Genomic DNA, 115,343 nt, shown 5'->3' on the forward strand with positions numbered 1-115,343 from the left:
AAAAGTCGGAGATGACCTGTGGCTAGGGGTGAAAGGCCAATCAAATCAGGAAATAGCTGGTTCTCCGCGAAAGCTATTTAGGTAGCGCGTCGGATATCACCTGCGGGGGTAGAGCACTGGATGGGCTAGGGGGGCGCGAGCCTTACCAAACCTAACCAAACTCCGAATACCGCAGAGTGCAGTCCGGCAGACAGACGGTGGGTGCTAAGGTCCATCGTCGAGAGGGAAACAGCCCAGACCGCCAGCTAAGGTCCCCAAATCACGGCTAAGTGGGAAAGGATGTGGGAAGGCCATGACAACCAGGAGGTTGGCTTAGAAGCAGCCATCCTTTAAAGAAAGCGTAATAGCTCACTGGTCTAGTTAAGCCGGCCTGCGCCGAAAATGTATCGGGGCTCAAGCCGTGTACCGAAGCTGCGGATGCGATCTTATGATCGCGTGGTAGCGGAGCGTTCCGTAAGCCTGCGAAGGGTGTCCGTGAGGCCGCCTGGAGGTATCGGAAGTGAGAATGCTGACATGAGTAGCGACAAACAGTGTGAGAAACACTGTCGCCGAAAGTCCAAGGGTTCCTGCGCAAGGTTAATCCACGCAGGGTGAGCCGGCCCCTAAGGCGAGGCCGAAAGGCGTAGTCGATGGGAACCACGTTAATACTCGTGGGCCTGGCGGAGGTGACGGATCGGAAAGCGTGTATGTCCTTATCGGATTGGACATGCTGTGGACCGGTTCCAGGAAACAGCCCCGCCGTATAGACCGTACCCCAAACCGACACAGGTGGACTGGTAGAGTATACCCAGGCGCTTGAGAGAATGGTGTTGAAGGAACTCGGCAAATTGCCCTCGTAACTTCGGAAGAAGAGGGCCCCGTTGTGGCGCAAGCCATGGCGGGGGCACAGACCAGGGGGTAGCGACTGTTTACTAAAAACACAGGGCTCTGCGAAGCCACACAAGGCGACGTATAGGGTCTGACGCCTGCCCGGTGCCGGAAGGTTAAGAGGAGAGGTGCAAGCCTTGAATTGAAGCCCCGGTAAACGGCGGCCGTAACTATAACGGTCCTAAGGTAGCGAAATTCCTTGTCGGGTAAGTTCCGACCTGCACGAATGGCGTAACGACTTCCCCGCTGTCTCCAACACCAACTCAGCGAAATTGAACTCTCCGTGAAGATGCGGAGTTCCCGCGGTCAGACGGAAAGACCCCGTGCACCTTTACTACAGCTTTGCAGTGGTGCTAGGGACTTCATGTGTAGGATAGGTGGGAGGCTTGGAAGCATGGGCGCCAGCTCGTGTGGAGCCATCCTTGAAATACCACCCTTGAAGTCTCTGGCATCTAACCGTGGCCCGTGATCCGGGTCCGGGACCCTGCATGGCGGGTAGTTTGACTGGGGCGGTCGCCTCCCAAAGTGTAACGGAGGCGCGCGATGGTGGGCTCAGAGCGGTCGGAAATCGCTCGTCGAGTGCAATGGCATAAGCCCGCCTGACTGCAAGACTGACAAGTCGAGCAGAGACGAAAGTCGGCCATAGTGATCCGGTGGCTCCACGTGGACGGGCCATCGCTCAACGGATAAAAGGTACGCCGGGGATAACAGGCTGATGACTCCCAAGAGTCCATATCGACGGAGTCGTTTGGCACCTCGATGTCGGCTCATCACATCCTGGGGCTGGAGCAGGTCCCAAGGGTTCGGCTGTTCGCCGATTAAAGTGGTACGTGAGCTGGGTTTAGAACGTCGTGAGACAGTTCGGTCCCTATCTGCCGTGGGTGTCGGAGTTTTGCGAGGATCTGTCCCTAGTACGAGAGGACCGGGATGGACATACCTCTGGTGCACCGGTTGTCACGCCAGTGGCATGGCCGGGTAGCTAAGTATGGACGGGATAACCGCTGAAAGCATCTAAGCGGGAAACCCACCTCTAAACCAGAGCTCCCTTGAGAGCCGTGACAGACCATCACGTCGATAGGAGGCATGTGGACGGGCAGCAATGCTTGAAGCTAAGCCTTACTAATCGCTCGATCGGCTTGATCTCGACCCCACTAACCGCGCCATGCGCAGCAGCAAGCCTGCTCGAAACAGCAGCTTGACAGCACGCACCGCAGTTCGATACATCCTCCCTCACTTGCACTGAACAAGCACATGCTTCGGACAAAGCGTCGGTCTTGAGCCTTGGTGACCTGGTGGTCATGGCGAGGTGTCAAACACCCGATCCCATCCCGAACTCGGCCGTGAAAAGCCTCCGCGCCAATGGTACTGCGTCTTAAGACGTGGGAGAGTAGGTCGCCGCCAGGTCACTCAGGCTCAAGAGACGCTAATCCATAAGCACAAGCTTGCATCGTCACCGTCCGTCACGCCATATCAGGAACATCCGCGGGGTGGAGCAGCCCGGTAGCTCGTCAGGCTCATAACCTGAAGGCCGCAGGTTCAAATCCTGCCCCCGCAACCACCGACAGTTGACAGCCCGCCTCCAACGAGGCGGGCTGTCGGCGTTTCGGGTCCGCCTCTGCGCACGCCTCCATGATCGCCAGCAGGTCGCCATGAAGCTGCGCCTCCAGCCCGGCGCCCGAGGGGCAGGGCGACAGCACGACGCGGTCGACCATCGACCGGATCATCTCCATCGCGGCCATCCCCTCGTCGCCGTCGCCGAGCACGGACTCGAGCTCCGCGATCTTCCGCCGGTACAGCTCCGGCAGGTTGGCCGGCAGCAGCATCTCCGGCGCCTCCGTCCCCAGGGCGTCGATCTCGGCGGCGAGCGTGGCGCGCTCGGCCTCCAGCACGGACAGCCGCTCCTTCAGGGCCGGGCTGTACATCCCGTTCTCCACCGCCTCCAGGATCGACGCGATCTTCCGATCGATGCCCGCGAGGGCGCGCTCCCGGTCGCCGCGCCGGTTCCGGGCCTCGGCCTGATCACGCCGTTGCGCCACGACCATTTCCTCAATAAAGGCGGCGACCACGTCGGCGCCGAGCAGGCGCTCCTTCAGCCCGGCAAGAACACGGCCCTCGATCGCTTGCCGGCTGATGGTGCGGTCGTTCGGGCAGGTGCCGGAATTCCGGTGGCCGGCGCAACCGTAGCGGTCCTTGCCCATGATGGTGTAGCGGCCGCCGCAGACGCCGCACACCAGCACGCCGGACAGAAGGAAGCGCCGCCGATGCACGCGGTTCAGAGCGTTGCCCTGGTCATCCCGACCGATCTCGGTGGCAACCGCCTCCTGTCGCACCTTGACGCGGTTCCATAGAACGTCATCGACGATGCGCAGTTCGGGGACTTCGACAATCTCCCGCTTTTCCTGAGGGTTGATGCGGGCGACGCGCTTGCCGGTGCCCGGATCCTTGACGAACTCGCAACGTCCCCATTCCAGAACGCCGGCATAGTTGGCGTTGTTGAGGATACCGGTCCCGCGGGCGACCTGTCCGCGAATCGTGGTATCGACCCATTTTCTCCTCCTGGGGCCTGGAACGTTCTCATCGTTCAACAGGCGGGCGATGGCGCGGGGGCTCATGCCGTCGGCGTACAGCGTGAAGATGCGGCGGACAACGGCGGCTTCGTCCGCATTGATGCGGCGGTACCCGCCACCTGCCTTGTCGCCGTCGACGACGTCGTATCCATAAGCTTTGCCGCCGGGAATACGTCCCTCCTTGGCGAGGCCGAGATGGCTGCGTCGGGTCTTCTGGCCGATCTCCTTGAGCTGCACCTGTGCCATCATGCCCATGATGGCGACGTGGATCGTGGTGATCTCGCCGACGTGCGGCGTGTACAGCTTCACATTGTAGAAGCTAAGGCGGTCATAAAGATCGGAGGTGTCCGCCAATCGTCGACCCAGACGGTCGACGGCTTCGGACACCACGACATCGAAGCGGCGGCGCCCGGCATCATCCACCAGCTTCAGAAAGCCCGGGCGGTGCCGGGAGGCGCCGCTGATCGCGGCGTCCGTGTAGGTATCGACAACCTCCCAGCCCTGCTGGACGGCGTAACGCCGGCACAGCTCGATCTGGTCGGCGATCGATTCCTGGCGCTGCTTGTCGGTCGAGTAGCGCGCGTAGATGACGGCGCGGAGCCGGGGGTGGTGGAGGACGGTCATCGCAGGGCCTTCAGGGAGAGCGCGATCAGGGCGGCGAGAAGAACAAGGGCGAGGCCGGCAGCGAACGTCATGAAGCCGGCCTGGGACGGCCGTCGGCGCATCTCATGGCGCGCCAGAATGCGCGCCAATCCGAGCAGCTTCTCGAGCGGAACGGTCCCCTGCTCCTGCTGGGGCGGCTGGACAACGGGCACCGTCGTCGCGGCGGTGGAGTCGGTGCTGTGGGTCACAGGTGGAAAGTCCATTGTGGGAGCGGCCATGACGATATGGTCCGATGGCGGCAGGAGCGGAAACACAGGGGCAGATCGGCGTCGCCGACGCCAACCCGGTCATCGGTGCGGTCAGGAATCGGGCGGCGCGGCCATGGCCGGCAGCCCCAACGAGCCCTGCTTGCCGGGCTTCACCATGCCACCGGCTTCACGATGGGCGGATGCCGCGAGCGTCGCCGCCAACGGCTCCAGAACCTCCAGCCGCCCCCGCAGGCGGGCGTTCTCGCGGCGCGCTTCGTCCAGCGCCTGCTCCACCTGATGCTTGGCTGTCAGTTCAGAACGCAGCTGGTCGAGCTGCAGCGAGGAGCGCAGGAGGGCAGCCTTTTCTTCCGACAGAAGGCGGTTCACGGTCTCCACAGCGGCTTGCGCGTCCGCCGCCTGCCGCTGCCAATCCTTGATCTCCGCGGACATCCGGGTCAGCGCCGCGCCCTGCTGGGCGACCGTCACCGCCAGCTGGTTGCGGTCTTCCATGATCCGGTCGTGTTCCTGCGCCAGATCCTCATAGCCCTGCTCCTGTTCAGCGATCTCGGCCGTCAGGGTGTGCAGTTCGCTCCGGCAAGCCGCGCTTTCGCTCTGCAGGGCTGCCAACGCGGTGGTGTGCTGTTCCGCGGCGAGGAGCCTCTCCTCCTGCCGCAGGGCGTCGATCGACGCGATGAAGGCCGTCAAGGTGCCGTCGATGGCACGCCGCATCTGCTCGGCCGCGGCGCAGGACTGGACGTCGACCGGCCCTCCTGCGAACGCATCGCGCGACGCGCTGACCGCGCCCTTCTGAATGACGAAGAGGTGAGGGGCGGTCTTCCTGATGTCATGGATGAAGCGCGATACGTCGCGCAGGGAACCCCCGCCAATTTCGGCGCGGATGCGGCGGTATGACGGATAGGCGTGGTCCTTCGACACGATCTTGCTGACCGCTTCCGAGACGGACTCGTGCGTGATCAGGGGATGGGTGGGCTGGGAGCAGGACATCCAGAACCTCTGCGGGGACTACGGTTTGGGCGGCCGTGCCGTCGGCCGGCTGAGTATCTGGATGAGTTGCGATGCCAGGAAAGGGCTGCGGCGACGGAATCTTGACGGTTCCGGTCCAAGCCGGCCGATTGTGAGGTGATACCGCGGTAGCGCTACCGGGTAGCGACACCTGATACCGGTGTTACCGTCGCCATCCACGTCGATCCCACCCCTCCGCCTGCGGGCCGCTCCGGTCCACCATTTCACCCAAACGGCGCAGAAAATTGGCCGGCGCCCGATGCGGCGGGGCGGATCCCTCCATACGCTTCCTTCCGGACCAGGCTGCCCGGGCGTCGGACCTCCGGCCCTCGCCACGGGCAGCCTTGAGCGAAGAAGTGTGCAGTTAGGCGTTGCGGCGGGCCGCAACGCCTCCGGGGCCGGCCAGGGCCGGTTGCCGGATCGACGACGGCGTGGAGGCGCCGATGCCGTGGCGGACCTGGGATACTTTCGCATCGAACAGGGCATGCTCTCCCGTGGCGCCGGCGCGAAAGCCGGAGCGTCAGCGGCTTATCAGTCCGGTGGCCGGTTCCGCACCGTCATCGCGGCGGCCGCTTACCAGGCTGGGGTCGGTCTGACCATCGGCGCCGACCTGCGGGAGGTGTGGGCGGCGAAGGGGCAGGACCCTGTGTTGGCGGTTGCGGACTTCACGGGCAAGTCGGGCGTTCACCACACCGACATCCGCGTGCCCGCGGGCGCGCCCGCTTGGTGCGCCGACCGGCAGACCTTGTGGACCAGGGTGGAACTGAGCGAACGGCGCCGTGACGCGACGCTGGCGCTGCAATACACGCTGTCGCTCAGCCGGGAGGTGCCCATCGCAACGTCGATCCGGTCGGTGGAGCGCTTCGTTGATGAGCACCTCGTGGCACGCAAGCTGGTTGCCGACATTGCGATCCATCTGTACGGGCGCCCCCTGGACCCCAGGGTGCCGGCCGTCGCCGAGAAGCTGGCGAACACGGTCGATCTCGCGTGGCCGGTGATCCCGGTGGCCCGTGTCCCCAGCACTCCACCAGTGGACGGCCCCCACGCCCTGGCGTTGCCCGATGGGCGCCTCGTCGTCTACCAGCCGCACGCGCACGTCCTGGCGACGACGCGCCCGCTCGTCGACGGCGCCCTCGGCCCGAAGGACCGCGACCTGTCGCGAAAGGCCTTTCTGATCGGAAGCCGAAAGCTGTGGGAGCACCTGTGCAACGAGGCCCTGGCCGAGATCGGGGCTGTCCATCGCGTATCTCAGCGGTCGAAGTGGCATCGCCACCGTCAACAGCAGGACCTCGGCGCCGCCGGGCCGAACCATGAACCGCTTTCCCAGGTGCCGCTCGGTCCGGCCTATCACCCGGTCGTCGAGGGGCGTGCTCTGAATTTTGGAGGAGTGGACGTCATGCCTCATCAATTCAATGCCATCGTGGCGGAGCTCGAAAAGTCCAGACGCGCAGCGCCCGACAAAAAATCGGTGCGTCTGGCTCGTGCCGTTGTCCGGATCGAGGAGCTGGAAGCGCAAGGGGTTCGCTTCAGCCGGGAAACGGGTGGGATGGTGAGGGTCGAAGCTCCTTCCGGTGTTGTCGTTGACTGGCATGACCGCCGCTTGTGGAGCGGGATACATGCGATGGTGCTCGACTACCTGGAGACTCGCGATGCGGAACGGAAAGCGCGCGCGCCCGAACCGGGCGCCGTCGGGACCACCGTTCCTGGGGCAAGTGACAGAATGTCGACGGCGCCGGAACCGATGGTGGAGGCGGCGCGGCTGCGGGAGGAACTGGACGCTGCCACGCGGAGCGTCGCGACCATCGCTGCGGCGACCGGGCAGGCGCAACCGGATGCCGTGGCGTCTCTGGCCGATGGCATCGTCACCGTCGCCCGCGGCGCCATGGCGAACGCATACGAAAGGTCGCGCGGCGCGCTGGTGCGCGAGCAGCAGGCGCGCGTGTCGGCGGAGACGCGCGCTAAGGAACTCACCGTGGACTTGGCGCGTACGAAGGCCGCTCTGGCACTGGAACAGGAGAAGCGGCGGGCAACGGATGCAGATTGTGGTGCCCTGCGCGCGGAAGGGGCTTCACTGCGGCAGCAACTGGACGAGGCGAAGCGCAGCGCCGAGGCGGCGACCGTCACCGGAGCGGCTGCCGCCCAGCGAGCCGACGAGGATCGGCAAGCACGTCACCGTGCCGAACAGGCACTCCGCCTCGTGCGCCAGACGATCGACACCGAGGCTGCCGACGAGCAGCTGGCGTCTGAACTGCGCAAGCGGCTGCAGGCGGCCAGCCGACAGTCCGACGCCGTGGAGGACGGGGTGCGGGCAGCGAGTCTGACGCCGGAACTCCTGCCAAGTGAACCCGGCGCCCGGCTGCGGGCGATTGCGCAGGCGAACCGCGACCGGACACTGGATGAGGTGGCAACCCTGTTGGACGCGCCGGTGCGGGCGCTTGGTGTGCACCTCCGCGGCGACGTTGCTGAGCGGGTTCCGGCGGCTTTGGCGATCCTCATGACGGCGATCGAAGGACGAGACGCGGAGCTTGCGCGGGAGCGCGCCAGCCGCGAGCGGGCGGAACTGGAAGCGCAGGGATGGAAACGCGCCTACGAGGCACTGGTTCGCCACGGCCGGCGATTGGTGATGCTCCTGGCCCGGCAGGCCGGGCTGGTCGAACCGGCGAAGGCGGCGTGGCGTCTGCTGATGGATGCTGTCGGTCATGGCAAGGAACCGGGAGATCTCACCGCTGTGTTCCCCAGCCGGCGTAATGATGCTCCAGCGTGTGGTGAGGCGACGAACCGGGGGCAGCGGCAGGAGGAAAGCCAACGGACTGGCCGCACCGACAAGGTGAAGCCCGACGCGGAAGCGGCGCCCATCATGGGTGGCGTGAAGCCACCCGCGGCAACCCAGGAGTCGCTGGAGGTCATGACCGGCGAGAAGCCGCGGCCGTCGGGCGTGTTGGCGGGCGCCGTCCGGTTGACCAGCGCCGCGACCGAAGCCGTCAGGGCCTTGGAGGCGCGGCTCAAGGTTATGAGCAAGGACGACCTCCTGAAGGCCGCGCAGGCAACGGAACGGGCAGCGCGTGAGGCGGGCGAAGAAAGGCGCCGGAACGAACACCGGCACGCCTACTCGGTCATCGCAAGGGTTGCGCGGCAGCGTGGCGTCGCCCTGCAGCCTCTCCAGCCGTCCAAGCCCCGGATCCGTGACGAGTATGTGAGGTGACAAGCAGTGGTTGGGATGCGTCGGCGTTGCGTCCACCCGGTGTGGCGGCTGCCCTGCGGGCCGCCACACCGAGCGGTCGCAACTCAGGACGACCCGTGATGATGACCACCCCAGTTCGGAGCGGCGCTGCCCTGGCCGCGTGCATCGAAGACGACGCGATCATCCGTGTGCTTCCAGCGGAACAGAGCGCGGCAACCGTGAAGTTCGTAGACTGGCTTCAGGAAATCCTGCAGCGCTGGGCCTGCGGTCAGCGCGGCGCCGCCGACCGTCGGACGCTGGACATGATCGTCCAGGCAGCGGAGGCGATGGACTACCGGATTTCCCTGTCGGTACAGGACATTTTCGATGTTGTGGAGGATCTCGACGCGGCCCTCGATGCCGGCTTGGTTCTCCTCCGCGGTTTCGACCGCCCGGTTATCCGTGTCCATCTCGTGAGCAAAGGCGCTGCGCAGTAGGTGGGGGCGCCGGAGCGTCCTGGTGGGTCCCGCTATAAGAACCCACCGCGTTCCGGCTCCTGATATGGCTTCCCTGCCTCGACCCATGGGGCAATGCGCCTTCTTTTCGGCAGGGCAAGTTGCTGGTCTCGAATGCGGCTGCATACAGCACCGGACGGAAGGGGCCGCCATCCCGGCGGGAACGGAGTATCCAGCCGCGCTGTCCCGCTCCTCCCTTCAACATCTGCCGATCATCAAGTTCGCTAATCCCTTGGCCCGGTTGCTGATTTCCACGACAGCGTTCAGAATTCTGCCGATGTGCCTGCCGATCCATGTTCAATCCGCAAGTCTTTGACTGCGCGAGAAATTTTGAGATCCCAGTCTGCTAACCTTGCCGATCCTCGCCGCGGCGTCGGAGGTGCGCGTTGCGTCCTCCGGGAAAGCTTGTCGCATCAACGATGTGTTGGTTTCGATTCGGGTGGTGGAAAGTCTTCGGTTCCGTCAGTTCAACGGTCGTGAACTGGACCGGACGCATTACGGCTGAAGTGCGCTCTGCCTGACCAGTTCGGCCTTGATCCCGCAGAGACTGGAACCATCAAGCCGCTGATTGGAAAGAATTTGTCCGGCGTTTCAGAACATCCGCCAAATTGCCGGACAAACGCTTGTACATCAAGCGATTAGCTGTGTAATGACGGGTGGAGGGACCGGAGACGGCTTGCCGGTCGGTCCCCCGCGCAGAGCTTGGCCCCGGCTCGTTCACCTTAGATGCGCTGTTCGGCAACGCGCCACGATCGCGCCTGGGAGTCATGGGGGCGGGCGCCTGGTTCGACCGCGCCGAAGCCGAACGTTATTAGGTGCATGAACAGTCCATGCTCGTCGCCGACGGGGAGACCATCAGCCTGCTCGTCTTCCGCGACGGGAGGGTATTCTTCAAGGACGAGCGCGCCCGCGCCGGGGACGGACGCCGGCCGTTCCGCTGACGCGGCGCGGCGTTTCGCCGCTCGCCGCCGCTGGACGGATCGATATGCTTGGCCCCGGCGCCTGCGCCCGAGCGACGACAGAGGATGCCCCCGGCCATGGCCAAACGCGAATCCGGCAACCGGCTCGACCGCGGCGAGATCGCCCTGGTGAAAGCCATGATCGCCGAAGGACGATATAACGACCAGGAGATCCTCGCCCACTTCACGCGGCCGATGCGCACCATCAACCACGCTCGCATCTCGGACATTCGCGAGGGGCGCAAGCACGCGACCGTGGCGGTGGCGTCGCCGGAGGAACTGGCCCAGTTCCTGAGAACCTGGCCACAGATCGATCCGCAGACCGGCCTGCACATCGCCGGCGACGAGCTGGTGATCAAGGCGCGGGAGGCGATGCTGAACGCGGTGCAGAGCTACAACAACCCGCGCGCGTTCTTCAAAGCGGAGGTCTTCATCACCCTGGCGGTGATCGCGTGGACCTACCTCCTGCACCATCATTACCGGCGCAATGGCATCGACCATCGCATCAAGAAGATCGTCGATGGCAACGAGGTGGTCCTGAAGACGCGGCACGGCGCCGACAAGCACTGGACGCTCGAGGACTGCCTAGGGTGCAACCAGTGCCCGCTCGACGCGGCGACGGTCGCCAATCTGCAGTTTCTGATCGGGATCCGCCACGAGATCGAGCATCAGATGACGCGGCGTATCGACGACACCATCGGCGCGAAGCTGCAGGCGTGCTGCCTCAACTTCAACCGCGCTCTGAAGGACCTCGTCGCCGAACGCCACGGTCTCGAAGGCGACCTGTCGTTCGCGCTGCAGTTCGCGACGATCGAGCGCGAGCAGCGCGACCAACTGCTCAAGCAGCCCGACCTGCCGCCCAACATCCAGGCGATGACGCTGGCATTCGAAACCGGGCTGCCGGATGAGGTCGCGGCCGACCTGCGCTACGCCTACCGCGTCTACCTCGTAGAGCGGACGGCGAACTCCAAGGGCAAGGCCGACCAAGTGATCGAGTTCGTGAAGGGCAACTCTGCCGAGGGCCGGGAGGTCCGGCGGATCCTCTTGAAGGAGGCCGAGAAGGCCAAGTACAAGCCCAAACAGATCGTCGACCGGATGAAGGCCGAGGGCTTCCCCCGCTTCCGTGAGCACGAACATACGCAGCTCTGGAAGACGCTCGACGCCAAGCGGCCGGGTACCGGTTTCGGTGTCTACCTGAAGGATGGCGACTGGTGGTGGTACGAAGCTTGGATCGACCGGGTGCGGGCCCATTGCGAGGAGAACCGCGTCAAGTACGCGTGAGTTTGGAGCGGGCGCCCGCGTCTCGTTCCCGGGGCGCTTCCACGTCGGCCTGCGCGCGGCCCCGAGGCAAGCATTAGCAAGCCCGGCCGAGCAGGGGGCAGCCGAGTCCTCTCTTGGGCAGTGACACCAAGCTGATCGGCGAGCACGGCGATGGCCGCAGCGCCAGCATCCCGCAGGTCCAGCAGCCGAGCGATCTAAGGCAGCGGGCGGTCGGGGAGGTCGACCTCCACCGTTTCCAAGGGCCTCCCGCGGCGGCGCCACATGACCGCGCTGGTGGCGCCGGCGCGCAGCCAATGCGCTCCGTCCTCCCGTCGCCTGCATCCTCCCGGTGCATGCCCAGACCGTTGGAGGGTTTGCGGTCACGCTAGAGCAGTTGGTAGCGGCCGACGTCCTCGACAACGGCGGCGCCCTCCTCAACGTAGCCAACGAAGGCGGCCGCGCTACGATGCTTGGCCTGCCGCATGATTGTCCCCGCGGGCGCGCTGTGCGCCGTCGCCTCGGTAGCCAGGCTGCGGCGCGACGAATGGCTGGAGAAGACCGCCGGGTCGAGGCCGACGCGCTCGACGGCGCGTTTCACGATTGACGCTACGACCCTGGGGTGTGCCGGTTTGTCTTCTGCAACAAAAGTGAGGGCGATCATGTTTCTGCTGTTAAATAGACTATCTTAGGTTGCCCAATTGCGGGTTGAACGTCATAGTGGCCTGCTTATCTGAACGGCATAGAGCACGCCTACGGACTCTTAGGAGCATGTCACTTTTGGATGTGCCACGTTTTTCACCATCTGATTGCTCCGGCGTTCATCTCGGGCCTGGACAGCTTCAGATGCTAGATAATGCACTTGTGTCAAGGGAGAGTTCGTATTGCAAAACAACTCAAAGGCGTAATAATTTTATATAATCTGCTGGTTCTGGTCGGATTTGGAAACACATTGGGGAGGGCGCGTAGCATGAGGGATGACAACGCAGACGGTGTTGCCCTGGCTGATGTCGCATTGCTCCCACTCCCCGGTTTTATGACGGTAGACTGGCTCGGCCGTACCTGGAATCTGATGCCACAGGACCGCCGCCGTTTGACGCCTTTGCTGAAGCAGGTATTCGTCGACTGGCCACAGGATCGGCGCCTTGATGCCGCAGGCTTTTTCGATGCCTATCTCCGGAACGTGCGCAGCCGTCGTGAATCAATTGCCATCATTGACCGCACCGTCGCGACGCTGTCGCCGACCAAGGGGCAGCGGAAGATGCTGGTACGGCGCCTGCACGCGATCGCAAACCAGCGCATACAGGAAACCGGTGGTGTGGCGGTGCCCGATGTTTCCGGGCGGAGGCACCGGTTGGCCGAGGCGGGAGAGGACACCCTCCTGGCCGAACTTCTGTGGATTGAGACGGCCTACGGTTGGCGGGTCGAGGATGCCGCTCGACACATTCTTACTCGCCCAGGCGTTCGGCGACACTTGGAACCCTGGCTTTCAGCCGTGGCTCCTGGAGTGCTGCTAGAGGACAGTGTCGCCGACAACGCTGTGGATGCGTTGGCTGCCCTGTTGGTTGGCGATGCCCGGACTGGCAAGGAACCGCCAGACGGTTTCGACGAAATCTCCGATGCTCCGGCACCAGACTGGGAGGATGCCGTCACCGGCCCCGGCGATACCCCGCAGTCACTGCTCACGCAGTGGCATGCGACCGTCGATGCGCTGCTCGATGCAGTTCAAGGACTCGTGCCGGGTGCACCAGAGGGCATCGACGCAATTCGTTGCCTGCTTGAGCGCTTGGCGTCTACTGATGACGACCTACGCCGACTGGCGGAACAGGAGCATTTGTCAGCTGAACGTACCGCCAGGGCTCGCAACGCTGTCACCGGCTTGGTGCCGCAGGCACCGAAGACCCTGACGACCGTCGTTTCCGAGGCGGCTGAGCGATGCGCTCTCGTTCGGGGGCTGCAGGACGAAGAACTGGCTAGAATCCTCGGTACCGTAAACGTCTGTGAGAATGCCTTCAGGCACTATGCGGCGGCTTCGGAGGAGCGGGGGCGTCGGCGCTCCGCGTTGGTGGCCCTGGAGGACGACGCATCTCCCGAGGCCGTTGATGAGCTGACGGTTGCGTTTCAGCAGGCCAACGATGACTTGCGTGCAGCCGAGTCCTCGGCGTGGACCGCGGCCCAAGTGCTGGACGATCTGCTTGTGGCCTTGGTGGAGGCTGCCGACGACGCGCGGGATGCTGGAGAAAGTGATGCGGCTCCGGGGACGGTTGATCTCGCCTCGGACGATGGGAGTCTGGAGGCCGAAGAGGCGGGCGTAGAGGATGCCGCCCCAGGAGAAGTGTATGTGGTCGATGTCCTGCCGGAACCGAATGTCACCACGAGCATCGATGCGCAGGATGGTGCAAGGCTGGAGCAAGAAGGCGACCGGGAGGACGCAGATCGGAGCGAGGAGGCGGCTGGAACCGCCTGTAAGGCACGCACGCTCGACTCGGGCATGCCGGACATGCGGGAAGAAGACCTCTTCATCGATGAGACGGCCGGGTCGCTAGGTCCCCTCGGTGAGGATGAGTGGCAGCCCAGCGCGGAAACTTCGCAAGATGACGAACTCGGAGCGCGGCTGACGGATGCCTTCGTTCGGCTCATTGACCGCGGCGAACTGGGGCTCGCCTATCACTTGGTGCGAGCGGCGGAAGCCGGTGGAGCCTCCTTGGGTGGTGTCCTGCCGAGTGCGTCGGCGACGGCGTTGTGCGTGGTGGGGCGGTCGGTTCGGACGTCCGGCAGCGCGGCATCGTTGTACAGCGCGTCCCTGGTGGAAACCTTGCTCAGCGCATGCGCCCTCCATCAGACCGCTTCCATGGCGTCGCAAGCCACCATCCTCTTGACCTTGGCGGGAGGACTGCGTCCGGCCCTCTTCGCGGCGGACAGCGGGGCGCGGGTGCTGGTCGGCCAGCTCCCCCTGGGCAGCGAGTTGGCGTTTCTGCATGACCTGCGTCAGCCAATCGTCTCCTTGGACGAAAAGGGATACTACGCCAGCCCTGCGGCACTCAGCCGCGGCATCGACCGTGACCGGGCGTTGGCCAACCGGAAGGCGGCTGCCGAGGCGCTGGACTCGTGGCTGACGACGGTACGGAAGGCCAGCATCGTCTACGCTCCTGCAACCCAGGTGTGGCACCATTTCCTGGAGCCGTCGGGCGTGCTCGGCTCTGTTGTCGAACTGGTGATCGCCGGCGAGAAGGCGGCGGCAGATGCCGTCAGGGCCTTCATGACCAACTACAGCAATGACAGTTCGGTAGCCGAGTTGATCAACCGGACGTTCCGGGAACTCAACCCCGGAATAAAGAAGACTATTGAGGCGCGTGCGCTGCAGCGCCTCCTCAGCCACTGGAGGGATGCGCGGGCCAAGCTGGGCGATTGGCTGGATGCCTGGGTGACGCTTTCCGACGTGACCGCGTCGTCGTCGACCCATCAGGACGAGGAGGTCCGTGCCCGCCTCAGCGCCACGATCACCAAGGTGTCGCCGCGCCTGGATGCCCTGGCGACGCACGCCAGCATCCTTGGGGCAAGCGCCCGTGCCCTGCGCACCGTGGTGAATGACATCAGGCGGATGCTGAACGCCGAAGACGATGTCGTCACGCTGACCCTGCCGGAACAGGCCTTGCACGCTGACCTGCTCAAGCTGCCAGGCCTCGACTACGCTGGTGGCTGGGTGCCGGCATCGCTCGATCCGGACCTTCTTCTGGAACCAATCCTCGCCTACGCCGAAGGGGATGGCGTCACGTGGGAACAGGCGTTTCACGACCGCGTGGCCGGACATAACCATTTGGCGACCGAGCATGTGATCCGCGTGTTGTCCCGCCTCGGCGGCGAAGGTGCGGTCCAGACTCTGTGGGATGTCCGCTCGCAGGACATCGACGCTGCGCGGATTACGTTGAAGACCAGACTGGAGGCCGTGCGCCGGCGCATCGACCGGGCACTGCGCCTAGACTCTAGCGGCGATCTTGCGCTTTCCGAATTGCTGGACCGGCTGGAAACCGTCGATCCTGTCGAACTGCCCCGTGACGGCATGGGCGGCTTCGTTGCCGCAGGCGGCGTGGTCGCCGACTTCCCGGCCGCATTCCGCCTGCTCACGACCGCCGAACACACGATGGCGAGCGTCGAGAACGACCTTGTCGATCGATATCGTGCCCGCCTGGACCGTCTGTCCCTGTCCGGCAAGGAGGAGACCGTGCAACGTCTGCGGCGGCTGCTCACACCCGACGGGCTGGTGTCGCTGAGCGACGCTCTCGAATTGCTGGAGGAGGGGCAGGAGCTGCCGCCCGACGACGGCGGGCGCGATGCGTTCGACACCTTCTTTCCCGCTTTCACCGATGCGCTGGAGGCGGGGGCCGTGCGGCTAGTCGACGTCCAACGCGCGGTCAAGCTCGGCAGCGATGTCGGGCCGCTGCCATATTCCACGTTGGTGAGCGAACGCCGTGAGGACGTCCGGCAGCTTCTGGGTGCCTGGGCGAACGTCAAGGCGACGGGCATACGGAACAGTCGCGATATGCCTCAGCATCTTAAACATGTGTTCGAGGGCTTGGGGTTCCTCGCGGTGCGCATCGGTGAGGACTCGGCACGGGCCACGTCGGCGCGCAGCCGGGCCTTTACGTTGACGACCGCTCCCATCGCGGACCAGACGGTCTGCCCAGTACCGGCCTTCGGCTCGAAGGCGGCGGGGTGCTACACCGTCACCCTTCACGACGTGAGCGAGAGTGAACAGGAGATCTTGACGGCGGTGCCGTCGGGAGATGCTTCGGCGCACATCGCGATCTATCTCGGTCGGCTGTCGACGGAGCGGCGGCGCGCGTTCGCTTTGGCCGCGCACGAAGGCCGGCGCAGCGTCCTCCTGATCGAGGAGGGATTGCTGTTCTTCCTCAGCTTGCAGAGTCTCCGGCTTCCCGCCCTCTTCACCTGCGGACTGCCGTTCGGCTGTTGCGATCCGTACAGCCTGATCGCCGGTGACGTGCCGATCGAGATGTTCTATGGCCGGTCACGCGAGATCGAGGAAGTCTGGAGCCCCGACGGCCCCTGCCTGATCTACGGCGGTCGCCAGCTCGGCAAGTCGGCCCTTCTCCAGCACGTGCGCAAGAAGTTCCACGCGCCGGAGCGGGATCACGTCGTGCGCGTCCACGATTTCCGCCAGATCGGGCGCTCGGAACCTATGGAGCAGATCTGGCCGAAACTTGCCGCCGATCTGTCCGAGCAGCGGGTTCTGGAAAAGGGCGACGGCAGCGCGAAGACCGTCATTGTCGGCATCGAGGCGTGGCTTGACTGCGATGCCCGTAGGCGCCTGCTCCTGCTGCTCGACGAAACTGACAAGTTCCTGGTCGGCGATGCCGGGAACGACTTCGTCAATGTCATGCTCTTCAAAGGGTTGATGGAACGTACGCGGCGACGATTCAAGGTGGTGTTCGCGGGTCTGCACGACGTGCAGCGCGTCGCCAGCACGGTGAACAGTCCACTGGCCCACTTCGGTCAGGCGCTCTGCATCGGGCCGCTCTATGGCCGCGATCTCGCCGCTGCCCAGCAACTCGTGACGCGCCCGCTCGCCGCCGTCGGATTCCGCTTCCCCGACGACAGCGGGCTGCCGCATCGGATCCTGTCCGACGTCAACTTCTATCCGTCGCTGGTCCAGGTCGTGGGCAAGCAACTCGTCCGCCAGCTCCAACAAGGCGGATACCGCCGCGCCGATGGCCCGCGCTACGTGGTCACCGCCCGGCAGGTTGAAGAGGCGTTCGAGGGGCGCGAGATGCGCGACTTGTTGGTCGAGCGTTTCCGCATGACCCTTCAGCTCGACAAGCGCTACCGGCTGATTGCCCTGATCCTTACGCTGCAGGCGATGGACGACCGGGGCCGCATCGTCGACGGCTATTCGACGGCGTGGATCCGCGAACAGGCCATGCATTGGTGGGCCAAGGGCCTCAGCGACGCGGGGCTCGAGTTGTTCGACGCCCTGCTGCGCGAGATGGAGGGGCTCGGAGTCCTGCGGCGGGCCAAGAACGGGTGGCGCCTGCGTTCCACTAAGATCGCTGCAATGATGGGGACGCCGGAAACCATCGAGCACGAACTGCTGGCGTTTTCCGACCACGAGGCGGAACTGGAGTATGCGCCCGGTGCCTACCATCGCGCCATCGGCGGAAACCCGCTGCGGCCGTCACCGCTGACGCAGCGCCAGGAGGCCCGGTTGCGCGATCCGGAGCTTCCCGTACAGGTGGTGTTCGGTAGCTCCGCCCAGGGGCTGGACGATGTGCGCGTTGCGCTGGCCGACGCGCACGAGGGCGTACCGCCCAAGTTCGTCGACAAGATCAGGAACGAGCGGGAGTTGGGCACCGTCTGTCGGCGCCATGCGACCAGCGCTGAGCCGGGCCTGTTGGTCATTGCCAGCACCGTGCCCTGGACCTCCGGCTGGGTGAGCGGCGTTGCTCAGCTGATCCACGGTGAACGGCTGAAGGTCCGTATCCTGTTCCTCGGCAACCCCCAGCAGGCGTTCAACTGGATGGTCGCCAACCGGAGACCGGCGGACGAACGTCTGGTGGGCGTGCACGTTCTGGACCTCTGGAGCGACAAGGCCCTGCAGCTCTGGTTGAACGACGCCAGCCTGGATCATCTCGACGTGCCGGAGGAGCGGCTGAACATTCTCCGCGAGACCGGCGGCCTTACCAAAGCTATCGCGGCGTTCGGTGTGGAGGTCCGCGACCTCTCCCCCGGACACGAGGAGCGTCGACGGAACTGGCTTGGCACGGCAAGCGGCCGGTCCGTGGTTTCGGCCCAGTCACTCGGCATTCTCCCAGGAGTCGTGGAGTTCCTGACGGCCCTGTCGTCGGACACCCTCGGATTCTCCCGCGAAGACCTGAGGACGGCACCGGATGTCTATGGGATCACTCCGCCGGGTCCGATCGACTCCGTCATCGCCTGGATGGAAGCCATGGGGCTGCTGCGCCAACAAGGGGCCGACCGTTGGATGGTGAGCGGACCGGCGCGCGCCGCCTTGGCATCCTTGGGGTAAAGCGATGCGGTTCTGGGAGCTGCCGGGGCCCGCCGGCCACGTTAACGCCGCGGTCGACGCCCTGATCTCGGAGGGGTGCGTCCTGATCGAATCTGGCGGCGATCCGAAAGGGTTCGCAACCGTGTTCGCCGCGGCCTACGAGCGGCGGGACATCGGCACTCTCACGATCGTCGACCTTGCCGACGTCCTGGGGCTTCCGCCAGCCGAAGCCCTGATGCGGCGTTTGCTGCCGCGCGAGACGCGAGTCGCGGTGGCCACCGCGCGGACCCTTTGCCAGTCCGTGGAACTGGAAGGTGAGGCGGTGGTCCTCCACGGCGCCGGCGGACACTGGCAGTCCTGGGACATTTTCATGAGGGCGTTCGCACGCGACCGGCTGCGTACCGGCAGCGTGGCGCCTCTGCGCGTTGCCGTGCTCATGGACGAACTCCCGGCCCGGCCCGGCGGGGATTATCCGGTATTGACGGCGGCCCCCCTGCTGGGGCGGATCGACACGGCGCTCTACGTGGCTCAGGCGATGCGTGGCCGCGGCCGGGGGGCGTTCGACCTCGCCCTGATCGAGGCGTTGATCATCGAGCTCACCGGATGGAACCTTCCGCTTGCCGATGCGCTGGTCCGACTGCCCGAGCACACGCTATTCGCCCCCTTCGATTGGCTGCGCGAGCAGCAAGCGGCGGCGGTGCCTATGCGGGAATGGGATGGTGCGCCCTTCCGGTGCAGCGTAGCCGCAGCAACCGCGAACGACCGGCGGACCATTGCCCGGCGGGTGTGGAAGGGGCAGTTGCACACCGTTTTTCCCTGGCTCGAGGAGGTGCGCCTGCAAGTAGTGGATGCCTATGCCAATCCGCTGCTCAGAAATCTTCCCTTGCAGACCCCCTACGGCACGACCATCACCGTGCCAGAGGATCTGGAGTTCGGCGCCATAACCCATCTTCTGCGCAACCAGCTTGACCGCCCGGTCCGCGCGATGCTGGAACGCATGGCCGAGGTCCGCAATTGCCTCGCGCACCGCGAGCCGGTGGATGGCACCAAGCTGAAGGCGGTGCAGTCGGAGTTCGAGACGTGGCGCTCAGGTACGGCGGCTGGGCGGAGCCCCGGCTCTCAGTGGCGCGCGAAAGGCGGGCGCTGACGACCTGACCGGGAAAATCCCGTTACGGCACGTCGCGACCGCACCTCCGTCACTCCGGCATCAGGTCTCTCACCAGCAGCAGGCACGGGTGCTCAGACCGGTTGCGGACCTGCACGTCCATTCTGGTCAGGATCTCGGCCTGCTGCGGAGGGAGGGCGCCGAAATCGAAGCGGGTCTGCCCGCGCGCGGACCAGGATCCGAATCCCTGATCTAGCTGTAGCCGCACGGCGCCCGCCTCCCAGCGCACGATCAGGCTTCGGTCGTGCGCAAGCTCGTGGCGTGGGCGGTATTCGGCGGCGAGCCGCACGTTGAACCCGTGCCCGGCTATGCGCATGACGGCTTCGCGGTGGGCCTGGTGGTCCCAGTCGTGTTCCACCGTACGGCCGCCGCGGCTGTCGTGATCTCCGGTGACCGGCATAGTTCGTAGAACCAGTGGCAGCGGCTCTCGCCGGCCAAGCGCCAGCGGCCGCACCGCTTCGAACAGCAGCCGCGCGGTCAGCGGGCTACGCAGATAACGGTCGGAAACCTCGACGCCGATGACCGGGCATCGGGTGTTGATCAGGTGGTGGATCTCGGGGCGGCTCGCTCCGACCAGGGTCCAGAGGCGGGTGCCAAAGTCCCGCACCGGCCCGTCCAGTTCGTGGTGGATTTCCAGCACGGTGGCGTGCAGGCCTTCAGCGACCAGCAGCCGTTCGTCCGCCACTGCTTCCGCCGTACCCGGCACAGCGGAAGCGCGGGCGAAGACCACCGGCCCGCCGGCGTCGGCGCCCCAATCCTCGTTGCCCTGCCGGATACCGGCTCCCCGGCCGGCCCACAGGGTCGTCTGCTGTCCGTCCTCCACAGCCGCCAAGAGGCAGCCGTCCCCGGCCGTCGGCAACGCGTCGGTCCGGTAGAGAAGTGCGTGCGAGCGGTCCAGTAGGCGCCGCAGCCGGATCTTCTGCCCGAAGGAGAGGGTTGCCAGCGTCTGGCCCTCAGCAACGATGCGTACCGGCCGGTGTTTGGTTCCCCACTTCTCCAACAGCGGCGCTGCCGACCACGCGTCGAAGTCCCAGCTCCGCGCCGGTCCATCGAGCCAGACCCAAAGCGCGGCGCCAGCCCACGCCTGCATGCTGCGGTCGAGCGCGTCCACCAACGTCTCGCTTTCCGCTCTGGATGCTGCGCCGAAGTACCGCAACGCCTCGGGAAGTTCCAGCCTGGGAAGGACCGCCGTACGCAGGAACGCAAGGGCTGCAATCCGGTCGAGGCGGTCGGCGTCATGCTGCGTGTCGCGGCTGAGAAGGCAGGCATGGCAGGCGCCCTGACAGGAGCGGTCGTCGCAACGCAGGATGCGCTCCGCCCCGGCCAGCAGTGTTCCGATCAGCGACGCCGCCGAGCTGGCGAAGCCGGCGCCGCCGGCTGCGTGGTCGTAAAGGAAGATGGAATAGGCCGTAGGGCCGTTCGGTGTGGGTGTCTGGACAGTATGCCAGCCCAGTTCCGCGCTCTCCACGCCCAGCGCCAGCGCCAGGGACTCGCGCAGGGCTACGGCCAGCGACGTGGCTGCGACCGGATCCGTCAGGGCGAAGAACTGCAACTCGAAGACGTCGGTGGTGATGCCGTAGCCGAGCCGGATGAACCGCTTGATGGACATGGAGTTGGCGTTGCCCTCGCAGAGGACGTGGCCCCTCCCGCGTCCACCGTGCAGCGGGGCATGGCCGACCAGTTCCTCCGGAAGCGCAGGGGCGTGGTCGGCCGGCGCGGTCTCCGCCGCGGCCCGACCGCAATGGAGGCACAGCGCGTATCCATGCTGGGCGGCCCCGCCGGTGTGATGGAAGACGTGGCCCTGCCGGGACACCCGCTGGCGGCCGACGCCGGGATCGGCCAGCGCGGTCCAGGTACCGTCCCGTGCGGAGATCCAGGGGCGCGCCGGTGCAAGATAAGTCGGCTGGGTAATGTCGGTGTGCGGCTTCGAACTGAAGTCGGTGGCGAAGCCGGCGGGCTGGAGGAACTCCATGACGCGGATATCCGTCTCCGCGCACACCCGGCACACCGCTGGCCTGGTAGGCGACGTGTCGGTGGCGCCGCAGCGCGGGCAGAACCAGGCATGGCCGATGGCCTGCTCCTCGCGCATGGTGCCGTCCGCGGCCGGACGCCGCCAATTGAGCGTGACGCCGCCGGAGCGGTAGACGAGGCCGTCGACAACCACATCCGCCCCCGGCGCGTAGTCGCGGATGGCGATGTCGAGCTGGCGTGTCGGGAAGCGACGGGTTCCGAAGCGGTTGTTCTGGCGGTCGTTCGTGTCCTCGCCCTCGTCCTCCTTGCGTTGCCGGACCATCATGTCGGATGTCAGCGTGACGAACTCGACGACGGCGGTCGGGAAGCCGTAGCCGGGCAGGAAGCCGCGCGACGCCAGTTCCCCAAGAAGGTAGGTTCCGGCGTAGCGGCGCCGGCGGATCTCGGCGGCGCGGCGGGCTGCAGTTTCGGGAGCCGTCTCTGCGACGCCGCGTTCCAGCGCCTCCCACTCCGCCAGCCACGCCGCGCGCAACGTTTCCATCGCGTCGGCCGTGGCCAACTCCAGCGCCGGGATCCCGTCAAGGGCGGTGCCATAGACCAGCGTCCGCAAGGCTTCTGACACCTCGCCCGGCAGTCCGCCGGGTGCTTCGCACCAGCGGATGAACGCTTCGACTCGGCTCGGAGCGCCATCGGCGCCGGTCGCCGCTTCCCCGGGGGCCAGGAACGACCGGCAGGTCAGGCGGGCCAAGTCGCTGCCGCCGGGATTCTCCTTCAGAAAGGCGCCGAGCAGAAGCGCGTTGACGTGCCGCTGGACGATGACCGGGCTGTTCAACGAGATGCGTGGCGCAGGGATGTCCTTGTCGAAGGCCCAGGTTGGCTGGTGGAACACCATCCAGCCCAGCGGATTGTCCTTGCAGAAGGTGAGGCCAAGGGCCAGCGCTTGGCCGCCACGCCCGGCGCGTCCCATCCGTTGGCGGTAGTTGGCCGGCGCTGGCGGCACATTGGTATTGACGACCGCCGACAGGCTGCCGATGTCGACGCCCATTTCCATGGTGGTGGAACAGCTCAAGACGTTGATCTCGGCGCGGCGGAAGCCCTTCTCGTAGCGCTGCAGGCGCAGGCTCGGCTGCTGTGCCGAATGCTCGGCGGTCCGGATATAGGGCATGCGCAGGGCGACCCGGTCATGCAGGTCGGTCCACACGCCGCTGTCGCGCAGCGACTGGACGAGCGGGTCGCGGCTCAGCCATTCGGTCACGCGTGCCTCAGGGACCTCCTCGCCATTCTGGCGGCGCCAGGGGAAAGGAAGGGCCGGCAGCGCGATGGGCCGGCAGCGGTCGGGCTGCGGCGTGCGGCTGAGCGGCCGATAGGGGGTGATGCCGGCAAACGCGTGGTCGAGCACGCGTTCGGTTACCGGGCACAGCCATCCGTGGTGCAGCGGCGCGATCTCAGCCCGCCGCAGGTCGAGCATGAAGCCAGGCTGGCTTGGATCCGCCAGCCTGCACAGCGTTCGCCAAGCCTGCGCCAGCACCTCGTTCATGCGGTCGCGCTGCTCGGGTGAGTCAGGGTCGAGGCCGAGGCCGAGCGCCAGCAACAGGGCCGCCCGCGGCAGCCGGCCGGCTCCGCTGATGCACGGCCATGCCATTTCCCGCCGTTCGCGCGCCGGATCGCCGTCCGGACTGAGGTAACAGCGCAGCCGTACCTGCAAGCCCATCCAGCGCAGCCGCTCACCGTCGACGGACACCGCCATATTGGCGCGTACGGAGTGGGTGAGCACCGTGTAGAGGAACGCCTTCCAATCCGCGAGGCCGAACCCCCGCTCGACCAGGAGCGTCGGAACCGACCGTTCCTCCAGTCCCTCGATCTCGGGGAAACGCAACGTGACCAGCCCCATGGTTTCGGCACTGTTCTGGAGACGTGGCCGCCGCAGGAACTCTCGGTAGAGCTGGTAGTCCGCGAGTTCATGGGGCGTCATGAAAGTGCGGTCCCGCCAGCCCCACACCTCGCACATCCAACGGCCGAGGTCGTCCTGGCCGGCGAGCCGGCTGACCGCCTCACGCCACGGCACCGCCGCGCCGGCGGCGCTCTGGAGATCCGCCAGCTCCTGCTGCTTCGCCGCGTAGTGGTCGGGGATCTGGTCCTTGACGGGCTCGAGTTGGGCCAGATCTCGCTCGGCCTTGGCGATCGCCGCCAACCTCTGGGGATCGTTCGCCGCGGCGTGCGCCATATGGTAGAGCGCGCTGCGTACAAAGCTGCGCTCTGCATCCTGCTGCAGCTTCGCGGCGAAGCGCGCGGTCCCCTGCCGGCTGTCGGTGAAGGTGATGAGCTGGCGCCCCTCGGCGGGCAGGCTGGCACCACGCGTCGGCGTGAAGTCCAGAATATGCGGGACGGCATTTGCCAGTAGAAAAGGCGCGCCCATCCGGGCCGGACGCAGTTGCCCGCCCACTTCCTCGGGGTGGCCGCCGCAGCTGGGACAGCCGAGGTGGCGATAGGCGCGCACCCGAACAGCCGCCACGTCCGGCGTGTCGAGTTCCCGGTGCGCCGTTCGGTCGATCGCCATGCCGAAGACATGACCGTCGACCGCCAAGCGGCCGACCACCAGCGTCTTGCGCAGGTGCGCCCCGCTGGAAGGAGGGCCGCCGCCGTCCTCGTCCTCCACGGACGGAGGTTCCGCGTCCTGGGAGAACTCGTCCTCGTCACCCTCCTCGATCCAGCGCCGAAGATGCCCATCGTCGTCCAGGCCGCCTAGAAGCGACGGCACCCCGCAGTCCTGGCAGGCGACGATCTCCAGAACCGGCGCTCCACAATGGATGCAGCGGTCAATCTCCTCCACGAAGACCGCGCCGTGAGCCCAATCCGCGCTGTCCAGCGCGGTGCCCTGGCGGCCGGGACATTGCGGGTCGATACAGGCCCAGAAGCCGGGCTGGGCGCGATGGAACAGGTGAAGGCGCAGTGGCAGGAAGCGGTCCTTTCCCTGGTGGGCCCGCGTGGCTTGCTCCAGAAGAGCCACGGCGCGCGTACGCTCGCCGCCACCGCGGGGATCGCCGTCCGGCATCAGGGCTTCGGTGACGGTGGTCAGGGTCATCGTCTGGCCTTGCGCGAAGCGGGTGCGCAGGTCCGCCATGGGGCGGCTGTCGGCGAGACGGGCGTACGCGAGCGGAGGTTCCATGGTGGCCAGCCCGCCGGAATCGGGCAGCGCGTCGGTGGACGGCGCGTCCGACAGGGGAGACACGGCGCGCTCACCGACCACGACATGGACCTGTTCCGGGCTGACGCCGGCCAATCCGGCGAGGAACTCGGCCAGCTGATCTCGGGCTTCCTTCCCCTCACCGATGGTGGCGGACGTGGCGACGAAGCGGACATGGCCGGGCTCGACGGCGAAGGCATGCATCACCCGGCGCAGCAACAGAGCGAGTTCGGCCGCCTGCGAGCCGACGTAACTGTGAGCCTCGTCAAGCACGATCCACCGCAGCTGGCCGCGGGAGCGTGCGATGATCGGCGCGTCCTCGCTGCGGATCAGCATGTATTCCAGCATGGTGATGTTGGTCACCAGGATGGGCGGCGGGTCGGCGCGCAGTTCCTTGCGATCCGGAGTCTGATATGGGCGCTGCGCCCGCTCGGTGTTGCGCGTCTCCTTGGGCGTTTCGCCGTTGTAGAGGCAAAAGCGGATGTCGCCGCCGAACGGCGCCGTCCAGTCGGTCAGACGGTCACGCTGACTGTTGATCAGGGCGTTCAGGGGGTAGAGCATTATGGCCCGCACCCCGGTCAGCCGCCCCGCCGCCCGGCTTTCGCGAGCCAGATCGTCCAGCATGGGCACGAGGAAGCATTCCGTCTTGCCCGAACCGGTTCCGCTGCTGACCAGGACCGAGCGCGGCGGATCCGACAGCAGCGTGCGCCAGGCATCGAACTGGTGGCGGTGCGGACGCCAGTCCCGTGCGAAGCGGTAGCGGTTGCGATCCTCCTCCAGCGGCACGGGCGTGTGTTGGTCCAGAGCGTCGACCAGCCGCGGGTCCAGCAGGGTTCCCGCCAGTTCGGCCATGGTCGCATCGGCCGGCTGCCAGCCGAACGCTGGTTCGAACACCGGGTCGGCGAGGAACGAGCCGGGATGGCCGGGCGGCACTGCCAGAACGCTGCGCAGATACGCGCGCAATGGCTCGGAGCGGAGCCCCGCCCGGCTGATGACCGAAAAGGCCGAACGCTCGGCGAGCGTCTCAAGGAAGCTGGGAAGCGACAGCGGCATGGATCAGACCTCGAACGAGTGCGGCGGCTGGCTGAGCAGGGCAAGGGCGCGGGGATAGGCGGACTCGAACCACGCGGGATCGAAGTCACGGCAGAACTGCAGGGCATGGCGGACGTCGGGCGCAACCGCCACCCCGGTCCAGGCGATGATGGCCGCCGCAAAGGGAGCGTCGAGGAAGGATCGGGGCGCCGGGTGCTCGTCGGCGAACACCGCCGGCAGCGGAACCTTCAGCCGCTCCGCCCTGAAGTCCAGCGCATGGGGCCAGTGCGGCTCGTCGCGATGCGCCTCCAGCAGCAGGCGTCGCGCCTCCACGAGTCCATCCCGCACCGACGCGCGCACGGGCGCGAGGGCATACTGCGCTGCCCCCGGCTCGCCAGGTGCCGACAGCCCCAGCGCGCCGCGGACGAGCGTGCACGTCATCTCCAGTGCCCCGTTGGTGTCGGCGATACGCCGCAACGTGTCCAGGATGCTGCGATCGGCTAGCGGCCGGGCTCCGTCGCCCAGGCCCCGCTCGGCGAAGTCCCGGGCCCGCGCGTCTCGTACGGCGACGAAGGCATCGCAGAGGGTCGCGATGGGAAGCAGCGCCCAGGTGAAGGGCAGCTCCGATTCCATGCGCAGGACCGCATCCACCTCGGCGCCGCCGGACAGCGCCAGCCCCATGGCTAGAGCGGCCGGTTCCCCGGCTATCAGGTCGAACAGGTCCAGAGTACTGAGCGGCAAGTTGTCCTGCAAGGCCCGGCGGATCCCGGCCAGTTCGGGCCAGTCCGGGTCCAGCGGATCGCGTGCCATCGCCTGCAGCCGGCTCCACAGCGCCGCCCGGCGCTCGTGGTGGTCGGCCATGGCGATGCAGGTGCGCAAACGGGAAGCGACTTCCCCTTCACCGTCGTCCGCCGGCCCTGCCACCGTCCGCATGATCGGCCGTACACGGTGGCGCCGTTCAATGCGGCCGTAGATCAGCCAGCATCCAGGAGCGATATCCTCTGCGCGGAAAGCCCAGGAAGGCTGCGCCTCGGCCGAGGGCGCGGGTGGCAGCACCGTCTCCGGCCCAGCCAAGTCCGTCAGCGGCTTGCACACCACCTCCAACCCGTCTACCGGAAGCGGCTGGTTCACCTTCATGCCGAGGACGCGCTCTCCCTCGTTGGCCCCCTCCGCCACCGACAGGGCGACGTCGAAGCGGCGGATGCGCAGGGACCGCTCCGGCCCGCTTCCCGTAACGGTGAGGACGACGCAATCGTCGATGGCACCGTCCGATGCGAGGAGGCGGGCGAAGCCGTCGCGCAGCGTGCTCAGCGGCAGTTCCCGCGTGAACCTACTGTGTAGCTTTGCCTGCCGGAGATCATGGCCCCGCGTCGCGAGATAGCCGAAGAGCTGGCCCTGCCCATGCAGGCTGCCGCTGACCCGCGCACGTACGCCATACAGCATGTCCAGCGCGACCGTCGCGTTGTGCGGCAGCCAATGACCATCCGGTCCGATGAAGCCGCTGCCGCGGGCCGGGAAAGGCAAGGTCATCGGCACGGGACCACCGCCGTATCCCGGCAGCCCATCGCCGTCGATAAGTACATCGAGATCAGCGGGTGGGGCCGTCGGGCAGTCGATGCGCACGCATGCGCCGTCGGCCTCGGCTAAGATGTCGGTCGTGGTGCCCTTGGGCAGGCCCGCCTGGTCAAGGAGGATCCGCGCGCCCTGAAAGCCGCGGAAGGTTAGGGTGCCGGCCGCCGCGGCGGTCCCGGTGATCAGGAGTTCCGCGCCGGCCGGGAGCACGGCCACCCGTGTGTGATCGATGACGCCGCCGTCGCGCACCAGGGCGATCTCGATCAGCCCGCGTGGCCAGCCGGTCGCCGGCAGCTGTGCCCATGCGCTTCCCGGCATGGCCTTGCGCCAGAGCAGTTCGCCGGGGCGGGGGCGTCCGATCCGGCCGTCCGCGGTCATTTCGATGACCGTCCCGTCGCCAAGCACAGCACCGACGCCATCGAGTTGCCAACCCGGCGGCCGGCCCCGCACGAGGATTCGGCTGGCGGCCTCGTCCGCGGCGCCTGTCCTCAGCAGCACTGGCAGCGCCTGGCCGGGCCGGCTGCACCGTACGGCGCCGCTCACCCGGTAGAGCGCCGCTCCGTCGGCAAGTCGCCCAACAGACTCGACTGTCCCGCCGCCGTCGGCCACCGGTGCCCCGGCATCGACCGGGCAGGCCACGTAGAGGCTCGGTCGGCGGGTCCGCACGCTGCCGCAGCCAATGAAGGTAAGACCATCGGGCGTCGTTCCGGCATCGTCCTGGGAGTCGGCCTCGAACACCCAGGGCCCTTGGGCGGCAGCCTCTCCGCCTGGCAGCGCACAACGGCCGACCTCCACGCCATTGACGGTCACAGTCGCCTCGATGGGGTCAGTCAGTGGCAGGGGAACCTCGCCGTCCGCCCCGGACAGAGGCTCGATGGTCCAGAAACGGCCGGCAGCGGAAGGCTGGGGAAGCCGCACGACGGCGAGCGGGGCGGACAGACGCCGCTCCAGCACACCAGCCGGCATCAGCCGCGCTCGCACGGCACCCGTCGCGGCCAAGCGCGCCCGGATCTCTTCCGGAAAGCACTCCGACGCGACATCGCCGGCCACGTCCAGCACGACGGATGGCCACCACGCGTCTCCTCGGAGCCGCAGCAGGCGATGGCAGAGCATGGTCAGCACCCGGGTCCGGTCGCGGGCCATCCGGACGGTTTCCTCGACGAGGCCGGCAAGCAGCCGCTTCGCCGCTTCGTCGTCGACGGTCAGGGGCAGCGAATCGCGCCACCGCGGGCAGTGCCCGTCCAGCCACTCGACGGCATCCTTGGGCGCGACGGAGGCCGGCAGCAGGTCGCGATAGCCGAGGAACCGGCCGAGCATGTCGGCGACCAGCGAGAACAGTTCCTCGTTGCGCAAACTGGCGGGCAGCATGGCGGCATGGCGGGCCGCGATACGCTCCGCGGCCTCGCCGTCGGCGCCAAAGCGCGAGAGGTCGGACAGCACGCGGTTGAGATATGTGGTCAGGTGATTGCCATCCCCCTGCAGAAGGTGCAGCGGAAACCCACCCTCCAGCACAAGGCTCAGCAGGAAAAGCCGTCCGGCGCCGCCGCGGCGCAGCGGGCGTTGCCAAAATTGCAGACCGTCGCCCGCCAGGGCCTGGATGCGCCCGTAGTCGTTGGGCATGCCGATGCGATCGCAGAGGAACTGCCACCGCCAGGGGCCGCCTGCATACTCCCACTTCCACAGTTCGGCGCCAGCCAAGCAGAACAGGGCTGCCACATGCCGTCCATCGGCGCCCGGCCCGACCGCCATGGCCGGCTTCAGCAATGCCAGGAGTTGATCCAGTTCGGCTCGGGTACAACGGTATGCGAATAAAGGTCGCCGGTCCGGTGCTCCCAATTTCCGAGATTGCAGGAAGTTATAAGTGATCCAGCGCATGGCAAGGAAATCATGGGTAGCGACTGAAATGGTCATGCTTTGTCTCGATACCCTTGAGGATCTTGGTCATGCCATGACGGGAGTGATTCTAAATTTGACTTCGTTTTTTTGTGCAGCGTAACACGCGATCGTGAAAACCATTTTGATGTACGGTGCTATAAAGGATTGTCTTATTTTGGCTGATTTTTTTGACATCGTCAACTCCAGGTGGGTTCCTTGTTGTCCGCGCATGCTTTTTCGAGAGCTGCCAGAGATTGGTCTGCCGAGCGGCTCTTGCGGGCATTCAAGGCTTGGTTTCCGGTTCACATACCTTTCGACGCGGGTCCACCGCCGAGCACACTTGGGCTGGTGATACCTGGAGCGTTGCGCTGAAGCAGACCACAGGTGTGTGTCTTCAACGATACCATCCGAGCTGGGATGAAAGTCATTGCGCCTTGCCGGGATCAGATCGCTACGGGCGGTAGCGTCAATTCTCGGTGGTTGCGTGCCCCCGCAACCAATTCAACAAAAGGCCCGCTGAGCTTACGCTCAGCGGGCCTTTTGCTGTTGCGGGATCCTTTCTCCCCCATCGCGGCGTCCGGGCGCAAACGCATTGCATGGTTTCAGATGAAACGATATGGTTGGCCCAACCGATCAATGACGGCTGTGCCACCCGGAGGGTTGGGGGCATCGGCCGCGCCTGTGGAGAAACCGGATGTCCAAGAATTTCGCCTCGCACGCCGACCTGGATGAGAAGACCGTCAGTTTCGACAAGCTGTCGGACAACGCCTATGCCTACACGGCTGAGGGCGATCCCAACACCGGCATCGTCATCGGCGACGATGCGGTGATGGTGATCGACACCCAGGCGACGCCGGTGATGGCGCAGGACGTCATCCGCCGCATCCGCGAGGTCACCGACAAGCCGATCCGCCATGTCGTGCTGTCGCATTACCATGCGGTGCGCGTTCTGGGCGCGTCGGGCTATGCGCCGGAGCAGATCATCGCCAGCGAGGACACCCGCGACCTGATCGTCGAGCGCGGCGAGGCCGACATGGCGAGCGAGATCGGCCGTTTCCCCCGTCTGTTCCGCGCCGTCGAATCGGTGCCCGGCCTCACTTGGCCGACCATCACCTTCAGCGGCAAGATGACGATGTGGCTGGGCTCGCTGGAGGTGCAGTTGCTGCAACTCGGCCGTGGCCACAGCAAGGGCGACACTGTGGTGTGGCTGCCGCAGCAGAAGATCCTGTTCTCCGGCGACCTCGTCGAATATGGCGCCACCCCCTATTGCGGTGACGCCTATTTCACCAACTGGCCGGCGACGCTCGACGCCATCGCCGCGCTGAAGCCGGAGAAGCTGGTGCCCGGCCGCGGCGCCGCCCTGACCACGGCGGAGCAGGTGCAGGAAGGGCTGCGCGGCACCCGCGCCTTCACCAGCGAGCTGTTCGAACTGGTCAAGCAGGGTGTTGCCGAGAGCAAGGACCTGCGGGCCATCTACAAGGACACCTACGCTGCGCTGAAGCCGAAGTTCGGCCATTGGGTGATCTTCGACCACTGCATGCCCTTCAACGTCACCCGCGCCTATGACGAGGCGACCGGCCACACCGATCCCCGCATCTGGACCGCCGAGCGCGACATGGAGATGTGGCGCCAACTGGAGGGCTGACGCCACCGATCCCGGTCAGGAAGCCAAGGGGCAGTCAGCAACGGTCAGGCGGACATGACGCTTGCGGCCGGCCGACAGCACGACCGGTGTGGCGAGCATCGCCGCCTCGTCGGTCACCGGCTGACCGTCCACACGGGCGCCGCCGTCGCGGATCAGGCGGCGCGCCGCGCCCTTGGAGGCCGACAGGCCGGCCGCCACCAGCGCATCGATCAGCGGCACGCCGCCTGTCCCACCCGGCAACGCGACCTCCGGCAGACCGTCGCCGTCGGGGGCGAAGGGGCTACCGGCGGCGGCTGCCGCCCGGTCCGCCTCCACGGCGCCATGGCACAGGCGGGTGGCCTCCGTCGCCAGGATGATCTTCGCCTCGTTGATCTCGGCGCCGTTCAGGCGCTCCAGCCGGGTGATCTCGTCCAGCGGCAGTTCGGTGAACAGACGCAGGAAGCGGCCGACATCGGCATCCTCGGTGTTGCGCCAGAACTGCCAGAAGTCGAAGGGCCTCAGCGCATCGGCGTTCAGCCACACCGCGCCGCCGGCGGTCTTGCCCATCTTGGTGCCCGATGCGGTGGTCAGCAGCGGCGTGGTCAGGCCGAACAGCTCGCGCCGCTCCACCCGGCGGGCCAGCTCGATGCCGTTGACGATGTTGCCCCACTGGTCCGATCCGCCCATCTGCAGCACACAGCCGTGGCGCCGCGACAACTCCAGGAAATCATAGGCCTGGAGGATCATGTAGTTGAATTCCAGGAAGGTCAGCGGCTGTTCGCGCTCCATCCGCTGGCGCACCGACTCGAAGCTCAGCATGCGGTTGATGGTGAAATGGCGGCCGACGTCGCGCAGGAAGGGAACGTAATCCAGCCCGTCCAGCCAGTCGGCGTTGTCCACCATGATGGCGTCGGCCGGACCGTCGCCGAACGTCAAATACTGGCCGAACACGCTGCGCAGCCCGGCGGCATTGGCGGCGATCCGGGCGTCGTCCAGCATCGGGCGCGTGGTGTCGCGGAAGCTGGGATCGCCGATCCGGGTGGTGCCGCCGCCGATCAGCACGATGGGGCGGTTGCCGGTGCGCTGGAGCCAGCGCAGCGCCATGATCGACAGCAGATGTCCGACATGCAGGCTGGCCGCCGTGGCGTCGAAGCCGACATAGGCGGTCAGCACCCCGTCCGGCGCCGCGGCGGCGAGGCCCGACAGGTCGTCGGCCAGATCGCTGCATTGGTGGAGGAAGCCGCGGTCGCGCAGGATGCGCAGGAAGTCTGCTGCGGGTGATTGGGCGGCATTGGAATTGGTCGGCATCGGGACGTCTCTACGGTTGGCCGGGCCATCCGGAGACTGTCTCTGTCGCGTGAGAGAACCATGGCCGCCGGACTTGCGACGGCATGGTTTCGGGTATGACCGATCGACGCCGCGCTATGCGAGCGGCGGATAATACATCGGGGCAGTGAGGGCGATGCGGTCGGTCATGGCGCTGTCCCTACACCCGTATGCCGGAAAGATCCACCCCGAATCCCTCACTTCCGCCCGAGCATCTGGCGGCGGGCCAGCGCGCGGTGCAACTGCATGCGCTGGGATACGCTGCGCAGGCGGGGGCTGCGGGCGCCGGGGGCGAACAGCCCGTCCAGATTCCGGCCGAACATCTCCCAGCTGCGCAGCGGCCCGGTGTCGATGTGCAGGAAATGCGAGCGCGGATACCAGCCGACGCCGCCGCGCTTGAGATCCAGCGCGCTGCGATGCGCGTCGGGCAGGCGTGACGACAGGGTGACGTCCAGGGCGCGGCCGAGCAGATGCTGGCTGTGTTCCGCCACCCCCAGGCTGCGGGCGGCCAGCATGGCGTTGGTTTCCGGCGTGCGGAAGGCCGACAGGATGGTCGCCTTGGACTGGCCCACCGCCTCAAGGATGTCGGCCAGGAAGTCGAGCGTGCCGACGTCGACCGGTCCTTCCTTGTTGGCGTGGTGGTCGCGCAGGAACTTGGCGAGATCGGCCATCGCATCGGGCAGCGGGCCGGAGGCGTCGCGATAGGGGCCGTCGAAGCTTTCGCCGGTGTTCTGGTTCCTCAGGCTGAGACGGCGCGGCGCGGCGGGGGCGGCCAGCGCGCGGTCGGACATCAGAACCAGCGCGCCGCACCCGATCAACAGGCTGCGGCGCTTCAAGGATAAGGGCGAAGAGGACATGCGGTCGGTCGATTCCTTCGGCGGGGCACCGTCAGGTCAACAAAATGGCGACCGATTCGCAAATGCAAAGTGGCGGCGCATGGCGCGGCTGCATGGCAGGCAGGTGAGTCGGGCCATCACAACAGGCGTTGCGCCTTGAAGCTGGTGTGCCGGCCGCCCTTGCCGATCACCAGATGGTCGTGGACGACGAGACCGACGGCGTTGCCTGCGCGAACGATCTCCTTGGTCATCTCGACGTCGGCGCGGCTGGGGGTGGGGTCGCCGGAGGGGTGGTTGTGCACCAGGATCACGGCGGCGGCCGACAACTCCAGCGCCCGCTTCACCACCTCGCGCGGGTAGACGGGGGTGTGGTCGATGGTGCCGCGCTGCTGCACCTCGTCGGCGATCAGCTTGTTCTTGCGGTCGAGGAACAGCAGGCGGAACTGTTCCGTCGGTTCATGCGCCATGGCGGCGGCGCAATAGTCGATCAGCGCCTGCCAGGAGGCGAGCACCGGCCGGTCGATCACCCGCTGCTGCAGCGCGCGCAGGGCCGCCGCCCCGACGATGCGTACGGTGGCGACGGCGTTGTCGGTGCCGAGCGACACGCCCTCCGCCTTCAGGCCGCGCAGCCGTTCGGGCGGGGCATTGACCACCCCCCACAGGTCGCCGAAGGTCCGGATCAGCAGCTTGGCGAGCGGTTTCACGTCGCGCCGCGGGCTGGCGGCGAACAGCACCATCTCCAGCAGCTCGTAATCCTCCAGCGCGTCGGCGCCGCGGTCGAGGAAGCGGCGGCGCAGGCGGTTGCGGTGGTCGAGGTAATGGGGATCGCCTTCCTCCGCCCCGTCCTCCCGTCCGCCGTCCTCCGGCAGGGCGTCGGCGGCGTCGGATGTCGCGTCGGTCGGGGATGACAGCAGGTCTGGGAAGGGCAGGAGGCCGGCGCTCCCGCCGGCGTCGTCCATCTGCGCACCACCGTCCTCGCCCGCGGTTCCGCGGGCCTTCCGGCCGCCCCCACCCGAAGCCTGTCCTGCCGTCCTGCGTCCTGCCATCGGTCATCGCCATGCATCTGTATGGAGACGACTATAGCGTCTGACCGCGCGAGCGCACAGGGGTCGTGCTCGCGCGGGTGGAGAAAGCCTTTGGTCGGCCCCGGCCCCGGCTCAGTCGGCAAGGCCCGGTTGTTCGTTGCCTCGGCCGGGCAGCATGCGGGCCAGGACGCCGTCGCGGCGGACGAAGTGGTGCCACAGTGCCGCCGCCGCATGAACCGCGGCGAGCGCCAGGATCAGGTTGGCGCCAAGCTCGTGGATCTCCTTCACCGAGCGGCCGAGCGTGCGGTCGGTCTCGACCGGGGAGGGGATGGTGAACAGGCCGAAGAAGGACAGCGTGTCGCCGCGCAGCCAGGTCAGCACCACCCCGACCAGCGGGATGCCCAGCATCAGGAGGTAGAGCCCGAGATGGACGGCCTGGGAGGCGCCGCGTTCGACCGGCGTCATCTCCGCCGGCAGGGCGGGCGTGCCGCGGGTGAAGCGCAGCCCGATCCGCGCCAGCACCAGCCCCAGCAGCAGCAGGCCGAAGGAGATGTGCAGCCACCAGATCGTGGCGCGCATCGGATCCCCGCGTTCATAGAAATCCTCGCCGAAGGTCAGCAGATAGACGCCGACGATCAGAAGGGCGATCAGCCAGTGCAGGGTTTTCTGGATTGCGCTGTAGCTGTTGGGCATCGGACGGACTCCGGTGGAAAGGCGGCCGAAGCACGCCTCCGTTCAGGCGGTGATGTTCAGGGTGCGGCCGCGGTTGGGATCGGCCGGCAGGCTGGGGGCGGACCCGCGCGACTCGGCGGCCTTGGCGGCGGCGCTTTCGGTCGTGTCGTTGTCGCGGTCGCCGTCGCTGTCGATCCCGGTGGGAGCCGGCGGGGTTGCCGGGCGGCTCTGCAGCGGCGACGGCATCGACGGCAGGGAGGCGGAGGAGGTGGCGGACAGCATCGGCGGACATCCTGGCAGGAGCGGTTGGGGCCGGGCACCGGTCACGCCGGTGCGGCCCGGGGAGGGACAGTCCCCACCGGTCTATCCTGCCAAGCTTACATGTGGCTTACGGGGCGCCGGAGACAGCCGGGATCGGCCGTCCTGCGTCGGTTCGCCGCTGCATAGGCGGAAAGTGCAGGGTGAAGCTGGCGCCGCCGCCGGGGGTGTCCTCGACCGACACGCCGCCGCCATGCGCCGCCATGGTGCGGGCGACGATGGACAGGCCCAATCCGGCGCCCTTGGCGCCGTCGGCGCGGTCGCGGCCACCCTGCCAGAAGCGTTCGAACACATGGGCGCGCAGGTCCGGCGGAATGCCGGGGCCGCGGTCGATCACCCGCAGCAGCGGCTCTCCCGCTGCCGATACCGCCAGCTCCACGCTGACCGTGCTGCCGGCAGGGGCGTGGCAGACGGCGTTCTCCACCAGATTGCGCAGGGCGCGGAACAGCGGATCATGGGCGCCGCGCACCGGAAGCGGCCGGTCGTCGCCGACCACCTCGATCAGCCGCCCCTGCCCGAGCGCCAGCGGAGCGAGATGGGCCGAGACCTCCACCGCCAGCCGGGCCAGATCGACCGTGTCGTCGGGGGCGATGCGCAGGGCGTCCAGCCGGGCGAGATCGAGCAGCTGGTCGACCAGCCGGGCCATGCCGGCGACATCCTCGCGGATCGGGGCGCCGGGGCTGCCGATCAGCGCCAGATGGGCGTCCAGCACCGCCAGCGGCGTGCGCAGCTCGTGCGCGGCGTCGGCGATGAAGCCGCGCTGGGCCTCGTATCCGGCCTCCAGACGGTCCAGCGCCTGGTTGACCGCGCGGACCAGCGGCAGCACCTCGCGCGGCATGTCCTGTTCCGGCAGCCGTTCCGACACGCTGTCCGGCCCGATCTCGGCGGCGCGGGCCGAGGCGCGGCGCAGGGGGCGCAGCCCGCGATGGATGATGACGAGGTTGACCAGGATCAGCACCAGGGCGAAGGGCAGCCAGATCCAGCCGAAATGCTCGACGAACTCCTCCAGCAGCCATTCGATGTGCAGTTCCTCCTCGCCGGAGGCCACCTGGATCCAATAGGGCCGGCCGCCGACGGTGATGCGGTGGCTGAGCCCGTAGAGCGGCGGTTCGCCACTCTGTGCCGGCACGCGGAAGACGGTGTGCGGCCGATCCGCCGCGCCGGGGTCGAGCGGGCCGTCCACCCCGTCGGAGCCGAGCAGCAGCCGGCCGTCCCCGTCGACCACGGCGAAGGAGGCGGCGTTCACCCGCAGCATCGCCCGCACCGACTCAGGCAGCTCGGTGTTCAACCCGTCGTTTGGCCCGCGAACCGCCTTCTCGATCACGCGGGCGACGCCTGACAGGGTGCGCTGGCGCATGCGGTCGTGGGTGCCCTTGAACTCGACATAGAGCAGCAGCGCGGTGGTCGCGACCGCCAGCAGCGTGACCAGCACCAGCCAGCGCGCGATGGCCGCCAGCAGGGACGGCGGGCGGCCGGCCTTCGCTTCGGCGCTCATTCACCGTTCTCCCCGCCGCCGCTCTCCCCACTCCCGTTTTCCCCGCCGGCCTCCGCCGGGGTTTCGGTCAGGATATAGCCGATGCCGCGCAACGTCTGGACGCCGGCCGTCGCGCCGGCCGCCTGCAGCCGCTTGCGCAGCCGGTGGATCAGCACCTCGACCGCGTTCGACCCGACCTCGTCGCCGAAGCCGTAGAGGCCGTTTTCCAGCGCCGCCTTCGACACCACCCGGCCGGCACGGCGCAGCAGCAGTTCCAGCGCGTCCAGCTCGCGCCGGCTGAGGTCCAGCGGCCGGCCGGCGACGGTCGCCAGCCGGGCAGCCGAATCGAAGGCGACGTTCCCCTGCTGCAGCACCATGCCCAGCGCCGCCCCCGGCCGCCGCAGCAGGGCGCGGATGCGGGCCACCAGCTCCTCCAGCGCGAAGGGCTTCAGCAGATAGTCGTCGGCCCCCAGGTTCAGGCCCCGGACCCGGTCGTCCACCCCGTCGCGGGCGGTCAGGATCAGCACCGGGGTGGTGTCGGCCCGCGCCCGCAGCGCCGACAGCAGCGTCAGCCCGTCGGCATCCGGCAGGCCGAGGTCGAGCAGGACGGCGTCGAACCCGGCGACCGCCAGGGCGGCCGACGCATCCTCCGCGCTATGGACGAGGTCGACGGCGAATCCGGCCTTGCGCAGCCCCTCGGCGGTCAGGGACGCCAGCCGGCGGTTGTCTTCGATCAGCAGCAGCCGCAAGGGAAAGGTCCGGAGCCGTGGGCGGGGTGCGGTGGCCGCGACTCTCCGCCTTTTGTCCGGCGACTGCAAGCAGGGCGGGATGGGGGCGGGGCGGGCTTCACCTCAGCCAGGGCGCGGTGGCCCACAGCCCGCGCAGGGCCTTGGTCGACCGGGCCAGTTCGGCGGCGTACTGGTCGGGAGGCAGCAGGCGGAGAGGCTGATACAGCTCCGTCATCCTGGCCTGGAAAGCCGGATCCCTGGTGGCGCCGGCCAGCGCGTCGATCAGCTTCGCCCGCACGTCGGGCGGCAGGCCCCGCGGGGCGGCGATGCCGCGCAGCGACGACATCAGCGTGGGAAAGCCCTGCTCCGTGAAGGTGGGAATGTCCGGCGCCTGCGGTTGCCGCCGCTCGGTCATCACGCCCAGGATGCGGATGCGGTCCTTCCTCTTGTATTGCATCGCCTCGCCGACATTCACGGCGCTCAGCATGATCTTCTTGTTGGCCAGCGCCGCCTCGTTGGCGGCGGAGCCCTGGAAGGGCACATGGGTGAAGGTCACGCCGGCCTGACGCTGGAACATCAGCATTGCCAGATGGTCGTCGGAGCCGATGCCGGTGGTGCCGACCGTCACGCTGTCGGGGTTGACCCTGGCGAAGGCGGCGACGTCGGCCAGCGAGTGGAACGGGCTGTCCTGATGGACGGCGAAGGCGCCGGGATCGTCCACCAGATTGTAGAGCGGGTCGAGCCGGTCCAGCGAATAGCGGGCCTGACGCTCGATCGGGATGGCGTTGACGTTGGGCGAGTTGATGGCGCCGATGGTGTAGCCGTCGGGGGTCGCGTCGGCGATGGCGGCGAAGCCGATCTCGCCGCCGGCGCCGGGCTTGTTCACCACCTCGATCCGGGCGCCGTTGCCCAGATGCTTTTCCAGGATGGGCGCCAGCGCACGGACCAGCAGGTCGGTGCCGCCGCCCGTGCCGAATGCGACGATCATCGTGACCGGCCTCTCCGGATAGGCCGCCCGGGCATGCGTCGCCGACAGGAACAGGGCGCCGGCCACGGATGCCAGGGTCAGAGCTTTCCAGAACGTCATGGTCCCCCCTTAGACGATGCGCCGCGCTGCGATGCGCCACGCTGGCGGGCCGGAGGCGTCTTGCCGGGCGGCAAGGGGTGCATCCGGGCCGATTCGGCGCAAAACGGCAGCCATTCCGGCGGGTTCGCTGTAATCGCGCATGGCGACGGTCCGGCTGCCGCGGAATATCTGGGATTGTTCCTAAATCAGCAAGAACAATCCTTCAATGCTGAAGCATATGGTTTTGCGACATCGCGTCAATACACCGCAGAAGTTCGGGAATGATTGATGGTTGGGACAAGGTCTTCCAAATATGTACTGCGGATATGCCGGTGAAGTCCGAATATTTTGCTTTCCCGCTACCGGCCGCCCGAAGTCGAGAATCGTCGGCGGACAGTCGTCTTCCGCCACCCGGCCGCCGACGGCCCTTAACGCGGAGTTGCAGCCGTCCGATATGCTTTGACGCCTTGCGGCTGGGGTTTTTCCCTTTATTCGCGAAGGAGATGAAATCTTTATCGGCCCGTGATAGGCGATGCATTCACCGGTACTCGCGGCCGTCGTGCCGGACGGGCCGCGGCCGGCGGAAGGGGGGCCGAACGGGTGGCGGCGAACCGATGGAAAAGGACGGCATTCCGGCCGATTCCCGGGCGTTGACAGTTGGTGGGCACCGCACTATGGTGCGCGCCTTCAATCGAGCCGCCGAGCGTTCAGGAACAGCATCATGAAAATCGTCAACTCCCTGAAGTCGATGAAGACGCGCCATAAGGCCTGCCGCGTGATCCGCCGCAAGGGCCGCGTCTACGTCATCAACAAGCAGAACCCCCGTTTCAAGGCCCGCCAGGGCTGATCGATCCGCAAGGATCGATCGACTGCGAGGCCGGGCATCGCGCCCAGCCTCTCCGTCATCGGGTGTTTACGCAAGAGCCGCGCCTTCGGGTGCGGCTCTTGCGTTTTGGGGCTTCGGCATCGGGACCTCCGGAATCGGGAACTGCATCGGCTTGTCTTGGGATCGCGGCGAATGGTACGTGTGGCGGACGAGTTCGCCGCAACGGGATAAGGACCGCCCGCCATGAAGATGCCGGTGCCGGACAGCGGGATCATCGCCCGCCGCCGGGAGATCGTGGAGGCGCTGCGCGCCATCGTTCCGGGCGAAGGCGTTATCGTCGACGAGAACGAGCTGCGCGCCTATGAATGCGACGGGCTGACCGCCTTCCGCCAACTGCCGATGGTCGCCGTTCTGCCCAGCACGGTGGAGCAGGTGTCGCAGGTCCTGAAGGCCTGCAAGGCGATGGGGGTGAAGGTGGTGCCGCGCGGCGCCGGCACCTCGCTGTCGGGCGGGGCGCTGCCGCTGGCCGACGGCGTGCTGCTGGGGATGGGCAAGTTCAAGCGCATCCTCGACATCGACTATGCGAATCGCTGCGTCACCGTGCAGCCGGGGGTGACCAATCTCGGCATCTCCAACGCGGTCGCGCATGAGGGCTTCTATTACGCCCCCGATCCGTCCAGCCAGATCGCCTGCACCATCGGCGGCAACATCGCCGAGAATTCCGGCGGCGTGCACTGCCTGAAATACGGGCTGACCACCAACAATGTGCTGGGGCTGGAGATGGTGCTGATCGACGGCACGATCATCCGGCTGGGCGGCAAGCACCTGGACGCCGGGGGCTACGACCTGATGGGGATCATCACCGGGTCGGAGGGGCTGCTGGGCGTGGTGACCGAGGTCACGGTGCGCATCCTGAAGAAGCCGGCGACCGCCCGCGCCGTGCTGCTCGGCTTTCCGACCAGCGAACAGGGCGGCGACTGCGTGGCCGCCATTATCGCCGCCGGCATCATCCCCGGCGGCATGGAGATGATGGACCGCCCCGCCATCCACGCGGCGGAGGCCTTCGTCCATGCCGGCTATCCGCTGGACGTCGAGGCGCTGCTGATCGTCGAGCTGGACGGGCCGGCGGCGGAAGTCGACCACCTGATCGACCGGGTGGAGGCCATCGCCCGCGACAAGGGCGCCTGCTACGCCCGCGTGTCAAAGAGCGAGGAGGAGCGGCTGGCCTTCTGGGCCGGGCGCAAGGCCGCCTTCCCGGCGGTGGGGCGGATCAGCCCCGATTACTACTGCATGGACGGCACCATCCCGCGCAAGGCGCTGCCGCTGGTGCTGCAACGGATGCAGGAGATGTCCGACCGCTGCGGCCTGCGCGTCGCCAACGTCTTCCATGCCGGTGACGGCAACCTGCACCCGCTGATCCTCTACGATGCCAACAAGCCGGGCGAGCTGGAGGCGGCGGAGGAGTTCGGCAACGACATCCTGCGCCTGTGCGTCGAGGTCGGCGGCGTGCTGACCGGCGAGCATGGGGTGGGCGTCGAGAAGCGCGACCTGATGACCGACCAGTTCGACGAGGCCGACCTTCAGCAGCAGCAGCGGCTGAAATGCGCCTTCGACCCCGACGGTCTGCTGAACCCCGGCAAGGTCTTTCCCACGCTGCACCGCTGCGCCGAGCTTGGCCGGCTGCACGTCCACCAGGGGGAGCTGCGCTTCCCCGACATTCCGCGCTTCTAAGGGGCAGCCCACCGCCATGACCATCACCACATTGAAGCCGGAAACCGCCGCGCAGGTGACCGACGCGGTGCGCTGGGCGCTGTCGGCCGGCGAACCGCTGGAGATCCTGGGCAGCGGCAGCCGCCGTGGGCTTGGCCGCCCGGTGCAGGCCGGCCACGCGCTCGACCTGTCCGGCCTGTCGGGCGTCATCGCCTATGAACCGGAAGAGCTGGTGCTGACCGCGCTGGCCGGCACGCCGATGGACCTGATCCGCGGCATGCTGGCCGACCGCGGGCAGCATCTGGCCTTCGAGCCGCCGGAGGGCGGGACCCTGGGCGGGCTGGTCGCCAGCGGTCTGGCCGGGCCGCGCCGCATCTCCGCCGGCTCCGTCCGCGACCACACGCTGGGGATCGCCGGGGTCAGCGGCCGGGCCGAAGCCTACAAGGGCGGCGGCAAGGTGGTGAAGAACGTCACCGGCTATGACGTGCCCAAGCTGATGGCGGGCTCCTTCGGCACGCTGACCGCGCTGACCGAGATCACGGTGAAGGTGCTGCCGGCGCCGGAGGACACCGCGACGCTGCTGCTGTTCGGTCTGGACGACGCGGCGGCGGTGGCGATGCTCGACCGCGCGCTGCGCAGCCCCTACGAGGTGTCGGGAGCCGCCCATCTGCCGGCGTCCATCGCGGCGCGGTCGGGCGTGTTCGACGTGGCGGGGGCGGGCGGGGCGGTGACGCTTGTGCGTCTGGAGGGATTCGGCCCATCGGTCGCCGCGCGCGTTACCATGCTGCGCGAGGAATTGCGGGCCGACGCCGTGCTGGGGCGCGACCTGTCGCTGGTGCTTTGGCGCGAGGTGAGGGACGGGGTGGGGTTGGGTGTTGACACGGACCCCCACCCTAACCCTCCCCCGCTGGGCGGGGGAGGGGACTCCGCCGCTTCGATGCCTGACTCCCTCCCCTGCCCAGCGGGGGAGGGTCGGGGTGGGGGCAATCGCAGCGACACTCACCTCTGGAAACTCTCCGTCCCCCCCTCCGCCGGCCCCTCCACGGTGGACACCATCCGCCGCACGCTCGACGTGGAAGCCTTCTACGACTGGGGCGGTGGGCTGGTCTGGCTGGCAGCACCCTCCGACTCGGCTGCAACCATCCGCGGCGCCCTCTCCGCCGGCGGCCATGCCACGCTGGTGCGGGCGCCGGAGGCGGTGCGTGCGGCAAGCGATGTGTTCCAGCCCTTGCCCGAGCCGCTGATGGCGCTCAGCCGCCGGGTCAAGGAGAGCTTCGACCCCAAGGGCATCCTCAACCCCGGCCGCATGTATGCGGGGCTGTAACGGGAAGACCGACCTCGATGCAAACGAACTTCTCGCTGGCCCAACTGGCCGATGCCGCGATCCGCGAATCGGACCAGATCCTGCGCAAATGCGTGCATTGCGGCTTCTGCACCGCAACCTGTCCGACCTACACCATCCTGGGTGACGAACTGGACAGCCCGCGCGGCCGCATCTACCAGATCAAGGACATGCTGGAGAAGGGCGGCCCGCCGCCCGACACGACGGTCAAGCACATCGACCGCTGCCTGTCCTGCCTGTCCTGCATGACGACCTGCCCGTCGGGCGTCCATTACATGCATCTGGTCGATCACGCCCGCGCCCATATCGAGGCGACGCACAGCCGCCCGCCGGCCGACCGGGCGGTGCGCGACCTGCTGGCGCGGGTGCTGCCCAATCCGCGGCTGTTCCGGATGGCCCTGCTCGGCGCCTCGCTCGGCCGGCCGTTCCGCGTCCTGCTGCCCAAGCGCCTGTCCGCCATGCTGGCGCTGACCCCGGCCAGCGTCCCGGCGCCGAGCTACAGCGACCGGCCGGGCGTCCATCCGGCGGAAGGGCCGCGCAGGAAGCGTGTGGCGCTGCTGATCGGCTGCGCCCAGCAGGTGCTGGCGCCGCAGATCAACGAGGCGACCATCCGCCTGCTGACCCGCCACGGCGTCGAGGTGGTGGTGTCGAAGGGCGCCGACTGCTGCGGCGCCTTGACGCACCACATGGGCAAGGAGGACCTCGCCCACGCCGCCGCGAAGAAGACCATCGACGCCTGGACGAAGGAGATCGAGGGCGAGGGGCTCGACGCCATCGTCATCAACGCGTCCGGCTGCGGCACCAGCGTCAAGGACTACGGCCACATGTTCCGCGAGGACTCCGCCTATGCCGCCAAGGCGGCGCGGGTGGCGTCGCTGGCCAGGGATGTCACCGAACTGATGGACGAGATCGGGCTGTCCCGGCCGGTGGTGGAGACGGGGCAGGCCGTCGCCTACCATTCCGCCTGTTCGATGCAGCACGGCCAGCGCATCAAGGAGCCGCCGCGGGCCCTGCTGCGCGCCGCCGGATTCCTGGTGAAGGAAATCCCGGACGCCCATCTCTGCTGCGGGTCGGCCGGCACCTACAACATGCTGCAGCCCGAATTGGCGGGGGAGTTGCGCAACCGCAAGGTCGCCGCCATCGAAAGCACGCAGGCCCAGGCGGTGGCGGCCGGCAACCTCGGCTGCATCACCCAGATCGCATCGGGCACCGGCCTGCCGGTGGTCCATACGGTGGAATTGCTGGACTGGGCGACCGGCGGCCCGATGCCCGACGCGCTGGCCGGCCGCGCCGCCTTCCGGCAGGGCGGGGCGCGGGCGGCCTGAGGGGCGGGGCAAGAGACGAGGCAGGGGAGGCGGTGGCGTAGGCGGTGCCGGGGGGTTCCTTACCCCCACAATTCTGTGTTTATCTGCGTTCATCTGTGTCAGAAAATCCGCCCGCTTCTCCGCCCATCCTCCCAGCCCCGCCCCGCCCCGTTCAGGTCAGCCCCTTGTCCTTGCCACCCACGGAAAACGTCCCGATGAGCGCCGCCTACGGAATCACCCAACGCCTGTCGGCCTGGGGTGTTCACATCTTCACGGCCAGCGGCGCCGTGCTGGGGCTGCTCGGCCTGCTGGCGGCGGCGGCGGGCGACGCCAAGCTGTGCCTGATGTGGCTGGGCATCGCGCTGGTCGTCGACGGCGTCGACGGCACGCTGGCCCGCCGCGTTTCGGTCAAGCAGGTGCTGCCGGGCATCGACGGGTCGGCGCTCGACCTCGTGATCGACTACCTGACCTATGTCGTGGTGCCGGCGGTTTTCATGCACCGCTTCGGCCTGCTGCCAGAGGGGCTGATCAGCATCGCGCTGGCCGCCTGGATCCTGCTGACCGCGCTCTATTGCTTCGCCAATGTCGGGATGAAGAGCGGCGACAATTATTTCGTCGGCTTCCCGGCGATCTGGAACGTGGTGGCGCTCTATTTCTGGCTGCTCGACCTCAGCCCCTGGTTCAACGCGGCGGTGGTGGTGGTTCTGGGGCTGCTGACCTTCACCACGGTCAAGTTCCTGCATCCCTTCCGCGTCAAGGCGTTGATGCCGCTGAACATCGCGGTCACCACGGTCTGGCTGCTCTGCTGCATCGCGCTGGTGGTGATCTGGCCGGCGCGGCCGGGCTGGCTGTTCGGCCTGTGGCTGGCGACCTCGGTCTATTACGCCGCGGTCTGCGCTTGGCGGACCCTGCGCGGTCCCTGATGAAATCTCCCTCTCCCCCCCGGGGAGAGGGTCGGGGTGAGGGGGAACCGCGGCGTGGCTGTATCGGGAATCCGGAGCGCCGGCATTCTGACTGATCCCCGCCATGCATCCCCCTCACCCTAACCCTCTCCCCGGGGGGGAGAGGGGAATCTCAGGGAACCGGGGCGGCCGGCGGACGTTGCACTTGCGCAGTCCGGCATCCGCTCCAGCAAAGGGTTCCCGCTTTGGCCGAAGGCTCCACCAAGGTCGTGCTCGCAGCGCTCGGCGGCAATCTGATGATCGCGCTGACCAAGTTCGTCGCCAGCGCGATGACCGGCAGCGCCGCCATGTTCAGCGAGGCGATCCATTCCGTCGTCGACAGCGGCAACCAGCTGCTGCTGCTCTACGGCATCCGCCGCGCCCGCCGTCCGCCGACGCCGCAGCATCCTTTCGGCCATGGGCGCGAGGTCTATTTCTGGTCCTTCGTGGTCGCCGTGCTGCTGTTCGGCATCGGCGCCGGCCTGTCCGTCTATGACGGCTGGCACGCCCTGTCCAACCCGGAGCCGGTGGACAGCCCCTGGGTGAATTTCGCCGTGCTGGGCTTCGCCGTGCTGTTCGAGGGCTTCTCCTGGTTCGTCGCGCTGCGCGAGTTCCGCCGCACCCAGAACGGCGTCGGCATCCTGTCGGCGCTCCACCGGTCGAAGAACCCGTCGGTCTTCGTCGTGCTGCTGGAGGATACGGCGGCGCTGATCGGCCTGCTGATCGCCGGCATCGGCCTCTATCTCGGCGAGGCGACCGGCAATCCCATTTACGACGCCTATGCCTCCATCGCCATCGGCGTCGTGCTGGCCATCGTCGCGGCCCTTCTGGCCTACGAGTCCAAGGGGCTGCTGATCGGCGAGTCGGCCGACCGCCGCATCGTCGACGGCATCCGCCGCATCGTCGGCGAGGAGGCGCGGGTGAAGCGCCCGCTCGACGTGCTGACCATGCATATGGGCCCCGACGACGTGCTGCTGAACCTGTCGGTGGAGTTCCAGGACAGCCTGAACGCCCGCGAGGTCGAGGACGCCGTCTGCACGCTGGAAAGCCGCATCCGCAGCCAATACCCGGTCGTCCGCCGCATCTTCGTCGAGGCCGAATCGCTGCGCGCCCGCCGCGGCCGGCAAGAGGATGGTAGGCAGGAGGGTGACGGAGCCGCCCCGGTGGTCCAGGGCGGGCAGGGGCTTCCCGCCGAGTGATGACGGCGGCCCACCCGATCCGCATCGGCACTGCCGGCTGGGGCATCCCCAAGCTCTCGGCCCCGGCCTTTCCGGTGGAGGGCACCCATCTGGAACGCACCGCCCGTGTCATGCCGATGACCGAGGTGAACAGCAGCTTCTACCGCCCGCACAAGCCGGAGACCTGGGCGCGCTGGGCGGCCTCCACCCCGCTGGGATTCCGCTTCGCGGTGAAGCTGCCCAAGGCGATCAGCCACGAGGCCCGGCTGGCCGGCAGCGGCGCGGCGCTGGACCGCTTCCTGGCGGAGGCGGGGATGCTGGGCGACCGCTTCGGCCCGCTGCTGGTCCAACTGCCGCCCAGCCTGCGGTTCGACCGTGGGGTGGTGGAGGATTTCTTCGCGCTGCTGCGCGCCCGCTTCGACGGCGACGTGGTGTGCGAGCCGCGCCACGCCTCCTGGTTCACCGACGCCGGCGAGGCGCTGCTGGCCGACCACCGTGTCGCCCGCGTCGCCGCCGATCCCGCCCCGGTGCCGGGGGCCGGCGAGCCGGGCGGCTGGGACGGGCTGCGCTATTGGCGGCTGCACGGGTCGCCGGTGATCTACCGCTCCGCCTACCAGCCGGCGGTGCTGGACGCTCTGGCCGGGAGGTTTTTGGCGGAGGCGGCGCTGCGGCCGGTCTGGTGCGTCTTCGACAACACCGCCGACTTCCACGCGGTGGACGACGCGCTGGCCACGATGGCGCGGCTGGGAATGGAACCGCCCGGCGCCCGGGACTGACCCGCCCTCGATTATCGGCGGACTCTCCATTGGGATGACCCTCCAGCACGACCGAGACAGTGCAATGTTGCAAGGCTATGCTGCGGCAAAACGCCCCCGATAGAGGGGCAACGTCGTGCAGGCGGTGCGGTCATGGAGTTCGTCGTTCTACTGCTGATCTTCGGCTTCATCACCCACCGGCTGGACCGGCGGTTGAAGGCGCAGGAGGCGGAAATCGCCAAACTGCGCGGCCGGCTGGACAAGGCGCTGGCCGGTGCCTTGCCGCTTTCCGCCGCCGAGGCCGCTCCCGCGGAAGAGGCCGTCCCCGAGGTCGAAACGCTTCCCCCGCCGGAGGTCGCCGAACCGGTCTTCGCATCCGAAGCGGAAGAGCCGGCGCCACCACCGCCCGCCGCACCGGCCCCGGCGCGGTCGGGCTGGCGCGAGCTGGAGGAATCGCTGGCCTCGCGCTGGCTGATCTGGCTCGGCGGCGGCACCATGGCGCTGGCGGCGGCCTTCTTCATCAAGCTGTCGGTCGATCACGGCTGGCTTGGGCCGGGCGTGCGTGTCGCGCTGGGCCTGCTCGCCGGCTTCGCGCTGATGGTGGGGGGAGAGTGGCTGCGCCGCCGGCCGATGCAGCGCGCCGTCGCCGCCCTGCAGCCGGATTACGTGCCGCCGGCCCTGACCGCCGCCGGCCTGTTCACCGCCTTCATCAGCGTCTATGGCGGCTTCGCCCTGTTCGGCCTGTTCGCCCCGCTGGTCGCCTTCGCGCTGCTGGCCGCCCTGTCGTTGATCGGCATCGGGCTGTCGCTGCTGCAGGGGCCGCTCATCGCGGCGCTGGGGCTGCTTGCCGGTTATGTCTCTCCCCTTCTGGTGTCGACGGGCGATCCCGACGCCTGGGGCCTGTTCGCCTATCTGCTGGCGCTTAACGGGGCCGGGATGGCGGTGGTGCTGTATCGCGGCTGGCGCTGGCTCGGCTGGGGCGCGCTGACCGGTGCGGCGCTGTGGCCGCTGCTCTGGCTGATCGACCCCTGGCGCAGCGGCGACGCGCTGCCGACCGGCATCTATCTGTTGCTGACCTCCGCCCTGTTCCTGGTGCCGGCGGTGCTGGGCGTGCTGGACCAGACGCCGCCCGAGCCCGCCCCCGCCACCGGCTGGCGCCGGGCATTGCCCGACTGGATCCGGCGCAAGCAGCGGCACCCCGCCGACCGGCTGGCGATGATGGCGATGAGGCTGTTCGGCCTGCTGGTCGCCGCCGTCACCTGGATCGACGACCACGGCTCGGTGTCGCTGATCGCGCTCGGCCTGTTCGCCCTGCTGGCGATGATCGCCGGCCGGCGGACGGAGCGGATCGCCGGCGTCGCCTGGATCGCCGCGCTGACCGTGCTGCTGTCCCTGGCGCCCTGGAGCCTGCCTTATGTCCCCGCCAGCCCGCCGCCGCTGAATGCGGACGGCCAGCCGCTGATCGTCGTCGATCCTGCCGGCTATCCGGCGGCGGTCGCGCATTTCCTGTGGGTGGCAGGTGGCTTCGCCGCGCTGTTCGGTATCGGCGGCTTCATCGCCCTGTGGGACGCGCGGCGGGCCGCCCTGTGGGCGTCGCTGTCGGCGCTGGTGCCGCTGGCCCTGCTGACGCTGGCCTATGCCGTGGTGGCGCCGCCGGAGACCGCAATCGGCTGGCCGGCCGCCGCGCTTGCGCTTGCCGCCCTGCTGGTCGGCGCCACCACGCCGCTGGCCCGCCACCGCCACCGGCCGGGCGCCTCGCTGGGACTGGCCGCCTTCGCCGCCGGGGCCACCGGCGCCATCGCGCTCGGCGCCACCATGGTCCTGCAGGAGGCGTGGCTGACCGTGGCGCTGGCGATGCAGGTGCCGGTGCTGGCATGGCTGGAGCGGCAGCTGAATCTGCGCGAGCTGCGCGGCGTCACTTTGCTGGTCGCGGTCGCGGTGCTGGTGCGGCTGGCGGTCAACCCGTATGTGCTGGATTACGAAGGCTATGGCTGGATCGCCTACGGCTATGGCCTGCCGGCCCTGGGCTTCCTGGCGGCGGCACGCTGGATGCGCTCGGCGCCGGATGCCCGAGGAAAAGATCGGGGTGGCGACGATCTGGTGGTGATGGTGCTGGAGGCCGGCGCCCTGATCTTCACCACCCTGATGCTGTCGCTGGGCATCCACCGCTGGATGTCCGGCAGCCTGGAGGAGGCGCCGTCCACCCTGGCGGAGGTGTCGCTGCACACCCTGTCCTGGCTCGGCCTCGCCCTGCTGCTGGCGGCCGACCGGCGGTGGAGCGCGCGGCCCGTCGCGGTGTGGGGCCGTCGCCTGCTGGTTCTGCTGGCCGCCTTCAACGTCGTCTTCCTGCATCTGACCGCGCTGAACCCGCTGTGGAATTTCGAATGGGTCGGCACCTGGCCGGTGGTCAATCGGCTGCTGCTGGCTTATGGCGCGCCGGCCGTGCTGGGGCTGGTCTATCTGTGGTACGACCCGCCGCCGTCGCGTGCCCTGCGCAGTGCCGCGCCGGTGCTGCCGCTGCTGCTGATCGCCACCAATCTGGCGCTGGAGATCCGCCGCGCCTTCCAGGGGCCGGTCCTTGCCGGCTATGGGGTGTCGGACGCCGAATGGTACAGCTATTCCGCCGGCTTCCTGCTGTTCGCGGTGGCGATGCTGGTGGCGGGCATCCGCTTCGGTTGGGGCTGGATGCGCCATGCCGGGCTTGTCCTGGTGCTGGCGGTGGTCGCCAAGGTGTTCCTCAGCGACATGTCCGACCTGGAGGGGATGTACCGCGTCGCCTCCTTCCTCGGCCTCGGCCTCTGTCTGGTCGGCACCGGCTGGCTCTATCAGCGGCTGCTGCGCCCAACCATCACTCCGGGCGTCCCTCCGGCCGCCACCCCGCCGGCCACGCCGGGCGAATGATCTGTTGGACCAACGGACTCATTGACAGGCCGGGCGCGGGACGCTCCCATACGGGCAAGGATGGGCCGGGGCAAACCCGGCCCGTGCAACCGGAGGAGCAGCGCATATGGCAAGCGACACCCACGGCAACGCCTATCCCATCCTGCCCGACGGCGAGGAGGGCTTCACCGTCGAGGCGGCGCGGATGAAGTTCGGCCCCGGCATGCTGGCCGAGCTGGGCGGCGACGCGCTGTCGCTGGGCATGACGCGGGTGGCGCTGTTCACCGACCCGCGGGTTGCCGCAACCGACCCCTTCGCCATGGCGCTCGACTCGCTGAAACGGGCCGGCGTCGATCCGGTGGTCTATGACCGCTGCCGGGTGGAGCCGACCAGCGCGTCCTTCCTCGACGCCGCCGATTTCGCGCGGGACGGCGGCTTCGACGGCTATGTCTCGATCGGCGGCGGATCGGTGATCGACACCGCCAAGGCGGCGAACCTCTACGCCACCTATCCGGCCGACTTCCTCGCCTACGTCAACAAGCCGCTGGGGGAGGGCATCCCGGTGCCCGGCCCGGTCAAGCCGCACATCGCCTGCCCGACCACCTGCGGCACCGGCAGCGAGACCACCGGGGTCGCCATCTTCGACCATGTGGAAAAGCAGGTGAAGACCGGCATCTCGTCGCGCTATCTGCGGCCGAGCCTTGCCGTCGTCGATCCGCGCACCATCGACAGCCTGCCGCCCGGCGCCATCGCCGCCACCGGCTTCGACGTGCTGACCCACGCCATCGAGAGCCACACCGCGCGCCCCTTCCGCTCCCGCCCGCGCCCTGAGTCGCCGACGGCCCGCCCGCCCTACCAGGGCGCGAACCCGTGGTCGGACATCGGCAGCCTGCAGGCGATCCGGCTGGGCGGGCAATGGCTGGAACGGGCGGTCAACGACCCCGACTGCGCCGAGGCCCGCGACGCCCTGATGTTCGCGGCGACGCTGGCCGGTCTGGCCTTCGGCAATGCCGGCGTCCACATCCCGCACGCCATGTCCTATTCGGTGGCCGGGATGAACCACAGCTTCACCGCGACCGGCTACGAGACGGTGGACCCGATGGTGCCGCACGGCATCTCGGTGGTCCTGAACGCCCCCGCCGCCTTCCGCTTCACCGGCCCGGCCGCCCCCGAGGCCCATCTGCGCGCCGCCGAGGCACTGGGGGCGGATGTGCGCGGCGCCGCGCCGGAGGATGGCGGCGAGTTGCTGGCGACACGGCTGATCTCGATGATGCGGGCGACGGGGTTGCCGAACGGCCTGTCGGCGCTGGGCTATGGCGAGGCCGACATTCCGGGTCTGGTGCGCGGCGCGTCTGCGCAGCAACGCTTGCTGACCATCGCCCCGCGCCCGGTGTCGGAGGACGACCTGCGCGGGCTGTATGCGGACGCGATGCGTTACTGGTGAGCGGGTGGATAAAGCCCTCTCCCGTCCCTCTCCAAGCCGCGAAAGATCCCCTCTCCCCCCCGGGGAGAGGGTTAGGGTGAGGGGGTCGCATGGCGAGGATCCTCGGAATGGCCACGCAATGCATTCCCCTCACCCCAACCCTCTCCCCGGGGGGGAGAGGGGGATAGCGCCTGTTTTCCCGCGCACGATTGCCCCGGACACGGGCCTGATATAGGAATTACAACCTATATCCGCGCGGAGTCCCCATGCCCCCCGTTGCCCGGTTTCCCGCCCCGTTCACTGCTCCCCTCCGCCATCGCGCGGACGACGTGGAACAATTGAACAGGGTCCGGAAAACCGTTTCACGGTGTTTCAAACGTTCCATCCACCCCCGCACAACAGGGGTGCCGACCTCAGAACTGTTCCTCGCTCAGCGCCATCACCGTGTTGCGGGCGCTGGCGATGGTCGGCAGCAGCGCCGGGGCGGTCGCCAGCACCTGCTCGGCGTAGAAGCGCGCGACGATCAGCTTGGTCTCCAGGAAGGAGGCGTTGGCGCCGGGCTGGCGCATGCCCTCCATCGCCTTCATCGCCGAGCGCGCCAGCATCCAGCCGCCGGCCACACTGCCCCACAGCTTCAGATACGCCACCGCACCGGCCGCGGCCCCCTGCAGGTCGCCCTCCGCCTGGGTGGCGACCATCCAGTCGATGGCCTTGTCCAGAGCATCCAGCCCGGACGACAGTTCCGTGCGGATCACCGCGAGGTCGTCGCCGGGAGCGGACCCGAGTTCCGCCACCGTCGCGCGCATGTCGGCGACGAAGGCTCTCGCCGCCGCGCCCTTGTCGCGGCCGGTCTTGCGGAAGGTCAGGTCGTTGCCGTGGATGCCGTTGGTGCCCTCATAGATCGGGGTGATGCGGGCGTCGCGGTAATGCTGGGCGGCGCCGGTCTCCTCGATGAAGCCCATGCCGCCATGGATCTGCACGCCGGTGGACGCCACCTCGCAGCCGATGTCGGTCGACCACGCCTTGACGATGGGGGTCAGCACATCGACCCGCGCGGTCGCGGCGGCGCGGACGCCCGCGTCCTCGTGGTGGCGGGAGATGTCCAACTGCGTGCCGGCATAGAGCGCCAGCGCGCGCGCCGCCTCGGTCTTGGCGCGCATGTCCAGCAGCATGCGGCGCACGTCCGGATGCTTGATGATGGCGACGCCGGAGCCCTTGGGATCGGCCAGATCCTTGCTCTGCACGCGGGTCTTGGCGTAGTCGCGGGCCTGCTGGTAAGCGCGCTCGGCGATCGCGACGCCCTGGATGCCGACGCCGAGCCGGGCGTTGTTCATCATCGTGAACATGTATTCGATGCCGCGGTTCTCCTCGCCGACGAGGTAGCCGATGGCGCCCTCGTCGTCGCCATAGGCCATCACCGCGGTCGGGCTGGCCATGATGCCCAGCTTGTGCTCCAGGCTGGCGCAGCGCAGGTCGTTGCGCTGGCCGGGGGTGCCGTCGGCGTTGGGCAGGAACTTCGGCACGATGAACAGGCTGATTCCCTTGATGCCGGCCGGGGCGTCGGGCAGGCGGGCCAGAACCAGATGGACGATGTTCTCCGTCAGGTCATGCTCGCCGTAGGTGATGAAAATCTTCTGGCCGGTGATGCGATAGCTGCCGTCGCCGGCCCGCACCGCCCTGGTTCGCACCGCGGCAAGGTCGCTGCCCGCCTGCGGTTCGGTCAGGTTCATCGTCCCGGTCCATTCGCCGGAAATCATCTTCGACAGATAGACCGCCTTCTGCTCGGCGCTCGCATGCTCCGTCAGCAGGTCGACAGCGCCCTGGGTCAGCAGCGGGCACAGGCCGAAGGACAGGTTGGCCGCCTGCCACATCTCGTTGACCGCGAAGGCGACCGTCCAGGGCAGGCCCTGCCCGCCATACTCCGGCTCGAAGGGCAGGCTGTTCCAGCCGGCCTCGGTGAACTGGCCATAGGCCTCCTTCCAGCCGGTGGCGGTGCGGACGACGCCGTTCTCCAGCTTCGCCCCCTCCTTATCGCCCACCCGGTTCAGCGGGGCGAGCACGCCGGAGGCGAATTTGCCGGCCTCTTCCAGGATGGCGTCGACCAGATCGGGGGCGGCGCTGTCGCAATGGGGCAGGGCGGCGATGGCGTCGAGGCCGACCACCTCGTTCAGGACGAAGCGCAGATCGTCGACCGGAGCGGTGTAGGTCATGGCGGGGCGAATCTCCCAGGGAAGGATTGTTTGGTTTACCTATACGTTAACATACAGCATCGGATGGCACTTGGCGAGAGGGCGGGATGCCGCGTCAATTATCTCCCTCTCCCCCCGGGGAGAGGGTCGGGGTGAGGGGGATGCAATTCGGGATTTTTGCGAAGGTCCTGCCGCGTTTCCCCCTCACCCTAACCCTCTCCCCGGGGGGGAGAGGGGATCTTGAGGCTAGGCTCCGGAAGCAATCGTATCAACCCTCCACACGATTGGCACGGCGTCTGCATAGGAGTGGCTGCCTCCCATCGGGGCCATCACACGGGGATCGACCCATGACCTACGCATCCGCACTCGGCAACCTCAGCAACGCAGCCACCCAGGCCGCCGGCGCCACCCGCGGCCCGGCCAATGTGGAGGCCGCCGTGCGCAATGCCAGCGCGAAGACGGGGGTCGATTTTTCCTACCTCATGGAAAAAGCTGCCGTGGAGAGCGGGTACCGCACGGACATAAAGTCCTCCTCGTCGTCCGCGACGGGGCTCTACCAGTTCATCGACAGCACCTGGCTGCAGACGATGAAGGAGCATGGCGCCGACCATGGCTATGGCAAATACGCCAACGCTATCCAGACCCGCGGCGACGGCCGGCCCTATGTCGCCGATCCGGCGATGAAGAAGGAGATCCTGGAACTGCGCAAGGACCCGACCGCGTCGGCCCTGATGGCCGCGGAATACACCCGCGACAACAAGGAGTATCTGGAGGAGACGGTGGACGGGAAGATCGGCTCGACCGAGCTGTATCTGGCGCATTTCCTCGGGGCCGGCGGCGCGTCGAAGTTCCTGAACGCGATGCAGGAGAACCCCGGCCGCACCGCCCGCGACGTCTTTCCCGACGCCGCCGCCGCCAACAAGAACGTCTTCTACGACAAGGCCACCGGCAAGGCGAAGTCGCTGAAGGAGATCTATGACCGCTTCTCCGCCAAATTCTCGGAGAACCCGCTGGCCAACTTCGCCCCGGCCCAGGTGGTGAACGACGCGGTGCGCAAGCAGGACATGCCGGACGGCTTCACCACCCAGGTGCCGATGGCGCCGGCCAAGTCGCTGAACGGAACACCGCTGTCGATCTATCAGGTGCTGGCGCTGAACGCGTTGGAAACCCCCGACGAGGTCGACAGCGTCAGCGGCCGTCCGGCCCGGCTGCGCGACAAGGACCACCGCCGCATGCGTGACGAGCCGGTACGCACCGACCAGACGGCCGGCAACGGCGTCGCCATGGGCTTCGGGCTGGGGCTGGGCCGCATCGTCGGGTCCGAATCGGCGACGCCGGTTGCCTCGGCCACCGCGGGCGCCGCCGGGACCGCCGGGGTCGCCAAGGCTGCCTGAGCGCGGCTGCCGGACTGGCGGAGGGTCAAAATGCCCTACGCTGGCGCTTTGACTTGACGGCCGGATGGGTGCAAGGTCGCGCCGTTTTTTGGCGCTCACCCCTCAGGACCGATCATGAGCAACCAGCAGCCCGCCGTCACCTTCGAGGAAATCCGCGCGCTCGTGCGCAACCTGCCCGGCCCCGACCTGGAGGCCGGCACCGCGGCCCTCCAGCGCGAACGGCAGCTGACCAAGCCGGCCGGTTCGCTGGGCCGCCTGGAGGAGATCGCGCAGTGGATGGCGACGTGGCAGGGTCAGCACCCGGCCGAGGTTCGCCGCCCGCGCGTCGCCGTCTTCGCCGGCAACCACGGCGTGGCCGCCCGCGGCGTCTCGGCCTATCCGGCCGAGGTGACGGTGCAGATGGTCGCCAACTTCCAGAATGGCGGCGCCGCGGTCAACCAGCTCTGCGAGGTGGCCGACGCCGACCTCCGCGTCTATGAGCTGGACTTGGAGAACCCGACCGCCGACTTCACCCAGGGCCCGGCCATGGGTGAAGAGGAATGCTGCCGCACCATGGCCTACGGCATGATGGCGGTGGAGATGGGCGTCCAGCTGCTGGCGCTGGGCGAGATGGGCATCGCCAACTCGACCTCGGCGGCCGCGATTTGCCTGGCGCTGTTCGGTGGCGAGGCGGCCGACTGGACCGGCCGTGGCACCGGCATCGACGATGCGGGGCTCGCCCGCAAGATCGCCGCGGTGGAGGCCGGCGTCGCCGCCAACCCGCAGGCGAAGGACGACCCGTTCGAGGCGCTGCGCTGCCTGGGCGGCTACGAGTTCGCCGCCATCGCCGGCGCCATCCTGGCCGCCCGCGTCGCCCGGGTTCCGGTGCTGCTCGACGGCTTCGCCTGCACCGCCGCCGCCGCCGTGCTCTACAAGGCCGACCGCCGCGCGCTCGACCACTGCATGGTCGCCCACCGCTCGGTGGAGCCGGGCCACACCCGGCTGATGCAGGCCATCGGCAAGGAGCCGCTGCTCGATCTCGGCATGCGCCTGGGCGAGGGATCCGGCGCGGCGCTGGCGATCAACATCGTCAAGTCGGCCGTCGCCTGCCATGCCGGCATGGCGACCTTCGCCGATGCGGGCGTCAGCACGCAGGGGTGATGGTGGGTCAATGTGGTGTGAGGGCGGTCCTTGCCCTCACAACATCCCGTCCGCCAGATCACTGATCGCCGCCGACAGGAACAGGTCCAGCATCACCAGCGCGGCGGCGGCCAGACCCGACAGCGACAGGGCGGTGCGCAGCACGAACCACTGGTAGGTCAGCAACGCCATCATCACGCCGAAGACCAGCGCTTCGGACACGCCCGACGGCAGCAGGCCGGTGGCGGACAGCACGATGGTCGGCAGGTAGATCGCCATCTGCACCACCGCCGACCAGTTGTAGGCGGTCAGCGTGCCGGGATAGAGCTGCTCCTTGCCCATCAGCGACGCGATGCGGAAAAGGGCCAGCGGGAAGGCGGTCCAGCTGACGACATAGGCGATGCCCTCCACCGTCACCAGTTGCAGGATCGGCGTACCGTCCAACTGGTCCCACAGCCGGATTGCCAGCAGCAGCGCGTAAGCGGGCAGAACCACCAGCGCCGCATAGAAGGAGTTCAGCGCCCCGTCCGGCGTGCGATCGAAGAACTCCATCCCCGTCCGGTCGAAGCGGGCCAGCCGCCACGCGCCGGTCAGGGCGGACAGGATGGCGGGGGTGGTCAGCGGCATCGTGGCGTCCCGGTCAGGCTTTTCACCCGGCAAGGCGCGTGAACACGCCCTTCAGGATCGATTCGTAGATGGCGGTCAGCTGGCGCAGATCCTCCACCGAGCAATATTCGTCCACCTTGTGCATGGTCTGGCCGACCAGCCCGAACTCCACCACCGGGCAGACATTCTTGATGAAGCGGGCATCCGACGTGCCGCCGGTGGTCGAATACTCCGGACGGCGCCCGGTCACCCCCTCCACCGCCTCGGCCACCAGTTCGGTCAGCGGGCCGGGCGGGGTGACGAAGCTGTCGCCGGAGCAATACACCTCCAGCTCATAGGCACCGCCGACGGCGTCGAAGGTGCGGCGCAGCCACGCCTCGATGCCGGCCGGGGTGTGGGCGTCGTTGAAGCGGATGTTGAAGGTCGCCTTGCCCTGCGCCGGTATGACGTTGGTCGCCTTGTTGCCGACGTCGATGGTGGTCAGCGCCAGGGTCGATGGCTGGAAATGCGCCGTGCCCTCGTCCATCGGGTGTTCGGTGATGGCGGCCAGCATGCGGACCAGCCGCGGCAGCGGGTTGTCGGCCAGATGCGGATAGGCGACGTGCCCTTGCGCGCCGAACACGGTCAGGAAGCCGCTCAGGCTGCCGCGCCGGCCGATCTTGATCATGTCGCCCAGCGCCTTGGGGTTGGTCGGCTCCCCCACCACGCAGGCGTCGATGCGCTCGCCGCGCTCGGCAAGCCAGTCCAGCACCTTGCGGGTGCCGTTGATCGCCACCCCTTCCTCGTCACCGGTGATCAGCAGGCTGATCGAACCGGCGGGCGGTCCGTCCTGCAGCCGGCGCGATACGGCGGCGACGAAGGCGGCGATGGCGCCCTTCATGTCCACCGCGCCGCGGCCGAACAGGCGCCCGCCCATCACCTCGCCGGCGAAGGGATCGACCGTCCAGCCCTTGTCGCCCGGCGGCACCACGTCGGTGTGGCCGGCGAAGCAGAAGTTGGGCCCTTCGGTGCCGAGTCGGGCATAGAGGTTCTCCACCGGCTCCGTCCCCTCCTGCTGGAAGCGCAGGCGGTGGCAGGTGAAACCCATCGGCGCCAGCGCCGCCTCCAGCACGCCCAGCGCGCCGTCGTCGCGCGGCGTGACGCTGGGGCAGCGGATCAGGTCCTGGGCGAGGGCGACGGGGTCGATGGTCATGGGCTGTCCGGTTGGTCTTTGTCGGTCAGGGGGCCGCGTCGATCTGGCGGGCGACCCATTGGCTCAGGCTGATGCCTTCCGCGGCGGCGCGCAAGGCAGCCTTCCGATGCAGTTCGGGCGTGGCGCGCACCAGCATCTTGCCGCTGAAGGGCTTGTCGGGCGTGCGGCCTTTCTCGGCGCAGATCGCCAGATATTCGTCGATGCTGCCACGGAAGCTGTCCCACAGATCCTGCGCGCCGCCGCCTTCGAAATGGATGACGTCCGACAGGCCGGCAACCGTGCCGGAGAAGGTCCCGTCCTCCGGATCGAAGTCGATGGGACCGGACACATAGCCCTTGTATTCCATCGTCATGGCGTGATCCCCGCGTTGATCAGCAGCTTGCGCACCGCGTCCACCGCACCCTTCTTGGCCTCTGGCCGGGGATGGGGACGGTAGAAGACCGCGCCGCGGTCGCGGACCTCGATCCAGACGCGGCTGCCGGCGCGCTCCTCGACGACTCCGTCCAACGCCATCACCAACGCCTCGATGTCCGCCCAGCGGATTGAAGCGGATGTCGGCCGCGCGAAAATGGCGGCAAGCGTCGCGCGATGAGCCTTGTTCATGCGGCGATGGTATTGCGGGAGGCGCCGGAAAGGCAAGGGCGATAGCGGCCTGCGCTATCGCCCCAACTGTCTGCGGCTGTCCGATCAATCCCGCAGCAGGTCGTTGATCGCCGTCTTCGAGCGGGTCTTCTCGTCGACGCGCTTGATGATGACGCAGCAGTACAGGCTCGGACCCGGGGTGCCGTCGGGCAGCGGCTTGCCGGGCAGCGAACCGGGGACGACGACCGAATAGGCCGGGATGCGGCCCATGAAGACCTCGCCGGTGTGGCGGTCGATGATCTTGGTCGAAGCGCCGATGTAGCAGCCCATCGAAACGACGGCGCCTTCCTCGACGATCACGCCTTCGACGATCTCCGAACGGGCGCCGATGAAGCAGTTGTCCTCGATGATGACCGGGTCGGCCTGCAACGGCTCCAGCACGCCGCCGATGCCGACGCCGCCCGACAGGTGGACGTTCTTGCCGATCTGGGCGCAGGAGCCGACGGTGACCCAGGTGTCGACCATGGTGCCGCTGTCGACATAGGCGCCGACATTGACGAAGCTGGGCATCAGGATGACGCCGGGGGCGACATAGGACGACTTGCGGGCGATGGCGCCGGGCAGGGCGCGGAAGCCGGCGTTCTGGAACTGGCCTTCGGTCCAGCCTTCGAACTTCGGCGGCACCTTGTCGTACCAGGACGAGCCGGCGGGGCCGCCGGGGATCATCTCGTTGGCGTTCAGGCGGAAGGACAGCAGCACCGCCTTCTTCAGCCACTGGTTGACCTTCCAGCCGTCGGCGGTCTTCTCCGCGACGCGCAGGTCGCCGGCATCGAGCGCATCCAGCGCCGCGTTCACGGCGTCGCGGACGGGGCCGGTGGTGGCGGTGGTGAGATCGGCGCGGTTTTCCCAGGCGGCGTCGATGGTGGCTTGCAGGCTGGCGTGGCTCATGGCGCGGTCGTTCTGCTGTCGATTGTCCAAGGGACGGCACCATGGAGCCGCATCGCGCCCGCTGTCAACCATACCCGCGGCCGGGATTGGCCGGTTTGCGACAAAGCGCTAACTTTGTGTTTGGCGATCGGATTCACGCTTCAAATCGATTTCGATTCTCCGCGATCCGATCTAAATCCCAGCCACCGCGGCCAGCCAGGAGGGCAGATCGTCGACCGTGTGGTCGATGTGGATGCCGGCGCCGACACCGGCCTTCTCGTATTCCTTCTCGCCGCGGACCCAGACGGTGGTCATGCCCAGTGCGTGGGCGGGGGCGAGGTTGCGGGCGATGTCCTCCACCATGCAGGCGTCGGCCGGGTCGACGCCGTGGCGTTCCACCAGCGTGGCGTAGGGGCGCGGATCGGGCTTCGGCACGAAACCACCGGCGGCGATGTCGAACACCGCCTCGAACCGGTCGAGGATGCCCAACCGGCCGGCGACATTCTCGGCATGACGGACCGAGCCGTTGGTGTAGATGATCTTGCGGCCGGGCAGGCGGCCGAGCGCATCGGCCAGCAGGGCGGAGGGCTGGACGCCGGTCACGTCGATGTCGTGGACATAGTCCATGTAGGCGACCGGATCGACGTCATGCTCCATCATCAGGCCGCGCAGCGTGGTGCCGTATTCGCGGAAGAAATGCTTCTGCCGCACCCGCGCCTCGTCCATGCCGATGTTGAAATGGGTGGCGATGAACTCGTTGATCCGGCGGTCGACCTGGGCGAACAGGTTGCAGGACGCCGGGTAGAGCGTGTTGTCGAGGTCGAAGATCCACACGGCGCGGTCGCGCAGCGCGTCGAGGGGATTGCCGGCGGATCCAGTGGGGGAGTCGGGCGCCGGAGCGGCGGGGGAGGTCGGGACGGTCATGCCCCAAGAATGGGGCCGTCGGCGGCCCGCCGCAAGGCGCTTCACATGGTCGCAGCGCCGGTTCGTCCCTTGAGTCGAACCGTTGCCATGGGGAATCCCCCGCATCGTTGGTTGATTGAAGATTAACCCCTAAAGAGGTAACATGAGCCAGACCTTATAACGGTTTGCAGCCTAAGGTATTCGCCCCGCCCGCCCCGTGGCTCGTCCGCCGCGTGGCCCGCCGATCTGGGATCGCCGTGGACCTTCTCCTGACCACCGGTACCTCCGCCCCGACTGCCGGTCCGACCGGCCCCGTGACGCTGGTCGCGCTGTATCCCGGCCCGGCCCTGCGGCTGGATTCGGCACTGGCCGTCGCCGAAGCCAATGCCGAGGCGGAAGACATGATGGACAGCGACCCGCGCTGGCTGCCGGAACTGCGCAACTGGCTGTCGGCGTCCAGCGTGGCGCCGGGTCTGCGCTCGGTGCCGGTGGAATCCCTGCGCGGGATCATGATCGTCGAATGGGCCGGCGTGCCGCTGCCCGACGGCGGCTTCCTGCTGCTGGGCCGCGACGACACGCTGGAACGGCAACTGCGCCACACGCTGACCGAATCGCGGCGGCGCTACAAGGATCTGGTCGAGGTCTCCTCCGACTTCGCCTGGGAAACCGGACCGGACGGCACCTTCGTCTTCGTCAGCCACAAGGGCGCTCTCGGCTATCCGGCCGACGCGCTGATCGGCCGCGACCCGCGGACCCTGGCGCTGGAGGACGCGGAAGACCTGCCGATGCCCTTCGACTGCCGCCGTGCGGTCGATCAGTCCGAGCTTTGGCTGAAGAGCGCCGACGGCACGCCGGCCTGCATCGTCGCCTCCGCCCTGCCGCTTTTCGGGCCGCAGGGTGACTGGATCGGCGCCCGCGGCGTCTGCCGTGACGTGACCGAACAGGTGCTGCGCTCCAACGAGCTGGCGCGCATCCGCTATCGCGAACGGCTGCTCGGCCACATCGTCCACACCCTGCGCGACAGGCTCGACGCCGCGGAAGCACTGGTGGTCGCCGCCACGGAGACGGCGCGGGCGCTCAGCGCCGACGGCTGCCGCATCTATCGGGCGGAGGAGGGGGGCGGCAGCGCCGGTGCCCCGGGTGGCGGTCGCGTCGCCCTGTCGCTGGTCGCGGAGTTCGGTGCGGAGTTGCCGGAGGTCGGGACCGCGCTGCTCGACCGCATCGCCAGTGGCGAGGGTCTGGTGACCGACCGGCTGGGCGACGTGCAGCTGATCGGCGAGCGGACCGAATACCGGCAGGCGGTGAACGGCGCGCTGCTGGTCTGGCGCACCGGCGATTCGGAGCCCTGGGACGATGACGACCGCCAGTTGATGTCCGGCGTGGCCGACCATATCGGCATCGCCCATGCCCATCTCGCCTATCAGGAACGGCTGCGACGCCTGTCGGAACGCGATGGGCTGACCGGCCTGTTCAACCGCCGCACCTTCTTCGAACGGCTGGAGGAATCGATCTCGCGGCCGGACAGCGGGCCGTCGGCCCTGCTCTATGTCGACCTGGACAATTTCAAGGCGGTCAACGACCTGCACGGCCACCAGCAGGGCGACACGGTGCTGAAGGCCATCGGCACGCTGCTGACCACCGGGGTGCGGCCGGGCGACCTGCCGGGGCGGCTGGGCGGCGACGAGTTCGTGCTGTGGCTGGGCCGCACCGACGAGGAGAAGGCGCGGATCGTCGCCGATCGGCTGTTGAACGGCATGCGTGACCTTGCCCACCTGTCGGCAAGCGCGGAGAAGCCGCTGGGCCTGTCGATCGGCATCGCCGTCCACATTCCCGGCCGCGGCGAGACGGTGCGCGAGTTGACCGACCGCGCCGACGCCGCCATGTACGACGCCAAGAAGAGCGGCAAGGGGCATTACGCCCTGGCTCCGGTCTTCCAGGCCTCTTCTTCCGACGTTTCCGCCGCGGAGCCCGCCCCGTGACCCCGCCTGCCGCCCCGCGTCCCGAGACGCTCGACCCCGCCGATTACGAATCCGCCAAGCGGATGGTGCAGAGCGAGGATCCGGCGGTCCGCCGGAAGGTCGCCGAGCATCCCAAGACCCGGCCGGAGCTGCTCTATTTCCTCGCCGCCGACGCCGCGGCCGAGGTGCGGCGCGCCATCGCCACCAATGCCGGAACGCCGCGGCAGGCCGACCTGCTGCTGGCCAAGGACCGTGAGGTCATGGTGCGGCAGGCGGTGGCGCAGAAGATCGCCCGCCTGCTGCCGGAACTGTCTGCCGATCAGGCGACGCAGATCGAGCGGCTGACGGTGGAATGCCTGGAGACGCTGGCGCGCGACCAGGCGACCGAGGTGCGCGGCATCCTGGCCGAGGCGCTGAAGCACCTGCCCAACGCCCCGCACGGCGTCATCAACCGGCTGGCCCGCGATGTCGAACTGTCGGTCTGCTCGCCGGTCCTGCAGCATTCGCCGATCCTCACCGAAGAGGATCTGACCGACATCATCATGAAGGGGCCGGTGCGGGGCGCGATGACCGCCATCGCCAGCCGGCAGAACGTCTCCGCCTCCGTCGCCGATGCCATCGCGCGCTCCGACGACGAGGCGGCGGTGACGGCGCTGCTCGGCAACCCGTCGGCCCAGATCCGCGAAGAGACCCTCGACCGTATCCTGGATCAGGCGCCGCAGCACGAGCCCTGGCATTCGCCGCTGGTCCGCCGCCCGCGGCTGCCGGCGCGCGCGGTGGCGCGGCTGGCCAGCTTCGTCGCCGACAGTCTGCTGAAGGTCCTGCAGGACCGCGACGACCTCGAGCCCGAGGCGGCGCGCGGGCTGGTGGAGGCGGTGCGCCAGCGGGTGGGGCAGGCGGCGGCCGGCACCGCGCCCGGCCAGCCGCTCGGCCCGGTCGATTTCGGCGAGGAGGCGGTCGGCGGTGCCGCCGGGCCGGAGAAGCCGGTGGAACGCCCCAGCGACAAGGCGGCGCGCCTGAACAAGGAAGGCAAGCTGACCGAGAAGCTGATCGAAGGGTCGATGGTGGAGGGGGACCGCGGCTTTGTCATGGCGGCGCTGGCGGAGCTGTCGCAGATCCCGCTGCCGGTGGTCGACCGCATCGTCGCCACCCATGCGCCGCGCGCCGTCACCGCGCTGGTGTGGCGCGCCGGGCTGACCATGCGCTTTGCCCGGCAGGTCCAGTTGCGGCTCGCCCAGATTCCGCCAAAAACGGCGCTTAATGCTCGCGACGGCACGCACTATCCGATGACCGACGAAGAGATGCGCTGGCAGCTCGAATTCTTCGGCGTCGAGGAGAAGGCGTGAGTTTTCCAACCGCTTTCGGGTTTCCCCTGGCATGCGTGTCGCTTTCCTCGCTTTCTTCGTCGTCCTGATCGCCGCATCCACCGGATTCGCCGCCCCGCCGCGCGAAACGCCGGAGGAGCGCGCGGTCGCCGCGACCTTCGACGCCGCCCGCAATGCGCTGGCCGAAAAGCGGGGGGCGGCGGTGATTTCGCTGCTCACCCGCAACTCGGTCAAATCGCTGGAATCGGTGCGCGATGCCGCCCGCCAGCCCGGCGACGCAGCGCTGCAGCGGCTGGAGCCGGCGGAGCGTTTCGCCGCCATGGGCCTGCGCCGCTATCTCGGCCCGTCCGAGCTGCGCCGCATGTCGGTCGGCGACATCGCCAACCATGCGCTGAAGGCGGGCTGGCTCGGCCCCAACGTCATCTCCCGCAGCTCCCTGGGGCCGGTGCGGGTCAAGGGAGACCGGGCATCGGGCCTGCTGATGGTCGACAACCGGCCGGCGCTGGTTCCGGCCGACTTCGTGCGCGAGGGCGGGGCGTGGCGCATCGACCTGTCCAGCGTCTTCTCCTTCGGCAGCCAGATGCTGAAGGGCTTCGCCGCCATGTCGGGGAAGGACGAAACCGCTTATATCGACGAGTTGCTCGACCGCCTGCCGGCCAAGCCGGGAGCGATGAGGACGCACTGATCCCGAGTGCGATAATCCATTTTCCTCAAATCCTTTTGGCCGCGCCCATCCGCGCGATTGCGGCGATTCAAGAGATTGCGTAGACTCGCGCCCGCTTCCACCAAGTGTTGGCGCAGACGATGACCGCACCGGAAGAGTCCAGTCCCCTGCCGGCCTCCGGCCGAACCGTGCCCTGCGGCGCGCATTTCCGCGCCGCGGTGCTGGAGCTTGCCGCCCTGCGCGGGGTCGGGGTGCCGGCGCTCGTGACGGCCGCCCTGTTGCTGGCGCCGGAGGGGGCGATCGATCCCGGATTGCGCGACTCGGGCGGGGAAGCGGTGCTGGAGGTGGAGGGGGTGGAAGCCTGCGACGCGGCGATCCGCAGGGCGCTGGCCGCGGCCCTGGCGCTCGCCGATCCGGGCGCCCGCATCCTGCCGGGCGAAGACGTGCGCCGGCTGGAGGCAGCGGTCGAGACGCTCGGCTACCGCAACAAGACGCTGGCCCATGCGCTGCAGCGCCTGTCCTTCCAGCCGCTAGACGGCCGGGTCACCGAAGTGCGCGACGCGGCGCTGCTGTTCGGCTTCGTCAATGAATGGTGTTTCGACGAGGATCAGGTGCGGCGGCGTTTCCGCGAACTTGCGCCGGTCTATCACCCCGACACCGGCATCGTCGCCTGCCGCGAACGGATGGGCCAGTTGATCGACGCCCGCAACCTGCTGGTCCACCATGTCCGCAGCGTCTACAGCTCCGGCGACTGGCTGGCGAAGCGGGACAGGACCCCCGTCTGAGCTGGAGCCGGTTTCAGCCGGCCAGCCCGATCGCCTCCTCGACGATCGCCTGATCCAGCGTGGCGCCGTCCAGCACGGCCCCGGTCAGGTCGGCGCCGGTCAGATCGGCTTCGCTGAGGTCGGCCCCGGTCAGGTCCGCCCCGGCCAGATTGGCGCCGGCGAGGTTGGCCTTGCGCAGGTCGGCCTTGCACAGCAGCGCCATGCCCAACCGGGCGCGCTGCAGATTGGCGCGCCAGATATGGCCGCTCATCGTCTGGATATGGACGGGGCCGAGTTGCGCCCCGGTCAGGTCGGCGCCGGTCAGGGTGGCGCGCTCGAAATTCACGCCGCGCAGATCGGCCTTCGACAGGTTGGCCTTGCGCATGTCGGCCAGCGACAGGTCGGCTATCGCCATCGACGCCCCCGACAGGTTGGCGCCGCGCAGCGCGATGCATTGGAGGATCGCCGCCGACAGGTTGATGCCGTCCAGCTTGCGGCCCGACAGGTCCAGCGCCGACAGGTCGGCACGCTTGCCGGCTTTGCCGCCGCTGTCGATCCAGGTCAGATGCTCCATCAGCATCTCGCGCAGGTCGTCTTCCGGGTTCTCCAGCGTCTTGGCCAGCACCGCCGCCTGCAGATTGGGCGAGCGCATCTGGGCGGCGTCGAGGATGGCGCCGATCAGGGTGGCGCCGCTGAAGTTGGTGCGGTTGATGGCGCAGCCGGTCATCACCGCCCCCGACAAACGGGCGCCCGACAGGTTGGCCTCCGTCAGGTCGGCGTCGGTCAGGTCGCAGCCAGTCAGGTTGGAGCCGGTCAGGTTGGCGCGCATGAACTTCGTGCCGCGCAGGATGGCATCGGTCAGGTCGGTTTGCATGACGAAGGCGTTGGCGATCTTCGCCCGCGACAGGTCGGCGCCGCGGATGGTCGCCGCCGTCAGTTCCGACGTCAGGACCGAATCCTCATACTCCTGCGCGTACATCTCGCCGCTGGCGTCGTAGTGCAGCAGCGTGCCGTCGCGCAGGTCGACCTCCACCAGCGTCGCCTCGCTCAGCACCGCGCCGCGCAGGCAGGCGCCGCGCAGGTCGGCGCGGCGCAGGTCCGCCTTCTCCAGATTGGCGAGCCGCAGGTCGGCGGCATAGAGGTTGGCGTTGCACAGGTTGGCGCCGGTCAGCCGCGCGCTGAACAGCTTGGCGCCCGACAGGTCGGCGTCCGACAGGTCGATGCCGGACAGGTCGAGATGCGACAGGTCGCGCATCTTCAGGTTGGCGCGCACGCCGCCGGGCTGGCTTTTACGGAATGCCTGGTGCCGCAACAGGATCGCGTTGAGCTGGCTCTGGGTCAGCTTGGTTCGCGGACTGTTGGACCCGAAGCCCTGGGCGGACGACATCGCCGGCATACCTTCTCTATTTGGTAACCCATAATCCGAAAGAGTCGCCAAAATTTGGTTAAGAGTCGGCGGACTGTGACAAGGTTGCGACCGATAACCGCGGCCCGGCAAGTCCGACCTTTGAAGGGAGACCAAATGCCGCCGGCAATGGTTGACTCGGCCTGCCCGCTTCTCTATGGTCCGCCGACCTGTCTTCCGCCAAGTCGATAGACCGGGTACCCCGGCCCCATGCCGGGTATCTCCGCCAGTCCGCGAAATTCGCGCACTGGCGCTTTCGTGCTTGTGCGGGTGGCGGCTTTGACGCTGGACCCGGAACTGGGGAACGAGTAACGCATGTTCGAAGGCCTGACCGGACGCCTGGGCGACATCTTCGACAAGCTGCGCCGCCGTGGCGCGCTGACCGAGGAGGACGTCTCCGCAGCACTGCGCGAAGTTCGCGTGGCGATGCTGGAGGCCGACGTCGCGCTGCCCGTCGTCAAGCAGTTCGTCGCCCAGGTGAAGGAACGCGCCGTCGGGCAGGAGGTGCTGAAGTCGGTCACCCCCGGCCAGCAGGTCATCAAGATCGTCCACGACAACCTCGTGGAGATGCTGGGCGAAGGCGCCGACATCAACCTGAACGCCGCCGCTCCGGTGCCGATCCTGATGGTCGGCCTGCAGGGCTCGGGCAAGACCACCAGCACCGCCAAGATCGCGCTCCGTCTGAAGACGAAGGAGCGCAAGAAGGTCCTGATGGCTTCGCTGGACGTGCGCCGTCCGGCCGCGCAGGAACAGCTGAAGGTTCTGGGCGAGCAGACCGGCGTCGCCACGCTGCCGATCGTGCCGGGTCAGGACCCGGTCGCTATCGCCAAACGCGCCATCGAGACCGGCCGTCTCGAAGGCTACGACGTCGTCATGCTCGACACCGCCGGCCGCCTCGCCATCGACGAGGAGCTGATGGCGGAGGTCGCGGCGGTCCGCGACGCGACCAAGCCGGCGGAAACGCTGCTGGTCGCCGACGCGATGACCGGCCAGGACGCCGTCACCGTCGCCACCAACTTCAACGACAAGGTCGGCATCACCGGCATCGTGCTGACCCGCATCGACGGCGACGCCCGCGGCGGTGCCGCCCTGTCGATGCGCCAGATCACCGGCAAGCCGATCAAGCTGCTGGGCGTCGGCGAAAAGATCGACGCGCTGGAGTCCTTCCACCCCGACCGCATCGCCGGCCGTATCCTCGGCATGGGCGACGTGGTGTCGCTGGTGGAGAAGGCGGTCGAGACCATCGACAAGGACGAGGCCGAAAAGCTCGCCCGCAAGATGGAGAAGGGCCAGGGCTTCGACCTCGACGACATGGCGATGCAGCTGAAGCAACTCCGCAAGATGGGTGGCATGTCCGGCCTGATGGGGATGCTGCCGGGCATCGGCAAGATCAAGGACCAGCTGAAGGACGCCAACGTCGACGACGGGATGATCAAGCGCCAGGAGGCGATCATCTCCTCGATGACCAAGGCGGAACGCAAGAACCCCGACATCATCAAGGCTTCGCGTCGCAAGCGCATCGCCGCCGGTTCCGGCACTTCGGTGCAGGAGGTCAACAAGCTGCTGAAGCAGTTCGAGACCATGCGCGGAATGATGAAGCAGGTGCAGAAGCTTGGGAAGAAGGGGATGCTGCGCGGCGGCCTGGGAAATCTGCTGCCGAAGGGACTCGGCGGCTTTGGCGGCAAGGGGCCTTTCGGCTGACCTGACCGCCTGACGAAATCACCTGATACCTGTTTGACTTGAGAAGAGAAAGTTTCGACCAATGGCTCTGAAGATTCGTCTGGCTCGCGGTGGTGCGAAGAAGCGTCCGTTCTACTCGATCGTCATCGCGGACGCCCGCAGCCCGCGTGACGGCCGCTTCATCGAGAAGATCGGCACCTACAACCCGATGCTGCCGCGCGAGCACGAGCAGCGCATCATCCTGAACGCCGAGCGCGCCAAGCATTGGCTGTCGGTCGGCGCCCAGCCGACGGACCGCGTGGTCCTCTTCCTGGCCAATGCCGGCCTGGTCGAGAAGCCCGCCGTCCGCGAGACCCCGAAGAAGTCGGCCCCGAAGGCCAAGGCGCAGGAGCGTCTGAAGGCCGAGGCCGCCGCCGCTGCCGCCGCGGCTGAAGGCTGAGTGCAGGGTTGAGGTCGTGACGACGTGCCGGGTGTTCCTTCGATGACCGCCAAAATCTGTGTCGGCCAGTTCGCGGGATCGCACGGCGTGCGGGGGCTGGTGAAGCTGCGCAGCTTCACCGCCGAACCCGCCGACGTCGTGACCTATGGCCCGCTGTCGGACGAAGCCGGCGCCCGCCGCTTCACGGTGACGCTCCAGGGCATGGTCAAGGACAACTTCCTGGCCAAGGTCGACGGGGTGACCAGCCGCGAACAGGCACAGGCGCTGGCAGGCGTACGGCTCTACGTGGACCGCGGCGCCTTGCCGGCGACGGAGGACGAGGACGAGTTCTACCATGCCGACCTGATCGGGTTGCGTGCGGAACTCGCCGACGGGACCGTCTACGGCACGGTCAAGGCGATTTACGATTTCGGCGCGGGCGACGTGCTGGAGGTCAGGACCGCCGGCGGTCCGCTGGAGATGCTTCCATTCTCCAAGGCCTGCGTGCCGGTGGTCGATGTCCGGGGCGGTCGCATCGTCGTCGATCTTCCGGCCGTGATCGAAGCCCGCGAGGGCTCCGGTGACGAGGCGGAAGAGACCGAGGGGGAAGAGGGCGGAGACCAGAGCGGGGAGGAGGGGCCGTGAATCACGGCGCCGACGGTCCGCGGGTCTGGACGGCCAAGGTTCTGACGCTGTTCCCGGAAATGTTTCCGGGGCCGCTCGGCCACTCGCTGGCCGGCAAGGCGTTGGAAAATGGAGTCTGGGCACTGGAATCGGTGGACATTCGCTCGTTCGCGCGCGATAAACACCGCTCCGTCGACGACACCCCCTTCGGCGGAGGGGCCGGCATGGTCATGCGGCCCGACGTGCTGGACGCGGCTTTGACCGCGACGGCGGGACCTGTGGGGGCACCGGGACGCGGCCGGGCGATCTATCTGTCGCCTCGCGGACGGGTGCTGAACCAGGAACTGGTCAAGGAGTTGGCCGCCACCCCGGTGGTGACGCTGCTCTGCGGCCGGTACGAAGGGGTGGACCAGCGGGTCCTCGATGCGCACGGCCTCGAAGAGGTCAGCCTCGGGGATTTCGTGCTGTCCGGCGGGGAACTCGCCGCGCTCAGCCTGATGGATGCCGTGGTGCGCTTGCTCCCCGGCGTCATGGGCAACGTGGAGACGGCGGGCGAAGAGAGTTTCGAACGGGGGTTGCTCGAATACCCCCACTACACCCGGCCGGCGGTCTGGACCGACGGGCAGAGTGTGGAGCGCGCGGTGCCGGAGGTTCTGCTCTCCGGTCACCACGGAAAGGTCAAGGCCTGGCGGCTGGCCGAGGCGGAGAGGATCACGGAGGCCCGACGGCCGGACCTGTGGTCGCTCTACCAGGCGAGCCGCCCGGCAGAAGCTGTTACGAACAAGGGTCGGCGGCAGGCTCGCCGGCGCGACCCGAAACCGGAGTGACGGTCCGCCGCGAGGCGCACCGATAGAAAAGGGGTAGTGCTATGAACCTGTTGCAGCAGCTCGAGCAGGAGCAGATCGAGAAGGCCCTCGGTGGCAAGACGATCCCGGAGTTCTCCTCGGGCGATACCGTCCGCGTGAACGTGAAGGTCGTCGAAGGCACGCGCGAGCGTGTCCAGGCCTATGAGGGCGTCGTGATCGCCCGCAAGAACGCCGGCCTGAACAGCTCCTTCACCGTTCGCAAGATCAGCTACGGCGAGGGCGTGGAGCGCGTGTTCCCGCTGTACTCCCCGCGCATCGACTCGATCGAGCTGGTCCGCAAGGGCGCCGTCCGTCGCGCCAAGCTGTACTATCTGCGCGATCTGCGCGGCAAGGCCGCCCGCATCGCCGAGCGTACCACCGGCCGCGGCATGGTCAACGGCCGCCGGGCTGCCGAGTAAGGCGCCTTTCGGTTCGTTTCAGGTTCATAGGTTCGGCGCCCGGCCATCCGGCTGGGCGTCTTCTTCCCGTCACCATCAGCAAAGCTTAAGGAGTAGGCGCCATGAAGCGCACGTTCCAGCCCTCCAAAATCGTGCGTAAGCGTCGTCATGGCTTCCGCGCCCGTATGGCCACCGTCGGCGGACGCAAGGTGATCGCCCGCCGCCGCGCCCGCGGCCGCAAGGTTCTGAGCGCCTGATCCCCGCGATGGCGGCGCCGGACCAAGAGGTCGGGCGCCTGATGCGGCGGCCGGAATTTCTGGCCGTGGCCGGGACACGGCGCAAGCATGTGGCTCCCGGCCTGATCCTCCAGGTGCGCCGGCACGACGACAAGCAGCGGCCCGCCGATGGCGGTCCGCCGATCCGTTTCGGTTTGACGGCGAGCCGCAAGGTCGGCAACGCGGTGGTGCGCAATCGTGCCCGCCGCCGTTTGCGTGAGGCCGCGCGGCAGCTTCTGTCCACCCACGCCGCTCCGGGCCATGACTTCGTCCTGGTCGCGCGCGGCGGTACCGCCGAACGACCCTGGACCGATCTGCTCGGCGACCTGACCGCCGGGCTGAAGCGCCTCGGCCTATGGCGCGAGGCGGAAGGGTAGGAGGCCCGCGACGTCATGTTTCGCATCGCCGGCCTCAGCCCGCTCGCGCACCTGCTCCGCGCGCTCGTTTATCTCTATCGCTGGACCTTGTCGCCCTTCGTGGGCTGGCATTGCCGTTTCCAGCCGACCTGCTCCTGCTACGCCATCGAATCGCTGGAAAAGCACGGCGCCATCCGGGGGGGATGGCTGACGGTGCGCCGGCTCGGGCGTTGCCATCCCTGGGGCGGGTCCGGCTGGGATCCCGTGCCCGATCCCGTTCCGCAGGGGGCGCCCCTGGCGCCCCATTGCTGCGGCCCGCGGGAAAAAGGGCATGCGGCGGTTGCCCAGCCCGGCGAAAACCCGTAACAAGGCCGCGCACACGCCGCCCTTCTTCCAAAGGCCCCACGGCAACCGGGACGCCATGACCGACCAACGCAACCTCATCATCGCGATTGCCCTGTCGATCGCCATCCTTCTGGGCTTCCAGTATTTCTACGAGAAGCCGCGGGTGGAGCAGCAGAAGCAACTCGCCGCCCAGCAGGCCGCCCAGACGGAGCAGTCGGTGCCGGTGCCGGCCCCCGGCGTGCCCGCCCAGCAGCCCCCCGCCACGGCTGAGGTCGCGAAGGAGCGCCCCGAACTGCTCGCCGAGCAGATGGCGGCCGGCACCCGCGTGAAGATCGACACTCCGGCGCTGCACGGCTCGGTCAATCTCGTCGGCGGCCGCATCGACGACCTGACGCTGGCCCAGTACCACGAGACCCCGGACCCCAAGAGCGCGGAAATCGTGCTGCTGGCCCCGGCCGGCACGCCCGCCGCCTATTACGCCGAGTTCGGCTGGGTGCCGCAGGGCGCCGGCATCGCCACCCCGACCGCGACCACCCGCTGGACCGCCGACGGTACGGCGCTGACCCCGGACAAGCCGCTGACCCTGACCTGGGACAACGGCCAGGGGCTGGTGTTCGAGCGCAAGATCGCCGTCGACCCGGACTTCATGTTCACGGTGACGCAGACCGTGCGCAACACGGGCGCCAACCCCGTCACCCTGCTGCCCTACAGCCTGGTGTCGCGCACCGGCACGCCGCACACGTCCGGATACTACATCCTGCATGAGGGCCCGCTCGGCGTCTTCAACGGCTCGCTGACCGAAGAGAAGTACGACGACGTCCGCAAGGCCGGCAGCATCTCCAAGGAGACCACCGGCGGCTGGATCGGCATCACCGACAAGTACTGGCTGGTGTCGCTGGTGCCCGATTCGAACGAGAAGGTCACCGCGCGCTTCCTCTACAATCAGGTCGCCAATTCCGACCGCTACCAGACCGACACGATGGGCGCCCCGGTCACCGTCGCGCCGGGTGCTTCGGTCGAGAACACCGGCCGCCTGTTCGCCGGCGCCAAGCAGGTGAAGCTGCTCGACAGCTACTCCGAAAAGCTGAACATCAAGAATTTCGACCTCGCGATCGACTTCGGCTGGTTCTACTTCCTGACCAAGCCCTTCTTCTACGCGCTCGATTTCCTGGGCCGTGTCATCGGTAACTTCGGCATCGCCATCCTGGTGCTGACCGTCTGCGTCAAGGCCGTCTTCTTCCCGCTCGCCAACAAGTCCTATCAGGCGATGAGCAAGATGAAGGCGCTGCAGCCGAAGATGCAGGAGCTGCGCGAGAAGTTCAGCGACGATCAGGCCCGCATGAACCAGGAGCTGATGGCGCTGTACAAGCGCGAGAAGGTCTCCCCGGTGTCGGGCTGCCTGCCGATCCTGATCCAGATCCCGGTCTTCTTCTCGCTCTACAAGGTACTGTTCGTGACCATCGAAATGCGGCATGCGCCGTTCTTCGGCTGGATCCACGATCTGTCCGCGCCGGATCCGACCAACCTGTTCACTCTCTTCGGCGTCATTCCCTGGGACCCGCCGCACCTGCTGCATCTCGGCCTGTGGCCGCTGATCATGGGCGTGACCATGTGGTTCCAGCAGAAGATGAACCCGGCCCCGCCGGACCCGGTCCAGCAGAAGGTGTTCCAGTTCCTGCCCATCGTCTTCACCTTCATGCTCGCCGGCTTCCCGGCCGGTCTGGTGATCTACTGGGCCTGGAACAACACCCTGTCGGTCCTGCAGCAGTGGACCATCATGAAGCGCATGGGCGTGAAGGCCTGATCGGCTTAATCACTCCTCTGCCCAGTTTCTGAGATGTACCGCCGGCAAAGACCCTTGACGGGCCTTTGCCGGCGGTATGTTTTTCAGCCCACCCCAACGAGAGCGCCCGCCATGACCACTCCCGACACGCCGACCTCCAACACCCCCAGCATCGTTTCCGGCTTCGACGAGGGCGCGCTGGAGGCCGGGCGGCTGCTGTTCGCCAAGGAGTGCGACTTCGTCTGGGGCGCCAACGCGCTGAACCAGTTGCCGGAGGCCGACCTGCCGGAGGTCGCCTTCGCCGGCCGGTCGAATGTCGGCAAGTCGAGCCTCGTCAACGCGCTGACCGGGCGCAAGACGCTGGCCCGCACCTCCAACACGCCGGGCCGCACCCAGCAGCTCAACTTCTTCAACCTCGGCAACCGGCTGAAGCTGGTGGACATGCCCGGCTACGGCTATGCCAAGGAATCGAAGGAGAAGGTGGAGGCGTGGAACGACATGGTCCGCCGGTTTCTGCGCGGCCGGGTCACGCTGCGCCGGGCGCTGGTGCTGATCGACTCGCGCCATGGGCTGAAGCCCAACGACCATGAGATCATGGAGATGCTGGACCGCACGGCGGTGCCCTATGTCGTCGTGCTGACCAAGGCCGACAAGGTGAAGGCCGCGGATCTGGACAAGGTGCGCCGCGACACCCAGGCTGGGCTGAAGAAGCATCCGGCCGCCTTCCCGGACATCCATGTCACCAGCTCGGAGAAGGGCGAGGGCATCGCCGAACTGCGCGCCAGTCTGGCAGCGCTCGCACTGCCGGCCGAATAGCCGGCCGGCGCCGCCGGGTATGTGACCGTTAAATTGCCCCCTAGGCAACCGGCCGGCCTTTCCGTTAAAGAAGCCCAACCGTCCACCCCGACAAAGGGCATCCTCCCGTGCAGACTCCCACCCGTGACGAGTGGCTCGCCAAGGCCCGTACCCTGTCCGAAGCGCTGCCCTACATGCGCCGTTATGCCGGGAGCACCTTCGTCATCAAGTACGGCGGCCACGCCATGGGCGACGCCGGGCTGGCGGAACTGTTCGCGCGCGACATCGTGCTGCTGAAGCAGGTCGGCATCAACCCGGTGGTCGTCCACGGCGGCGGGCCGCAGATCGGCCAGATGCTGGAGCGCCTGAAGATCAAGTCCAGCTTCATCGACGGCCTGCGCGTCACCGACAAGGAGACGGTCGAGGTGGTCGAGATGGTGCTGGCCGGCTCCATCAACAAGCAGATCGTCGCCGCCATCAACAGCGCCGGCGGCCGCGCCGTCGGCCTGTCCGGCAAGGACAGCAACCTGATCACCGCCCGCCGGCTGGAGCGCGTGCAGCGCGACCCCGACAGCAACATCGAGCGGGTGCTGGACCTGGGCTTCGTCGGCGAGCCCTACAAGGTCAATCCGGAGATCCTGCAGGCCCTCGCCAAGTCGGACATCATCCCGGTGATCGCGCCGGTCGGCTTCGACGTGAACGGCGATACCTACAACATCAACGCCGACACGGCGGCCGGTGCGGTCGCGGCGGCGGTGAAGGCGGCGCGCTTCTTCCTGCTGACCGATGTCGCCGGCGTGCTCGACAAGGAAAAGAAGCTGATCGAGAAGATGTCGCTGGCCGATGCCCACAAGGCCATCGCCGACGGCACCGCATCGGGCGGCATGATCCCGAAGATCGAGACCTGCATCGGCGCGGTGGAGCAGGGCGTCGACGCCGCTGTTATCCTGGATGGCCGCGTTCCGCATGCGCTGCTGCTGGAGATCTTCACCGAGGGCGGCGCCGGCACCCTGATCGGCAAGGCCTGAGTCGGTAAACGGGGGACCGATGAGCGACCTGCGCAAGGACCTGCTCCGCCAGATGAAGGCCATCCGCGAAAAGATGGACCCGAAGCTGGTGGAGCGCGCCCGGCTGGCGGCGTTGGGCAAGGTCCCCTACGACAGCGACGCGGCGAAGGAGGCGGTCGGCCATTTCCTCGACGCCAAGCGGGATGGCGGCGCCTTCCGACGCAAGCTGGAACAGGCGTTGAAGGCCGAGGGCGCGGCGCTGGACCTCGATGACGGGGAAAAGGCGCCGCCGCCGGTGAAGCCGCGGCGCGGCGGCCGGATGACGTAACGCCGTCCGGCACCACGCAAGGAGCACAGCCTTGCTGCATGTCTTCGTCAATGACGGCGGTCTGCTGCGTTGGGCCAGGGAGGCGGCAGCGGACGAGGCGGCGCAGCTGCCCGACTCCGCCGTGTGGCTGGACCTGATCAACCCGACGCCGGGTGAACTGGCGCGGGCGGAGGCGCTGATCGGCACCGGTCTGCCCACCCGCGAGCAGATGGCGGAGATCGAGGAATCGAGCCGTCTGCGCGTGGCCGGCGGCGCCTTGACCATGACCGTCACCGCGCTGGTCTGGGCCGACACCGACGAGCCGCGCATCGCCACCGTCAGCTTCGTGCTCGCCGGGCGGCGGCTGGTGACCATCCACGACATCGATCCGCAGGCGCTGCTGGCTTTCCGCCGCCGTGCCACCCATGGCGAGATCTCCGCCGCCCGTGGCGAGCTGGTTCTGGCGGCGCTGGTGGATGGCATGATCGACCGCACCTCCGTCGTGCTGCGGCGCACCGGGGTCGAGCTGGATGCGCTGAACCGGCGCTATTTCCGCGGGCGCAAGCTGCGCTCGCGCGGCGAGACGCTGGACGATGCCCAGACGTTGAAGCGCATCGGCCATGCCGGCCATCTGATCGGCAAGGCGCGGGTCAGTCTGGCCAGCCTTTCCCGCATGACCGATTTCCTGGCGCGCGGCGACGGCTGGAACTCCGGCAAGGCGACGCGGCGCTGGGCCAAGACCACGCTGCAGGACCTGCGCGGGCTCGACCAGTATGCCCGCTTTCTGTCCGGCAAAGTCGCGTTGGCGCTGGATACCGCACTGGGCCAGATCAACGTCGAGCAGAACGAAATCGTGAAGATCGTGTCGGTGCTGACCGTTCTGCTCTATCCGCCGACCTTGGTCGCCAGCATCGGCGGCATGAATTTCACCGACATGCCCGGCAGCGATTCGCCCTTCGGATATGTCAGCGCCCTGGGGCTGATGCTGCTGTCGGCGTTGCTGCCGGTGGTCTATGTGCGGTCGAAGCGCTGGATGTAGCGATTTTCCACAATATGGCAGGCGGATCGTCCGCGGCGCTTTCCTTTTGACAGGCGCGTTCTCCGTCGGCAGGATGGGCGCATTCCAGGGGGGTCCCGACAGGGGGCTGAGATACCAACGGCCGGACGGCGCCAATCGTCGCCGGCAGCGTGGTGACCCTTCGAACCTGATCCGGGTCATACCGGCGAAGGGAGGGACCTCGTGACGGGCCGACCACGCCCCGTCCGGCCGTATCGGCCCCATATCTATGGGGCGCATGGCCTGCACGATGATACCGCACCTCCGTCCGCAGTCCCGGGTTTGTCCGCCCAACTCCGACGGAGAAACCCAATGCCCAAGGACTTCAACGAGAACGCCATCCGCATTTCGACCGGCCCGCTGCCGTCGTCGCGGAAAATCCATGTGCCCGGCACGCGCTTTCCCGATCTGCGCGTCGCCATGCGCGAGATCGCGCTGTCGGGCGGCGAGCCGCCGCTGACCGTCTATGACGCCTCCGGTCCCTACACCGACGAGTCGGTCGCCATCGACGTGCGCGCGGGGCTGGCCAAACACCGCCGCGACTGGATCCTGGCCCGTGGCGATGTGGAGACCACCGACAGCGGCGTGCTGCGCGCCAAGGGTGGCGGGGCGGTGACCCAGATGGCCTACGCCCGCGGCGGCATCGTCACCGCGGAGATGGAATACATCGCCGTCCGCGAGAATCTCGGCCGCGCCGCGGCGCTGGACGCGGCCAATGGATTGGGGCGTGACGGCGAGGATTTCGGCGCCGAGATCCCCGACTTCATCACCCCGGAATTCGTCCGGGACGAGGTGGCGCGCGGGCGGGCGATCATCCCGTCCAACGTCAACCACCCCGAGTCGGAGCCGATGATCATCGGCCGCAACTTCCTGACCAAGATCAACGCCAACATCGGCAACTCCGCCGTGACCTCCTCGATCGAGGAGGAGGTGGAAAAGATGGTCTGGTCGATCCGCTGGGGCGCCGACACCGTGATGGACCTGTCGACCGGTGCCGACATCCACCAGACCCGCGAGTGGATCCTGCGCAACTCCCCGGTTCCCATCGGCACCGTGCCGATCTATCAGGCGCTGGAGAAGGTGAAGGGCAAGGCGGAAGACCTGACCTGGGAGCTGTTCCGCGACACCCTGATCGAGCAGGCGGAGCAGGGCGTCGATTACTTTACCATCCATGCCGGCCTGCGGCTGAGCCACATCCCGCTGACCGCCAAGCGGGTGACCGGGATCGTCTCGCGCGGCGGCTCGATCATCGCCAAATGGTGTCTGGCGCATCACCGCGAGAATTTCCTCTACGATCATTTCGCCGACATCGTCGAGATCTGCCGCGCTTATGACGTGGCGCTGTCGATGGGTGACGGTCTGCGGCCCGGCAGTCAGGCCGATGCCAACGACGCCGCGCAGTTCGCCGAGTTGGAGACGCTGGGCGAGCTGACCAAGATCGCCTGGGCGCGCGACGTTCAGGTGATGATCGAGGGGCCGGGCCATGTGCCGATGCACAAGATCAAGCACAATGTCGAGAAGCAGATCGCGCTGTGCGGCGAGGCGCCCTTCTACACGCTCGGGCCCTTGGTGACCGACATCGCGCCGGGTTACGACCACATCACCAGCGCCATCGGCGCGGCGATGATCGGCTGGTTCGGCACGGCGATGCTCTGCTACGTCACGCCGAAGGAGCATCTGGGCCTGCCGGATCGCGACGACGTGAAGGCCGGCGTCATCGCCTATAAGATCGCCGCCCATGCCGCCGACCTCGCCAAGGGCCACCCGGCTGCGCGGCTGCGCGACGACGCCATGTCGCGCGCCCGCTTCTCCTTCCGCTGGCGCGACCAGTTCGCCCTGTCGCTCGATCCCGACACGGCGATGGCCTACCACGACGAGACCCTTCCGGCGGAAGGTGCCAAGACCGCGCATTTCTGTTCGATGTGCGGGCCGAAATTCTGTTCGATGAAGATCACGCAGGAAATCCGCGACGCCGCGGAGTCCGGCATGGCCGAGATGTCGCAGAAGTTCCGCGAGTCGGGCGGGGAGATCTACCAGCCGGCGGCGGAGTGAAGTCTCGGCACTGATGCCCCCTCCCTAACCCTCCCCCGCTCTCGCGGGAGAGGGAACTCCGCCGCCTCGCGAATAGCTCACGTTGACAAGCGTCCTACCCCCTCTCCCGCGATCGGACCGGCCTTCGGCCGGCCGAGAGCGGGGGAGGGATGGGGAGGGGGCATCCAAAGCAACCACCCCTCACCCGGCGTACCTGATCTCCAGCACTTCGACCTGTTCCATCCCCGCCGGAGTGCGGACATCCACAAGATCGCCCTCCCGCGCCTTCAGCAGGGCGCGGGCGATGGGAGAGATCCAGCTGACATGGCCGCGGTCGGGATCGACCTCGTCGGCGCCGACGATGGTGATGGTGTTCTCCGACCCATCCTCGCGGGCATAGGTGACGGTGGCGCCGAAGAAGACCTGTTCGCGGTTCTTCTGATCCTGCGGATTGACCACCACCGCCGATTCCAACCGCTTGTTCAGGAAGCGGATGCGGCGGTCGATCTCGCGCAGGCGCTTCTTGCCGTAGAGATAGTCGCCATTCTCCGACCGGTCACCGTTGCCGGCGGCCCAGGACACCACCTCCACCACCTTCGGCCGCTCCACCCGCAGCAGGTGGCGCAGTTCCTCCTGCATGCGCTGGAAGCCGGGCGGGGTCATGTAGTTCTTGAAACCCTGCGGCAGCGGTACCGGTTCGTCGAGATCGTCGTCTTCGGGCGTGTCGTTCTCGCGGGTGAAGGCCTTGCTCATGGTCCGACCTGTCCTGTGGCAGGGATGATAACGTCCGGGAAAAGGAAAAGGCGCCTTGCGGCGCCTTTTCCCGTTCCAGAGGTCCCGGTTGGGCCGTTGGGCTTACCGCTTCCACCATCCGCGGCGCGGCTTGGCATTCGCCTCGTCCTCGTCACCGGCGGGAGCCGGCTCGCTGACGGGCTCGGCGGCCGGCGCGGGCACCGGAGCCGGCGCGGCGGCGACCGGCGCGGCCTCCGCCGGAGCCTCCGCAGCGGCCTTGCGCTTGCGCGACGCCTTCTTGGCCGGAGCCTTGTCGGTCGCGACCTCCGCCGGGGCTTCCGCGGCGGCAGCTGCCTTGCGCTTGCGGCCCTTGGCCGGGGCTTCGGCAGCGACCGGAGCGGCCACGGGAGCGGCCTCCACCGGGGCTTCGGCGGCAGCCTTGCGCTTGCGCGAGGCCTTCTTGGCCGGCGCGGCTTCGGCTGCGGCTTCCGCGGGCGCCTCGACCGCAGCGGCGGCCTTGCGCTTGCGGCCCTTGGCGGGAGCTTCGGCGACGGTCGGAGCGGCCACGGGAGCGGCCTCCACCGGGGCTTCGGCAGCAGCCTTGCGCTTGCGCGACGCCTTCTTCGCCGGAGCCTTGACAGCGGCCGCTTCGGCCGGGGCCGGAGCGGTCACCGGCGGCTCGGTGGCGGGTACCGGAACCGGGGCTTCCTCGGCCGCCGGAGCCGTATCGCCGGCCAGGATCCAGTCGAGGTCGCTCGCTTCGACCGGAGCCGGAGTCGCCTGAGCCGGAGCGGCGGGCTGCTCGGAGACGGCGTCCTCGCCGCCCTCCAGGCCTTCCGCACCCTCGCGGCGCGACCGGCGACGACCACCGCGCTTGCCGCGGCGGCGCTTCTTGCGGCCTTCGCCGTTGCGCTCGCCGGCGTCGGCGCCGGTTTCGTCGTCACCGTCCTCGTCGTCCTCGTCGCCATCGGCATCAGCCGAGTCGGCGTCGGTGGCGGCGGGTTCGGAGATGGCGGCGCCGGGGATCGCCTCGGCGGCAACCGGCAGAGCGGTCTCCTCGGTTTCCTGACCGGCTTCGTCCGTCTCGCCTTCGCCTTCGGCGGTGTCGCCCTCGACCCGGCCATCCTCGCGGTCACGGCCACGGCCGCGACGGCGGCGACGGCGGCGGCGGCGATCCTCGCCATTGCCATCGCCGTTGGTCTCGGCACGCTCGGCGGTCTCCTCGACCTGGGCGGCTTCGACCTCGGCTTCCGGCTCCTCCACCGGTTCGACCGGCTCGGCGGCCAGCGCGCGGTCGGTCTCGGCCATCACGCGGTCGGCGCTGACCAGCGCGACATCCTCGTCGGGCAGGCGGGCCTTGTTGCGCTCCAGGCGATGGTCCGGGGCGATCAGCGTGTCGTCGGCCTGGACCATGACGCTGAAGGCATGACGCTCTTCGATCTTGGCCAGCTCACCGCGCTTCTGGTTGAGGATGTAGAGCGCGATGGAGGTCGGGACGTAGATGGTGATCTCCGACGACCGCTTGCGGATGCCCTCCTCCTCGATGGCGCGCAGGACGTGAAGCGAGGCGGATTCGACCGACCGGACGACGCCGGTGCCCGAGCAGTGCGGGCAACGCTCGAAGTTGGTCTCCAGCAGGGAGGGACGCAGACGCTGGCGCGACAGCTCCAGCAGGCCGAAGGCGGAGATGCGGCCGAGCTGGATGCGTGCCCGGTCGTTCTTCATCGCCTCCTTCATGCGGCGCTCGACGGCGGCGTTGTTCCGCGGCTCCTCCATGTCGATGAAGTCGATGACGATCAGGCCGGCCAGATCGCGCAGACGCAGCTGGCGCGCCACCTCGTCGGCGGCCTCCAGGTTGGTCTTGTAGGCGGTTTCCTCGATGTTGCGCTCGCGGGTCGACTTGCCGGAGTTGACGTCGATGGAGACCAGCGCCTCGGTCGGGTTGATGACGATGTAGCCGCCGGAGCGCAGCTGCACCACCGGGCTGTGGATGGCGTCGATCTGCGTTTCCACCTGATAGCGGTGGAACAGCGGGATCTGGCTGTCGCGGTACAGCTGGACGCGCTGGGAATGGCCCGGCATCAGCATGTCCATGAACTCGCGCGCCGTGCGGAAGCCGGCCTCGCCCTCGACCCAGATCTCGTCGATGTCGTTGGAATAGAGATCGCGGATCGACCGCTTGATCAGGTTCGCCTCTTCATAGATGAGGCAGGGCGCCGACGACTTCAGCGTCTGTTCGCGGATGTCGTCCCACAGGCGCAGGAGATATTCCAGGTCGCGCTTGATCTCGGGCTTGGAACGCTCCAGGCCGGCGGTGCGCAGGATGACCGCCATGCCGTCGGGAATGTCGAGGTCCGACAGAATTTCCTTCAGGCGCTTGCGGTCGGCCGGGTTGGTGATCTTGCGGGAAATCCCGCCGCCACGGCCGGTGTTGGGCATCAGGACGCAGTAGCGGCCGGGTAGCGACAGGTAGGTGGTCAGCGCCGCACCCTTGTTGCCGCGCTCTTCCTTCGTCACCTGCACCAGCATGACCTGCCGGCGCTTCACCACTTCCTGGATCTTGTAGGAACGCAGCGGGCGTGAGCGGCGGCGCTGGGTCTCCGCCTCCTCGTCCTCGTCGCCGCCCAGCGTGTCGGGGGCGTCGGCGTCCTGGGCACCGGCCTGGGCACCGGCCTGGGCGGCGCCCTCGGTCGGGGCGGCCTGCTCGTCACCGGACTCGCTATCTTCGGCGCCGTTGTCGTCGCCGTCTTCCTCATCCGACGCCTCGGGCGCGATGGGGGAGGGCATCGGCGACCATTCCTCGACCACCTGCTCGGGACGGATCGGCTCGCCCATCACGGCGCCGTCGGCGGCGGCCTCGGCCCGGGCTTCCGCCTGCTCTTCCAGGCGGCGCTCCTCGGCCAGCAGCGCCTCGCGGTCGGCGATGGGGATGCGGTAATAGTCGGGATGGATTTCGGAGAAGGCGAGGAAGCCGTGGCGGTTCCCGCCATATTCCACGAAGGCCGCCTGAAGCGAAGGCTCGACCCGCGTCACCTTCGCCAGGTAGATGTTGCCCTTCAGCTGCTTGCGGCTGGCGATCTCGAAGTCGAGCTCTTCCAGCCGGTTCCCATTGACCACGGCGACCCGGGTTTCTTCCGGGTGCGTGGCGTCCACCAGCATGCGCTTGGCCATATACGGTCCTCAACGGCGCGACCCAGGGAACCCGCGCGACCGGTCGGGCCGCCTGGACGCAGCGTCTGTTGTGGGCGAAGCATACGGCACGACGGACCGGAACCGCCGAACGGCGCTGACGAGAGCAGCCAGGACGGCCCGGTCGACACGCGCCGGGCTGCCGCCTTGCGGCCACAGCCAGCTTCGAGGTTTCGTCCTCTCACCGCCAACCCGAACGCGCCACCCCGCGACGTCCCTCCGGCGCGGATGGCCGGACAGGCGGTGTCGGGGGCGACGCCGCAGCCCCTTGGGTAAGCCCCGTGACCGGCGATCGGCTGATCCTGGGAGGTTGGTCCCGGCATCAGCGAATCGGCGCTCACCTTGGGAGTCCGACCCTGGTCTGGCGAATTGCGGTCTGTCGCAAAGATACCATAGACAAGCGTTCCCTCTTGCACAACGCGGAAATGCGCCGATTCGGCGAACAAGTTCGTCGCGGGGAAGCGGCGGTGCGTGCTTCCACCGGGGCAGCCTGTCCACACATGTCCGCCGCCACGCTCACGTCCACTGTTGCAGGAACGGCACCCCCGGCCGGAATTGACTCGGGATCTGACGATCCGCGTTGAGAGCGTTGAATTGGCTAGGCTATAGCTGAGCGTCCATTGCCTTGTCCTGTGCCCCTTCAGCCGCCGAGGAGTCTCGATGCCACGGCCGCACTGCCCGACCACAGCCGCCGCTCCAGCCGCCGCTTCGGCGCGTTGCGTCGCGATGCGCGTTCTTGGAATGGTTCTGCCGGTGCTGCTGGTGTTGGGGCTGATCGGTTTTGCTGCGACCGGGGCGGCAAGGGCGCAGACCACCGCGGCCCTGCCGTCGGCGCCGCCGCGCACGGCGGTGGTCGATGCCCGGCTCGGCATTCATCCGGACAAGACCCGCTTCGTGCTGGAACTGAGCGACGCGGTGCCCTTCACCGTGTCGATGGCCGCCGATCCCTACCGCATCATCGTCGATCTGCCCGAACTGGTCTGGCCCGGCGGATCGCTGGCGGTGGAGGGCAAGGGGGTGGTCGCGCGCTACCGCCATGCGACGGGCGGCCCGCGCGGCACGCGCCTGACCTTCGAGACGGTCGGTCCCGCCCGGCTGCGCGAGGGCTACATGATCCCGGCGCGGGACGGCCACCAGCCGCGCCTCGTCCTCGACCTGGAGAAAACGACGCCCGCCGAGTTCCGGCAGCTTGCCGCCGCCACCGCCGGACACGGCGACGCCGGTGAGATCGGATCGAACGAGATCGGTTCGACGGCTCCGCTGTCGATGAGTTCGATCGTCGCGTCGGCGATGGCGGTTCCGGTGCCCGAGCAGCCGCCTGCCCAACCCGCCACCGCCGTCACTGCCCCGCCGCCCTTCGCGCCGCTGCCGCCGATCCCGCCGGCCCAGTTGATCCCGGCAGCGCTGCCGGTGGCCCCGCCGCTGCCGGACAACAAGCCGCCGACGGTGGCCGAAAAGCCGCTGATCGTGCTCGACCCCGGCCATGGCGGCCAGGATCCCGGCGCCATCGGCGTCGGCGGCATCTATGAGAAGGACATCACGCTCGCCACCGCCAAGGAGGTGAAGCGCCAGCTGGAGGCGACCGGCCGCTACCGGGTGAAGCTGACCCGCGACAGCGACGTGTTCATCCGCCTGCGCGACCGCGTCGCCATCGGGCGGGAGGCCGGCGCCGACCTGTTCATCTCGTTGCATGCCGACAGCATCAGCAGCGGCGATGTCCGTGGCATGTCGATCTACACCCTGTCCGACAAGGCGTCCGACCGCGAGGCGGAGATGCTGGCCGCCAAGGAGAACCGGGCCGACGCCCTGGTCGGGCTCGACCTGTCGGGCGAGAACAAGCTGGTCGCCAACATCCTGATCGATCTCGCCCAGCGCGACGCCATGAACCATTCCAAGCGCTTCGCCACGCTGGCGCTGCAGAATCTCGGACGCGAGGTGCCGCTGATCCCCAACCGGCCGCACCGGCAGGCCGGCTTCGCCGTGCTGACCGCGCCCGACGTGCCGTCGGCGCTGATCGAGATGGGATACCTGTCGAACCGGCAGGACATCCGGCTGCTGACCTCCTCCGGCCACCGCGAGCGTCTGGGCAAGGGGCTGGCCCGCACCATCGACGCCTATTTCCGCTGGCTGCACGGCGCGCAGAGGAGCTGAAGCGGAGCCGGACGGCACGAATACCCCCTTTGCGCCGGCGCCGTCTTGCGGGCGCCCTCTGCGTGTCACATTTTCCTGACATGACGGGAACGGGGGCGGCACTTCGCACCGCGGCGGTGTAGGATGCGCCGCCCTGTCAGGCGCACCTGTGATCCGGATCCATTGGAACCGGACTGCCGGCGCGCCGTTCGTCGTCTCTTGCGGGATCGGTCATGCGCCTTCTTCTGTCCTTGCTGATGGCCTTCGTGATGCTGGCTCTTGCCGGCGCCGGTGGGCTGGTCTTCCTGTTCGAGCATTACGACCACGACCTGCCCGACTACACCAAGCTGGCCAACTACGAGCCGCCGGTGACCACGCGCATCTACGCCGGCGACGGGCGCCTGATGGCGGAATTCGCGTCGGAGCGGCGCATCTTCGTGCCGATCGACGCCATGCCGCGCATGGTCATGAACGCCTTCATGGCGGCCGAGGACAAGAATTTCTATGGCCACCAGGGTGTCGATCCCATCGGCATCCTGCGTGCGATCCTGACCAACGTCGAGAATTTCGGCCGCGACCGCCGCCCGGTCGGTGCCAGCACGATCACGCAGCAGGTCGCCAAGAACATGCTGCTGACCAACGAGGTCTCCTTCGCCCGCAAGATCAAGGAGGCGATCCTGGCGATCCGCATCGAGCGGACATTCAGCAAGGACCGCATCCTGGAGCTGTACCTGAACGAGATCTTCCTGGGGAACCGCTCCTACGGCGTGGCGGCGGCGGCGCTGAACTATTTCAACAAGGCGCTGGACGAGCTGAGCATCGAGGAGGTCGCCTTCCTGGCGGCCTTGCCCAAGGCGCCCTCCAACTACAACCCCGACCGCCAGCACGACGCCGCCATGGCCCGCCGCAATTGGGTGATCGGCCGCATGGCGGAAGACGGCTACATCACGCCCGACGAGGCGAAGGCAGCCCAGGCCCGGCCGCTGGTCACCCGCAAGCGCGACGAGCAGGAGGTGGTGACCGCCGAGTATTTCTCCGAGGAGGTCCGGCGCGAACTGGTGAAGCTCTATGGCGAGCAGGCGCTGTATGAGGGCGGGCTGTCGGTTCGCGCCTCGATGGACCCGACGCTGCAGGCGACCGCGACCAAGGCGCTGCGCGACGGGCTGATCGCCTACGACCGCCGCCACGGCTGGCGCGGCCCGGTGTCCAAGATGGAGAATTTCGACAACTGGCCGAAGAAGCTGGCCGCCCTGCCGCCGCCCGCCGGGTCGGAAGGCTGGAAGATGGCGGTGGTGCTGAAGGACGACCAGTCGGACGGGCTGGATATCGGGCTTGCCGACGGCGGCCGCGGCCGCATTCCGCTGTCGGAACTGCGCTGGGCACGCGCCTCCAAGGATGGCGACGTCTCCGGCCCGGCGATCCGCAAGCCGTCCGACGTCGCCAAGCTGGGCGACGTCCTGCTGGTCGAGCCGCTGAGCGGCCCATCGAAGGATGAGGACGAGAAGCCGGCCAGGAAGGGCGACAAGTCCGCGCCGAAGGAGCCGCCGCCGAACAGCTATGCCCTGCGCCAGATCCCGCAGGTGCAGGGCGGCCTCGTGGCGCTCGATCCGCACACCGGCCGCGTGCTGGCGATGGTCGGCGGCTTCTCCCCCGCCATGAGCGTGTTCAACCGCGCCACCCAGGCGCTGCGCCAGCCCGGTTCGGCCTTCAAGCCCTTCGTCTATCTGACGGCGCTGAACCAGGGCTTCACCCCGTCGTCGCTGGTGATGGACGCGCCCTTCTCCTTTGATCCGGGCGGCGGACAGCCGGTCTGGCGGCCGGAGAACTACAGCCATGAGTTCTACGGCCCGACCCCGCTGCGCGTCGGCATCGAGAAGTCGCGCAACGTCATGACCGTCCGCCTCGCCCAGCAGATCGGCATGGACAAGGTCAAGGCGCTGGTCGAGAAGTTCGGCATCGTCGACAACCTGCAGCCCTACCTGCCGATGGCGCTGGGCGCCGGGGAAACGACGGTGCTGCGGCTCGCCACCGCCTATGCCATGCTGGACAATGGCGGCAAGCGGGTGGTGCCGACCTTCATCGACCGTGTGCAGGACCGCAACGGCAAAACCATCTTCCGTCACGACAACCGCCCGTGCGAGGGCTGCAACAACGTCGCCTGGAAGGACGGGATGGCGGTGCCGGCGGTGCCCGACACCCGCGAGCAGGTGAACGACCCGCGCACCACCTACCAGATCGTCTCGATCCTGGAAGGCGTGGTCCAGCGCGGCACCGCCGCCGCGCTGCGCTCGCTGGGCAAGCCACTGGCCGGCAAGACCGGCACCACCAACGACAGCCACGACGCCTGGTTCATGGGCTTCTCGCCCGATCTGGTGGTCGGCACCTACATCGGTTTCGACCAGCCGCGCTCGCTGGGTGGGCACGAGACCGGCGGTTCCGCCGCGGTTCCGGTGTTCAAGGAGGTCATGCAGGTGGCGCTGAAGGACAAGCCGGCGACGCCGTTCCGCGTGCCGCCCGGCTTGCGTCTCGTCCGCGTCAACCCGACCAACGGCCAGCTGGCCCAGCCGGGCGACAACCGCGCCATCTGGGAAGCCTTCCTGCCGGGCACCGAGCCGAATCCCGACCAGCCTCAGGTGGTGCTGGACGGCTCCTCGCAGGCGTCCGGCGCCATGATGGGCGATCCGAACGCCACGGGCGGCTTCGGCTCGCAACAGCCGGGCGTGCCGGCCCCGCCGGCGGCGGCGACGCTGGGAACCGGCGGGCTTTACTGAGCCAAAGAAAAAGGGGCGTCCATTGCGGGCGCCCCTTTTTGCATTCGCTGCGAAACGATGCCGTCGCGGTCAGTGCGTCGATCCCGCCGCCGACAGCGAGGCCAGCGCGTCCACCGGGCAGGTTCCGAGTGGGCGCAGGGTGGGTTCCAGGGCGGCGAACATCGCGCGCACGCCGTCCTCGTTGACGTGCAGGGCGTCCATGAACAGCTCGTCCTTGTCTACCGCGCGGCGGGCGTCGATCACGGTGACGCCGGCGGGCAGGCGGCTCTTCAGATCGGTGAAGAAGGCGTCGAAATTCCTCAGCTTGCCGGCATAGGTCGGGAAATAGGGGGTGATGACCACCGCCACCCGGGTGCCGTGCGCCTGGGCGCTGCGGATGATGCGGTCCAGCGCCCGCCAGTTGGCGTCGTCGGCGGTCATCACCTCTTCCGGTGCGGCGGCAAGCTGGATTTTCATCGGTTCGGGGATGGCGCCGACCAGGGTGCGGTCGGCGGCGGGTTTCAGCAGACCGCCGACCAGCCGCATGGTCTGGTTGTTGTTGAAGGTCATCAGGTGGAAGGCGTGGTTGGCCATCCACAGCTCCTTGTTCTCCTGGCGGACGAAGGCGTCGATGCGCGGCGAATAGTAGGCCAGCAGCGGCAGGTCGGCGAGGTCGTGCGGGTTGTCGACCACGCCGGTCGGCTCCAGCACCAGCAGGCGCGGCGCGCCGTGGCGTTCGACGTAATCCTCCCACAGCAGGGCCGACAGCACGGTCGGCGCTCCGCCCATGCCGAGGTTCAGCGCCCGGCCGCAGGTCATGTCCTGCAGGGCGGAGACGGGGAAATGGTTGTCGGCCCGTGAATTGCCGAGCACCAGCACATCGGCCGGCCCGCGGATCGGGCGCGGTTCCGCTTTCAGGGCGGCCTTCACCAGCAGGGGGCTAGGCTGCTCCCCCTGATCAGCGGGCGGATTGGCGGGCGATCTGACGGGCGGCTTGATGCCCGGCGTTTCGGCCTCCGGTTCGAACGGGCGGTAGATCGCCATGAAGCGGTCGCTGGAGCGCAGCAGCAGACCGCCCAGCGCCGACGCCAGGACCCGGTCCATCGCCGTGACGGTGGCGAGGATCAGCACGATGCAAGCCAGAAGGCGATACATGGGAGGGTGCTCCGTCCGGTCAGAACTGGAAGTAGATGAAGGCGTGGTTGGCGAAGCTGCCGAACAGCAGCATCACCAGGATCAGGGCGGAGCAGGCCATCGACCGCGCCACCACATTCATCCCGGCGTAGCGGCGGCCGGCCCCCCGCTCGATCAGCGCGTCGACCATCAGCACGATCAGTCCGGTGACGGCGACGCGCAGAAGCGAGCTGGCCTGCTGGTTGCCCTGCTGAAGCCCGAAATCACCGTTGGCGATGATGCCCAGGATGGTCCAGACCGTGTGCAGGCTGTCGGCGCGGAAGGGCAGCCAGGTCAGCGTCACCACGGCGAAGACCAGCCCGACCATCACCAGCCGCCCGGCGGCCAACACCGGACCGCTGAGCCGCACCGGGCTGAGGGCGGCCAGCCGGCGGGCGCCGTCCTCGACCAGCATCAGCCCGCCATGCAGCGCCCCCCACAGGACAAAGGTCCAGTTGGCGCCGTGCCACAGGCCGGAGATCAGCATGGTGATGACGACGTTGCGGATGCGCAGCCAGCGCGTACGGCTGCCGCCCATCGGCACATAGACGTAGTCGCGGAACCAGGTGGACAGCGAGATGTGCCAGCGCCGCCAGAAATCGCGCATGCCGGTGGCGAAATAGGGCCGGGCGAAGTTCTGGCACATGGTGTAGCCGAAGATCTGCGCCAGCCCGATGGCGATCAGCGAATAGCCGGCGAAGTCGCCGTAGATCTGCAGCGAGAAGCAGATCAGCCCGATCACATGCTGGAGCGCGTTGAAGAACTCCGGCTGGTGGAAGCGGGCGTCGACCACCACCGCGGCGTTGTCGGCTAGCCCGATCTTGAGGAAATAGCCCCAGATCACCTTCTCCAGCCCCGCGAAGCGCTCCTCGAACGGGATGTCGCGCGGGCGCTGCTGGATCTGCGGCAGCAGGTCGCGCGCCCGCACGATGGGTCCGGCCACGAGCTGCGGGAAGAAGGCGACGAAGCTGGCATAGCGCATCAGCGAGCGTTCCGGCTGCTTCAGCTCCCCGGTGTAGAGGTCGATGCCGTAGCTGAGGTTCTGAAAGGTGTAGAAGGAGATGCCGACCGGCAGCAGGATGTCGAGCGTCCGCCGCCCGATCTCGATCCCCAGCGAGGCGAGGGCCACCTCGGCGCTGTCGGCGAAGAAATTGTAGTATTTGAAGAAGAACAGCATGCCCAGGTTGGTGCCCAGGCTGAGGAACAGATAGAACTTCCTTGTCTGGCGGTCGGATGAATCGGCGATCTTCAACCCGCAATAGAAGTCGATGAAGGTGCTGAGCGCCAGCAGGCCGCAGAACCGGTAGTCCCAATAGCCGTAGAAGATGTAGCTCGCCACCAGCAGGAAGGGCGTGAAGGCGCGGGTGCGGGCCAGCGCCATGAAACCGGCGCTGAACACGGTGATGAACAGCAGGAAATTCAGGCTGGTAAAGCTCATCGTGCCCCCGGCAGAGGTGGTCGCGCGTCCATGCATCCGCGCAAGAAAGGCCCTGCGCCCAATCGCGCAAAAAGGCACGGAACGACGCCGACCATAACCTCGATATCGGGAATTCCCGGCCGCCGCGGTAGGGTTGTGCGGCCGGATTTGGGACGTACTCTGAAATGAGCCAGGCCGATGATCCCAAACGGTTAGGACCTCCAAGCAGGGGCTGGGCCATACACGAAAGTGGCAAGCCGTCCCATTTCGGGCTCCAGGCCGACCCGCTTGCGGTCATTAAGGGGGTGCAAGGCGGGGAGCGAGCGGCTACATATGCAGCCGACGAACCTTTCAACTCTGGCTGACGAGGAGGCACCGCCATGCGGGCCGAGATCGAAGCGGCCGCCGGCGAGATCAGAGAATCGCTGGCGCTGCTGAGGAGGCATCTTTGACTGGGACAATGCACTGCGGCGTCTCGACGAACTGAACAACCTCGCGGAGGATCCCAAGCTTTGGGACGACCCGACGCGGGCCCAGACCATCATGCGCGAGCGTACCCAGCTCGACACCTCCGTCGCCGGCTATCGGTCGCTGGAGCGCGACCTGTCCGACAGCCTGGAGCTGATCGAGATGGGCGAGGCGGAAGGGGACGCCACCGTCGTCGCCGATGCCGAGGCCCAGCTCTACGGCCTGCGCGACCGCGCCAACAAGTTGCAGATCGAAAGCCTGTTGTCGGGCGAGGCCGATGCCAACGACTGCTTCGTCGAGGTGAATGCCGGCGCCGGCGGCACGGAGGCCCAGGACTGGGCGCTGATGCTGATGCGCATGTACACCCGCTGGGCGGAGCAGCACGGCTACAAGACGGAATGGCTGGACGAGACGCCGGGTGAAGAGGCCGGAATCAAGTCGGCCACCGTGCAGATCAAGGGCCACAACGCCTATGGCTGGCTGAAGACCGAGGCCGGCGTGCACCGTCTGGTGCGCATCAGCCCGTTCGACAGTCAGGCGCGGCGCCAGACCAGCTTCGCCGCCGTCTCGATTTCCCCGGTGATCGACGACAAGATCGACATCGAGATCAACGAGAAGGACTGCCGCATCGACACCTACCGTGCGTCGGGCGCTGGCGGCCAGCACATCAACAAGACCGACTCGGCGGTGCGCATCACGCACATCCCGACGAACATCGTGGTGAGCTGTCAGCAGGAACGGTCGCAGCACAAGAACCGCGCCAAGGCGTGGGACATGCTGCGCGCCCGCCTGTACGAACGCGAGCTGAAGATCCGCGAGGATGCCGCCGCCGCGCTGGAAGCCACCAAGACCGACATCGGCTGGGGCCACCAGATCCGCTCCTATGTCCTGCACCCCTACCAGATGGTGAAGGATCTGCGGACGGAGGTGGAGACCTCGCAAAGCCAGGCGGTGCTGGACGGTGCGCTCGATCCCTTCCTGGAGGCGGCGCTCGCCTCCCGGATCAAGGGGCAGAGCGACGACGCGCACGCCGCCGGCGGCTGACGGGTCGGAGATGGAAAAGGGCGGTCGCTTGCGGCCGCCCTTTTCGATTCTGCGCACTTTTGGAATGGAAGGCGAAGCTCGGCTGTTTCAACAGACGACCGATCCAATCAACCGGAGCAATCGATCCATGCGGAGCAACCGATCCATGAAGCGACTTCTTCTTCCGGCCCTGTGCGGCGCCCTGTTCCTGGCGACCCCGGCCTTTGCCGCCTGCGACTCGGACAATCTGCCGGACGAGATGCGTCTGGCCTTCATCTCCGGCGCGCAGGAGGGGCTGAACGAGCATGGCTTCAATGCCGGGCCGGTGGACGGAAAGATGGGAACGCGCACCCGCACAGCGATCCGCTCCTACCAGCGCGCGGCGAAACTGCCGGTGGACGGCTGCGTCAGCCAGGGGCTGCTCGACCATCTGAACTTCAGCCAGCCGAAGATCTACGGCCCGAACAGGCCGCGCTGATCCGGGGTCAGGATCTCAGGCCAGCATGTCGAGCAGGCGGCGGCTGTTCTCCTGCGTCGCCTGCAGCACCTTGGCGTTCGCGGCGAAATCCACCTGGGCGGAGGTCAGGTCGAGCACCACGGCCGGGTCCAGGTTGCCCGCCGCGATCTGCTCCGACGCCGCCTCGGTCCGCGCCTGCGCGTCCTGCAATCCGTCGAGCACGCTGGCCTGCGGCCGGTAGGGCGCGGCGGTGGTGGCCGATCCGATGTCCATGGTGGCTCTGTCCGGCTGGTTGAACCGTCAGGATAGGCGGCTGAGGGTTTAGGGTTGGTGAATGTGGAAGGCGTCGGCTGGCGAATGCCCCCTCCCTAACCCTCCCCCACCTTCGGTGGGAGAGGGGACTGCCGCCGCTTTGCATAAGGCACCCTCTCCCTCGAAGAGGGGGAGGGTTGGGGAGGGGGCAGCGGCAGAAGTGACCTCACCTCTCCGCCAGCCAGTCGGCCAGCCGCCCGAGGAACGCCGTGGCCTCCGCCGGGTCGTGCAGGCTCCAGGTCGCCGCGGTCTCGGCCGGGCTTTCCATCACCCGGATGCCGATACCCCGGCCGGCCAGCGCGCGGAACGCGTCCTCGTCCGTCTCGTCGTCGCCGAGATAGATCGGCAGGCTGCCGTTACCATCCAACCCCAGCGTCTCCAGCAGGGTGACCACGGCGCGGCCCTTGTCCCAGGGCAGGTTGGGGCGAAGCTCGAACAGTTCCTTGCCGCCGGTCATGCGCAGGCGCGGCTGGGCCTCCGCCACCGCGCGGACGGCGTCGCCCACCTGCGGCTTGTCGGGCATGGCAACCTGACGGGTGTGGATGGCGATGGCGAAGCGCTTGCGCTCCACCAGAGCGCCGGCGATGCCGCCGAGCCGGTCACGCAGAAGCCGTTCGGCCGCGTCGAGGTCGGGAACATACTCCACCCCCACCTGCCGGCGCAGGTCAGGCCCGCGCAGGTCGAAGCCGTGGCTGCCGGCATAGACCAGCCCATCCACCGCCACCATCGCCATCAGGTCATCCAGGTCGCGCCCGCTGACGAAGGCGACCGGGCAGAGGGCCGACAGCCGCCGCACCACCGCGCGCGCATCATCCGGCATCACCGCCAGTTCGGGACGCGGCGCGATGGCGGCCAGCGTTCCGTCATAGTCGAGGAACAGGGCGGGGGTGCGTCCGTCCAGTGCCGCGGTGAATGCGTCGAAATCCGTGAATGCGGAGGGGGGGAAGTGGGTCAATGCTGGTTCCTCGCGCCGCTGCCTGTCGGGATGCGGCGGCTGACCGGAGCCGGCACGCCGCAGGTGAGTAACGGGCGGGAGGGGAAAGCGGCCGGAGTTCCGATGATCGGAACGGGCTTGATGTGGCCGATCCGCAACAGAGCCCGCCAAAAGCTGCGGCCCCACGCAGGGGCCGGCTTTGGGGGTTGCAGCACCCCCGGGTTCTGATACTGTTGCAGTGCAGCAAGCGATTGCTGCTTCGCCCTTCTTGGGCGTTTCCTCCCTAAACTCAAGGCCGCTGATCTCAGCGGCCTTTTTCTTGCCAGAAAGCCCCCTGGGAAGGCAACCCCTGACAAAAGTCATAGCGCTGCGATTTTTCCGTCTGGAATCCGCAGTTTAACGGGGAAAGAACCGCCCCTTGGGCGCGATCCGCCATCGGTGTCGGCGGCTCGGCTGAGCAGAAAATCTTTTGTTTGCAAAGAGTTGTTCGAGCAATCCGCGGCTGCCCGAGCCTGCCGATCGGGTTTGGCGGTCGCGAGGGCGCTCCGGAATCGGGCGTCGTCCGGACCATGGGCCCTGTCCGTCCAGCGGAATTTTTTGCGCGGATCGACCGTCAGACCGGCTCGGGGGGTGAAAAACCGCCGCAGGGGAACGGAAGCACTGCCACCGGCCGGCGAACTGTCGTATAGATCGACGTGAAACGCCCATCCGCCGTCATCCACAGGAGTCGTTCCCATGGACATCGCCATCATGGTCCTCGCCGTCGCTTTCTTCTTCTGGCAGACCATCACCGATTGAGCAGGTCCCTGCCTTCGGACGAATGAAAAGGGCGGCCCTCGTGGCCGCCCTTTTTCATGTCGTTGTTCCTGCCGCCGGCCTGCCTGCCGGCGGGTCAGTCGGCAGCGATCGGCGGCTCCAGCCGGGCATGGGTCGATGCGATCAGCTGCAGCGTCTCCATGATCGTACCGATCGCCTCGTGCAGGTCGGCCTGCTCGTCGCCGGGAAGCCTCGCCAGCACCGTCTCCAACTCGACAGCCGCATTCTGCAAGCTGACGCAGGCATGCTCCAGATGGCGCCCGGTGCCCTGAACTGCGCCCGGATCATTTGCAGAATGCAAACGTGCCGCCGGTTTTCCGGCCCGCGTCGCGTTCCGGTTTGCAAAATGCAAATGGACGCTGTTGCCCGCAGCCCGCGTCCCCACTTTTTTCCGCATCATGGGCGTACCCCCGTTCGGTCTGACCGGAGAATGCGCAAGTCCCGTGCCACTCCGTGACCGTTGGTTGCGGCTGCCGCCGCGAAGGTGGTAACGGTCAGTCCGGCCACAGGCGGGCGGCGCCGCGCATCCCGCTTTCGGCGCCATGGCGGGCGACCGCCATCCGGGTGCGCGGCTCGGCGGCCAAAGTCCAGGCGCCCCAGCGTCGCGTCACCGCGTCGCACAGGCCGGGCAGGGCGGACAGGCCGCCGCCGACAACCACCATGTCGGGGTCGAGCAGGTTCAGCACCGGGGCCAGCGCCCGGGCCAACGCGTCGGCATGGCGGGCCAGCGTTCCGGCCGCGGCGGCATCGCCGGCCCGGGCGCGGGCGGCAATCTCCGGCGGGTCCAGCGTCTCGCCGGCCAGATGACGGTGCAGGCGCGTCAACCCGGCGCCGCACAGCACGGTCTCAAGGCAACCCGACTTGCCGCAGCCGCAGGGCACCGGCGGGCCGTCTGCCTCCTCGCGCCAGGGCAGCGGCGCATGGCCCCATTCGCCGGCCAGCCCGCCGGCGCCGGGCAGGATACGACCGTCGATGACGATGCCGCCGCCGACCCCGGTGCCGAGGATGACGCCGAACACCACCGGCGCCTCGGCCGTTCCACTTCCCTTGGCCGCCGCCCCATCCGTCGCCTCGGACAGGGTGAAGCAGTTGGCATCGTTGGCGATGCGCACCGGCCGGCCGATCCGCCGGGCCGCATCGTCGGCGAAGGGACGGCCCTCCAGCCAGGGCAGGTTCACCGCGCGCACCCGTCCGGCGGCGGCATCGACCACACCGGGAAGGCTGATGCCGACGCCCCGCGTTCCAGCCGGGTCGAGAATGGTCACCGTCTCGGCCAGCGCGTCCAGCGTGACGTCGTAGCCGCGCGGAGTGGGGCGGCGGTGGCGGGCGAGTTCCGTTCCGTCGCGATCCAGCGCCACGGCGGCGATCTTTGTACCGCCCAAATCGATTCCGAGTCGCATGCCTGCCGCCGTCCGAATGGTGGAAGATGACCGATTTTCGGGGGCAACCCTATACCGCTCCCCCGATTGGCGGGCCAGGGATGCTTTCGTGCCGGAAGGGTCAGGCCACCCACCCCGGAAGAGAGGGGGTAACCGCCCTTTGCCCCGTCGGGGCTTGCGGAGGGCATCACTAGAGTCTCATGAGCGCACCCTTCACTGATCGGCGTCTTGAGATGTCCATGGACCGTTCTGCCCCGAAACATTCCTCGCGCGCCCGGCGCGCCGCTCCGGGCCACCACGATCCCGTTTCCGAAACCGCCGGTGCCACGGCGGCCGAGATCCGTGATGGACTGGTTCTCGCCTTTCTGGCCCGCAAGAGGCTGCTGGTGCTGGTGGGCGATGCCGGGTCGGGCCGCCCCGCGCTGTTCCGCCAGCTGGTCGAGCATGTCGAGGCCGATGGCGCCATGGCGCTGCCGGTTGCGGCGTCGCTCGGCGCGGAGCTGGAGGATCTGGTCTCCGCTGCCGGCACCGGCGCGCTGCCCGATCTGGCTGCGGGAGAGGACGGTGGCGAGGTCGATTTCGACGCCCTGATCGCCGCCCTGGAGGAAAGGCTGGAACTTGCCGGCTCCGGGCTGCTGGCGGTGGACAACGCCGCCGTGCTGGCGCCGCCGGTGCTGACCGATCTGGTCGACCTGACGCGGGCGGAAACGCCGTCCGGCCGCTTCATGCAGGTGCTGCTCTGCGGCACGCCCGAGCTGGAAGGAACCCTGGCGCGGGCCGGGCTGACGGATGTGCTGCGCGACACGGGCGTGATCTACCGGATGTCGCCCGGCGGGACCTTCGCCGACGAATCGCAGGATGCCGCCGTCTCGCCGGCGCCGCGTCCGGTGCCGGTCCTGGCGCCACCACCGCAGTCGGCGGCGGTTCCGCCCGCGAACGACTGGTCGGTGGGGGAGCGGCAGGAAGATCGGGCGCAGGATCACCGCTGGTCGGGCGATCAGGAATGGAGCGACCGCGATCCTATTGCGATCGCCGGTGCGGAAGGGCCGGTCGCCGACCACCGTGACCGAAGCTATCCGGGATTCGGCCAAGCTCATGCGATGCGGGCGCCGCGGCGGACCGGGCTCTATACCGGGGCGGCGCTGACCACGCTGGTGCTGCTGGGCGCCGCTGGTGCCGCCATCGCCACCGCGATGCCGGGCGCCTTCCCCGACCGGGCGCTGGCGATGGTGGAGGAGGGGTGGACCCGGGCGCGCGATGCGGTCGAGCGGACGGTGCTGGGCCTGACCGGCGGCGAGGCTCCGGCTGCCGGCCGGCAGGCCGCCGCCGATACCGGCACGACCGCGTCCGGAGCGGTCCCGGCGGTTCCGGCAACCACGGTTCCGGTGGCGCCCGCTGCATCATCTCTACCGTCTCCGCCGCCCGCCGCGACGGCCCCTGCTCCACGCCCGGCCGCCACGGCGGATGCTCGGAAGACGGCGGCCCAGACGGCCCAGAGCGCGCCGCCGCCTGCGAGCGGCACCCAGACGGTGGCGAAGTCGGTGGCACCCGCCGCCTCGACCGCCACTCCGGCTGCGGCTGCGCCGGTCGAGACCGCCGCGCTGCCGCCCGCGCAGTCACAACCGCAGTCACAGCCGTCTGCCGCCGCCAGGCCCGCCACCTCGGCGGGCAATGCGGAGGCGGCACCGGGTGTGGCCTCGCTGCCGCCGCTGGAGGATCCGTCGGCCACGCCTGCCGTTCCCGCCGTGCCGCAGGCCGCCGTTCCCGACGCCGACACCGCCCAGCGCGTGCGCAGCATGGTCGATCAGGCCCGCCGCCAGATCGCCGGCAAACGCCTGACCACCCCGCCCGGCGACAACGCCTTCGAGACGGTGCAGCGCATCCGCCAGCTCGCGCCGTCCGCGCCCGAAGTGGCCGAACTGCTGACCACCATGGAGGACACCTATCGCCGCTGGGCGATGCTGGCGGAGCGCGACGGCGACTGGTCGGAGACCAAGCGCTTCTATGAGCGGGCGCAGATGATCTCGCCCGCCAGCCCGGATCTGGCCGAGCGTATCCGCGCGGCCGCCGAGCAGCGGGCCTATACCAGCCCCTCCACCGGCACCGCGTCCGGAACCGGCGGTGGAAGCTCCGCGGCGCCGGTGAAGGCGGCTCCGGGTCTGGGCGACCGCGAATCGGTGCTGGCCCTGCTGCGGAACCCGGCGGAGCTGTCGCGCACGCTGCAGGCCGGCGCCAGCCCGGATACCCGGCTGGAGAATGGCAAGACCCTGCTGATGATCGCCGCCGAACAGGGGCTGGCCGACTCGGTGCGGGTGCTGCTGGACCGTCACGCCCGCACCGACCTGCGCACATCCGACGGTGCCACGGCGGTGATGTACGCCGCCTGGGGTGGACATGATGCGGTGGTCCGCGCGTTGGCCGACGGCGGCGCCGACCTCGACACCACCAACAGCGACGGCAAGACCGCGCTGATGGCCGCCGCCGCCCGCGGCCATCAGGATGTCGCGCGCACGCTGATCCAGCACGGGGTGATGGTCGACCGTACCACCGCCTATGGCTGGTCGGCGCTGATGTATGCCGCCAACAACGGCCACGAGGCGGTGGCCAAGCTGCTGCTCGACAGCGGCGCCAACCCCTACCGCATGGACGCCAACGGCAACTCCGCCCTGACGCTGGGTGCGCTGCAGGGACATGTGCAGGTGGTGGAGGCGCTGAAGCCGCGCTGATCGCCGCCCGGCCGGGGACTTACTGGTCCAGGCGGACGGAGCCGCGCCACAGGCCGGCGCTCTGTCCGCCATTGGCGTAGTGGAAGACGCCCGGCCCGTCCGGCTGGCCGTTGCGGAAGCGCCCGGCGAACCGGCTGCCGTCGGTGAAGGTCATCACCCCATAGCCCGACATCAGGTCGCCCGACCATTCCCCTTCATAGGTCTGGCCGTTGGCGAAGTGGTAGACACCCGCCCCCTGGCGGATCGGCCGGCCGAGCCCCGAACCTGAGGACGGCTGCGCCCAGCTTCCTTCGTAGCGGTCGCCGCCGGAAAAGCCGTAGCTCCAGTATCGGCTGTCGGGGCGGCTGCGCGCCCGTTCCGCGGCGGTGCGGGCAACGCCGAGCGCGCGCATCGCCTGCTGTTCCGCCTCGACCGCCGGGCTGTCCGGCACGGTGAAGCCGGTGCCGGGCGGCGCGGTCGGGAAGCTGCGCTGCTGCTCCGTCCGGATCGGGTCGGAGCTGCCGGCGGCCGGCGGCTCGACACCTTGCTCCATGCCGGGATCACCGAATGAGGGGCCGGCCTCCACCGGGCCGCGGGTGCGGGCGGCGAGCGGCGTCGGATCGGCCCAGCGGGCGGCCAGCACGCCGGCGGTGAGGTAGCCGGTCCGGCCGGCCGGATCGCGCACGCGCAGCCAGCTTCCTTCCGGCACGGCCTCCAACACCGTCACCACGCTGCCGGCCGCCAGTTGAGCGACGCCGCGGGCGCCGACGGCCGGCCGGTCGAACAGGGTGCTCGACTTCGCCATTTCGTAGTCGCCGGGCGGAAGGCTGGGGGTGGTCACCGCGGGCGGTTCCTTGACCGGCGGTTCCTTTGCCGGAGATGTGGCGGACGCGGCCGGCGGGGCGGCCGGCGGCTTGGCGGGCGCCGATGCCACAGCCGGCACCAGCACCAGATTGCTGCCGAGCCGGTCCTGCAGCCAGGGCAGTTGCCGACCGTCGCTGCGTTCGGCGACGGCACGCGCCACCTCGGCCAGCGAATCGCGGAAGGGAACGCCGGGCTTGACCATCTCGCGCGCCAGCGCGGCGGTGAAGGGATCGGGCCCCTTGCCCGTTTTGGGCGGCACCGGCGGGACGCCCGGGCGGTGGGCGTAGACGACGAACAGGCCGTCCGCCTCCATCGGCGTGCCCAGCGCGCCGCCGCCGACCCGCTGGGCCAGCGCCTCGGCGATGCCGGGGTCGATCACCACCACCGCCTTGCGTCCGCTGTCCCGCAGGTCGCTCAGCACGGTGTCCAGGTCCATGGCGGCGCGCGGCAGGTCCTCCGCCCCCGTGGGCGCGGCGTCGGCCGGCAGCAGGAATTCCCGCTCCCCCAGTCCGACGGCGAGCCCGGTGTAATAGACGAAGCCGAGGTCGGCACCGGACAGCGCCTCGCGGAAACGTTCCAGCGCGGATTCCATGGCGATCCGCCCGACATTGTCGGCCCGCGTCACCGAAAAGCCGGCATTGCGCAAGGCCGATGCCATGGCCGAGGCATTGGCGGCAGCCTGGTCCGACCGGCTGTCGAGCGCCGTGTAGCGGCCATTGTCGATGACCAGCGCCACGCGCTTTCCAGTGTCCGCCAGCGCGCCGCCGAAGGGCAGGGCGGCCAGCAGCGCCGCCGAGAGGACGGTCGCTTCAAGGCGGCGCCTCCACCCTCCTGTCCTGCGGCGGGCGGCATGGCTTGCGGTCGGGGTCGCGGTCATCGTCACGGCGTTCCATCCTTCGTCTGCGCGGCAGCCTCCGGCACGGGCATGATCCTATGCGCCGCCCGTTGCCGGGTTGCGTACCGCCGCCGGGAGCATAGCCTTTTCCACCATTCGGTAACCCCGCTCATTCGGGGCGGCGGACAGTGCCGGCGTTACCCCGCGTGGACGATGGGCGGAGGCGGAGCAGGCGCCGTGTCCCCGGCGGGAGGGGGCCGATCCGGCGAGGTATCGCTTTCCCTTCGCGGCGAAGCCGCCTATATGACGCTCCTTCGCAGACAACGAGGTTCGCCATGCCGCCCGCCAAGCCGTCCGTCGTCCGGATGTCCGACACCGAAATCGCCCGCGTGCAGATGTACCTGCGCAAGACGCTGGGCAATCCGAAAATCGTGATCGAGCCGCCGGCCAAGCCCGGCCAGTCGGCCGAAGTGACGGTGGATGGCGAGTTCTTCGGCACGCTGAACCGTGACGAGGACGAGGGCGAGGTGTCCTATGCCCTGAACGTCGTCATCCTGGAAGAGGACCTGCCGGAGCCGCCGGCCATCCCGCGCCGCTGATCAGACCGGTCTCTTCCTGACGCCCTAGCGGCTGTGAGCGCGAAGCTCCGCCGCCAGGGCGGCCAGCAGGGTTTGCCCTCCCGACAGGGTCAGGCCGCGCACCAGCACGATCGCCCTGCGTCCGCCGCGCCGGTGCATGACCAGCCGCACGTTGCGGCTGCCCGCCGCCTTCAACTCCGCCTTCACCGCATCGTTGGGCGCCACGTTGCCGGCGACGAGAGTCATCTCGGCCTTGTGACCGTAATCGTGCGCCGGGTCGATCCAGGCGACGAACAGCGGCTTTCCGCCCACCATCGGGTAAAGCGCCAGATCGCGAATCGACTCGTGCGGATGGATGCGCGACCCATCCACCGTCAGGCCGCGCGCCGTCACGCCCAGCCGCACGGCACGGCACTGGACCGTCTCGGTCAGCATCACCACCCACAACAGCAGCACCGGAACCGCGCAGAAGACCGCCAGCCATTGCAGCATGCCGGCAAGCTGTTCCGGCGCCAGCCCAGCCCCGGCGATGAAGCCGGTCGCCAGAAGCCCCGCAATCAGCAGGTAGCGCGTGCGGATCACCGGGGTCAGAACCGGCGTCGCCACGAACACGGCACCGGCCGCGCCGTCCTCGCGGGTGACTTCAAGGCTGGGGGGCGTCTTGGCGGCTGGCATGTCTTGAGGGGGTTGCGGGGAAGGGGCGTGATCCTGTTCCGGCAAGGTGCCGCCCGTCCAGTTCTTTCGCCCAATCCCCTTCGGTGGATGGCCCGCACCCGCGGAGCGTGTCGGGCGGGGAGCGCCCTTCGCCCGTGCCTTGAAAATGGTGGGGGGCGTGGTAATCTCCGGGGTCAGGAGGTGACGCGAGCCGCTTCCTGAATGGCGGGACCGGTTTTCCCGCCCCGCCATCGTTGGCTTACCTGTCCTGGTCCGCGTTGAAGCCCGCTTGGAACTCGAACTTCAACTTGAACCAGAAGCGGCCAAGCCACTTCAGGAATTTTCTCACTCGCGTCACCTCCTTTCGGTTGCCCTTCACGCATGATGCGCGTCCGGCGGCGCGAGAATACAGGGCATGCATCCGTGTGCCAATTGTGTATCCTTTGAAGTTTGCAGTTTGGCTGCGTCTTGACGAATCCGTTCAGGACGGTCGGGCTTCTGCAACCCTGGTGCCGCAACCGGGGCGGTGATAGCTTGCAGAAAGGTTGATTTCTGGCCGATCCGCTGTGAGGAACCGCCGCCCGTGACCTTCCCAAATCCGCAAGATGTCCGGGAGGCGACCGCTGCCCGGCAAGGCTCGGACCCGACCGGATCGCCGGCAGCAGCGTCAGTGGTCGTCGAGGCGCGCAAACTTTCGCTGGTCTATCCCACCGCGGACAAGCCGGTCACGGCGCTCAGCGAGGTCGATCTGACCATCGCGCGGGGCGATTTCGTCTCTCTGATCGGTCCCAGCGGCTGCGGCAAGACCACCTTGTTGCGGGTGATCGCCGATCTGGAGCGCCCGACCTCCGGGCATGTCGCCATCGAAGGCATGACGCCGGAGCAGGCGCGGCTGAAGCGGCTCTATGGGTATGTCTTCCAGGCTCCGGCGCTCTATCCCTGGCGCACGGTGGAGCGCAACGTGATGCTGCCGCTGGAGATCATGGGGCTCCCCAAGGCCGAACGGCAGCGGCGCGCCCGCGAACAGTTGGAGCGCGTCGGCTTGACCGGCTTCGAGCGCAAGTTCCCCTGGCAACTCTCCGGCGGCATGCAGCAGCGCGTCTCCATTGCCCGCGCCCTGGCCCTGCAGCCCGACCTGCTGCTGATGGACGAGCCGTTCGGCGCGCTGGACGAGATCACCCGCGACCATCTGAACCTGCATCTCACCCAGCTGTGGCGGGCGACCGGCAAGACCTGCGTCTTCGTCACCCACTCCATCGCCGAGGCGGTGTTCCTGTCGACCCGCATCGTGGTGATGAGCCCGCGTCCCGGACGCATCCTCGACGTCATCGACTGCGATTCGCTGCCGCGCGAGCGCACTCTGGACATCCGCGAGTCGCCTGAATTCGCCGCCATCGCCCACCGCGTGCGCGAGGGGCTGAAGGAAGGGCACAGCTACGATGACTAGGAGCGCGCTTCCCGTCATTGTGATGACGCTGCTCCTGCTGGTCGCGTGGTATGTCGGGGCGGCGTGGCTGAACTGGCCGCAGGCTGCGGAGGCGCTGGCCCGCGCCGGCAAGCCTGCCGGATTCGGTGACGTGCTGGCCCAGGCCTATGCGATGAAGCGGCCGATCCTGCCCACCCCCGATCAGGTGGTGGTGGAATTGTGGAAGTCATTGACCGGCTATGCGCCGACCAGCCCGCGCAACCTGCTGTTCCACACCTGGGTGACGGCGGAGGCGGCGCTGACCGGGCTGGCGATGGGGCTGGTGCTCGGCATTCTGCTGGCTGCCGGCATCGTCTACACCCGCACGCTGGAAGCCAGCCTGCTGCCCTGGGTGATCGCGTCGCAGACCATCCCGATCCTGGCCATCGCGCCGATGATCGTCGTCATCCTCGGCAACATCGGGCTGACCGGTCTGCTGCCGAAGGCGGTGATCTGCATGTATCTGTGCTTTTTCCCGATCACGGTGGGCATGGTGAAGGGGCTGCGCTCCGCCGATCCGCTGTGGCTCGACCTGATGCGGACCTATTCGGCGGGAGGACTGCGCGCCTTCTGGTCGTTGCGGCTTCCGGCGTCCATGCCCTTCCTGTTCGCCAGCCTCAAGGTGTCGGTCGCCATCAGCGTGGTCGGCGCCATCGTCGGCGAGCTGCCGACCGGCGGGCAGGCCGGGCTGGGAGCGCGGCTGCTGTCGGGGTCCTATTATGGGCAAACGGTGCAGATCTGGGCGGCGCTGATCATGGCCTCGCTGTTGTCGGTTGCGCTGATCGCCGTAGTGCGCGGGCTGGAGTTGGTCCTGCTGGGCCGGGCGGGGGCGCGATGAGCGAGGCTTTGACCAACTCCTACCGCACCAGCCTGCGCAGTGCCGCCGATTGGGGGCTGATCGCCGTGGCCCTGCCGGCGCTGGTGGCTTTGGTCCTGCCGTTAGGCGTCCAGAACGGTACGCCCGTCGGCTGGCTCGGCGGAACCATGGCGCCGCTGTTCCTGATCGGTGTGGTGCTGGCGGTGATTGCCGGCCGGTCGGCGCCGAAGCGGGTGTGGGGCGTCTGGGCGGAGCTGGCCGGCGTGGCGCTGGCCTGGCTTCTGCCGTTCCACCTGTTGAAAGAGGGCATGGACCTGTCGGCCGGCTGGGGGCTGTGGCTGTTCCTGGCGGCGGCGACCTTGCTGCTGTGGCGGGTGATGGGGGTGCTGGCCGGGGTGCCGGGCGGGATCCGCTCCGTCGTCGTGCCTGGATTGTTCGGGCTTGGCCTGCTGGTGGGGTGGGAGGTGCTGGTGCGCGGCTTTCAGGTGCCGGCCATCCTGCTGCCGCCGCCCAGCCGCATCGCCGCGGCGCTGGCCACCAACGCGCCGGTGCTGTGGGACGATTTCCGTCAGACGGTGCTGACCTCCGTCCTGCGCGGCTATGTCATGGGCTGCGGTGCGGGGTTCCTCGTGGCAATCCTTGCCGACCGGGTGCCGTTTCTTGCCCGCGGATTGCTGCCGCTCGGCAATCTCGCCAGTGCCATTCCGGTGGTGGGCATCGCGCCGATCATGGTGATGTGGTTCGGGTTCGACTGGCAATCGAAGGCGGCAGTCATCGTCGTGATGACCTTCTTCCCGATGCTGATCAACACGCTGGCCGGCCTTGGCAATTCGGAGCGCATCCAGCTCGACCTGATGCGCAGCTATGCCGCCGGCTATGGCCGGACGCTGGTGAAGTTGCGGCTGCCCAACGCGCTGCCCTTCCTGTTCAACGGGTTGAAGATCAACTCCACCCTGGCGCTGATCGGCGCCATCGTCGCCGAATTCTTCGGCACGCCGGTGGTCGGCATGGGCTTCCGCATCTCCACCGAGGTGGCGCGGATGAACCTGGACATCGTGTGGGCGACCATCGCGGTGGCGGCGCTGACCGGTTCCGGCCTCTATGGCGCGCTGGCGCTGCTGGAGCGGGCGACGACGGCTTGGCACCCGTCGATGCGGCGGCACTGAGCAGTTCTGGCACGGCCGTTGCTTTCATCTTCGCCGTTCCAGCGGGCAGGGGAGGTGGACATGGCCGTCGTCGTCGTTCTGAAGCATGTCCGCCTGACGCGGGCGCTGCAGGCCATCGAGATGGCCGCGGCGTCGCTGGACGGTGAGCTTGCCGCCTTGCATGCCGCCGGTCAGGCGGGATTGTTGAGCAACCATACCGAGGAAGCCACGCTTCTGCGCACCTATGTCCGCACGTTGCGCGTCCTGTTGCAGGCGATGACTCCCGACGAACTGGACGAAGCAGGCTTGAGCGAGCGTCATGGTCTGGCGGAGGCCGCGGTCGGCCGCTGTGCCAGCGCCTTGCGGACATTGGAACTGCCGGCCGGCTCCGGTCCCGTCAGCGGCATCGCCTGACGAATCCTGTCGCGAAGCCGACAGCGCCTTGACGCCTTCCGGCCACTACCATACTGCCGTATGGCTGGAATGCGGGAAGCCTTTCCCCTCTCCAGAGGAGGAACGCCGCGCTATAGTGGCGGGCCCAACGAACAGTCGGACTCATCCGACAAGAGGTTCAGGCTTACAAGGGCGCGATGAGGCTTCTCGTTTCCGATCTGACCCACCGCTATGACGATCTGACCGTCCTGGACGGTATCGACCTGACGCTGGCGGAGGGCGAAATCCTGGCCGTGATCGGCCCCAGCGGCTGCGGGAAGTCGACGCTGCTCGGCATTGCCGGCGGCATCGTCGCCCCGACCTCCGGCAGCATCCGGGTGGAGGGGGAGGTGCCCGACGGCTGCCTGAACCCGATCACCTTCATCTTCCAGGATTTCGCCCTGCTGCCCTGGCGCAGTGTGGAGGACAACATCGCCCTGGTGTTGGAGCATCACAAACTCTCCGCTGCCGAGCGGCGCGAGCGCGTCGACAGCGGCTTGCGCCGCATGGGTTTGGTGGAATTCCGCAACGCCCTGCCCAAGCAGCTGTCCGGCGGCATGCGCCAGCGGGTCGGCATCGCCCGCGCGCTGGCGGTGCGTCCGGCGATGCTGTTGCTGGACGAGCCGCTGTCGGCGCTGGACGCCCAGACGCGCGAGCTTCTGATGGACGATTTCTTGGAGCTGTGGCGGCGGGAGAAGACCACGGCCCTCTATGTCACCCACAATCTGGACGAGGCGTTGCGGCTGGCCGACCGGGTCTGCGTGCTGAGCCGCCGTCCCGGCCGCATCCGCGAACTGGTCACCATCGAGGAGCCGCGCGAGCGCCGGCAGGAGCCGTCGGCGCAGGCCCATCTTGCCGAAGTGCGCGACCGGTTGTGGCACCTGATGAAGGCCGAAGCCCAGATGGCCGACCGGGAGATCGCCCGTGCCTGACAGCCTGAACCCGACCGCCGTTCCCGCCGCGTCCGCCCTGGGCCAGCCCGTCCGCTTCCGCGGCGGCGGTTTCACCGTGACACGCCACCCATGGGCGGCGCTGGCGGCTTTCGCCGTGCTGATCGCGGTGTGGGAGGGGGCGAGCCGCCTCGGCCTCGCCAGCCCGCTGTTCCTGCCGCCGCCGAGCGCCGTCGCCCATGCGCTGGCCGGCATGGTGACCGACGGCTCGCTCTGGCTGAACCTGAAGGCGTCGCTGGCGCGGATCGCCGTCGGCTGGGTGATGGGCACGGCAGGCGGCATGTTGGTCGGCTTCGCCATGGGCATCTTCTCCACCGCCCGCGCGGTGGGGGTGCCGCTGGTGTCGGCCTTTTTCCCGATCCCGAAGATCGCGCTGCTGCCGCTGTTCATCCTATGGTTCGGCATCGGCGAGCCGTCGAAATTCGCCACCATCGGCTTCGGCGTCTTCTTCCCCACCATCATCGCCACCTACAGCGCCATCGACCAGGTGCCGCGCAACCTGATCCGCATGGCGCAGAGCTTCGGCCTGCCCTGGGGATCGATCCTGCGTTCCATCGTGTTGCCGGGCGCCCTGCCGGGCATCCTGGCCGGTTTCCGCATCACCGCGTCGATCGCGCTGATCCTGGTGGTGGCGGCGGAGATGATCGGGGCGGAGTACGGCATCGGCGCCTTCGTGCTGATGGCCGGCAACCTGATGCAGACCGACACGCTGCTGGCCGGCGTGCTGGTGCTGTCGCTGCTGGGTCTCGCCATCGGCACCGTGCTGTCGCAGCTTGAACGGCGCCTGCTGAACTGGCGCTGACCGGACCTCTTCACAAGAGACCTGAACCACCCATCGGGAGGATTTCCGTCCATGTCCCTCGCCCGCTTCACCCGGCGCGCCGTGATCGCCACTGCCGGCGCCGCCTTCGCCGCCGGCACCCTGATGTCCGCCGCTCTGGCGCAGCCGCTGGAGAAGGCGACGGTCGGCGCGCTGGCGCTGTCCTCCTCCGGGCCGATCTTCATCGCCAAGGCGAAGGGCTATTTCGAGAAGGAAGGGCTGGACGTCGATGTGAAGATGTTCACCTCGGCCCAGCAGGTGCCGGTCGCCGTGGCCTCGGGCGACGTCGATTTCGGCGTCACCGGCCTGACCGCCGGCTTCTACAACCTCGCCTCCAAGGGGGCCGTCACCATCATCGCCGCCCAGAGCCGCGACGAGCCGGGCTTCCCCTTGAGCGCCTATATGGCGACCAACGCCGCCTATGACGCCGGGCTGAAGACGCCGGCCGACCTGAAGGGCAAGCGGATCGCCATCACCACCGTCGGCTCGACCTTCCATTACATGATCGGCCTGCTGGCGCATAAGAACGGTTTCACGGTCAAGGACGTGACCATGGTGCCGCTGCAGGACGTGCCGAAGATGGTCGCCGCCTTCAAGGGCGGGCAGGTCGACGCCATCATCGCGCCGTCCACGGTGTCGCGGCAGCTCGCGAGCGACGGCGCCGGCAAGATCCTGGGCTGGGTCGGCGACGAGACGCCCTGGCAGCTCGGCGCCCTGTTCACCGCACCGGCGACGATGAAGGAGCGTCGTCCGCTGGTGGAGAAGTTCATGCGCGCCTACAAGACCGCGCTGGCCGAATACCACGCCGCCTTCAACGGCAAGGATGCGCAGGGCAGGATGGTGAAGGGCCCCGGCTATGACGAGCTGCTGGGCATCATCGCCGCTGCCACCAAGCAGAAGCCGGAAATCGTCGCCGCCGGCCTGCCCTATGTCGACCCTCAGGCCCGCCTGCTGGTGGACGACGTGGTCAATCAGGTTAAGTTCTGGCAGGCCGAAGGGCAGGTCGACAAGTCGCTCGACCCGAAGTCGGTGATGGATCTCAGCGTCGCCGGGGAGTGAGATTAAGAGGGGAGGGGGCGGTCACACAGCCAGATAGGCCGCCCTCACCCCATCATCCGCCAACAGCTCCGTCATCGTGCCGGTCCAGCGCAGGCGGCCGGTTTCGATGACGCAGGCGCGGTCGGCGACGGCCGAGGCGAAGGACAGGCTCTGCTCGGACAGCAGGACCGACAGGCCCTCCGCCTTCAGGCGCCGGACCGCCTCGGCCATCTGCTTCACGATCAGCGGCGCCAGCCCTTCCGACGGTTCGTCCAGAAGTAGCAGCGACGGGTTGCCCATCAGCGTGCGGGCCAGCGTCAGCATCTGCTGCTCGCCGCCGCTCATCCGGGTGCCGCGCCGGCCGCGCATCTCCGCGAGGTTGGGGAACAGCGCGAACAGCTTCTCCGGTGTCCAGGCGGGGGCGCCGGGGCGGGGTGGCTGGCGGCCGACCTCCAGATTCTCCTCCACCGTCAGGTCGGCGAAGATGCGGCGGTCCTCCGGCACATAGCCGACGCCGAGCCGCGCGATGCGGTGGGCGGGCAGGGCGGACAGGTCGCGTCCGTCGAAACGCAGGGAGGCGGCGCGGCGCTCGACCAGCCCCATGATCGCCTTCAGCGTGGTGGTCTTGCCGGCGCCGTTGCGGCCCATCAGCGCCACCACCTCGCCCCGCCCGACGGTCAGGGCGATGCCGTCGAGGATGTGGGCGCGGCCATACCAGGCCTGGAGGGCGTCCACCGTCAGCAGGGGTTCGCTCACGCCTCGCCTCCCAGATAGACGGACTGCACGCGAGGGTTCGCGCGCACCTGATCCGGCGAGCCTTCGGCGATCAACCTGCCGCGGTCGAGCACCAGCACGCGGGTGGCGTGGCCGAAGACGGCGTCCATGTCATGCTCGGTGAACAGCACGGCGAGGCCGCGCTCGCGCACCAGTTCCGCCGTCAGCGCCATCAGGGCAAGGCGTTCGGCCGGGGCCATGCCGGCGGTCGGTTCGTCCATCAACAGGACGGTCGGCTCGCTCGCCAGCGCCATCGCCAGTTCGACCCGCTTGACGTCGCCATAGGCCAGCACGCCGCAGGGGCGGTCGGCCTGCGCTGTCATGCCGACGCGGTCGAGAAGGGCCAGCGCCGGCTCGCGGAATTGCTCGGCGGCCGGGCGCCACAGCCCGAACAGCCGGCGCGCGCGCGACAGCAGCACCATCTGCACATTCTCCGCCACCGTCATCGAGGCGAAGGTCGCAGTGATCTGGAAGGTGCGCCCGACGCCCAGCGCCCAGATGCGCCGCGGCGGCAGCCCGACCAGTTCGGTGCCGTCCAGCCTGACCGAGCCCGAGTCGGGCCGCAGTTGACCGTTCAGCAGGTTGAAGCAGGTGCTCTTGCCGGCGCCATTGGGGCCGATCAGCGCCAGCAGGTCGCCGGAGCGCAGGGTGAAGGACACGCCGCCCACCGCCTGCACCCCGCCGAAAGAGCGTTGCAGGTCGCGCACCACCAACTCAGTCATGGGCAACTCGCTCATGCCCGCCTCCTGAAGAAGCCGGACAGGAAGCCGACGATGCCCTTGGGGAAGACCAGCACCAGCGCGACGATGATCAGGCCCAGCACCAGCCGCCACCAGTCGGTCATGCTCATCACCTCCGACTCCAGCAGATGGAAGACGGCGGCACCGGCCAGCGGCCCGGCAACGGTCTGGATGCCGCCCATCAGCACCATCACCAGTGCATCGACCGACTGCGGCACCGCCAGCAGCGTGGGGAAGACGCTGCCCTTGGCGAAGGCGTAGAGCCCGCCGGCCAAACCCGCCACCGTGCCGGCCAGCACGAAGGCCATCCATTGGAAGCGGCGCACGTCGATGCCCACCGACTCGGCGCGCAGGCCTGAGTCGCGTCCGGCCCGCAATGCATAGCCGAAGGGGGCGAAGGCAGCCCGGCGCAGCAGCCACAGCGCCCCGCCGCACAGCGCCAGCGTCAGCCAGTAATAGGTCGCCTTGCCCGCCGCCCAGGCCGACGGCCAGACGCCGAGGATTCCGTTGTCGCCGCCGGTGACCGCATACCACTGGAAGGCGATCGACCAGACGATCTGCGCGAAGGCCAGCGTCAGCATGGCGAAATAGAGCCCCGACCGCCGCACGCAGAACCAGCCCGCCACCAGCGCCCCCAGCCCGGCCAGGATCGGCGCGCCGGCCAGCGCCAGCGGCATCGGCGCGTCGAAGTGCTTGACCAGCAGGGCCGAGCCGTAGGCGCCCAGCCCGAACCACGCCGCGTGGCCGAAGGACACCAGCCCGCCCAGCCCGATCAGCAGATGCAGGCTGGCGGCGAACAGGGCGAGGATCACCACCTCGGTCAGCAGGATCAGCGCGTAATCGCCGGCGACCAGCGGCGCCGCCGCCATGACCGCCAGCAGGGCCAGCGCCCAAGTTCCGGCATGGCGTCCGGCCGACAGCGACACGGTCACCGTGGCCGGTGCAGTCGGCGGCACCTCGTCGGCCCGACCGAGCAGGCCATGCGGGCGCAGCACCAGCACCACCGCCATGAACAGGAAGACGATCACCAGCGTGATCTGCGGGAAGACCAGAATGCCGAAGGCCTGCAACTGCCCGATCAGCAGCGAGGCGAGAAAGGCGCCGGTCAGGCTGCCCATGCCGCCGACCACGACGACGACGAAGGCCTCCACCACGATGGCCATGTCCATCTGCAGGGTCACCGCCTCGCGCGGGACCTGCAGCGCGCCGCCCAGCCCGGCCAGCGCGCAGCCCAGGAACAGCACGCCGGTGAACAGCCGGGCCGGATCGACGCCCAGCGCGCTGGTCATCTCGCGGTCCTGCGTCGCCGCCCGGACCAGCGTGCCCCAGCGGGTGCGGTTGAACAGCAGCCACAGCAAACCCAGCACCAGCGGCCCGAGCCCGATCAGCACGAGGTCGTAGAGCGGGAAGGGCTGGTCGAGGATGTCGACGGAGCCCTTCAGCCCCGGCGCCCGGCGGCCCAGCAGATCCTCCGGCCCCCAGGCCCAGGCGGTCAGGTCCTGCACCACCAGCACGACGCCGAAGGTGCCGAGCAGTTGGAACAGCTCCGGCGAGCGGTATAGCCGGCGCAGCAGTCCGATCTCCATTGCGGCGCCGAGAACACCCATCGCCAGCGCCGCGACGGCGACCGACCCCCAGAAGCCGGCGGGCGTGCCGCCGAACCGCTCGATCAGCGACCAGCCGGCATAGGCGCCGACCATGTAGAAGGAGCCGTGCGCGAAATTCACGATCCGCGTCACGCCGAACACGATGGTCAGCCCCGACGACACCAGGAACAGCGTCGCCGCGGTCGCGAGCCCGCTGAGGGCCTGGACGAGGAGGAAGGACATGGATTCGTCGTTTCGGTGCGGACTCTTGCCCCCACCCCAACCCTCCCCCTCTTGGAGGGAGAGGGACTCAGTTGCAGAGCGGCGGCAGTCGCCTCTCCCACCAGAGGTGGGGGAGGGTTAGGGAGGGGGCAATCGAAGCAGGAGGGGGCAATCGAAGCCTACAACGTCACTCCGCCGGCCGCATCTTGCGCGCCACGTCCTCGGGCGGCAGGTAGTTGGCGCCGTCGGCGTAGTGCCAGTCCTTCATGGTACCGCGGCCGTCCTTGACGGTGGTGGTGCCGACGTAGGTGCCCATGGTCGCCTGATGGTCGGAGGCGCGGAAGGTGATCGGGCCGACCGGGCTGTCGATGGTCAGGCCGGCCAGCGCATCGACGATCGGCTCGGCGTTGCTGGATTTGGCCTTGGTGATCGCGGCGGCGACCGCCTTCATGGTGGTGTAGCCGACGATGGAACCCGCCTTGGGCGATTCCTTGAAGCGCGCGGTGTAGGCGGCGACGAAGGCCTTGTGGGCGGGCGTGTCGATCTGATCCCAGGGATAGCCGGTGACGATCCAGCCTTCCGGCGCCTCGTCCTTCATCGGCTCCAGATATTCCGGCTCGCCGGTCAGCAGGCTGACGACCTTGCGGTTGCGGAACAGCCCGCGCCCTTCGCCCTCGCGGACGAATTTGGCGAGATCGGCGCCGAAGGTTACGTTGAAGATCGCGTCGGGCTTGGCGGCGGCCAGCGCCTGGACGGTCGGGCCGGCCTCCAGCTTGCCCTGGGCCGGCCACTGCTCGGCCACGAACTCCACGTCCGGGCGCTTTTCCTTCAGCAGCTGCTTGAACCACGCCACCGCCGACTGGCCGTATTCGTAGTTGGGGGCGACGGTGGCCCAGCGCTTGGCCGGCAGCTTCGCCGCCTCCTCCACCAGCATCGCCGCCTGCATGTAGGTGCTGGGGCGCAGGCGGAAGGTGTAGCGGTTGCCCTTCGACCAGGTGATGGCGTCGGTCAGCGGCTCGGCCGCGACGAAGGGCACCTTGTTGCGCGCGGCGAAATCGGCGACGGCCAGCCCGATGTGCGAGAAATAGGTGCCGGCCAGCACGTCCACCGCCTCGTTCGTCACCAGCTCCTGCGCGACGCGCACCGCGTCGTCGGGCTTGCCGGCATCGTCGCGCGAGACGACCTGCAGCTCGCAGCAGCCGATCACGCCGCCCTGGGCGTTGATCTCTTCCAGCGCTAGCTGCCAGCCCTGGCGGTAGGGGATGGTGAAGGCGGGCAGGCCGGTGTAGCTGTTGATCTCGCCCACGCGGACCGGCGCGCCGGAAAATTTCACCGGCTCCTTCGCGGATTGGGCCGCGGCGGGACCGATGGCGAGTGCGGCGACGGAGAGGGCGGCGAACAGAGCGGCCGAAAGACGGGACTTCGCCGTCGGCGAGGCGGTCGGGTGGCGGTGCTTCATCCTGCGGGGACCCCGGTTCGTGAGAGACCAGCGGCGTGTCCGGGTCGCGGTGCGACGCAACACACCGCGTTCATAGCAAACCCCGCGCAAAAGTCACCGCCTGATCGGGGTTTTCCCGTTCGGCCTTTCTCAAACCATCAGGCGATGCCGCCTACATCAGGCGGGCCAGCAGGGCCATGAACTGCACACGCTCTTCCTCCGAAAGCGGTTCCAGCGTGCGTTCGTGGGCCGCGGCGGCGTTGGCCGTCAGGTCGACGACCAGCGCCTGACCGATCCGCGTCAGCCGGACGCTGGTGCGGCGGCGGTCCTGCGGGTCGGGCTGGCGTTCGACCAGATTGCGCTCCACCAGCCGCAGGATCACCCCCTGCGTGGTCGCCGGATCCATGTAGGTCAGCCGGCCGAGCTGGTTCTGCGACAGCGGCCCCTCGGCATGCAGGGTGGCAAGCGCCGCCCATTGGGTGGGGGTCAGCAGCGAATCGCCGATCAGGTCGATGAAGATCGCCGACGAGCGCTGATGAGCGCGGCGGAGGCGGTGATGAACCTGGCCGGCCAACTGGTAGTCGTCGGGAGGCAGTCGTCCGAAGTCGTCCATGGCAACGGGCCCGTGGTTCGCGCCCGCCTTCGGTCCGGGACGAAGGCTGGGGCGGGCACGGACCGCCGCTCCCGGCTGCGTGGGCAGAGGTGGCCCGGCGTTTACCGCCTGTCGCCACCCATTGCGTCCATTATGCGTTCCTCATGGAAAGGGTAGAAAACACAATGGGCGCAGTGCAACCTTCGCAGATGCGTCATAGAGCCACAGGAATGCAAACGTCATCGGCGGCGCAACAAAAGAAGCGGTGCAAGTTCGAAAACAAGGCGATCGCCGCTTCTGCCGCAATTCGCGTTGTCCCGGTCGCCGATTCATGACGCCGTCGTCACGATACGCTTTGGCCGGCGCCGCTTCTCGCCGCCTGTTCTTCGTCAGGGTTTCCGCTTGGGCGGATAGCTGTCGGGCGGAGCGGTCTTCTCGGCAGGACTGGCCGCGTCCTCGCCATCGGGCGGCGTCACCCCGCCCGGCGTGTAGGGTGGGATTGTGGAGTCGGGCGGACGCTTGGTCGAGGGTGGCGGCGGCGGCGTGTCGAGTCGGCGGGTCATGCGGCACCTTTCCTGGTCAGGAATCGTCATGAACAACCCGGTGCGCGGCGGACGGTTCCAAGTAGGGCGGGGGCAGGGGCGGGGGAGCATCGCCAGTTTTGTCGGGCGGCGGCTATGACCTTCATCTTACGACCATTTAAAAAGAGGACTGGAATCAAGCAAATCATTGCCGCCGCCGGTCTTGTCCCATTGCCGGTCATTTGTTGCGGCCACACCACAGGACGCCGCAAAAGCGGCGGCGACCGGGCTTCACTGTTGCGGGAGGAGCACGGTTTGTTGTGTCTTTGCCGAGGATGCGTCCGCATCGGTTCCAGCCGGAAGGCGGTGACCGGCCGTATCCCACCAAGGGGCCGGCCCCCGGCCCGACGAGCCGACCGAACCCAGAGCCGACCGAACCCAGCCAAGCGCGGTGACTCCATGAAGACCAGCACCCTTTCCCTCCTCGCCCTCGCTCTCGCCTCGACCGGGCTGACGTCGCTTCCCGCCGCCGCCCAGGACGACCTGCAGCGTGGCGAAACCGTGCTGGAGCGCCGCCGGCCGGAGCTGGAGCAGCTTGGCGTCCGCGCCGGCTCCTTCCTGTTCCTGCCGCGGGTGGAAGCCGGCGCCACCTATGAGACCAACGTCTACGCCACCCGCGACAACCACGAGGACGACGTCATCTGGACCGTCCGTCCGCGGATCGACATCAAGTCCGACTTCGCGGCCCATGCGCTGAACTTCTCCGCTTCCGCCGATACCGGCCGCTACAGCGACCATTCCGGCGAGAATTACACCGACTATGCCGCGCAGGCCGACGGCCGTTACGACGTGAACAAGGGCGGTGCGCTGGACGCCCGACTGTTCCACCGCCGCAACCACGAAGGCCGCGGCGACATCAACAGCTTGCAGGGCTACGCCGAGCCGGTGAAGTATTTCACCAGCGGCGGCGAGGCCGGCTATACCCAGCGTTTCAACCGCCTGCGCGCCCGCGTGTCGGGGTCGGCCCAGTACATCTCCTATGACGACGTCGACCTGATCGGCGGCGGCGTCGCCCGCCAGGGCGACCGCGACCGCTGGGAATATGCGACGGTCGGCCGCGTAGGCTATGAGTTCATCGAGGGCTACGAGGCCTTCGTCCAGGGCACCTATTCCTGGACCCGCCACAAGAACGACCGCGACGCCTTCGGGCTCGACCGCGATTCGGACGGGTACGAGGTGGTGGGCGGTGTCGCCAGCCAGCTGAGCGGCCTGATCACCGGGGAGCTGTTCGCCGGCTACCTCGTCCGCAACTACAAGGATTCGCGGCTGGAGGACTTCAGCGGCCTGTCCTTCGGCGGACGCTTGAATTGGGCGGTCACCCAGCTGACCGGCATCAGCGCGACCGCCAGCCGTCAGGTGCGTGAGACCTCGGCCAGCCCGGGCTTCGGCACCGCCTCCAGCTACACCCGCACCCTGTTCGCCCTGGGCGTCGATCACGAGCTGCTGCGCTCGCTGGTGCTGAACGCCCGGCTGCAGTACCGCCAGGACGACTTCAACGGCAACGACCGCAACGACAAGGTCTATACGGCCAGCATCGGCGGCACCTATCAGATGAACCGCTACCTGTATCTGACCAGCGGCTACACCTATGAAAAGCGCAACTCCAACCTGAGCGCGGCCGAGTACAGCGACAACCTGATCTACCTGCGACTCGGCGCCCAGATGTAATCCAGCCTGTAATCCGCCGAATCCGGATCGTCCGTCTGGGAAAGTCCCGGCCAAAGGTCCTAAAGGTTTTGCTGAACAGGGCAGGGCGTCCGTCCTATGACGGGCGCCCTTTTCTTATGCCTGCTTTTATGGCCGGTGGAGATGTATTGGGGGGATCCGAAGGCGGTAATTCCTCTCCACTTTTTCCCAAGCGCTTGCGAGTTGCTAGTCTCCACCCGAATTCAGGTGCGTGACCAAAGGGCGCCGCTGCAAGGCGGCCGGCGGATGGGCGGTTCCAGGGAGCCATTCCATCCATCCGGACCTACCGGACCGGCGATCAGAACCGGACCGGCGCTGCGGCAGGCATCCACCAGCCAGGGAAAGGGTTTAGGGATGAATCGACGTCATATGTTCCGTGCGCTGGGCCAGGGGATCGGGTTGGCCGCGCTCGCCGTTGCCATGGTCGGCTGTGCCGGCAACGACGCGCCGATGGAGACCGCCGGCGCCGGTCAGATCGGCGAATACCATCTCGGCCCGGGCGACGCCTTGCGCGTCATCGTGTTCGGTGAGGAACAGCTGTCCGGCGAGTTCCGCGTGGACGGTACCGGCAAGGTCGCCATGCCGCTGATCGGTGAAGTCTCTGCCAAGGACCGCAGCACCCGCGATCTTGAAAAGGAAATCACCACCCGTCTGGCCGCCGGCTACGTGAAGGACCCGAAGGTCAGCGTCGAGGTGCTGAACCACCGGCCCTTCTTCATCCTGGGCGAGGTGCGCAACCCCGGCCAGTACCAGTATGTCAACGGCATGACCGCCCTGTCGGCCGTGGCGATGGCCGGTGGCTACACCTATCGCGCCAAGGAGGATTACGTCCTGATCACCCGCGGCGCCGATCCCAAGAAGGAAATCCGCAAGGCTCCGATCACGACCTCGGTGATGCCGGACGACGTCGTCCGCGTGCCGGAGCGCTATTTCTGAGCGCAGGTTTCGAAGGGCCGATTGCCGGACGCCTGACAGCAGAAAGCCCGACCGGGATCCCCGGCCGGGCTTTTAGCTATTCCGGGCGATTCGCATTCTGGCGGTCAGGTGTCGAGCGTGTCGCCGCCCTTCTTCTGGCCCGGCGGGATACGCTGGTCCTTGGGAGCGATGGGATCGTGCGACATGCCGTGCGTCGGCGTGGTGCCGGCCGCCTCGTCGTCGGTGCCGAGCGGCGCGGCGGCGGGATCGGTGGCCGGAACCTTGTCGCCGGTCAGCCCGCGGTCGATGTCCGCGCGCATCCGATGGGCC

91 protein-coding genes, 1 tRNA gene, 2 rRNA genes and 1 riboswitch (1 of these 95 cut by a window edge) are annotated in these 115,343 nt (G+C 68.1%); of the genes, 54 read left to right on the top strand and 40 right to left on the bottom strand.

From position 1 onward, the window contains the following. The 3 genes from PWS46_RS01515 to PWS46_RS01525 all read left to right on the top strand — a co-directional run. Positions 1–2,011: ribosomal RNA gene (locus PWS46_RS01515) — 23S ribosomal RNA — on the top strand; it begins 732 nt to the left of the window's first position. A 144-nt stretch (positions 2,012–2,155) separates the two neighbouring features. Continuing rightward, positions 2,156–2,271 (top strand): 5S ribosomal RNA (gene rrf / locus PWS46_RS01520). Positions 2,272–2,348: 77 nt separating this feature from the next. Next, positions 2,349–2,425: transfer RNA gene (locus tag PWS46_RS01525), tRNA-Met, on the top strand. Here PWS46_RS01525 and PWS46_RS01530 read toward each other — a convergent pair. The 3 genes from PWS46_RS01530 to PWS46_RS01540 form a co-directional block, all read right to left on the bottom strand. After that, the gene (locus PWS46_RS01530) at positions 2,382–4,058 is read right to left on the bottom strand and encodes a recombinase family protein (protein ID WP_434619862.1); all 1,677 of its coding nucleotides are present in this window, start codon (positions 4,056–4,058) and stop codon (positions 2,382–2,384) included. The two genes, PWS46_RS01525 and PWS46_RS01530, sit on opposite strands and share 44 nt — an antisense overlap. After that, complete coding sequence (locus PWS46_RS01535; RefSeq protein ID WP_434617136.1) at positions 4,055–4,285, bottom strand: hypothetical protein; 231 nt, start codon at positions 4,283–4,285, stop codon at positions 4,055–4,057. Before PWS46_RS01535 ends, PWS46_RS01530 begins: the two co-directional genes overlap by 4 nt. 111 nt (positions 4,286–4,396) lie before the next feature. Further along, positions 4,397–5,290, bottom strand: a complete 894-nt coding sequence (locus PWS46_RS01540; RefSeq protein WP_434617139.1) for a hypothetical protein — start codon at positions 5,288–5,290, stop codon at positions 4,397–4,399. A 466-nt stretch (positions 5,291–5,756) separates the two neighbouring features. Between PWS46_RS01540 and PWS46_RS01545 the strand changes: the two genes are divergently transcribed. The 3 genes from PWS46_RS01545 to PWS46_RS01555 all read left to right on the top strand — a co-directional run bounded on the left by PWS46_RS01545 (position 5,757) and on the right by PWS46_RS01555 (position 11,223). Then, entirely contained in the window at positions 5,757–8,510 is a 2,754-nt protein-coding gene (locus PWS46_RS01545; protein ID WP_434617142.1) for a MobA/MobL family protein, read from the top strand. A gap of 98 nt (positions 8,511–8,608) precedes the next feature. Further along, positions 8,609–8,965: a hypothetical protein gene (locus tag PWS46_RS01550; protein WP_434617145.1), complete on the top strand. Its 357-nt coding sequence runs from the start codon at positions 8,609–8,611 to the stop codon at positions 8,963–8,965. 1,055 nt (positions 8,966–10,020) lie between these two features. Beyond that, positions 10,021–11,223: a DUF3644 domain-containing protein gene (locus tag PWS46_RS01555; RefSeq protein ID WP_434617147.1), complete on the top strand. Its 1,203-nt coding sequence runs from the start codon at positions 10,021–10,023 to the stop codon at positions 11,221–11,223. A 364-nt stretch (positions 11,224–11,587) separates the two neighbouring features. On the opposite strand, the gene PWS46_RS01560 is transcribed toward PWS46_RS01555, so the two are convergent. Continuing rightward, positions 11,588–11,863 carry a hypothetical protein gene (locus tag PWS46_RS01560; protein ID WP_434617150.1) on the bottom strand — a complete coding sequence of 92 codons (276 nt, stop codon included), beginning with the start codon at positions 11,861–11,863 and terminating at the stop codon, positions 11,588–11,590. 306 nt (positions 11,864–12,169) lie between these two features. Between PWS46_RS01560 and PWS46_RS01565 the strand changes: the two genes are divergently transcribed. Together PWS46_RS01565 and PWS46_RS01570 are read left to right on the top strand one after the other, a co-directional pair. Further along, entirely contained in the window at positions 12,170–18,241 is a 6,072-nt protein-coding gene (locus PWS46_RS01565) for a hypothetical protein (protein ID WP_434617153.1), read from the top strand. Positions 18,242–18,245: 4 nt separating this feature from the next. Continuing rightward, positions 18,246–19,367: a hypothetical protein gene (locus PWS46_RS01570; protein WP_434617156.1), complete on the top strand. Its 1,122-nt coding sequence runs from the start codon at positions 18,246–18,248 to the stop codon at positions 19,365–19,367. Positions 19,368–19,416: 49 nt separating this feature from the next. Here the strand turns inward: PWS46_RS01570 and PWS46_RS01575 are convergent, their stop codons facing one another. Continuing rightward, positions 19,417–25,593, bottom strand: coding sequence for a DEAD/DEAH box helicase (locus PWS46_RS01575; RefSeq protein ID WP_434617158.1), 6,177 nt, complete (start codon positions 25,591–25,593; stop codon positions 19,417–19,419). A 3-nt stretch (positions 25,594–25,596) separates the two neighbouring features. After that, positions 25,597–29,055: an STY4851/ECs_5259 family protein gene (locus PWS46_RS01580; RefSeq protein WP_434617161.1), complete on the bottom strand. Its 3,459-nt coding sequence runs from the start codon at positions 29,053–29,055 to the stop codon at positions 25,597–25,599. A 658-nt stretch (positions 29,056–29,713) separates the two neighbouring features. On the opposite strand from PWS46_RS01580, the gene PWS46_RS01585 reads away from it, so the two are divergent. Next, positions 29,714–30,664 carry an MBL fold metallo-hydrolase gene (locus tag PWS46_RS01585; RefSeq protein WP_434617163.1) on the top strand — a complete coding sequence of 317 codons (951 nt, stop codon included), beginning with the start codon at positions 29,714–29,716 and terminating at the stop codon, positions 30,662–30,664. Between the two features lie 15 nt (positions 30,665–30,679). On the opposite strand, the gene tyrS is transcribed toward PWS46_RS01585, so the two are convergent. The 8 genes from tyrS to PWS46_RS01625 all read right to left on the bottom strand — a co-directional run bounded on the left by tyrS (position 30,680) and on the right by PWS46_RS01625 (position 38,109). Continuing rightward, a complete protein-coding gene (gene tyrS, locus PWS46_RS01590) occupies positions 30,680–31,951 on the bottom strand; it encodes a tyrosine--tRNA ligase (protein ID WP_434617166.1) in 1,272 nt (423 codons plus the stop codon). 215 nt (positions 31,952–32,166) lie between these two features. Beyond that, positions 32,167–32,826, bottom strand: a complete 660-nt coding sequence (locus PWS46_RS01595) for a YcbK family protein (protein ID WP_434617169.1) — start codon at positions 32,824–32,826, stop codon at positions 32,167–32,169. 116 nt (positions 32,827–32,942) lie between these two features. Beyond that, complete coding sequence (radC, locus tag PWS46_RS01600) at positions 32,943–33,764, bottom strand: RadC family protein (RefSeq protein WP_434617172.1); 822 nt, start codon at positions 33,762–33,764, stop codon at positions 32,943–32,945. Between the two features lie 198 nt (positions 33,765–33,962). Beyond that, on the bottom strand, positions 33,963–34,523 hold the full coding sequence (locus PWS46_RS01605; protein ID WP_434617175.1) for a cytochrome b: 561 nt from the start codon (positions 34,521–34,523) through the stop codon (positions 33,963–33,965). 42 nt (positions 34,524–34,565) lie between these two features. Further along, on the bottom strand, positions 34,566–34,784 hold the full coding sequence (locus tag PWS46_RS01610; RefSeq protein WP_434617181.1) for a hypothetical protein: 219 nt from the start codon (positions 34,782–34,784) through the stop codon (positions 34,566–34,568). A 106-nt stretch (positions 34,785–34,890) separates the two neighbouring features. Further along, the gene (locus tag PWS46_RS01615; RefSeq protein WP_434617184.1) at positions 34,891–36,315 is read right to left on the bottom strand and encodes an ATP-binding protein; all 1,425 of its coding nucleotides are present in this window, start codon (positions 36,313–36,315) and stop codon (positions 34,891–34,893) included. Next, positions 36,312–37,043 (bottom strand): response regulator transcription factor, encoded by a 732-nt coding sequence (locus tag PWS46_RS01620; RefSeq protein WP_434617187.1) that lies wholly within the window; start codon positions 37,041–37,043, stop codon positions 36,312–36,314. The genes PWS46_RS01615 and PWS46_RS01620 overlap by 4 nt, the downstream gene beginning before the upstream one ends. Before the next feature lie 97 nt (positions 37,044–37,140). Next, a complete protein-coding gene (locus tag PWS46_RS01625) occupies positions 37,141–38,109 on the bottom strand; it encodes a tripartite tricarboxylate transporter substrate binding protein (RefSeq protein WP_434617190.1) in 969 nt (322 codons plus the stop codon). A gap of 60 nt (positions 38,110–38,169) precedes the next feature. Here PWS46_RS01625 and PWS46_RS01630 point away from each other — a divergent pair, with 60 nt between their 5' ends. The 10 genes from PWS46_RS01630 to PWS46_RS01675 all read left to right on the top strand — a co-directional run bounded on the left by PWS46_RS01630 (position 38,170) and on the right by PWS46_RS01675 (position 50,468). Next, entirely contained in the window at positions 38,170–38,373 is a 204-nt protein-coding gene (locus PWS46_RS01630; protein WP_434617193.1) for a hypothetical protein, read from the top strand. Positions 38,374–38,809: 436 nt separating this feature from the next. Then, a complete protein-coding gene (gene ykgO / locus PWS46_RS01635; RefSeq protein ID WP_012973122.1) occupies positions 38,810–38,935 on the top strand; it encodes a type B 50S ribosomal protein L36 in 126 nt (41 codons plus the stop codon). Between the two features lie 222 nt (positions 38,936–39,157). Next, entirely contained in the window at positions 39,158–40,645 is a 1,488-nt protein-coding gene (locus tag PWS46_RS01640; RefSeq protein WP_149273097.1) for an FAD-linked oxidase C-terminal domain-containing protein, read from the top strand. Positions 40,646–40,661: 16 nt separating this feature from the next. Then, entirely contained in the window at positions 40,662–41,948 is a 1,287-nt protein-coding gene (locus tag PWS46_RS01645) for an FAD-binding protein (RefSeq protein ID WP_434617199.1), read from the top strand. Positions 41,949–41,965: 17 nt separating this feature from the next. Further along, complete coding sequence (gene glcF / locus PWS46_RS01650) at positions 41,966–43,291, top strand: glycolate oxidase subunit GlcF (RefSeq protein WP_434617202.1); 1,326 nt, start codon at positions 41,966–41,968, stop codon at positions 43,289–43,291. 194 nt (positions 43,292–43,485) lie between these two features. After that, on the top strand, positions 43,486–44,193 hold the full coding sequence (gene pcsA, locus PWS46_RS01655; RefSeq protein ID WP_149197616.1) for a phosphatidylcholine synthase: 708 nt from the start codon (positions 43,486–43,488) through the stop codon (positions 44,191–44,193). A gap of 224 nt (positions 44,194–44,417) precedes the next feature. Further along, complete coding sequence (locus PWS46_RS01660; protein ID WP_434617206.1) at positions 44,418–45,410, top strand: cation diffusion facilitator family transporter; 993 nt, start codon at positions 44,418–44,420, stop codon at positions 45,408–45,410. Continuing rightward, positions 45,410–46,165, top strand: a complete 756-nt coding sequence (locus tag PWS46_RS01665) for a DUF72 domain-containing protein (protein WP_434617210.1) — start codon at positions 45,410–45,412, stop codon at positions 46,163–46,165. Before PWS46_RS01660 ends, PWS46_RS01665 begins: the two co-directional genes overlap by 1 nt. 132 nt (positions 46,166–46,297) lie before the next feature. After that, entirely contained in the window at positions 46,298–49,045 is a 2,748-nt protein-coding gene (locus PWS46_RS01670) for a DUF2339 domain-containing protein (RefSeq protein ID WP_434617212.1), read from the top strand. Positions 49,046–49,151: 106 nt separating this feature from the next. Continuing rightward, positions 49,152–50,468, top strand: a complete 1,317-nt coding sequence (locus tag PWS46_RS01675) for a hydroxyacid-oxoacid transhydrogenase (RefSeq protein ID WP_434617215.1) — start codon at positions 49,152–49,154, stop codon at positions 50,466–50,468. Between the two features lie 392 nt (positions 50,469–50,860). On the opposite strand, the gene PWS46_RS01680 is transcribed toward PWS46_RS01675, so the two are convergent. Continuing rightward, positions 50,861–52,657, bottom strand: a complete 1,797-nt coding sequence (locus PWS46_RS01680) for an acyl-CoA dehydrogenase (RefSeq protein WP_434617218.1) — start codon at positions 52,655–52,657, stop codon at positions 50,861–50,863. A gap of 326 nt (positions 52,658–52,983) precedes the next feature. Here PWS46_RS01680 and PWS46_RS01685 point away from each other — a divergent pair, with 326 nt between their 5' ends. Then, positions 52,984–54,030, top strand: a complete 1,047-nt coding sequence (locus tag PWS46_RS01685) for a transglycosylase SLT domain-containing protein (protein ID WP_434617221.1) — start codon at positions 52,984–52,986, stop codon at positions 54,028–54,030. 114 nt (positions 54,031–54,144) lie between these two features. Beyond that, positions 54,145–55,170: a nicotinate-nucleotide--dimethylbenzimidazole phosphoribosyltransferase gene (gene cobT, locus PWS46_RS01690; RefSeq protein WP_434617224.1), complete on the top strand. Its 1,026-nt coding sequence runs from the start codon at positions 54,145–54,147 to the stop codon at positions 55,168–55,170. A 36-nt stretch (positions 55,171–55,206) separates the two neighbouring features. On the opposite strand, the gene PWS46_RS01695 is transcribed toward cobT, so the two are convergent. The 6 genes from PWS46_RS01695 to PWS46_RS01720 all read right to left on the bottom strand — a co-directional run bounded on the left by PWS46_RS01695 (position 55,207) and on the right by PWS46_RS01720 (position 59,380). Further along, a complete protein-coding gene (locus PWS46_RS01695; RefSeq protein ID WP_434617227.1) occupies positions 55,207–55,776 on the bottom strand; it encodes a hypothetical protein in 570 nt (189 codons plus the stop codon). A gap of 22 nt (positions 55,777–55,798) precedes the next feature. Continuing rightward, entirely contained in the window at positions 55,799–56,947 is a 1,149-nt protein-coding gene (dapE, locus tag PWS46_RS01700) for a succinyl-diaminopimelate desuccinylase (protein ID WP_434617230.1), read from the bottom strand. Between the two features lie 25 nt (positions 56,948–56,972). Then, positions 56,973–57,299 (bottom strand): type II toxin-antitoxin system HicB family antitoxin, encoded by a 327-nt coding sequence (locus PWS46_RS01705; RefSeq protein WP_434617233.1) that lies wholly within the window; start codon positions 57,297–57,299, stop codon positions 56,973–56,975. Further along, on the bottom strand, positions 57,296–57,550 hold the full coding sequence (locus PWS46_RS01710; RefSeq protein WP_434617236.1) for a type II toxin-antitoxin system HicA family toxin: 255 nt from the start codon (positions 57,548–57,550) through the stop codon (positions 57,296–57,298). Before PWS46_RS01710 ends, PWS46_RS01705 begins: the two co-directional genes overlap by 4 nt. A gap of 84 nt (positions 57,551–57,634) precedes the next feature. After that, positions 57,635–58,477, bottom strand: a complete 843-nt coding sequence (gene dapD / locus PWS46_RS01715; protein WP_434619865.1) for a 2,3,4,5-tetrahydropyridine-2,6-dicarboxylate N-succinyltransferase — start codon at positions 58,475–58,477, stop codon at positions 57,635–57,637. A 171-nt stretch (positions 58,478–58,648) separates the two neighbouring features. Then, positions 58,649–59,380 (bottom strand): pyrimidine 5'-nucleotidase, encoded by a 732-nt coding sequence (locus PWS46_RS01720; protein ID WP_434617239.1) that lies wholly within the window; start codon positions 59,378–59,380, stop codon positions 58,649–58,651. A gap of 236 nt (positions 59,381–59,616) precedes the next feature. Between PWS46_RS01720 and PWS46_RS01725 the strand changes: the two genes are divergently transcribed. The 4 genes from PWS46_RS01725 (at position 59,617) to PWS46_RS01740 (ending at position 64,091) form a co-directional block, all read left to right on the top strand. Then, positions 59,617–61,338, top strand: a complete 1,722-nt coding sequence (locus tag PWS46_RS01725; RefSeq protein WP_434617242.1) for a sensor domain-containing diguanylate cyclase — start codon at positions 59,617–59,619, stop codon at positions 61,336–61,338. Beyond that, complete coding sequence (locus PWS46_RS01730; protein ID WP_434617245.1) at positions 61,335–62,663, top strand: DUF2336 domain-containing protein; 1,329 nt, start codon at positions 61,335–61,337, stop codon at positions 62,661–62,663. The genes PWS46_RS01725 and PWS46_RS01730 overlap by 4 nt, the downstream gene beginning before the upstream one ends. Before the next feature lie 31 nt (positions 62,664–62,694). After that, a complete protein-coding gene (locus tag PWS46_RS01735) occupies positions 62,695–63,327 on the top strand; it encodes a hypothetical protein (protein ID WP_434617247.1) in 633 nt (210 codons plus the stop codon). 119 nt (positions 63,328–63,446) lie between these two features. Beyond that, entirely contained in the window at positions 63,447–64,091 is a 645-nt protein-coding gene (locus tag PWS46_RS01740) for a hypothetical protein (protein ID WP_434617250.1), read from the top strand. A 13-nt stretch (positions 64,092–64,104) separates the two neighbouring features. Here PWS46_RS01740 and PWS46_RS01745 read toward each other — a convergent pair whose 3' ends face one another. Further along, a complete protein-coding gene (locus PWS46_RS01745; protein ID WP_434617253.1) occupies positions 64,105–65,457 on the bottom strand; it encodes a pentapeptide repeat-containing protein in 1,353 nt (450 codons plus the stop codon). Between the two features lie 333 nt (positions 65,458–65,790). On the opposite strand from PWS46_RS01745, the gene ffh reads away from it, so the two are divergent. The 14 genes from ffh to thiC all read left to right on the top strand — a co-directional run bounded on the left by ffh (position 65,791) and on the right by thiC (position 77,417). Further along, positions 65,791–67,176, top strand: coding sequence for a signal recognition particle protein (ffh, locus tag PWS46_RS01750; protein ID WP_085087993.1), 1,386 nt, complete (start codon positions 65,791–65,793; stop codon positions 67,174–67,176). 61 nt (positions 67,177–67,237) lie between these two features. After that, positions 67,238–67,594, top strand: coding sequence for a 30S ribosomal protein S16 (gene rpsP / locus PWS46_RS01755; protein WP_149197599.1), 357 nt, complete (start codon positions 67,238–67,240; stop codon positions 67,592–67,594). Between the two features lie 42 nt (positions 67,595–67,636). Beyond that, positions 67,637–68,218: a ribosome maturation factor RimM gene (gene rimM / locus PWS46_RS01760; protein WP_434617257.1), complete on the top strand. Its 582-nt coding sequence runs from the start codon at positions 67,637–67,639 to the stop codon at positions 68,216–68,218. Positions 68,219–68,277: 59 nt separating this feature from the next. Continuing rightward, complete coding sequence (gene trmD, locus PWS46_RS01765; RefSeq protein WP_434619868.1) at positions 68,278–69,024, top strand: tRNA (guanosine(37)-N1)-methyltransferase TrmD; 747 nt, start codon at positions 68,278–68,280, stop codon at positions 69,022–69,024. A gap of 41 nt (positions 69,025–69,065) precedes the next feature. Next, on the top strand, positions 69,066–69,461 hold the full coding sequence (gene rplS, locus PWS46_RS01770) for a 50S ribosomal protein L19 (RefSeq protein ID WP_012973145.1): 396 nt from the start codon (positions 69,066–69,068) through the stop codon (positions 69,459–69,461). A 101-nt stretch (positions 69,462–69,562) separates the two neighbouring features. Beyond that, positions 69,563–69,697, top strand: coding sequence for a 50S ribosomal protein L34 (rpmH, locus tag PWS46_RS01775; protein ID WP_012973146.1), 135 nt, complete (start codon positions 69,563–69,565; stop codon positions 69,695–69,697). Between the two features lie 8 nt (positions 69,698–69,705). Further along, positions 69,706–70,092, top strand: coding sequence for a ribonuclease P protein component (rnpA, locus tag PWS46_RS01780; protein WP_434617261.1), 387 nt, complete (start codon positions 69,706–69,708; stop codon positions 70,090–70,092). Positions 70,093–70,107: 15 nt separating this feature from the next. Beyond that, positions 70,108–70,437 carry a membrane protein insertion efficiency factor YidD gene (yidD, locus tag PWS46_RS01785; protein WP_434617264.1) on the top strand — a complete coding sequence of 110 codons (330 nt, stop codon included), beginning with the start codon at positions 70,108–70,110 and terminating at the stop codon, positions 70,435–70,437. 55 nt (positions 70,438–70,492) lie between these two features. Then, entirely contained in the window at positions 70,493–72,220 is a 1,728-nt protein-coding gene (gene yidC / locus PWS46_RS01790; RefSeq protein WP_434617267.1) for a membrane protein insertase YidC, read from the top strand. A 111-nt stretch (positions 72,221–72,331) separates the two neighbouring features. Continuing rightward, a complete protein-coding gene (gene yihA / locus PWS46_RS01795; protein WP_434617270.1) occupies positions 72,332–73,015 on the top strand; it encodes a ribosome biogenesis GTP-binding protein YihA/YsxC in 684 nt (227 codons plus the stop codon). A 107-nt stretch (positions 73,016–73,122) separates the two neighbouring features. Further along, positions 73,123–74,022 carry an acetylglutamate kinase gene (gene argB, locus PWS46_RS01800; protein ID WP_085088015.1) on the top strand — a complete coding sequence of 300 codons (900 nt, stop codon included), beginning with the start codon at positions 73,123–73,125 and terminating at the stop codon, positions 74,020–74,022. A 19-nt stretch (positions 74,023–74,041) separates the two neighbouring features. Continuing rightward, entirely contained in the window at positions 74,042–74,329 is a 288-nt protein-coding gene (locus PWS46_RS01805; RefSeq protein ID WP_434617273.1) for a hypothetical protein, read from the top strand. A 31-nt stretch (positions 74,330–74,360) separates the two neighbouring features. Further along, complete coding sequence (locus PWS46_RS01810; RefSeq protein ID WP_434617276.1) at positions 74,361–75,347, top strand: magnesium transporter CorA family protein; 987 nt, start codon at positions 74,361–74,363, stop codon at positions 75,345–75,347. A gap of 76 nt (positions 75,348–75,423) precedes the next feature. Beyond that, positions 75,424–75,557, top strand: a riboswitch (TPP riboswitch). A gap of 120 nt (positions 75,558–75,677) precedes the next feature. Then, positions 75,678–77,417 carry a phosphomethylpyrimidine synthase ThiC gene (thiC, locus tag PWS46_RS01815; protein ID WP_434617279.1) on the top strand — a complete coding sequence of 580 codons (1,740 nt, stop codon included), beginning with the start codon at positions 75,678–75,680 and terminating at the stop codon, positions 77,415–77,417. 180 nt (positions 77,418–77,597) lie between these two features. On the opposite strand, the gene greB is transcribed toward thiC, so the two are convergent. Together greB and PWS46_RS01825 are read right to left on the bottom strand one after the other, a co-directional pair. Next, positions 77,598–78,149, bottom strand: a complete 552-nt coding sequence (gene greB, locus PWS46_RS01820) for a transcription elongation factor GreB (RefSeq protein ID WP_434617283.1) — start codon at positions 78,147–78,149, stop codon at positions 77,598–77,600. 102 nt (positions 78,150–78,251) lie between these two features. Next, positions 78,252–81,299 (bottom strand): Rne/Rng family ribonuclease, encoded by a 3,048-nt coding sequence (locus PWS46_RS01825; RefSeq protein ID WP_434617286.1) that lies wholly within the window; start codon positions 81,297–81,299, stop codon positions 78,252–78,254. Positions 81,300–82,043: 744 nt separating this feature from the next. On the opposite strand from PWS46_RS01825, the gene PWS46_RS01830 reads away from it, so the two are divergent. After that, a complete protein-coding gene (locus PWS46_RS01830; RefSeq protein WP_434617289.1) occupies positions 82,044–83,468 on the top strand; it encodes an N-acetylmuramoyl-L-alanine amidase in 1,425 nt (474 codons plus the stop codon). Between the two features lie 212 nt (positions 83,469–83,680). Further along, a complete protein-coding gene (locus PWS46_RS01835; RefSeq protein ID WP_434617292.1) occupies positions 83,681–86,218 on the top strand; it encodes a penicillin-binding protein 1A in 2,538 nt (845 codons plus the stop codon). A 69-nt stretch (positions 86,219–86,287) separates the two neighbouring features. On the opposite strand, the gene PWS46_RS01840 is transcribed toward PWS46_RS01835, so the two are convergent. Together PWS46_RS01840 and PWS46_RS01845 are read right to left on the bottom strand one after the other, a co-directional pair. Then, entirely contained in the window at positions 86,288–87,352 is a 1,065-nt protein-coding gene (locus tag PWS46_RS01840; RefSeq protein ID WP_434617295.1) for a hypothetical protein, read from the bottom strand. Between the two features lie 19 nt (positions 87,353–87,371). Then, positions 87,372–88,808 (bottom strand): MBOAT family O-acyltransferase, encoded by a 1,437-nt coding sequence (locus PWS46_RS01845; protein WP_434617298.1) that lies wholly within the window; start codon positions 88,806–88,808, stop codon positions 87,372–87,374. Positions 88,809–89,167: 359 nt separating this feature from the next. Here PWS46_RS01845 and prfB point away from each other — a divergent pair. Further along, positions 89,168–90,299, top strand: a protein-coding gene (gene prfB / locus PWS46_RS01850) for a peptide chain release factor 2 (RefSeq protein WP_136705145.1) whose coding sequence is annotated in 2 segments (ribosomal slippage) — positions 89,168–89,236 and positions 89,238–90,299 — 1,131 coding nt in all. Because the reading frame shifts where the segments join, the coding sequence is not laid out codon by codon here. Positions 90,300–90,444: 145 nt separating this feature from the next. Further along, positions 90,445–90,756 (top strand): peptidoglycan-binding domain-containing protein, encoded by a 312-nt coding sequence (locus PWS46_RS01855; RefSeq protein ID WP_434617301.1) that lies wholly within the window; start codon positions 90,445–90,447, stop codon positions 90,754–90,756. Between the two features lie 15 nt (positions 90,757–90,771). Here PWS46_RS01855 and PWS46_RS01860 read toward each other — a convergent pair whose 3' ends face one another. The 5 genes from PWS46_RS01860 to PWS46_RS01880 all read right to left on the bottom strand — a co-directional run bounded on the left by PWS46_RS01860 (position 90,772) and on the right by PWS46_RS01880 (position 94,197). Then, positions 90,772–91,008 carry a hypothetical protein gene (locus tag PWS46_RS01860; protein ID WP_434617304.1) on the bottom strand — a complete coding sequence of 79 codons (237 nt, stop codon included), beginning with the start codon at positions 91,006–91,008 and terminating at the stop codon, positions 90,772–90,774. A 205-nt stretch (positions 91,009–91,213) separates the two neighbouring features. Further along, a complete protein-coding gene (gene otsB, locus PWS46_RS01865; RefSeq protein WP_434617307.1) occupies positions 91,214–92,002 on the bottom strand; it encodes a trehalose-phosphatase in 789 nt (262 codons plus the stop codon). 338 nt (positions 92,003–92,340) lie between these two features. After that, entirely contained in the window at positions 92,341–92,733 is a 393-nt protein-coding gene (locus PWS46_RS01870) for a hypothetical protein (protein WP_434617310.1), read from the bottom strand. A 140-nt stretch (positions 92,734–92,873) separates the two neighbouring features. Further along, positions 92,874–93,098, bottom strand: coding sequence for a hypothetical protein (locus PWS46_RS01875; RefSeq protein WP_434617312.1), 225 nt, complete (start codon positions 93,096–93,098; stop codon positions 92,874–92,876). Between the two features lie 193 nt (positions 93,099–93,291). Beyond that, a complete protein-coding gene (locus PWS46_RS01880) occupies positions 93,292–94,197 on the bottom strand; it encodes an ROK family protein (RefSeq protein ID WP_434617315.1) in 906 nt (301 codons plus the stop codon). 218 nt (positions 94,198–94,415) lie between these two features. Here PWS46_RS01880 and PWS46_RS01885 point away from each other — a divergent pair, with 218 nt between their 5' ends. Beyond that, positions 94,416–96,902 carry an ankyrin repeat domain-containing protein gene (locus tag PWS46_RS01885; protein WP_434617318.1) on the top strand — a complete coding sequence of 829 codons (2,487 nt, stop codon included), beginning with the start codon at positions 94,416–94,418 and terminating at the stop codon, positions 96,900–96,902. Between the two features lie 19 nt (positions 96,903–96,921). Here PWS46_RS01885 and PWS46_RS01890 read toward each other — a convergent pair whose 3' ends face one another. Further along, positions 96,922–98,622: a caspase family protein gene (locus PWS46_RS01890; protein WP_434619871.1), complete on the bottom strand. Its 1,701-nt coding sequence runs from the start codon at positions 98,620–98,622 to the stop codon at positions 96,922–96,924. Positions 98,623–98,915: 293 nt separating this feature from the next. Here PWS46_RS01890 and PWS46_RS01895 point away from each other — a divergent pair, with 293 nt between their 5' ends. Further along, positions 98,916–99,179 carry a DUF3126 family protein gene (locus tag PWS46_RS01895; RefSeq protein ID WP_434617321.1) on the top strand — a complete coding sequence of 88 codons (264 nt, stop codon included), beginning with the start codon at positions 98,916–98,918 and terminating at the stop codon, positions 99,177–99,179. Between the two features lie 24 nt (positions 99,180–99,203). Here PWS46_RS01895 and PWS46_RS01900 read toward each other — a convergent pair whose 3' ends face one another. Further along, entirely contained in the window at positions 99,204–99,833 is a 630-nt protein-coding gene (locus PWS46_RS01900) for a hypothetical protein (protein ID WP_434617324.1), read from the bottom strand. A 649-nt stretch (positions 99,834–100,482) separates the two neighbouring features. Between PWS46_RS01900 and PWS46_RS01905 the strand changes: the two genes are divergently transcribed. The 7 genes from PWS46_RS01905 (at position 100,483) to PWS46_RS01935 (ending at position 106,500) form a co-directional block, all read left to right on the top strand. Continuing rightward, a complete protein-coding gene (locus tag PWS46_RS01905) occupies positions 100,483–101,259 on the top strand; it encodes an ABC transporter ATP-binding protein (protein ID WP_434617327.1) in 777 nt (258 codons plus the stop codon). Further along, a complete protein-coding gene (locus PWS46_RS01910) occupies positions 101,252–102,115 on the top strand; it encodes an ABC transporter permease (protein ID WP_434617330.1) in 864 nt (287 codons plus the stop codon). Before PWS46_RS01905 ends, PWS46_RS01910 begins: the two co-directional genes overlap by 8 nt. Next, complete coding sequence (locus tag PWS46_RS01915; RefSeq protein WP_434617333.1) at positions 102,112–103,260, top strand: ABC transporter permease; 1,149 nt, start codon at positions 102,112–102,114, stop codon at positions 103,258–103,260. The genes PWS46_RS01910 and PWS46_RS01915 overlap by 4 nt, the downstream gene beginning before the upstream one ends. A 60-nt stretch (positions 103,261–103,320) precedes the next feature. Further along, a complete protein-coding gene (locus PWS46_RS01920) occupies positions 103,321–103,653 on the top strand; it encodes a hypothetical protein (RefSeq protein ID WP_434617336.1) in 333 nt (110 codons plus the stop codon). A 176-nt stretch (positions 103,654–103,829) separates the two neighbouring features. Beyond that, a complete protein-coding gene (locus tag PWS46_RS01925) occupies positions 103,830–104,603 on the top strand; it encodes an ABC transporter ATP-binding protein (RefSeq protein ID WP_434617339.1) in 774 nt (257 codons plus the stop codon). Next, a complete protein-coding gene (locus PWS46_RS01930) occupies positions 104,596–105,423 on the top strand; it encodes an ABC transporter permease (RefSeq protein ID WP_434617342.1) in 828 nt (275 codons plus the stop codon). Before PWS46_RS01925 ends, PWS46_RS01930 begins: the two co-directional genes overlap by 8 nt. A 51-nt stretch (positions 105,424–105,474) precedes the next feature. After that, entirely contained in the window at positions 105,475–106,500 is a 1,026-nt protein-coding gene (locus PWS46_RS01935) for an ABC transporter substrate-binding protein (RefSeq protein ID WP_434617345.1), read from the top strand. 21 nt (positions 106,501–106,521) lie between these two features. On the opposite strand, the gene PWS46_RS01940 is transcribed toward PWS46_RS01935, so the two are convergent. The 6 genes from PWS46_RS01940 to PWS46_RS01965 form a co-directional block, all read right to left on the bottom strand. Then, entirely contained in the window at positions 106,522–107,235 is a 714-nt protein-coding gene (locus PWS46_RS01940) for an ABC transporter ATP-binding protein (RefSeq protein ID WP_434617348.1), read from the bottom strand. Beyond that, complete coding sequence (locus tag PWS46_RS01945) at positions 107,232–107,990, bottom strand: ABC transporter ATP-binding protein (RefSeq protein WP_434617351.1); 759 nt, start codon at positions 107,988–107,990, stop codon at positions 107,232–107,234. Before PWS46_RS01945 ends, PWS46_RS01940 begins: the two co-directional genes overlap by 4 nt. Beyond that, a complete protein-coding gene (locus tag PWS46_RS01950; protein WP_434617354.1) occupies positions 107,987–109,822 on the bottom strand; it encodes an ABC transporter permease in 1,836 nt (611 codons plus the stop codon). Before PWS46_RS01950 ends, PWS46_RS01945 begins: the two co-directional genes overlap by 4 nt. Before the next feature lie 166 nt (positions 109,823–109,988). Continuing rightward, the gene (locus tag PWS46_RS01955) at positions 109,989–111,260 is read right to left on the bottom strand and encodes an ABC transporter substrate-binding protein (RefSeq protein ID WP_434617357.1); all 1,272 of its coding nucleotides are present in this window, start codon (positions 111,258–111,260) and stop codon (positions 109,989–109,991) included. Between the two features lie 151 nt (positions 111,261–111,411). Beyond that, entirely contained in the window at positions 111,412–111,852 is a 441-nt protein-coding gene (locus PWS46_RS01960; protein WP_434617360.1) for a MarR family winged helix-turn-helix transcriptional regulator, read from the bottom strand. A 368-nt stretch (positions 111,853–112,220) separates the two neighbouring features. Continuing rightward, entirely contained in the window at positions 112,221–112,394 is a 174-nt protein-coding gene (locus tag PWS46_RS01965; protein ID WP_434617363.1) for a hypothetical protein, read from the bottom strand. Between the two features lie 417 nt (positions 112,395–112,811). Here PWS46_RS01965 and PWS46_RS01970 point away from each other — a divergent pair, with 417 nt between their 5' ends. Both PWS46_RS01970 and PWS46_RS01975 read left to right on the top strand, forming a co-directional pair. Beyond that, complete coding sequence (locus PWS46_RS01970) at positions 112,812–114,080, top strand: outer membrane beta-barrel protein (RefSeq protein ID WP_434617366.1); 1,269 nt, start codon at positions 112,812–112,814, stop codon at positions 114,078–114,080. Between the two features lie 372 nt (positions 114,081–114,452). Further along, positions 114,453–115,034, top strand: coding sequence for a polysaccharide biosynthesis/export family protein (locus tag PWS46_RS01975; RefSeq protein WP_434617369.1), 582 nt, complete (start codon positions 114,453–114,455; stop codon positions 115,032–115,034). A 104-nt stretch (positions 115,035–115,138) separates the two neighbouring features. Here the strand turns inward: PWS46_RS01975 and PWS46_RS01980 are convergent, their stop codons facing one another. Beyond that, positions 115,139–115,333, bottom strand: a complete 195-nt coding sequence (locus PWS46_RS01980; RefSeq protein ID WP_434617372.1) for a hypothetical protein — start codon at positions 115,331–115,333, stop codon at positions 115,139–115,141. Positions 115,334–115,343: the final 10 nt, after the last annotated feature.

The sequence above is a fragment of the Azospirillum sp. B2RO_4 genome (assembly GCF_051124815.1).
Classification (GTDB): Bacteria; Pseudomonadota; Alphaproteobacteria; order Azospirillales; family Azospirillaceae; genus Azospirillum.

What these genes read in the sequence shown, in the direction of transcription:
- PWS46_RS01890 (WP_434619871.1), bottom strand. Translation starts at nt 98,622, where the DNA reads ATGACCGCGACCCCGACCGCAAGCCATGCCGCCCGCCGCAGGACAGGA.
- PWS46_RS01665 (WP_434617210.1), top strand. Translation starts at nt 45,410, where the DNA reads ATGACGGCGGCCCACCCGATCCGCATCGGCACTGCCGGCTGGGGCATC.
- PWS46_RS01845 (WP_434617298.1), bottom strand. Translation starts at nt 88,808, where the DNA reads ATGAGCTTTACCAGCCTGAATTTCCTGCTGTTCATCACCGTGTTCAGC.
- PWS46_RS01915 (WP_434617333.1), top strand. Translation starts at nt 102,112, where the DNA reads ATGAGCGAGGCTTTGACCAACTCCTACCGCACCAGCCTGCGCAGTGCC.
- PWS46_RS01605 (WP_434617175.1), bottom strand. Translation starts at nt 34,523, where the DNA reads ATGCCCAACAGCTACAGCGCAATCCAGAAAACCCTGCACTGGCTGATC.
- PWS46_RS01895 (WP_434617321.1), top strand. Translation starts at nt 98,916, where the DNA reads ATGCCGCCCGCCAAGCCGTCCGTCGTCCGGATGTCCGACACCGAAATC.
- PWS46_RS01645 (WP_434617199.1), top strand. Translation starts at nt 40,662, where the DNA reads ATGACCATCACCACATTGAAGCCGGAAACCGCCGCGCAGGTGACCGAC.
- PWS46_RS01670 (WP_434617212.1), top strand. Translation starts at nt 46,298, where the DNA reads ATGGAGTTCGTCGTTCTACTGCTGATCTTCGGCTTCATCACCCACCGG.
- dapD (WP_434619865.1), bottom strand. Translation starts at nt 58,477, where the DNA reads ATGAGCCACGCCAGCCTGCAAGCCACCATCGACGCCGCCTGGGAAAAC.
- PWS46_RS01710 (WP_434617236.1), bottom strand. Translation starts at nt 57,550, where the DNA reads ATGAACAAGGCTCATCGCGCGACGCTTGCCGCCATTTTCGCGCGGCCG.
- trmD (WP_434619868.1), top strand. Translation starts at nt 68,278, where the DNA reads ATGTTTCCGGGGCCGCTCGGCCACTCGCTGGCCGGCAAGGCGTTGGAA.
- PWS46_RS01870 (WP_434617310.1), bottom strand. Translation starts at nt 92,733, where the DNA reads ATGATGGCGATGTCCATGGGAACGACTCCTGTGGATGACGGCGGATGG.
- PWS46_RS01740 (WP_434617250.1), top strand. Translation starts at nt 63,447, where the DNA reads ATGACCGCACCGGAAGAGTCCAGTCCCCTGCCGGCCTCCGGCCGAACC.
- PWS46_RS01825 (WP_434617286.1), bottom strand. Translation starts at nt 81,299, where the DNA reads ATGGCCAAGCGCATGCTGGTGGACGCCACGCACCCGGAAGAAACCCGG.
- PWS46_RS01920 (WP_434617336.1), top strand. Translation starts at nt 103,321, where the DNA reads ATGGCCGTCGTCGTCGTTCTGAAGCATGTCCGCCTGACGCGGGCGCTG.
- PWS46_RS01575 (WP_434617158.1), bottom strand. Translation starts at nt 25,593, where the DNA reads ATGCCGCTGTCGCTTCCCAGCTTCCTTGAGACGCTCGCCGAGCGTTCG.
- PWS46_RS01720 (WP_434617239.1), bottom strand. Translation starts at nt 59,380, where the DNA reads ATGACCGTCCCGACCTCCCCCGCCGCTCCGGCGCCCGACTCCCCCACT.
- PWS46_RS01595 (WP_434617169.1), bottom strand. Translation starts at nt 32,826, where the DNA reads ATGTCCTCTTCGCCCTTATCCTTGAAGCGCCGCAGCCTGTTGATCGGG.
- PWS46_RS01570 (WP_434617156.1), top strand. Translation starts at nt 18,246, where the DNA reads ATGCGGTTCTGGGAGCTGCCGGGGCCCGCCGGCCACGTTAACGCCGCG.
- PWS46_RS01615 (WP_434617184.1), bottom strand. Translation starts at nt 36,315, where the DNA reads ATGAGCGCCGAAGCGAAGGCCGGCCGCCCGCCGTCCCTGCTGGCGGCC.
- PWS46_RS01860 (WP_434617304.1), bottom strand. Translation starts at nt 91,008, where the DNA reads ATGGACATCGGATCGGCCACCACCGCCGCGCCCTACCGGCCGCAGGCC.
- PWS46_RS01805 (WP_434617273.1), top strand. Translation starts at nt 74,042, where the DNA reads ATGAGCGACCTGCGCAAGGACCTGCTCCGCCAGATGAAGGCCATCCGC.
- greB (WP_434617283.1), bottom strand. Translation starts at nt 78,149, where the DNA reads ATGAGCAAGGCCTTCACCCGCGAGAACGACACGCCCGAAGACGACGAT.
- ffh (WP_085087993.1), top strand. Translation starts at nt 65,791, where the DNA reads ATGTTCGAAGGCCTGACCGGACGCCTGGGCGACATCTTCGACAAGCTG.
- PWS46_RS01530 (WP_434619862.1), bottom strand. Translation starts at nt 4,058, where the DNA reads ATGACCGTCCTCCACCACCCCCGGCTCCGCGCCGTCATCTACGCGCGC.
- PWS46_RS01540 (WP_434617139.1), bottom strand. Translation starts at nt 5,290, where the DNA reads ATGTCCTGCTCCCAGCCCACCCATCCCCTGATCACGCACGAGTCCGTC.
- PWS46_RS01675 (WP_434617215.1), top strand. Translation starts at nt 49,152, where the DNA reads ATGGCAAGCGACACCCACGGCAACGCCTATCCCATCCTGCCCGACGGC.
- PWS46_RS01965 (WP_434617363.1), bottom strand. Translation starts at nt 112,394, where the DNA reads ATGACCCGCCGACTCGACACGCCGCCGCCGCCACCCTCGACCAAGCGT.
- PWS46_RS01565 (WP_434617153.1), top strand. Translation starts at nt 12,170, where the DNA reads ATGAGGGATGACAACGCAGACGGTGTTGCCCTGGCTGATGTCGCATTG.
- PWS46_RS01880 (WP_434617315.1), bottom strand. Translation starts at nt 94,197, where the DNA reads ATGCGACTCGGAATCGATTTGGGCGGTACAAAGATCGCCGCCGTGGCG.
- radC (WP_434617172.1), bottom strand. Translation starts at nt 33,764, where the DNA reads ATGGACGACGCCGGCGGGAGCGCCGGCCTCCTGCCCTTCCCAGACCTG.
- thiC (WP_434617279.1), top strand. Translation starts at nt 75,678, where the DNA reads ATGCCCAAGGACTTCAACGAGAACGCCATCCGCATTTCGACCGGCCCG.
- PWS46_RS01585 (WP_434617163.1), top strand. Translation starts at nt 29,714, where the DNA reads ATGTCCAAGAATTTCGCCTCGCACGCCGACCTGGATGAGAAGACCGTC.
- PWS46_RS01950 (WP_434617354.1), bottom strand. Translation starts at nt 109,822, where the DNA reads ATGTCCTTCCTCCTCGTCCAGGCCCTCAGCGGGCTCGCGACCGCGGCG.
- PWS46_RS01855 (WP_434617301.1), top strand. Translation starts at nt 90,445, where the DNA reads ATGAAGCGACTTCTTCTTCCGGCCCTGTGCGGCGCCCTGTTCCTGGCG.
- PWS46_RS01680 (WP_434617218.1), bottom strand. Translation starts at nt 52,657, where the DNA reads ATGACCTACACCGCTCCGGTCGACGATCTGCGCTTCGTCCTGAACGAG.
- rimM (WP_434617257.1), top strand. Translation starts at nt 67,637, where the DNA reads ATGACCGCCAAAATCTGTGTCGGCCAGTTCGCGGGATCGCACGGCGTG.
- cobT (WP_434617224.1), top strand. Translation starts at nt 54,145, where the DNA reads ATGAGCAACCAGCAGCCCGCCGTCACCTTCGAGGAAATCCGCGCGCTC.
- glcF (WP_434617202.1), top strand. Translation starts at nt 41,966, where the DNA reads ATGCAAACGAACTTCTCGCTGGCCCAACTGGCCGATGCCGCGATCCGC.
- yihA (WP_434617270.1), top strand. Translation starts at nt 72,332, where the DNA reads ATGACCACTCCCGACACGCCGACCTCCAACACCCCCAGCATCGTTTCC.
- PWS46_RS01935 (WP_434617345.1), top strand. Translation starts at nt 105,475, where the DNA reads ATGTCCCTCGCCCGCTTCACCCGGCGCGCCGTGATCGCCACTGCCGGC.
- rpsP (WP_149197599.1), top strand. Translation starts at nt 67,238, where the DNA reads ATGGCTCTGAAGATTCGTCTGGCTCGCGGTGGTGCGAAGAAGCGTCCG.
- PWS46_RS01640 (WP_149273097.1), top strand. Translation starts at nt 39,158, where the DNA reads ATGAAGATGCCGGTGCCGGACAGCGGGATCATCGCCCGCCGCCGGGAG.
- PWS46_RS01835 (WP_434617292.1), top strand. Translation starts at nt 83,681, where the DNA reads ATGCGCCTTCTTCTGTCCTTGCTGATGGCCTTCGTGATGCTGGCTCTT.
- pcsA (WP_149197616.1), top strand. Translation starts at nt 43,486, where the DNA reads ATGAGCGCCGCCTACGGAATCACCCAACGCCTGTCGGCCTGGGGTGTT.
- PWS46_RS01625 (WP_434617190.1), bottom strand. Translation starts at nt 38,109, where the DNA reads ATGACGTTCTGGAAAGCTCTGACCCTGGCATCCGTGGCCGGCGCCCTG.
- PWS46_RS01975 (WP_434617369.1), top strand. Translation starts at nt 114,453, where the DNA reads ATGAATCGACGTCATATGTTCCGTGCGCTGGGCCAGGGGATCGGGTTG.
- rnpA (WP_434617261.1), top strand. Translation starts at nt 69,706, where the DNA reads ATGGCGGCGCCGGACCAAGAGGTCGGGCGCCTGATGCGGCGGCCGGAA.
- rplS (WP_012973145.1), top strand. Translation starts at nt 69,066, where the DNA reads ATGAACCTGTTGCAGCAGCTCGAGCAGGAGCAGATCGAGAAGGCCCTC.
- PWS46_RS01735 (WP_434617247.1), top strand. Translation starts at nt 62,695, where the DNA reads ATGCGTGTCGCTTTCCTCGCTTTCTTCGTCGTCCTGATCGCCGCATCC.
- PWS46_RS01695 (WP_434617227.1), bottom strand. Translation starts at nt 55,776, where the DNA reads ATGCCGCTGACCACCCCCGCCATCCTGTCCGCCCTGACCGGCGCGTGG.
- PWS46_RS01830 (WP_434617289.1), top strand. Translation starts at nt 82,044, where the DNA reads ATGCGCGTTCTTGGAATGGTTCTGCCGGTGCTGCTGGTGTTGGGGCTG.
- PWS46_RS01560 (WP_434617150.1), bottom strand. Translation starts at nt 11,863, where the DNA reads ATGATCGCCCTCACTTTTGTTGCAGAAGACAAACCGGCACACCCCAGG.
- PWS46_RS01960 (WP_434617360.1), bottom strand. Translation starts at nt 111,852, where the DNA reads ATGGACGACTTCGGACGACTGCCTCCCGACGACTACCAGTTGGCCGGC.
- ykgO (WP_012973122.1), top strand. Translation starts at nt 38,810, where the DNA reads ATGAAAATCGTCAACTCCCTGAAGTCGATGAAGACGCGCCATAAGGCC.
- dapE (WP_434617230.1), bottom strand. Translation starts at nt 56,947, where the DNA reads ATGACCATCGACCCCGTCGCCCTCGCCCAGGACCTGATCCGCTGCCCC.
- PWS46_RS01610 (WP_434617181.1), bottom strand. Translation starts at nt 34,784, where the DNA reads ATGCTGTCCGCCACCTCCTCCGCCTCCCTGCCGTCGATGCCGTCGCCG.
- PWS46_RS01900 (WP_434617324.1), bottom strand. Translation starts at nt 99,833, where the DNA reads ATGCCAGCCGCCAAGACGCCCCCCAGCCTTGAAGTCACCCGCGAGGAC.
- rpmH (WP_012973146.1), top strand. Translation starts at nt 69,563, where the DNA reads ATGAAGCGCACGTTCCAGCCCTCCAAAATCGTGCGTAAGCGTCGTCAT.
- PWS46_RS01885 (WP_434617318.1), top strand. Translation starts at nt 94,416, where the DNA reads ATGGACCGTTCTGCCCCGAAACATTCCTCGCGCGCCCGGCGCGCCGCT.
- PWS46_RS01840 (WP_434617295.1), bottom strand. Translation starts at nt 87,352, where the DNA reads ATGTATCGCCTTCTGGCTTGCATCGTGCTGATCCTCGCCACCGTCACG.
- PWS46_RS01925 (WP_434617339.1), top strand. Translation starts at nt 103,830, where the DNA reads ATGAGGCTTCTCGTTTCCGATCTGACCCACCGCTATGACGATCTGACC.
- PWS46_RS01705 (WP_434617233.1), bottom strand. Translation starts at nt 57,299, where the DNA reads ATGACGATGGAATACAAGGGCTATGTGTCCGGTCCCATCGACTTCGAT.
- PWS46_RS01945 (WP_434617351.1), bottom strand. Translation starts at nt 107,990, where the DNA reads ATGAGCGAGTTGCCCATGACTGAGTTGGTGGTGCGCGACCTGCAACGC.
- PWS46_RS01685 (WP_434617221.1), top strand. Translation starts at nt 52,984, where the DNA reads ATGACCTACGCATCCGCACTCGGCAACCTCAGCAACGCAGCCACCCAG.
- PWS46_RS01580 (WP_434617161.1), bottom strand. Translation starts at nt 29,055, where the DNA reads ATGACCATTTCAGTCGCTACCCATGATTTCCTTGCCATGCGCTGGATC.
- PWS46_RS01550 (WP_434617145.1), top strand. Translation starts at nt 8,609, where the DNA reads ATGATGACCACCCCAGTTCGGAGCGGCGCTGCCCTGGCCGCGTGCATC.
- yidC (WP_434617267.1), top strand. Translation starts at nt 70,493, where the DNA reads ATGACCGACCAACGCAACCTCATCATCGCGATTGCCCTGTCGATCGCC.
- PWS46_RS01970 (WP_434617366.1), top strand. Translation starts at nt 112,812, where the DNA reads ATGAAGACCAGCACCCTTTCCCTCCTCGCCCTCGCTCTCGCCTCGACC.
- PWS46_RS01745 (WP_434617253.1), bottom strand. Translation starts at nt 65,457, where the DNA reads ATGTCGTCCGCCCAGGGCTTCGGGTCCAACAGTCCGCGAACCAAGCTG.
- PWS46_RS01910 (WP_434617330.1), top strand. Translation starts at nt 101,252, where the DNA reads ATGACTAGGAGCGCGCTTCCCGTCATTGTGATGACGCTGCTCCTGCTG.
- yidD (WP_434617264.1), top strand. Translation starts at nt 70,108, where the DNA reads ATGTTTCGCATCGCCGGCCTCAGCCCGCTCGCGCACCTGCTCCGCGCG.
- PWS46_RS01555 (WP_434617147.1), top strand. Translation starts at nt 10,021, where the DNA reads ATGGCCAAACGCGAATCCGGCAACCGGCTCGACCGCGGCGAGATCGCC.
- tyrS (WP_434617166.1), bottom strand. Translation starts at nt 31,951, where the DNA reads ATGCCGACCAATTCCAATGCCGCCCAATCACCCGCAGCAGACTTCCTG.
- PWS46_RS01980 (WP_434617372.1), bottom strand. Translation starts at nt 115,333, where the DNA reads ATGCGCGCGGACATCGACCGCGGGCTGACCGGCGACAAGGTTCCGGCC.
- PWS46_RS01955 (WP_434617357.1), bottom strand. Translation starts at nt 111,260, where the DNA reads ATGAAGCACCGCCACCCGACCGCCTCGCCGACGGCGAAGTCCCGTCTT.